General features: G+C 72.0%; 96 protein-coding genes and 3 tRNA genes (1 of these 99 running past the window's edge). 45 read left to right on the top strand and 54 right to left on the bottom strand.

Annotated elements, in window-relative coordinates:
- The 4 genes from E5082_RS28450 to E5082_RS28435 form a co-directional block, all read right to left on the bottom strand.
- On the bottom strand, positions 1-2,386 hold the 5' portion of the coding sequence (locus E5082_RS28450) for an Rne/Rng family ribonuclease (RefSeq protein WP_190045192.1). It extends 1,916 nt beyond the left edge of the window; the window shows 2,386 of its 4,302 coding nt (coding positions 1-2,386); its start codon is at positions 2,384-2,386; the stop codon falls past the left edge of the window.
- Positions 2,387-2,654: 268 nt separating this feature from the next.
- Positions 2,655-3,431: a TIGR03936 family radical SAM-associated protein gene (locus E5082_RS28445; protein ID WP_135794115.1), complete on the bottom strand. Its 777-nt coding sequence runs from the start codon at positions 3,429-3,431 to the stop codon at positions 2,655-2,657.
- 46 nt (positions 3,432-3,477) lie between these two features.
- Positions 3,478-4,602, bottom strand: coding sequence for a hypothetical protein (locus E5082_RS28440; RefSeq protein ID WP_135794114.1), 1,125 nt, complete (start codon positions 4,600-4,602; stop codon positions 3,478-3,480).
- Positions 4,603-4,641: 39 nt separating this feature from the next.
- Positions 4,642-5,235, bottom strand: coding sequence for a DUF3159 domain-containing protein (locus tag E5082_RS28435; RefSeq protein ID WP_135794113.1), 594 nt, complete (start codon positions 5,233-5,235; stop codon positions 4,642-4,644).
- A gap of 183 nt (positions 5,236-5,418) precedes the next feature.
- On the opposite strand from E5082_RS28435, the gene E5082_RS28430 reads away from it, so the two are divergent.
- The 3 genes from E5082_RS28430 (at position 5,419) to E5082_RS28420 (ending at position 8,712) form a co-directional block, all read left to right on the top strand.
- A complete protein-coding gene (locus tag E5082_RS28430; protein WP_135794112.1) occupies positions 5,419-6,660 on the top strand; it encodes an alpha/beta hydrolase family protein in 1,242 nt (413 codons plus the stop codon).
- Between the two features lie 130 nt (positions 6,661-6,790).
- A complete protein-coding gene (locus E5082_RS28425; RefSeq protein ID WP_086693288.1) occupies positions 6,791-7,144 on the top strand; it encodes a DUF805 domain-containing protein in 354 nt (117 codons plus the stop codon).
- 203 nt (positions 7,145-7,347) lie between these two features.
- On the top strand, positions 7,348-8,712 hold the full coding sequence (locus E5082_RS28420) for an FAD-binding oxidoreductase (protein ID WP_135794111.1): 1,365 nt from the start codon (positions 7,348-7,350) through the stop codon (positions 8,710-8,712).
- Positions 8,713-8,741: 29 nt separating this feature from the next.
- On the opposite strand, the gene E5082_RS28415 is transcribed toward E5082_RS28420, so the two are convergent.
- The 3 genes from E5082_RS28415 to E5082_RS28405 form a co-directional block, all read right to left on the bottom strand.
- Complete coding sequence (locus E5082_RS28415) at positions 8,742-10,253, bottom strand: APC family permease (RefSeq protein ID WP_229918689.1); 1,512 nt, start codon at positions 10,251-10,253, stop codon at positions 8,742-8,744.
- A 111-nt stretch (positions 10,254-10,364) separates the two neighbouring features.
- On the bottom strand, positions 10,365-11,114 hold the full coding sequence (locus E5082_RS28410; RefSeq protein ID WP_135794110.1) for a DUF2182 domain-containing protein: 750 nt from the start codon (positions 11,112-11,114) through the stop codon (positions 10,365-10,367).
- Positions 11,111-11,725, bottom strand: coding sequence for a DUF1326 domain-containing protein (locus E5082_RS28405; protein ID WP_135794109.1), 615 nt, complete (start codon positions 11,723-11,725; stop codon positions 11,111-11,113). The genes E5082_RS28410 and E5082_RS28405 overlap by 4 nt, the downstream gene beginning before the upstream one ends.
- 452 nt (positions 11,726-12,177) lie before the next feature.
- Here E5082_RS28405 and E5082_RS28400 point away from each other — a divergent pair, with 452 nt between their 5' ends.
- Complete coding sequence (locus E5082_RS28400; RefSeq protein WP_135794108.1) at positions 12,178-13,797, top strand: recombinase family protein; 1,620 nt, start codon at positions 12,178-12,180, stop codon at positions 13,795-13,797.
- A gap of 827 nt (positions 13,798-14,624) precedes the next feature.
- On the opposite strand, the gene E5082_RS28390 is transcribed toward E5082_RS28400, so the two are convergent.
- The 12 genes from E5082_RS28390 to E5082_RS28335 form a co-directional block, all read right to left on the bottom strand.
- Positions 14,625-16,682 (bottom strand): restriction endonuclease, encoded by a 2,058-nt coding sequence (locus E5082_RS28390; RefSeq protein ID WP_190045193.1) that lies wholly within the window; start codon positions 16,680-16,682, stop codon positions 14,625-14,627.
- A 465-nt stretch (positions 16,683-17,147) separates the two neighbouring features.
- Positions 17,148-19,103 carry a TIGR03960 family B12-binding radical SAM protein gene (locus tag E5082_RS28385; protein WP_135794107.1) on the bottom strand — a complete coding sequence of 652 codons (1,956 nt, stop codon included), beginning with the start codon at positions 19,101-19,103 and terminating at the stop codon, positions 17,148-17,150.
- A 105-nt stretch (positions 19,104-19,208) separates the two neighbouring features.
- Positions 19,209-20,714 (bottom strand): CYTH and CHAD domain-containing protein, encoded by a 1,506-nt coding sequence (locus tag E5082_RS28380; RefSeq protein WP_135794106.1) that lies wholly within the window; start codon positions 20,712-20,714, stop codon positions 19,209-19,211.
- 180 nt (positions 20,715-20,894) lie between these two features.
- Positions 20,895-22,091, bottom strand: a complete 1,197-nt coding sequence (gene rodA / locus E5082_RS28375; protein ID WP_135794105.1) for a rod shape-determining protein RodA — start codon at positions 22,089-22,091, stop codon at positions 20,895-20,897.
- Positions 22,088-24,334 carry a penicillin-binding protein 2 gene (gene mrdA / locus E5082_RS28370; RefSeq protein WP_135794104.1) on the bottom strand — a complete coding sequence of 749 codons (2,247 nt, stop codon included), beginning with the start codon at positions 24,332-24,334 and terminating at the stop codon, positions 22,088-22,090. Before mrdA ends, rodA begins: the two co-directional genes overlap by 4 nt.
- 168 nt (positions 24,335-24,502) lie before the next feature.
- Positions 24,503-25,177: a rod shape-determining protein MreD gene (gene mreD, locus E5082_RS28365; RefSeq protein ID WP_135794103.1), complete on the bottom strand. Its 675-nt coding sequence runs from the start codon at positions 25,175-25,177 to the stop codon at positions 24,503-24,505.
- 13 nt (positions 25,178-25,190) lie between these two features.
- Positions 25,191-26,147: a rod shape-determining protein MreC gene (gene mreC, locus E5082_RS28360; protein ID WP_135794102.1), complete on the bottom strand. Its 957-nt coding sequence runs from the start codon at positions 26,145-26,147 to the stop codon at positions 25,191-25,193.
- A gap of 164 nt (positions 26,148-26,311) precedes the next feature.
- Positions 26,312-27,331: a rod shape-determining protein gene (locus E5082_RS28355; protein WP_020940056.1), complete on the bottom strand. Its 1,020-nt coding sequence runs from the start codon at positions 27,329-27,331 to the stop codon at positions 26,312-26,314.
- 342 nt (positions 27,332-27,673) lie between these two features.
- Positions 27,674-28,087 carry a nucleoside-diphosphate kinase gene (ndk, locus tag E5082_RS28350; protein WP_135794101.1) on the bottom strand — a complete coding sequence of 138 codons (414 nt, stop codon included), beginning with the start codon at positions 28,085-28,087 and terminating at the stop codon, positions 27,674-27,676.
- A gap of 61 nt (positions 28,088-28,148) precedes the next feature.
- Positions 28,149-28,514 carry a DUF4233 domain-containing protein gene (locus tag E5082_RS28345; protein WP_135794100.1) on the bottom strand — a complete coding sequence of 122 codons (366 nt, stop codon included), beginning with the start codon at positions 28,512-28,514 and terminating at the stop codon, positions 28,149-28,151.
- Positions 28,515-28,526: 12 nt separating this feature from the next.
- Positions 28,527-30,041, bottom strand: a complete 1,515-nt coding sequence (gene folC / locus E5082_RS28340) for a bifunctional tetrahydrofolate synthase/dihydrofolate synthase (protein ID WP_135794099.1) — start codon at positions 30,039-30,041, stop codon at positions 28,527-28,529.
- 189 nt (positions 30,042-30,230) lie between these two features.
- Entirely contained in the window at positions 30,231-32,855 is a 2,625-nt protein-coding gene (locus tag E5082_RS28335; RefSeq protein ID WP_135794098.1) for a valine--tRNA ligase, read from the bottom strand.
- 137 nt (positions 32,856-32,992) lie between these two features.
- Here E5082_RS28335 and E5082_RS28330 point away from each other — a divergent pair, with 137 nt between their 5' ends.
- On the top strand, positions 32,993-34,051 hold the full coding sequence (locus E5082_RS28330) for a hypothetical protein (RefSeq protein WP_135794097.1): 1,059 nt from the start codon (positions 32,993-32,995) through the stop codon (positions 34,049-34,051).
- Positions 34,052-34,113: 62 nt separating this feature from the next.
- Here the strand turns inward: E5082_RS28330 and clpX are convergent, their stop codons facing one another.
- The 5 genes from clpX to E5082_RS28305 all read right to left on the bottom strand — a co-directional run bounded on the left by clpX (position 34,114) and on the right by E5082_RS28305 (position 38,787).
- Positions 34,114-35,400, bottom strand: coding sequence for an ATP-dependent Clp protease ATP-binding subunit ClpX (gene clpX / locus E5082_RS28325; RefSeq protein ID WP_086692315.1), 1,287 nt, complete (start codon positions 35,398-35,400; stop codon positions 34,114-34,116).
- A 170-nt stretch (positions 35,401-35,570) separates the two neighbouring features.
- Positions 35,571-36,236, bottom strand: coding sequence for an ATP-dependent Clp protease proteolytic subunit (locus E5082_RS28320; protein ID WP_086692312.1), 666 nt, complete (start codon positions 36,234-36,236; stop codon positions 35,571-35,573).
- A gap of 63 nt (positions 36,237-36,299) precedes the next feature.
- On the bottom strand, positions 36,300-36,917 hold the full coding sequence (locus tag E5082_RS28315; protein WP_135794096.1) for an ATP-dependent Clp protease proteolytic subunit: 618 nt from the start codon (positions 36,915-36,917) through the stop codon (positions 36,300-36,302).
- A gap of 236 nt (positions 36,918-37,153) precedes the next feature.
- Positions 37,154-38,536 (bottom strand): trigger factor, encoded by a 1,383-nt coding sequence (gene tig / locus E5082_RS28310; RefSeq protein WP_135794095.1) that lies wholly within the window; start codon positions 38,534-38,536, stop codon positions 37,154-37,156.
- A 174-nt stretch (positions 38,537-38,710) separates the two neighbouring features.
- Positions 38,711-38,787: transfer RNA gene (locus E5082_RS28305), tRNA-Pro, on the bottom strand.
- 169 nt (positions 38,788-38,956) lie between these two features.
- Here E5082_RS28305 and E5082_RS28300 point away from each other — a divergent pair.
- Positions 38,957-39,030: transfer RNA gene (locus tag E5082_RS28300), tRNA-Gly, on the top strand.
- A 62-nt stretch (positions 39,031-39,092) separates the two neighbouring features.
- On the opposite strand, the gene E5082_RS28295 is transcribed toward E5082_RS28300, so the two are convergent.
- Positions 39,093-39,287 carry a hypothetical protein gene (locus E5082_RS28295; protein WP_030814126.1) on the bottom strand — a complete coding sequence of 65 codons (195 nt, stop codon included), beginning with the start codon at positions 39,285-39,287 and terminating at the stop codon, positions 39,093-39,095.
- Positions 39,288-39,739: 452 nt separating this feature from the next.
- Here E5082_RS28295 and E5082_RS28290 point away from each other — a divergent pair, with 452 nt between their 5' ends.
- Positions 39,740-40,885: an acyltransferase family protein gene (locus tag E5082_RS28290; protein ID WP_229918690.1), complete on the top strand. Its 1,146-nt coding sequence runs from the start codon at positions 39,740-39,742 to the stop codon at positions 40,883-40,885.
- A gap of 10 nt (positions 40,886-40,895) precedes the next feature.
- Here the strand turns inward: E5082_RS28290 and E5082_RS28285 are convergent, their stop codons facing one another.
- The 4 genes from E5082_RS28285 to E5082_RS28270 form a co-directional block, all read right to left on the bottom strand.
- Positions 40,896-41,348: an HD domain-containing protein gene (locus E5082_RS28285; protein ID WP_135794093.1), complete on the bottom strand. Its 453-nt coding sequence runs from the start codon at positions 41,346-41,348 to the stop codon at positions 40,896-40,898.
- Positions 41,349-41,370: 22 nt separating this feature from the next.
- The gene (locus E5082_RS28280; RefSeq protein WP_135794092.1) at positions 41,371-42,543 is read right to left on the bottom strand and encodes a PP2C family protein-serine/threonine phosphatase; all 1,173 of its coding nucleotides are present in this window, start codon (positions 42,541-42,543) and stop codon (positions 41,371-41,373) included.
- Positions 42,544-42,782: 239 nt separating this feature from the next.
- Positions 42,783-43,592, bottom strand: coding sequence for an Fpg/Nei family DNA glycosylase (locus E5082_RS28275; protein WP_135794091.1), 810 nt, complete (start codon positions 43,590-43,592; stop codon positions 42,783-42,785).
- A 67-nt stretch (positions 43,593-43,659) separates the two neighbouring features.
- Positions 43,660-44,145 (bottom strand): ribose-5-phosphate isomerase, encoded by a 486-nt coding sequence (locus tag E5082_RS28270; protein WP_135794090.1) that lies wholly within the window; start codon positions 44,143-44,145, stop codon positions 43,660-43,662.
- Positions 44,146-44,390: 245 nt separating this feature from the next.
- On the opposite strand from E5082_RS28270, the gene E5082_RS28265 reads away from it, so the two are divergent.
- Both E5082_RS28265 and E5082_RS28260 read left to right on the top strand, forming a co-directional pair.
- On the top strand, positions 44,391-45,815 hold the full coding sequence (locus E5082_RS28265) for an amino acid permease (RefSeq protein WP_229918691.1): 1,425 nt from the start codon (positions 44,391-44,393) through the stop codon (positions 45,813-45,815).
- A gap of 82 nt (positions 45,816-45,897) precedes the next feature.
- Positions 45,898-46,596 carry an alpha/beta fold hydrolase gene (locus E5082_RS28260; protein WP_135794089.1) on the top strand — a complete coding sequence of 233 codons (699 nt, stop codon included), beginning with the start codon at positions 45,898-45,900 and terminating at the stop codon, positions 46,594-46,596.
- Between the two features lie 77 nt (positions 46,597-46,673).
- On the opposite strand, the gene E5082_RS28255 is transcribed toward E5082_RS28260, so the two are convergent.
- Positions 46,674-47,291, bottom strand: a complete 618-nt coding sequence (locus tag E5082_RS28255) for a biotin transporter BioY (RefSeq protein ID WP_086692293.1) — start codon at positions 47,289-47,291, stop codon at positions 46,674-46,676.
- Between the two features lie 305 nt (positions 47,292-47,596).
- Here E5082_RS28255 and E5082_RS28250 point away from each other — a divergent pair, with 305 nt between their 5' ends.
- Entirely contained in the window at positions 47,597-48,979 is a 1,383-nt protein-coding gene (locus E5082_RS28250) for an amino acid permease (protein ID WP_135794088.1), read from the top strand.
- A 132-nt stretch (positions 48,980-49,111) separates the two neighbouring features.
- Positions 49,112-49,759: a superoxide dismutase gene (locus E5082_RS28245; protein WP_135794087.1), complete on the top strand. Its 648-nt coding sequence runs from the start codon at positions 49,112-49,114 to the stop codon at positions 49,757-49,759.
- A 123-nt stretch (positions 49,760-49,882) separates the two neighbouring features.
- On the opposite strand, the gene E5082_RS28240 is transcribed toward E5082_RS28245, so the two are convergent.
- A complete protein-coding gene (locus tag E5082_RS28240; protein WP_135794086.1) occupies positions 49,883-50,545 on the bottom strand; it encodes a mycothiol-dependent nitroreductase Rv2466c family protein in 663 nt (220 codons plus the stop codon).
- A 138-nt stretch (positions 50,546-50,683) separates the two neighbouring features.
- Here E5082_RS28240 and pepN (E5082_RS28235) point away from each other — a divergent pair, with 138 nt between their 5' ends.
- Together pepN (E5082_RS28235) and E5082_RS28230 are read left to right on the top strand one after the other, a co-directional pair.
- Positions 50,684-53,254, top strand: a complete 2,571-nt coding sequence (gene pepN / locus E5082_RS28235; protein ID WP_135794085.1) for an aminopeptidase N — start codon at positions 50,684-50,686, stop codon at positions 53,252-53,254.
- 206 nt (positions 53,255-53,460) lie between these two features.
- Entirely contained in the window at positions 53,461-54,498 is a 1,038-nt protein-coding gene (locus E5082_RS28230; protein WP_135794084.1) for a hypothetical protein, read from the top strand.
- Between the two features lie 228 nt (positions 54,499-54,726).
- On the opposite strand, the gene E5082_RS28225 is transcribed toward E5082_RS28230, so the two are convergent.
- Positions 54,727-55,200 carry an NUDIX hydrolase gene (locus tag E5082_RS28225; protein WP_190045194.1) on the bottom strand — a complete coding sequence of 158 codons (474 nt, stop codon included), beginning with the start codon at positions 55,198-55,200 and terminating at the stop codon, positions 54,727-54,729.
- Positions 55,201-55,400: 200 nt separating this feature from the next.
- On the opposite strand from E5082_RS28225, the gene E5082_RS28220 reads away from it, so the two are divergent.
- The gene (locus tag E5082_RS28220) at positions 55,401-58,703 is read left to right on the top strand and encodes a S8 family serine peptidase (protein ID WP_135794083.1); all 3,303 of its coding nucleotides are present in this window, start codon (positions 55,401-55,403) and stop codon (positions 58,701-58,703) included.
- A gap of 331 nt (positions 58,704-59,034) precedes the next feature.
- Entirely contained in the window at positions 59,035-60,051 is a 1,017-nt protein-coding gene (locus E5082_RS28215; protein ID WP_135794082.1) for an aspartate-semialdehyde dehydrogenase, read from the top strand.
- 43 nt (positions 60,052-60,094) lie between these two features.
- Here E5082_RS28215 and E5082_RS28210 read toward each other — a convergent pair whose 3' ends face one another.
- Positions 60,095-60,589, bottom strand: coding sequence for a DUF1203 domain-containing protein (locus E5082_RS28210; RefSeq protein WP_190045195.1), 495 nt, complete (start codon positions 60,587-60,589; stop codon positions 60,095-60,097).
- Between the two features lie 112 nt (positions 60,590-60,701).
- On the opposite strand from E5082_RS28210, the gene pepN (E5082_RS28205) reads away from it, so the two are divergent.
- Both pepN (E5082_RS28205) and E5082_RS28200 read left to right on the top strand, forming a co-directional pair.
- Positions 60,702-63,272, top strand: coding sequence for an aminopeptidase N (gene pepN, locus E5082_RS28205; protein ID WP_135794080.1), 2,571 nt, complete (start codon positions 60,702-60,704; stop codon positions 63,270-63,272).
- 66 nt (positions 63,273-63,338) lie between these two features.
- Complete coding sequence (locus E5082_RS28200) at positions 63,339-63,881, top strand: GntR family transcriptional regulator (RefSeq protein ID WP_135794079.1); 543 nt, start codon at positions 63,339-63,341, stop codon at positions 63,879-63,881.
- Here E5082_RS28200 and E5082_RS28195 read toward each other — a convergent pair.
- The 4 genes from E5082_RS28195 to E5082_RS28180 form a co-directional block, all read right to left on the bottom strand.
- Positions 63,826-65,289 (bottom strand): FAD-dependent monooxygenase, encoded by a 1,464-nt coding sequence (locus tag E5082_RS28195; RefSeq protein ID WP_135794078.1) that lies wholly within the window; start codon positions 65,287-65,289, stop codon positions 63,826-63,828. The genes E5082_RS28200 and E5082_RS28195 overlap by 56 nt on opposite strands.
- A 105-nt stretch (positions 65,290-65,394) precedes the next feature.
- On the bottom strand, positions 65,395-65,640 hold the full coding sequence (locus E5082_RS28190) for a hypothetical protein (RefSeq protein ID WP_086693405.1): 246 nt from the start codon (positions 65,638-65,640) through the stop codon (positions 65,395-65,397).
- A 71-nt stretch (positions 65,641-65,711) separates the two neighbouring features.
- The gene (gene malQ, locus E5082_RS28185) at positions 65,712-67,814 is read right to left on the bottom strand and encodes a 4-alpha-glucanotransferase (protein WP_135794077.1); all 2,103 of its coding nucleotides are present in this window, start codon (positions 67,812-67,814) and stop codon (positions 65,712-65,714) included.
- Positions 67,815-68,042, bottom strand: coding sequence for a hypothetical protein (locus E5082_RS28180; RefSeq protein WP_135794076.1), 228 nt, complete (start codon positions 68,040-68,042; stop codon positions 67,815-67,817).
- A 144-nt stretch (positions 68,043-68,186) separates the two neighbouring features.
- Between E5082_RS28180 and E5082_RS28175 the strand changes: the two genes are divergently transcribed.
- Genes E5082_RS28175 through E5082_RS28155 form a run of 5 tightly spaced genes read left to right on the top strand, consistent with a single transcriptional unit; the run spans position 68,187 to position 72,268 of the window.
- Positions 68,187-68,753, top strand: a complete 567-nt coding sequence (locus E5082_RS28175; protein WP_135794075.1) for an RNA polymerase sigma factor — start codon at positions 68,187-68,189, stop codon at positions 68,751-68,753.
- Positions 68,750-69,562, top strand: coding sequence for a zf-HC2 domain-containing protein (locus E5082_RS28170; RefSeq protein WP_135794074.1), 813 nt, complete (start codon positions 68,750-68,752; stop codon positions 69,560-69,562). Before E5082_RS28175 ends, E5082_RS28170 begins: the two co-directional genes overlap by 4 nt.
- A 14-nt stretch (positions 69,563-69,576) precedes the next feature.
- A complete protein-coding gene (locus tag E5082_RS28165) occupies positions 69,577-70,353 on the top strand; it encodes an ABC transporter ATP-binding protein (RefSeq protein WP_135794073.1) in 777 nt (258 codons plus the stop codon).
- Complete coding sequence (locus E5082_RS28160) at positions 70,353-71,675, top strand: hypothetical protein (RefSeq protein ID WP_135794072.1); 1,323 nt, start codon at positions 70,353-70,355, stop codon at positions 71,673-71,675. The genes E5082_RS28165 and E5082_RS28160 overlap by 1 nt, the downstream gene beginning before the upstream one ends.
- The gene (locus E5082_RS28155; protein WP_135794071.1) at positions 71,672-72,268 is read left to right on the top strand and encodes a hypothetical protein; all 597 of its coding nucleotides are present in this window, start codon (positions 71,672-71,674) and stop codon (positions 72,266-72,268) included. The genes E5082_RS28160 and E5082_RS28155 overlap by 4 nt, the downstream gene beginning before the upstream one ends.
- A gap of 27 nt (positions 72,269-72,295) precedes the next feature.
- On the opposite strand, the gene E5082_RS28150 is transcribed toward E5082_RS28155, so the two are convergent.
- Positions 72,296-72,832 carry an HNH endonuclease gene (locus E5082_RS28150; protein WP_031182313.1) on the bottom strand — a complete coding sequence of 179 codons (537 nt, stop codon included), beginning with the start codon at positions 72,830-72,832 and terminating at the stop codon, positions 72,296-72,298.
- 289 nt (positions 72,833-73,121) lie between these two features.
- Here E5082_RS28150 and E5082_RS28145 point away from each other — a divergent pair, with 289 nt between their 5' ends.
- The 10 genes from E5082_RS28145 (at position 73,122) to E5082_RS28100 (ending at position 87,293) form a co-directional block, all read left to right on the top strand.
- Complete coding sequence (locus tag E5082_RS28145; protein WP_167514164.1) at positions 73,122-74,231, top strand: mechanosensitive ion channel family protein; 1,110 nt, start codon at positions 73,122-73,124, stop codon at positions 74,229-74,231.
- Positions 74,232-74,350: 119 nt separating this feature from the next.
- On the top strand, positions 74,351-75,616 hold the full coding sequence (locus E5082_RS28140) for a 6-phospho-beta-glucosidase (RefSeq protein WP_135794069.1): 1,266 nt from the start codon (positions 74,351-74,353) through the stop codon (positions 75,614-75,616).
- A complete protein-coding gene (locus tag E5082_RS28135) occupies positions 75,607-76,587 on the top strand; it encodes an N-acetylglucosamine kinase (protein WP_135794068.1) in 981 nt (326 codons plus the stop codon). The genes E5082_RS28140 and E5082_RS28135 overlap by 10 nt, the downstream gene beginning before the upstream one ends.
- Before the next feature lie 176 nt (positions 76,588-76,763).
- Complete coding sequence (locus tag E5082_RS28130; RefSeq protein ID WP_190045196.1) at positions 76,764-78,170, top strand: hypothetical protein; 1,407 nt, start codon at positions 76,764-76,766, stop codon at positions 78,168-78,170.
- A 14-nt stretch (positions 78,171-78,184) separates the two neighbouring features.
- The gene (locus tag E5082_RS28125) at positions 78,185-79,219 is read left to right on the top strand and encodes a glutamate ABC transporter substrate-binding protein (RefSeq protein ID WP_135794151.1); all 1,035 of its coding nucleotides are present in this window, start codon (positions 78,185-78,187) and stop codon (positions 79,217-79,219) included.
- A gap of 49 nt (positions 79,220-79,268) precedes the next feature.
- The gene (locus E5082_RS28120; protein WP_135794067.1) at positions 79,269-80,570 is read left to right on the top strand and encodes a coiled-coil domain-containing protein; all 1,302 of its coding nucleotides are present in this window, start codon (positions 79,269-79,271) and stop codon (positions 80,568-80,570) included.
- Between the two features lie 53 nt (positions 80,571-80,623).
- Complete coding sequence (locus tag E5082_RS28115) at positions 80,624-83,023, top strand: serine/threonine-protein kinase (protein WP_135794150.1); 2,400 nt, start codon at positions 80,624-80,626, stop codon at positions 83,021-83,023.
- 2 nt (positions 83,024-83,025) lie between these two features.
- Positions 83,026-84,327 (top strand): PP2C family protein-serine/threonine phosphatase, encoded by a 1,302-nt coding sequence (locus E5082_RS28110; RefSeq protein ID WP_135794066.1) that lies wholly within the window; start codon positions 83,026-83,028, stop codon positions 84,325-84,327.
- A gap of 170 nt (positions 84,328-84,497) precedes the next feature.
- Complete coding sequence (locus tag E5082_RS28105) at positions 84,498-85,811, top strand: vWA domain-containing protein (RefSeq protein WP_135794065.1); 1,314 nt, start codon at positions 84,498-84,500, stop codon at positions 85,809-85,811.
- Between the two features lie 57 nt (positions 85,812-85,868).
- Positions 85,869-87,293: an FHA domain-containing protein gene (locus E5082_RS28100; RefSeq protein ID WP_135794064.1), complete on the top strand. Its 1,425-nt coding sequence runs from the start codon at positions 85,869-85,871 to the stop codon at positions 87,291-87,293.
- A 10-nt stretch (positions 87,294-87,303) separates the two neighbouring features.
- Here E5082_RS28100 and E5082_RS28095 read toward each other — a convergent pair whose 3' ends face one another.
- Positions 87,304-88,278, bottom strand: a complete 975-nt coding sequence (locus E5082_RS28095; RefSeq protein WP_135794063.1) for a methyltransferase domain-containing protein — start codon at positions 88,276-88,278, stop codon at positions 87,304-87,306.
- Between the two features lie 95 nt (positions 88,279-88,373).
- Between E5082_RS28095 and E5082_RS28090 the strand changes: the two genes are divergently transcribed.
- Entirely contained in the window at positions 88,374-88,778 is a 405-nt protein-coding gene (locus E5082_RS28090; RefSeq protein WP_135794062.1) for a globin, read from the top strand.
- 67 nt (positions 88,779-88,845) lie between these two features.
- On the opposite strand, the gene E5082_RS28085 is transcribed toward E5082_RS28090, so the two are convergent.
- From E5082_RS28085 to E5082_RS28055, 7 genes are all read right to left on the bottom strand, one after another.
- Complete coding sequence (locus E5082_RS28085; RefSeq protein ID WP_135794061.1) at positions 88,846-89,529, bottom strand: DUF8185 domain-containing protein; 684 nt, start codon at positions 89,527-89,529, stop codon at positions 88,846-88,848.
- Complete coding sequence (locus E5082_RS28080) at positions 89,526-89,942, bottom strand: acyl-CoA thioesterase (protein ID WP_030813986.1); 417 nt, start codon at positions 89,940-89,942, stop codon at positions 89,526-89,528. The genes E5082_RS28085 and E5082_RS28080 overlap by 4 nt, the downstream gene beginning before the upstream one ends.
- A 7-nt stretch (positions 89,943-89,949) precedes the next feature.
- Complete coding sequence (gene ettA / locus E5082_RS28075; protein ID WP_135794060.1) at positions 89,950-91,614, bottom strand: energy-dependent translational throttle protein EttA; 1,665 nt, start codon at positions 91,612-91,614, stop codon at positions 89,950-89,952.
- A 201-nt stretch (positions 91,615-91,815) separates the two neighbouring features.
- The gene (locus E5082_RS28070) at positions 91,816-93,225 is read right to left on the bottom strand and encodes a Cys-Gln thioester bond-forming surface protein (protein ID WP_373309991.1); all 1,410 of its coding nucleotides are present in this window, start codon (positions 93,223-93,225) and stop codon (positions 91,816-91,818) included.
- Between the two features lie 267 nt (positions 93,226-93,492).
- Positions 93,493-93,963, bottom strand: coding sequence for a single-stranded DNA-binding protein (locus tag E5082_RS28065; protein WP_135794058.1), 471 nt, complete (start codon positions 93,961-93,963; stop codon positions 93,493-93,495).
- Between the two features lie 346 nt (positions 93,964-94,309).
- Positions 94,310-96,079: a YfjP family GTPase gene (locus tag E5082_RS28060; protein WP_135794149.1), complete on the bottom strand. Its 1,770-nt coding sequence runs from the start codon at positions 96,077-96,079 to the stop codon at positions 94,310-94,312.
- A 30-nt stretch (positions 96,080-96,109) separates the two neighbouring features.
- Positions 96,110-97,720, bottom strand: a complete 1,611-nt coding sequence (locus tag E5082_RS28055) for a dynamin family protein (RefSeq protein WP_135794057.1) — start codon at positions 97,718-97,720, stop codon at positions 96,110-96,112.
- Between the two features lie 271 nt (positions 97,721-97,991).
- Here E5082_RS28055 and E5082_RS28050 point away from each other — a divergent pair.
- A tRNA-Arg gene (locus E5082_RS28050) sits at positions 97,992-98,064 on the top strand.
- A 299-nt stretch (positions 98,065-98,363) separates the two neighbouring features.
- Here E5082_RS28050 and E5082_RS28040 read toward each other — a convergent pair.
- Complete coding sequence (locus E5082_RS28040; protein ID WP_135794056.1) at positions 98,364-98,744, bottom strand: hypothetical protein; 381 nt, start codon at positions 98,742-98,744, stop codon at positions 98,364-98,366.
- A 117-nt stretch (positions 98,745-98,861) separates the two neighbouring features.
- Between E5082_RS28040 and E5082_RS28035 the strand changes: the two genes are divergently transcribed.
- The 3 genes from E5082_RS28035 to E5082_RS28025 all read left to right on the top strand — a co-directional run bounded on the left by E5082_RS28035 (position 98,862) and on the right by E5082_RS28025 (position 100,373).
- A complete protein-coding gene (locus E5082_RS28035; RefSeq protein ID WP_135794055.1) occupies positions 98,862-99,206 on the top strand; it encodes a hypothetical protein in 345 nt (114 codons plus the stop codon).
- A gap of 76 nt (positions 99,207-99,282) precedes the next feature.
- Entirely contained in the window at positions 99,283-99,666 is a 384-nt protein-coding gene (locus E5082_RS28030; RefSeq protein WP_135794054.1) for a DoxX family protein, read from the top strand.
- 419 nt (positions 99,667-100,085) lie between these two features.
- A complete protein-coding gene (locus E5082_RS28025; RefSeq protein ID WP_135794053.1) occupies positions 100,086-100,373 on the top strand; it encodes a chaplin in 288 nt (95 codons plus the stop codon).
- A 126-nt stretch (positions 100,374-100,499) separates the two neighbouring features.
- Here the strand turns inward: E5082_RS28025 and E5082_RS28020 are convergent, their stop codons facing one another.
- The 5 genes from E5082_RS28020 to E5082_RS28000 all read right to left on the bottom strand — a co-directional run bounded on the left by E5082_RS28020 (position 100,500) and on the right by E5082_RS28000 (position 103,359).
- Entirely contained in the window at positions 100,500-101,366 is an 867-nt protein-coding gene (locus E5082_RS28020) for a tyrosinase family protein (RefSeq protein WP_135794052.1), read from the bottom strand.
- The gene (locus E5082_RS28015) at positions 101,350-101,832 is read right to left on the bottom strand and encodes a tyrosinase family oxidase copper chaperone (RefSeq protein WP_135794051.1); all 483 of its coding nucleotides are present in this window, start codon (positions 101,830-101,832) and stop codon (positions 101,350-101,352) included. The genes E5082_RS28020 and E5082_RS28015 overlap by 17 nt, the downstream gene beginning before the upstream one ends.
- A gap of 100 nt (positions 101,833-101,932) precedes the next feature.
- Positions 101,933-102,421 (bottom strand): DUF5949 family protein, encoded by a 489-nt coding sequence (locus E5082_RS28010; protein ID WP_135794050.1) that lies wholly within the window; start codon positions 102,419-102,421, stop codon positions 101,933-101,935.
- Positions 102,422-102,625: 204 nt separating this feature from the next.
- The gene (locus tag E5082_RS28005; protein ID WP_135794147.1) at positions 102,626-102,913 is read right to left on the bottom strand and encodes a hypothetical protein; all 288 of its coding nucleotides are present in this window, start codon (positions 102,911-102,913) and stop codon (positions 102,626-102,628) included.
- 206 nt (positions 102,914-103,119) lie between these two features.
- Entirely contained in the window at positions 103,120-103,359 is a 240-nt protein-coding gene (locus tag E5082_RS28000; protein ID WP_135794049.1) for a chaplin, read from the bottom strand.
- Between the two features lie 569 nt (positions 103,360-103,928).
- Between E5082_RS28000 and E5082_RS27995 the strand changes: the two genes are divergently transcribed.
- From E5082_RS27995 to E5082_RS27960, 8 genes are read left to right on the top strand one after another with little or no spacing between them, the layout of a single operon-like run.
- Complete coding sequence (locus tag E5082_RS27995) at positions 103,929-105,089, top strand: glycosyltransferase family 4 protein (protein ID WP_135794048.1); 1,161 nt, start codon at positions 103,929-103,931, stop codon at positions 105,087-105,089.
- On the top strand, positions 105,086-106,489 hold the full coding sequence (locus E5082_RS27990; RefSeq protein WP_135794047.1) for an exopolysaccharide biosynthesis polyprenyl glycosylphosphotransferase: 1,404 nt from the start codon (positions 105,086-105,088) through the stop codon (positions 106,487-106,489). Before E5082_RS27995 ends, E5082_RS27990 begins: the two co-directional genes overlap by 4 nt.
- Before the next feature lie 3 nt (positions 106,490-106,492).
- On the top strand, positions 106,493-107,794 hold the full coding sequence (locus E5082_RS27985) for an O-antigen ligase family protein (RefSeq protein ID WP_135794046.1): 1,302 nt from the start codon (positions 106,493-106,495) through the stop codon (positions 107,792-107,794).
- On the top strand, positions 107,791-109,449 hold the full coding sequence (locus E5082_RS27980; protein ID WP_135794045.1) for a lipid II flippase MurJ: 1,659 nt from the start codon (positions 107,791-107,793) through the stop codon (positions 109,447-109,449). The genes E5082_RS27985 and E5082_RS27980 overlap by 4 nt, the downstream gene beginning before the upstream one ends.
- Positions 109,433-110,206, top strand: coding sequence for a polysaccharide deacetylase family protein (locus E5082_RS27975; protein WP_190045197.1), 774 nt, complete (start codon positions 109,433-109,435; stop codon positions 110,204-110,206). Before E5082_RS27980 ends, E5082_RS27975 begins: the two co-directional genes overlap by 17 nt.
- The gene (locus E5082_RS27970) at positions 110,206-111,363 is read left to right on the top strand and encodes a glycosyltransferase (protein WP_135794044.1); all 1,158 of its coding nucleotides are present in this window, start codon (positions 110,206-110,208) and stop codon (positions 111,361-111,363) included. Before E5082_RS27975 ends, E5082_RS27970 begins: the two co-directional genes overlap by 1 nt.
- Complete coding sequence (locus E5082_RS27965; protein ID WP_135794043.1) at positions 111,360-112,016, top strand: lipopolysaccharide biosynthesis protein; 657 nt, start codon at positions 111,360-111,362, stop codon at positions 112,014-112,016. The genes E5082_RS27970 and E5082_RS27965 overlap by 4 nt, the downstream gene beginning before the upstream one ends.
- A complete protein-coding gene (locus E5082_RS27960) occupies positions 112,013-113,146 on the top strand; it encodes a GNAT family N-acetyltransferase (RefSeq protein WP_229918693.1) in 1,134 nt (377 codons plus the stop codon). Before E5082_RS27965 ends, E5082_RS27960 begins: the two co-directional genes overlap by 4 nt.
- On the opposite strand, the gene E5082_RS27955 is transcribed toward E5082_RS27960, so the two are convergent.
- Both E5082_RS27955 and E5082_RS27950 read right to left on the bottom strand, forming a co-directional pair.
- A complete protein-coding gene (locus E5082_RS27955; RefSeq protein ID WP_135794042.1) occupies positions 113,143-114,399 on the bottom strand; it encodes a glycoside hydrolase family 26 protein in 1,257 nt (418 codons plus the stop codon). The genes E5082_RS27960 and E5082_RS27955 overlap by 4 nt on opposite strands.
- A gap of 303 nt (positions 114,400-114,702) precedes the next feature.
- Positions 114,703-115,343: LPXTG cell wall anchor domain-containing protein (locus E5082_RS27950; protein WP_135794041.1), on the bottom strand; the 641-nt coding region annotated here is incomplete at its 5' end.

Genomic DNA, 115,343 nt, shown 5'->3' with positions numbered 1-115,343 from the left:
CCTCGGGGACGTACACGAGGTAGCGGCCCGGCAGGGAGACCTGGCTGGTGAGGCGGGCGCCCTTGTGGCCGATCGGGTCCTTGGTCACCTGGACCAGGACCGGCTGGCCGGACTTGAGGGCGGACTCGATGCGGCGCGGCCCGTTGGCCATGCCGAGCGCCTCGAAGTTGACCTCACCCGCGTACAGGACGGCGTTGCGGCCCTTGCCGATGTCGATGAAGGCGGCCTCCATGGACGGCAGCACGTTCTGGACCTTGCCCAGATAGACGTTGCCGACGTACGAGGTGGCCTGCTCCTTGTTGACGTAGTGCTCGACGAGCACGCCGTCCTCCAGGACGCCGATCTGGGTGCGCTCTCCGTGCTGGCGCACGACCATCACGCGCTCGACGGCCTCGCGGCGGGCCAGGAACTCGGCCTCGGTGATGATCGGCACGCGGCGGCGGCCCTGCTCGCGGCCTTCGCGGCGACGCTGCTTCTTGGCCTCCAGGCGGGTCGAGCCCTTGATGGACTGGACCTCGTCGGACGGCTCGGCGGCCTTGCGGGGCTCGCGGACCTTGACGACGGTGCGCTCGGGGTCGTCGGTGGACGCCGGCTCGGCCTCGCCACCGGAGTCACCGGCGCGACGGCGACGGCGACGGCGGCGACGGCTGGAGCTGGAGCCACCGGACTCCTCGCCGCGCGCCTCCTCGGCGTCCTCGGCGTCCTCCTCCTCCTGCTCGGCGGTGTCCTCGGCGTCCTGCTCCGCCTGCTCGGCGGCCAGCTCGCCGGACTCGCCGTCCTCGGTGCCCTCGCCGTTGTCGTCACCGTCGTAGGCCTCACCACGGCGGCGGCGACGGCCACCCCGGCGGCGACGGCGGCGCGAACCGGAGTCGTCCGAACCCTCGGCGTCGTCGGAGTCGTCGGCCTCGTCCTCGACGGCCTCCTCGACGGGCTCCGGCTTCTCCTCGACGGCGCGGGTCTCCTCGGCGGGAGCGCCACGGCGGCGACGGCGACGGCGGCCGCTCTCGCGCTCGTCGGTGGAGGCGGCGGCCTCGGGAGCGGCAGTGGTCTCCTCGGGCTTCTCGGCCTCCTCCGCCTTCTCGGGCTCGCGGACACCGGCGGCCTGGGCCGCGGCCTCGGCAGCGGCGCGCTGCGGGGTCTGGAACCTCGGCTCGGTGAAGACCGGAGCCTGGAAGGTGGCCACGGCGGGGCGGGCGGTACGGCGCGGGGCGTCGCCCTCGGCGGGGGCGGGCGCGGAGAACCCGCCCGCGGCCTGGCGCGCGGCGCGGCGACGGCGGCGGCCGCCCTCGGGCTCGGCCGGCTCGGACTGCGTCGCCTTGCGGGCGGGGCGCGGCTCGGGCTCGGCGGCCTGGGGCTTCTCCTCCGGCTTCTCCTCGGCGGCGGCCGGGGCACCGGCGGGCGCGGAGGCCCGGCGGGTGGCGCGACGGCGGGCACGGGCGGGGGCGGTCTCGCTCTCGGGCGCGGCCTCCGCGACCGGCTCGGCCTCGGCGACCGGCTCGGCCTCGGTCTCGGCGGCAGGGGCCTCGACGGCCGGGGTCTCGGCGGGGGCGGAGACCCGGCGGGTGGCGCGACGGCGCGTACGGCCGGCCGGGGCGGCCTCGGCCTCGGGCTCGGGCTCGGCGGCCGGAGCGGGCTCGGCCTCGGCGGCGGGGGTCTCGGTGACGGCGGCCTCGGCGGCGGGCGCGGAGGCGCGGCGGGTGGCCCGACGGCGCGGACGCGCGGCCGGAGCCTCCGTCTCCGTCTCGGCGGCCGGCACCGTCTCGGCGGCCGGCACCGGCTCGGCGGCCGGCTGCTCGGCCTCGGGCGCCTCGGCGGCCTTCGGCGCGCCGGCCGGGGCGGAGGCGCGCCGGGTGGCGCGGCGGCGCGGACGCGCAGCGGGGGTCTCAGCGGCGGACTCGGCCGGCTCGGCGGCCTTGTTGTCCTCGGTGTCCTGGGCCACGTCGGCCTCCTCGGCCTTGTTGTCCTCGGCGGTGACCTGCGTGGGCGACCCGGCGGGCGCGGAGGCCCGGCGGCGGGTGCGGCGCGGCGCGGGCGCGGCGGTCTCGGCAGCGGCGTCGGCGGCGTCGGCCTGTTCGTCGGCGGACGCGGCCGGTGCGGCCGGCTCGGTGACGGTGGCGGCCTCGGCGGCGGTCGGGGTCCCGGCGGGCGCGGAGGCGCGGCGGGTGGTGCGGCGGCGCGGGCGCGCTGCCGTCTCGGCGGGGGCCTCGGGGGCCTCGGCCTGGGGTGCCGGCGCGGCGGCCTCGGGCTGCGCGCCGGTCTCGGTGCCGGCCGCGGCGGCGGGCGAACCCGCCGGGCGGGACGCGGCGCGGCGACGCCTGCGCGGGGGCAGCGTGTCGCTCGGGGTGTTCAGTTCGGAGCCCTCGTTGGGCTCGGTCGGTTCGAGCATGCGGGCATTTCTCCCGTCGGAGCTCCCGGGTCGCCGCGCCTGGTCCGGGGCCGGTCTCCTGAAGAGAGCCGGCCACCGCTGACGTCCGCGGCCCGCGCGATGCGCGGTGGCCGCCGTCCGGGGCGCGGGCGCCGCACGGGAGCACTCTGTGTCCTGTCTCGCCGGTTCCGTACGCCTTGTCGGTACGGCCTGGCGAAAGTCTTCTGGTCGGTGCGCTGCCCGACCCAGGTGGCACCCGGATCAGAGGGCGGCGCTACGGCGTCCGTCCCTACGCGGGACCTTCCGGCGCCAGCACCGTCGCGGCGGCAGCGGGTTCGGCCTTCGGGGCCGTGGCTGCCTCGCGGTCGGGCGCGAGCGGGTCGGTCACCGTGCCGGTCTCTTCATCGAACAGCCCCTGCGCCAGCCTGGTCACCGCTGCGGGGACCGGCGGCGCCAGGTCGGCCACGGCGCGAAGACCGGACAGGACGTCGTCGGGTCGTACGGCAGGCGTCACGTGCCGAACAACCAGGCGCAGTATCGCACAGGGCCGGTCGCTGGGCCTATCAGCCGACTCGTCCCGCGTTTCCAGGGTGACGACGGCGGCGCGGGCGTCGAACGTACGGACGCCGTTCTTGGCCATCCGCTGCACCTGAACCGTCTCCGCCGCCATGAACGCCTCGGTGGCGGCCCGGGCCTCCCCGGGGGCCACGCCGTCCAGCCGCAGCTCCCACACGGAGGCGGTGAGCCGGTCGGCCAGCCCCGAGGTGCGGCCCTCCACAGCGTCGACGATGTCGAGCCCGGCGGGCATCGACTCGTCGAGCAGGGCGCGCAGCGTGCCCGGGTCACGCGGTGCGGTCAGCGCGATCTCCAGGTACTCCGCCTCACTGCCCGTGCCGGTGGGTGCGGCATTGGCGTACGACACCTTCGGGTGCGGCGTGAACCCCGCCGAGTACGCCATGGGTACCTCGGCGCGGCGCAACGCGCGCTCGAAGGCGCGCTGGAAGTCACGGTGGCTGGTGAACCGGAGGCGGCCGCGCTTGGTGTAACGCAGTCTGATGCGCTGCACCGCGGGTGCGGGCGGCGGGCCTTCGGGCTGTCGCTTGCCCAGTGTCCTAGTCCTTCGTGAGAACGGTCGTACTGCTACCAAGAGTACGTGGATCGCGCGCCGGAGGTTCCCGCCGGTCCACCGCGGGCTGCTGCCGGGGCTCTCCGAAGAGGGCCCGGCGCAGGTCCCGGCGGGTCTCGCGCAGGGTCTCGCGGGCGGCGGCGAGGGTCAGCCGGGTGACCCGTCCCACCTCGCGCGCGGCCCGTGCCGCGGGCCGCAGCACCACGTCCCGTACGACGTGTCCGACCGGGGTGAGGACGGTCCGGTACACCCAGCGGGCGGGCTCCACGAAGATCCACCGGAAGAGGGTCCCCAGGGCGCGGCCGACGACACGGGAGAGGTGCCCGGCGACCCGCCAGGCGTGCCCGAGCGCGTCGACGACCTCCCGCGCGACCACGGCCAGCACCCGGCCCACGGGGGCCAGCACCCAGCGCCACACCGCGAGGGCGGGCAGCACGAACAGGATGCGCGCCGTCCAGTACAGGACCGCCCCGGCCCCGGTGACCAGGGCCTCGGCCACCCACAGCAGCGCCCGCCCGACCGGGCCAAGTACGTGGACGTACAGCCACCGGGCGGGGACGACGAGCAGGTACCGGACGAGCCAGGCGGCGCCGGTGAACACCCCGAGCCCGACGGCGGCCAGCAGCGCGCCGGCGCCCCGCGCGAGCCAGGCAAGGCCCCGGCCCACCGGTGCCAGGAGATGGGTGACCACACCCCGCGCGAGCCAGGCCAGGCCCCGGCCGACCGGTGCCAGGAGACAGGTGACCACACCCCGCGCGGCCCAGCGCAGTGCGTGGCCCAGGGGGGTCAGGAGATGGGCGTGGAGCCGGCACAGCGGTGCGACGACCAGCACGTGGCCGAGCCACCTCAGTGCGGTGCCGACCGGGACCAGCACCCAGCGCCACAGCGCCACGAAGGGCCAGACGAACAGGGCCCGGCCGGCCCAGCGCAGCGCGCGGCCGAGGGGCCGCAGCACGGTGGCGTGCAGGAACCTTCGGGCCGCGACCAGCGCGTCCCACGCGAGCCGTACCGGCACCACGAGCACCAGCACGACGATCCGGACGGGCAGCCGGAGGGCGACGACGAGGCAGCCCTCCGGGGGCTGTGGCGCGGGCGGCTTGTCGAGGTCCATACCCTCATGGACGCCACTGACCCGCTTTTGGATGCCTTTTCAGCCCGCGGGAACCGCGCGGGACTTGTACGTCTCCGGGTAGCGCTGGGTGAACTTCACCGCGATCACCAGCAGGACGACGGGGATGACCCAGTTGAACCAGTCGTCCTGGCCGGGGAAGTGGATGGCCAGCCAGGTGGAGGCCGTCATGACGGCGAAGGTGACGCCCCAGTACGTGGTGAGCACCCGGTTGATGTGCCGGAAGACGGGCGAGTCCCAGTACTGGCGCGGGGTCGACTCGCGGGCGTACTGGGCGGTGAAGGGGTCGTGGAGCAGCGACGCGAAGGCGATGACGGCGACCAGGCCGTTGGAGATGACCTGGGCGTAGGTCTCCAGCCAGAGCAGGTCCGCGCGGTTCAGGGCGAGGGCGAGGACGGAGAGGACCGCGAAGAACACGATGCCGGCCGCGTCCAGGATGCGGATCCTGCCCTGCAGCAGGTCCTGGGCGGACAGCAAGAGGGCCGCGTACTCCCAGGTGCTGGGACTGGCCACCACGCCGAAGATGATCCAGGGGACGAAGGAGAGGAACACGCTCGCGGTGCCGAGCGGCTTCTTGTCGGGGGTGGTCTGTTCCGTGGTCGCCTGCTCAACCATGAGGACGTCCTCTCCTGATGGTGTGCCGTCGTGGGAAGCCGCGGGCCGCCCCCTCCCATCGTCACGCCGCGCCGCACCGCCCGCACGCCGCCCGCCCGTGGTGCGGGGTGGCGGGCGGGCACTTACCGTGGGAGGTGCGGTCCGGACCAGCAAGGGGTTCGCTCGGTATGTCCCGGAGCCGTCATGACGTATCGCTTCAGCGAGAACGACCAGTTCAACTTCGAGATCCTGCTCGCCCTCGGGTCGGTGTGGCGGCAGGGAGCCGACGCGGGCGAAGTGCTCAGCACCGCCGCGTCGGTGGCGGGCGGCGACGGGCAGGCGTGGTTCGACGCCTGGCTGGACCTGGGGCGCCGCGTGCGGGTGGAGGCGGAGGAGTGCGCGGCGGCCGGTCACCCGGTGAGCGCCCGCGAGGGGTGGCTGCGCGCGGCCGGCTATCTGGGCACCGCGATGGTGGGCGTGGACGCGGTACCGGACGCGGAGAAGCGGGCGGCGGAGGCGTTCACCGAGCACCGGGCCTGCCTCGACCGGTTCCTGCTGGCCCTGGACCCGCCCGCCGAGCCGGTGTCGATCCCGTACGAGGGCACGACGCTCCCCGGCTATCTGGTCAGCCCGCCCGGCACGGACGAGCCGCTGCCGACGCTGATCGCCAACAACGGCAGCGACGGACCGCTCAGCGCGACCTGGACGATGCTCGGCGCCCCGGCGGTGGAGCGGGGGTACCGCGTCCTGCTCTTCGACGGGCCCGGCCAGCAGTCGATGCTCTTCGAGCGGGGGGTCACCTTCCGGCCGGACTGGGAGAACGTCATCACCCCGGTCGTGGACTTCCTCCTCGCCCGCCCCGACGTCGACCCACGGCGTATCGCGCTGGCCGGGATCAGCCAGGCCGGCTACTGGGTGCCGCGCGCGCTGGCCTTCGAGCACCGGCTCGCGGCGGCGGTCGCCGATCCGGGGGTGGTGCGGGTCGCGGAGAGCTGGTGGCAGCACCTCGGGCCGGACCTGCGCGCGCTGTGGGAGTCCGGGGACCGGGACGCCTTCGACGCGATCATCGGGGAGGCGCTGGAACAGAACCCGGCGCTGGCCGCGACGTGGCACTGGCGGGCCAAGCCGTACGGGGTGGAGAGGCCCTACGACCTGCTGTGCGAGGTCTCGCGGTACGACCTGCTGACCGAGGTGTCCCGGCAGGACCTCACCCGCGTCGTGGACCACATCACCACCCCGCTGCTGATCACCGACCCGGAGGGCGAGCGCTTCTGGCCCGGCGCGTCGGAGCAGTTGTACGACGCGCTGCCCGGCCCCAAGGAACTGGTGCGCTTCACCGAGGAGGAGGGAGCGCACCTGCACTGCGAGCCGCTGGGGCGGGCGCTGTTCGAGGAGCGGGTCTTCGACTGGCTGGACGCCCGGCTGGCGACCGCCGGCACGGTGTGAGGAGCGGGTTTGATCACCGTACGGCTGCGGGCACGTAACGCCTTGATCTGATCACGCCAAAGTTATGGATTCCGGCCAGGGCTGCTGCTTCCATGGGAGACCAATCACGCACTTCCCTGGGGGGACGAAAATGCACTGGTACGTGGACGTGCTCAAGAAGTACGCGGTGTTCAGCGGTCGCGCGCGGCGGCAGGAATACTGGATGTTCTTCCTGTTCAACCTGATCATCACCATCGTGCTGGCGATCGTGGACGCGGCCCTGGACACCCAGGTCCTCCAGCTCGTCTACGGCCTCGCCGTCCTGATCCCGGGCCTCGCCGTCGCGGTCCGCCGCCTGCACGACACGGGCCGCTCCGGCTGGTGGGTCCTGATCTCGCTGATCCCGCTGGTCGGATTCATCATCCTGCTCGTCTTCCTCGCCTCGGAGGGCAAGCCGGAGGCCAACGAGTACGGCCCCAACCCGAAGTACGCCCCGGCGGTCTGACGCCGGCTCAGCCACAACGAAGGGCCCACCGGATCATCCGGTGGGCCCTTCGCCGTGTCCTGCCGGCCTCGGCTCTCGGCCCTGGTGGCCAGCGTGTCGGCACTGGCTGCCGTGCTCACCCTCGCTACTGTCCGCTTCGCGCAAATCATCCATGAAGAGAGGACGCAGACCGCCTCAGTGCCGTGAGCGAAGGAACCGAGAGCATGACGTGCCCGCGAGCAAGGCTGACCGGACGCATCGTTCGTCCCGACGACCCCGACTACGCCGAGGCCAGCCGGGGTTGGGACGAGTTGTTCGTCCACCATCCCTTGGTCATCGTCTACGCCCAGCAGGCTCAGGACGTGGTCAACGCCCTCACCTGGGCACGACAGCACGACGTGGCGCTGCGGGTGCGGAGCGGCGGCCACAGCCTTGAGGGCTGGTCGAACGTGGACAACGGCATCGTGATCGATGTCAGCGAACTGAAGTCGGTCCGTATCGACACCACCGCTCGCACGGCGACGGTTGGCGCCGGGCTCAGCCAGCTGGAAGCGGTGACCGCCCTCGCGAAGAAGAACCTCGCAGTGACGACCGGAACCGAGGGAAGCGTCGGCCTGTCCGGCGCGACGCTCGGAGGCGGTTTCGGCTTCCTCACCCGCTACCTCGGCATGGCCTGTGACAGCCTGGTCGGCGCCGAGATCGTCGTCCCGGAAGGCGATGACTGCGCCAAGGTGATCACCACCGACCTGGAGAACCACTCGGACCTGCTCTGGGCCCTCCGTGGGGCAGGCAACGGCAACTTCGGGATCGTGACGTCCCTGACCTACCAGCTGACTCCACTGGCGAGCGTCACCTACCTGCAAGCGGCGTGGGACGGCATCGGGGACCTGCAAGAGGTCTTCGAGGCGTGGCAGCGCACGGCGCCGGCCGCCGACGACCGCCTGGGCGCACAGCTCGAAATCCGCAGGAACCGGATCCTGATGTTCGCCGTCCTCGCGGATGGAACACCAGCGGAGACGAAGAAGGTGCTGGCTCCGGTCCTGTCGGTCGGTGACCCCACCATCACGGTGCGGGTCGGCAACTGGGGCGACGTGTACGCGGCGTTCCAGATCCCGACCGAGGACGAGCCCGCGAACTGGAAGTTCTGCTCGCAGTTCACCAGCACACCGTTCCCGAGGACAGCGATCAGCGTGATCGCCTCGTTCATGCGTGACGCACCTACGGATGACAGCAACTTCTTCACCCAGGCCTTCGGCGGGGCCGTCAGGAAGAGCCCCCGCGGTGGCACGTCGTTCCCCCACCGTGACGCGCTCTTCTACTCCGAGCCCGGAGCCGGCTGGGGAAAACGCGGAGTACCGGGCAGCGGCGACGAACTGACTCCGCGGGCCCAGGCCTGGATCGCCGAGTTCAGCCAGGCACTGCGGCCCTACGTGAACGGTGCCTACGCCAACGTCCCGAACGTCGGGACGCAGAACTGGGAGACCGCCTACTGGGGGGACAACTTCGACCGGCTGCGCAAGATCAAGGCGAAGTACGACCCCGGGAACGTGTTTCAGTACGAACAGAGCATCCCGCCCGCATTCTGCTGACCGGCCACCATCAGGCGACCGGGGTGATGTCAGTGCTCGAAGACACTGACATCGCCCGGCTCGGTCTCCAACGCCGGGCGATCGAACAGCAGCAGGCCGACGAAGAACAGCCCACCCACGACGAGCAGGCCCACCACGATCAGCACGGGAACAAGCGCCTCAGCCGGCGACACCAGCACGAACAGTGACACGAGCGTCCACAACAGCGCGCAGACCGCGACCGGCATCTCGAAGCGCCCGAGGTCGAACGCGCCCTTCCTCCGGTCCAGACGGCGGCGCACCGCCAGATACAGCACGATCGTCGCACCGTAGATGATCGCCGGAAGGATCGTGGACGCCGTGATCAGCTTCAGCAGCGCGGCGCCCGGCAGCGCGATCATCAGAACGAGGCCCACGACGAGGATCAGCACCGTCGCGGGGACCGGCGTCTGCGTGCGAGGGCTGACCCGGCGCATGAGCCGGTGGGCAGGGAAACGCCCGTCGCGCGACATGGCGAAGACCATCCGTGAGCACGCCGTCATCACCACCGTCCCGGCGCCGAAGAACGCGATCGCAACGGCCGCCAGGAGCACTCTCTCCATCGGCGGCCCCAGTCGCTCCCGCATGATCGCCGCAACGGGCGACTCGCTCGCGGTGATCCGGGGGATGTCCTCGATCGCCACGGTGAGGCAGATCAGGAACACGATGCCCAGCACACCGGCCGCCAGGACGGACCCCACGATCGCGCGCGGGACGCTGCGGAAGGGGTCCTTGGCCTCCTCGGCCAGGTTCGCCGCGGAATCGAAACCGACCAGCGTGGCGAGCCCCATGATCATGGCGATCATCAACCCGCCACCGACGTCGAAGTAGTGCGGGGCATGCTCGGTGACGCCACGCGAGACCAAGTTGCCGGCCGCGCCACGGCCGGTGACCGCCACCACGATGGCAAGGAGGAGCGCCACCACCACGACCAACGCCAGCTCCAGCCCCACCGCGGCGCTGTTGATCAGGCTGACGAGGCGCGTGGAAGCCACCACGACCACGGCCTGAACCAGCAGAATCACCAGCGTGATCACACGCGCCGTGTCCTCGTCCGGCCCCATACCGGCGAGAGGCATGAACGCCTGACTCGCGAGCGCGTTGTCGACCGCCACCACCGCGATGGCCAGGTAGCAGAAGCTCAGCCAGCCGAACCCCCAGCCGACCTTCGGGTTGGCCAGCCGTGAGGCCCACTGGTACGACGAGCCGCTGAGCGGGATACGCCCGGCAAGCTGCGCCACGACCAGGGCGACCAGCACCTGACCCACCGTCGCGACACCCCACAGCCAGATCCCCACCGGCCCCGCGTTCTGCAGCACGTCGTCGTACGTCGAGAAGATACCGACCGCCACCGAGATGAAGGCGAACGAGATCGCGAACACCTGGAAGGAGCCGAGCGTCCGCTTCAGCTCCTGCTGATAACCCCCGAGGGCAGCGGCGTCCTCCTTGCCCTCGGAGCCCGGCGTAGCCGCTTCCACCACTTCGGCACCCTCTTCCGTCACGCCCAGCCGGCCGACCGACACCCGCGCACCCGGCTCTCACGGGCCAGGGCGCCTGGCTTCCCATCCGTTGCCTTCGCGTTCATATAAGACATATGTGCCGGACTTACGCACCCGGAAGATCGGTACCGTCCCTCACATACCGGCCATACCGCCACCGGTGAGACCCGGAGCCAGCGTCGGCACCCAGAAGACGGCTGCCGCCAGAGCGAACGAGACGGTACCCACGGCACGGGCCACCAGGCGGCCGGCCGGAGCGAGCTTCTCAGCGGTGATCACGACAGCCAGTACCACCATGGCCCACAGGTTCATCAGACCGAACGCCGCCAACAGCATCATGAGCGACCAGCAGCAGCCCAGGCAGAAGGCGCCATGGTGGGCTCCGGCACGCAGATCGCGAGAGCGTCCCTGGTACGAGGCGTAGCGGAGCATCAGCCCGATCGGCGAGCGGCACCTCGCCAGGCAACGGTCCTTGAGCGGCGTGAACTGGTAGACGCCACAGACCGCGAACACGGCCGCGGCCACCGCGGTCCCCGCCGCGGTCGCCGCCCGACCCAGGCCCATGGCCAGCGCATACGCGGGCAGCCCGGCCACGGCCCAGACGAGCAGGTACGCGACGGTGAAGGCGACCATGCGCCTCGACCGGTGCACGGTGATGGTGCGTGCGTACAGCGCGGCGACGGGCGCCGTGGAGGGCAGCATCATCGCGGCCATCATCAGCGTCCACACGCCCAGGAAAGCGGGCAGTCCCAGGCCCATGGTGGCGGTCGTCGCCTGCATCCCTCCCCAGCGCGTCACCACCCAGCTCCAGGCGACGGCCGCGGCTACCAGCAGAAGCCCGGCAGGGCGCGCCCTTCGGCGGCCGGTGACCGGCCCATCGGTCATACGGACCACGTGAAGGGCGCCGAGTGTCCGTTGCCGCCGGTGAAGTCCCAGGACCGGCCGTACACGCCGTCGCCCGTCGCGCGGGTGGAGCGGGCGATCGTCAGCGTGCTGTTCACAGGATGGAACATGCCGGTCAGGCCCATCACCGGACCGTCCTCGCCGAACTGCGGGGCGACCTGGTCCTCGATCTCGATGTCGATGGCGTCATCCACCCGCGCGGCATGGCGGCGACCGTCGTCCCGGTAGTCGATGGGGACGCGCTGCACTCCGAGGACCTCGCCGATGAGCGGCGTGAGCGCCGCCATCGGCCCACCAGCCTGGCCCGAGAAGACCTTGCCCAGTGCCTCCGCCTGACTCTCGTCGGCCGAGGCATCGACGTAGAGCGCGACCTGCCAGCCGCCCTCGGCCATCACCTGGGGTGCGTCGATGAAGACGGCGACGCTGTGGTCGGAGACGTCCACGCCGTCCACGGTCCCGCTGTCCACGTGGAACGCGAAGGTCACCTGGCAGCGCTCATGGTCGGCCGGCGCGGTGAGGCCCGAGGTGGTGCAGGGGCACACCACATCACAGTTGCAGCTCTCCAGGTACGTGCCTCTCAGATTCCAGGGCATTCTTCCTCCCTGTTTCGCATCCCCCTCGGCGTTCTGAACACCTCAGGCGGGTCCGTCCCACCCCGAAGTCGCCCTTCCCAGGCTATTCCCGACAGCTCCCCTCGCGCAGATCCTGCCGGGGCAACGCACCAGGAGTACGGGGTCGTGGCAGCCAGCCGCAGTGCCGAGCCCGCAGGTTCCCACGCCACCGCACACCAGTGAGCCCCCTCTCCCTCAGGAGAGAGGGCTCACTGGTCACACAGCGGCGCACAAGCTGGACCGGACCCCCGCCAGCGCCTCGACCACCCGATCGGGTGGTCCGCTCACATCAGTGCGAGTGACCACTCGAAGCGGGCGCCGGACCTGCGTTCTTGACCGTCAGAGGCAGCAGCTTCTTGCCGGTCGGCGATCTGGATGTGGGTATCCATCTGAGGCCATACTCCAACGAGGCCATATCCGCTACCGTGCTGGTCATGGCGAAGCGAACGAGGACGCGCACAGCAACTGACCGTGCGCAGTATTCAGTTGAGGCCGAGTGGACCGGGTCGGACTTAGCCCTCTTGGAGGACCTGAAGAAGGCCCAAGCGCTCTTACCCGACGACGCCCCACGGGCCCTGTTGTCCGTGCGGCTGTCCGTGCTCACCGACGACACGACGTCGCCGGTCCGCCAAGAACTCGACCTTCGGAAGCTGGCACTGGACCGTGGCTGCCGAGTCGTCGGCGTGGCCAGCGATCTCAACGTGTCGGCGACGAAGGTTCCACCGTGGCAGCGCAAGGAACTCGGGGACTGGCTGAACAACAGGGCGCCGGAGTTCGACGAGATCCTCTTCTGGAAGCTGGACCGTTTCGTACGGCGACTCAGTGACCTCAGCACCATGATCGACTGGTGCCTGAAGTACGGGAAGAATCTGGTCTCCAAGAACGACTCGATCGACCTGACCACCACGGCAGGGAAGATCATGGTCACGATCATCGGCGGTATCGCCGAGATCGAGGCGGCCAACACGAGCACGCGCGTCGCAAGCCTGTGGAACTACGTCAAGACACAGACTGACTGGCTGGTGGGCAAGCCCGCGTACGGCTACCAAACGGCGGAGAACGAGGACGGACGGGTCGTTCTCGTCATCGACCAGGATGCGTACCGAGCACTGCACTGGTGTCGCAATGCCGCCATGAGGCCGAAGCCCGCCTCCGCTCGGCGCATGGCCAAGGTCCTAGTACGGGCCGGCCTCTGCGGACCGGGGCTGACCACGGCGACAATGCTCCGACGTCTCAGGAACCCAGCCCTCATGGGCTACCGCGTTGAAGAGGAGAAGAACGGAGGCGTGCGCCGCTCGAAGATGGTCCTCGGCAGCGACGCTCAGCCCATACGGGTAGCCGACCCGATCTTCACCGAGGAAGAGTTCGACAGCCTGCAGAAGGCCCTGGACCGCAGAGCGAAGAACCAGCCCACACGATGCCCCGGCGGCGCGACGAAGTTCCTCGGTGTGCTGATCTGCCATGACTGCCGCTCGAACATGACCGTGCAGAAGAACCGCGTCAATGGACGGTCGTACTCGTACCTGCGGTGCGGTAAGTGCAAGGCCGGCGGTCACGGCGCCCCTAACCCCGATGAGATCTACGGCAAGCTCGTAGACGACGTCTTGAGGGTCCTGGGTAACGAGCCGGTCATGACACGCGAGTATCGCCAGGGTGCCGACGCCCGCAAGGAACTACAGCGGCTGGAAGAGTCCATCAGCTACTACATGACGGGCTTGGAGCCCGGAGGCCGATTCACGAAGACGCGCTTCACCAAGGAGACGGCCGAGAAGACGCTGGACGATCTCATCAAGCAGTTGGAGGCCATCGATCCGGAGTCCACAAAGGACCGATGGGTAGCCGTGCACAACGGCAAGACCTTCCGGCAGCACTGGGAAGAAGGCGGCATAGAGGCTATGGCCGCCGATCTGCTCAGGGTCGGCGCCAAGTGCGTGATCACGCGGAGCAAGGTGAAGGGGGTTCGCACCCCTCACATCCACATGAAGCTCATGATCCCCAAAGACGTACGAGACCGGCTGATCATGAAAGAGGATGACTTCGCCGAGGCATTCTGACGCCATCTGGCGGACACACGAGCGGAACCGCCCCCACACAAGCGGGCGGGCGGCTCCGCGTCACGAGAACCACGACGCCGGGTCGAACGGCTCTTCCGTTCCATCGTCGTCGACGATCACGATTTCGCTCTGTATCAGGGGCATCCATTCTGGCGTCTCATTGTGGAAAGCGGCCGTCCCCTTGCCACCCGAACGATCACCGACACCGAGGCTAGCCGGAACAGCGCGTTCTCTCCGAGCCTAATCAGCTCCGCGCCTCTGCCATCGAGGCCCGCAGCCTGGCACGCGGCACTCATCACCCGCGTAGCCCTGGCCGGCGTGAAGCCTCTTCCGATCGAGCAGCGTCAACACAAGCCGGACCTCGATGCGTAGCGCGGGTCAGCGCTTGGCCCCTCGGCGGCTTCGGATCTTGGCGGAGTGGGTCAAGCGGGATGGGACGAGCCCACTCCAATCCGGGACGGGGCTCGACATGTCACACGTGGCACACGCCAGGAATGGCTTCAGACCCACTCCACCCCGGAGAAGATGTGCGCGGAACTTCCAGGACCCGGCAGCGGTGTCTGAGAGCACGGCGACGGCGCCGACGGGCGAGGGACCGAAGCGCCGGCCGGAGCCAGCGCCGCAGAGGCCTCCTCCTCGTTCAACCCCGCCAGGGCCTCCATCACCCGATCAAGTGCCTCGCTCACCTCAGTGCGAGTGACCACTTGAAGCCGACGCCTGACCTGCGTTCTTGACCGTCAGAGCAGAAACTTCTTGCCATTCGGGCCGATCTGGATCTGGGTGTCCATCTGAGGGCAAGGCCAGCACCGTGCAAGAGCCCCCTGTCGTCACTCGACTTCGATGCCGTACTCCTGGACGAGCTGCTCCAATCCCCCTGTGTACCCCTTCCCTCCAAGCACGAAGTCCCAGTCGCCATTGGACCTGCGCCGGAAGGAGCCCAGCACCAACGCGGTCTCGCCGGAGCGGCCATCGGAGACCTCAAGCCGGCCGAGCTCGGTCATTGCCGGGTCCAGCAACCGGATACATGCATCGGTGAATCCGGACAGATCGGCTTCCGGGTTCACCTCCGGATCAACGGCCGCCACAAGCACGAACCGATCAGCCGCTTCCGGCAGCGCATCGAAGGAGACACGGAGCGCCGCCTTGTCCGGCGCCGCAGCCGGCACTGCTCGTACCGAACCGTCCGGAGTCTGCCGGTTGTTGAAGAAGACGAAGTGGTCTTCGCTCAGGACTCGGTTGCCACGGCAGACAAGAGCGCATACATCCAGCGCGACACCGCCGGACCACGTCATGCCCAACACGTTGTGGCCGTCGGGCGCCGTTGCAGGACTGAAGGGGGACGGCTGCACTGGAGTCGGTCGTCCACCCTCCCCCAGGCGCCCACGAAGCCCGTGCCGGTGCAGTAGGTCGACCAGTTCACCGCCCGAGATGAGCTCCAAGGGCTTGCCCCGAGCGAATGTATGTGAGCCGGGGCCGTAGCCCGCCGTGGTCACCAGCACTCCTTTGTTGGCACCCACGTCCTGGACCGTCCCGTACAGGTCACGCACAGCGGTGGGCGGCACCGTGCTGCGGTAGCGCTTCACCTGTACGACGATCTTGCCGCCTCGGATGGGCGTCGGGTCCAGCGCGTCCACATCCACGCCGCCGTCATTCGAGCGCTGGGTCGTCACAGCCTGCATACCCATGGCACGGAACAGGCTGGCAACGAGCGATTCGAACTCGATCGGATCCATGTCATACAGATCCGGCTCCTCATCACCGCCGTGAGTGACGACATGGTTCCCGACGTCCTGAGGCTTCCGTCCCAGGCGCACGGATGTGAGCTGATCAGGACGGGACGCGAGCTGGCCCCTCAACGCCTCGGTCAGACAGCTGACCGCGTCCACCTGTTCCAGGTGTAGGCCGGTGAACGCCGCCCGCTGGGCCATGACGGTCGCAAGGAAGATGTGCGTTCGCCTACCCGTCGCCGGATCATGGGCGTCCACGAAGCCGTTCAGGGCCACCGAGTCGAGGGTGCCGTACTCGTCCGCCGCGAAGAGCTGATGCAGGACCAGCAGCAGGCTCTGCGCCAGCACCTCTCGGTACAGCCCACGGCGCTGGGCAGCAGGACGTGCGGTTTCCTTGTCCTCGTCCTGGGCGGGCACGTACCTCACGGATTTCGCCTCGGGGACGACGTCGTACCCGGGCAGCTCCCAGTCCAGAACAAGCTGCCGCGCCGCCGAGTCGAAGGCTGCCGCAACCTGCCGAGGAAACCCTTCCGGCCAGGCAGTCGACGAGTAGAGAGCCGCTGAGAAGTACTCGATCACGGAGTCAGGGTCTCCCCGCCTGACACCCTCGGTCACCTCGCCGATACCGGCGTTGTGCCGACGGACCTCCGCCCGCTGAGCCTCAGTCCGCTGCTCGTAGTCCCGCTGGAGGGCCGCCAGCTGCTGCTGTCGCTGCGCTTCGGCAGCTTGCGCGGCGTGCCAGTCCCGTTCGAAACGGGCCTGTACCTCGGCCTGAACCTGTGCACGACGGTTCGCGGTCCACCCTCCTTGCGCCTGGTACTGGCTCGGATCCGGCATGCGCACAGGCCACGCGAGCTGTCCAGGGTCGAACGGCGGCATTTCCTCCGCGCGCGTCAGGGACGACGCCCTGAAGGCCGACGCCTGGCAACCTGCGGCCAACAGCCCCTGCAAGGCTGCGACCTGCGCGTCCAGCTCCTCCGTGCGTCGCCTCGCCTCTGCCTGTCGATACTGCCGGTACTCCTGCGTGGCAAGTCGTTGATAGGCCCGCGCCTGTCGCCCCTCTTCCCGGCGCCGTCGGGTCTCGGTTTCCACTTGACGCTGGTGCTGACGCTGCATTTCTGCCCAGGCACCGACAAAACCACCAGAGCGACGACTCATGCGCTACAGGCCCTCCCCAGGACGTCGGCACACAGCCGACCAAGCTCTAGTTGCCCCCGCAACCAGTAGTAACAAAACGACTGTATCCAGCAATCGCCGTCATGAATATCAAGCTGCCAAAGCGACCAGAACGGATCTTCGAGCAGGTCACCGCGCACCCACTCTTCCCGACGCACCTCACCGTGCACGGACGTTAGCGAGCGCCGACACTACTAAGCCCCCTCCGCGTCGAAGGGGGCTTAGTAGTCGCCAGAAACGCTTCAGTGAGGCCGAAAGCCTCAGACCCACTCCACCTCTGAGTGGATGGCCGAGGTCCCTCCCGTGCCCGGCAGAGGCGTACAAGGTCCTCTCTGCTGCTCCTGCTGCCGACGGCTGGAAGCCCCGACAGCTGCCAGCGCAGCGGCCACCTCGTCCTCACTTGCCCCCGCCAGAGCATCCATCACCCGAACGAGTGCGTCACTCATCTCAGTGTGAGTGACCGCTCGGCGTCGGCGCAGCGTTCTTGACCGTGAGAGGAAGCAACTTCTTCCCGGTCGGGCCGATTTGTATGGCCGTGTCCATCTGCGGGCACACACCGCAGTCGAAGCAGGGGGTCCAGCGGCAGTCCTCGACCTCGGTCTCGTCGAGGGCGTCCTGCCAGTCCTCCCAGAGCCAGTCCTTGTCGAGGCCGGAGTCGAGGTGGTCCCAGGGGAGGACTTCCTCGTAGGAGCGCTCGCGGGTAGTGTACCAGTCGACGTCGACGCCGAACTCGGCCAGCGCCTTGTCCGCGCAGCCCATCCAGCGGTCGTAGGAGAAGTGCTCGCGCCAGCCGTCGAAGCGGCCGCCGTCCTCGTAGACCGCGCGGATGACCGCGCCGACGCGCCGGTCGCCGCGCGAGAGCAGGCCCTCGACGATGCCGGGCTTGCCGTCGTGGTACCGGAAGCCGATGGAGCGGCCGTACTTCTTGTCGCCCCGGATCTTGTCGCGGAGCTTCTGCAGGCGCGCGTCGGTCTCCTCGGCGGAGAGCTGCGGCGCCCACTGGAACGGGGTGTGCGGCTTGGGCACGAAGCCGCCGATGGAGACCGTGCAGCGGATGTCGCCCGAGCCGGAGACCTCGCGGCCCTTCTGGATCACGTGGGTCGCCATGTCGGCGATCTGGAGGACGTCGTCGTCCGTCTCGGTCGGCAGACCGCACATGAAGTACAGCTTCACCTGCCGCCAGCCGTTGCCGTACGCGGTGGCGACCGTACGGATCAGGTCCTCCTCCGAGACCATCTTGTTGATGACCTTGCGCATGCGCTCGGAGCCGCCCTCGGGGGCGAAGGTGAGACCGGACCGGCGGCCGTTGCGGGTCAGCTCGTTGGCCAGGTCGACGTTGAACGCGTCGACACGGGTGGACGGCAGCGAGAGGCCGATCTTGTCGTCGGTGTACCGGTCCGCCAGGCCCTTGGCGATCTCACCGATCTCGGAGTGGTCCGCCGAGGACAGCGACAGCAGGCCGACCTCCTCGAAGCCGGTCGCGTTGAGCCCCTTCTCGACCATGTCACCGATACCGGTGATCGAACGCTCGCGCACCGGGCGGGTGATCATGCCCGCCTGGCAGAACCGGCAGCCGCGCGTGCAGCCGCGGAAGATCTCCACCGACATCCGCTCGTGCACCGTCTCCGCCAGCGGCACCAGCGGCTGCTTCGGGTACGGCCACTCGTCCAGGTCCATCACCGTGTGCTTGGAGACACGCCACGGGACACCGGAGCGGTTGGGGACCACACGGCCGATCCGGCCGTCGGGCAGGTACTCCACGTCGTAGAACGCCGGGATGTACACCCCGCCCGTCTTCGCCAGCCGGAGCAGCACCTCCTCGCGGCCACCGGGCCGGCCCTCCGCCTTCCAGCGGCGGATGATCTCCGTCATGTCCAGCACGGCCTGCTCGCCGTCACCGATGATCGCCGCGTCGATGAAGTCCGCGATCGGCTCCGGGTTGAAGGCCGCGTGCCCGCCGGCCAGCACGATCGGGTCGTCGACCGTACGGTCCCGCGACTGAAGCGGAATGCCCGCCAGCTCCAGGGCCGTGAGCATGTTGGTGTAGCCCAGCTCGGTGGAGAAGCTCAGGCCGAACACGTCGAACGCCTTCACCGGACGGTGACTGTCGACCGTGAACTGCGGGACGCCGTGCTCCCGCATCAGCGCCTCCAGGTCCGGCCACACGCTGTACGTGCGCTCGGCGAGGACGCCCTGCTGCTCGTTGAGCACCTCGTAGAGGATCATGACGCCCTGGTTGGGCAGACCGACCTCGTACGCGTCCGGGTACATCAGGGCCCAGCGGACCTCGGCCTCGTCCCAGGGCTTGACCGTGGAGTTCAGTTCTCCGCCGACGTACTGGATCGGCTTCTGCACATGCGGGAGCAAGGCTTCGAGCTGCGGGAAGACCGACTCGACAGACATCGCGGCATTACCTTCGTGAGCTGACTTGAGGACATCTCCCGGCCGGAGGCTGGAAGGGTGACCATCAAGCCTAACCCGTCCGGGCGCGTCCCCCGTACGCCGAGCTCAGTGCGGGAACGCGGAGCGGGCCTTCGCCCACTTGCCGGGCAGCTTCTCCTCCGTACGCCGGGCCGCCTGCTCCTCCCGCTCGTACAGCACCCCGTACGTGAACGCGCTCTCCCCCGCCGCGTGCGCCACCGCCGCCAGCTCGCGCAGGGTCTGCCGGGCCAGCACGCTGTCCTGGTGCTCGCCGAGCAGGCTGGTCAGCTTCTTCGCCGCGCGGGCCGGGGCGCGGGCGGAGCCGCCGAGCGCGGGGACGGCCGCCTCGGCGGCGTACCGGGCGCGCTTGGCCCGCTTGCGGGCCTGGTGCAGGGCGTGGTCGCGGTCCTCGCCGGGCGGCAGCTCCAGCGCGGCCGTCACCAGCCGGGCCAGCTTGTCACCCTCCTTCTTCAGCGCGCGGGTGAGCACCTTGCCCGGCTTGCGCGCCGCCTTCTTCCGCAGCGGAGGGTCCGCGAGCAGGGTGTCGAGGCTGTCCAGCAGGGCGAGGTAGCGGGCGGAGTCCAGCACCCCGAGCAGCCGGCCGCGGGTGCTGCCGTGCCGGGCGGCCGCCCAGGAGCCGAGGCGCTCGCGCACCGGACCGGTGACCTCGCCGGGCGGGACCGCGTCCAGGGCGTCCGACAGCCGTTCCGCCAGCACCTCCTGGTCCCGGCCCGCCCCGAGTTCGCGGGCCAGCCACTTCAGCTCGGCGGCGACCGGGGCGGTGGCGTCCCGGTCCAGCACGGAGCCGAAGCTGCGGAAGGCGGAGCGGAGCCGGCGGGTGGCGACCCGCATCTGGTGCACGGAGTCCGGCAGGTCCCGGCGGACACCGGGGTCGCGGGCGAGGATCGCCTCGCGCTGTTCCCGGAGGTACGCGAGGACGTGGTCTCCCGCCGTCACCGGCTCCGCCGCCCGCCCAGCCGAGCGGGCACGGGAGCCGCCGGTACGGCGCAGCGCCTCGGCCACCTTGGACGGCGCCTTCGACGGCCGCACCCCCGCCTCAGCGAGCCGCTCCTCGACGGCGTCCAGCACGGCCGGGTCGGCGCCGTCGGCCAGCTCCACCTCGATCTCGGTCCAGTGTGCGGTGCCGCCCGCGCGGTTGAGCCGCTCGGCGTCGACGGTGTCCACGCTCGCCTCGGCCAGCAGGGTCCCGTCCGCGCCGACCAGGTGCCGTACGTCGCGGGCGGAACGCAGCCGGACCACGGGGACCAGCTCGGCACCCCGGACCCGTGAGCGCACCAGCTCGGCGATCTCCCCGGGCACGGTGTCCGAGAGCGGGGCCCGGATCTCGTCCCGGACACCGGGAGCGACGGGGAATTTCAGATGCCACCCGGCGTCCGCGCCTCCGCTACGGCGGCGCAGCGTGAGCGAGGCGGCACCCAGCCGCTCGTCGGCGGTGTCGTAGTAGACGGCGTCCAGCTCGACCACACCTCTGTCCACGACGTCCGCCACCGCCCCCGCCCCGGCCAGCTCGGGCAGCGGCCCATCGCCCGCCACCTCGTACTTCCGCTCGATCTCCCGCTTCACGTCCGCCATGAACCGAATCTAGAACGCCTCCGCGATCTCAACCAGCCCCCGGGAACGGTCGGGGCCGCAGGTCCGACCCGGCGGACCGCCGCACTCCGCGGCCGCGCACGCTCCCGGAAACGCCGAGGGCCCGGTCAGGTCGCCCCGAAGGGAAACCTGACCGGGCCCGATGGCCGGGCTGCCGAAGGCTCACGCCGACATAGGCCGCTGCACTCTGATCGACTGCAGCAGCCCCACCGCGATCCACACCGCGAACATCGAGGAGCCGCCGTAGGAGACGAAGGGCAACGGCAGGCCGGTGACCGGCATGATGCCGAGCGTCATGCCGACGTTCTCGAACGCCTGGAAGGCGAACCAGGCGACGATGCCGGCCGCCACGACCGTGCCGTACAGCTCGGTCGAGTCGCGGGCGATGCGGCAGGCGCGCCACAGGATGACGCCGAGGAGAAGGATTATCAGGCCGGCCCCGAGGAAGCCGAGTTCCTCGCCCGCGACGGTGAAGACGAAGTCGGTCTGCTGCTCCGGCACGAACTGGCCCGTGGTCTGCGAGCCGTGGAACAGCCCGGCACCGGTCAGCCCGCCGGAGCCGATGGCGATACGGGCCTGGTTGGTGTTGTAGCCGACGCCCGCCGGGTCCAGCTCCGGGTTTGCGAAGGCCGCGAACCGGTTGATCTGGTAGTCGTCCAGGATGTGGAGCTGCCACACGGCGATGGCACCGATGGCGCCGGCCGAGATGAGGCCGAACACCCAGCGGTTGGAGGCGCCGGAGGCGAGCAGCACGCCCAGGATGATGATGACCATCACCATGACCGACCCCAGGTCGGGCATGAGCAGCACGATGAGGATCGGCACCGCCGCCAGCCCGAGCGCCTGGAGCACCGTGCGGTGGTCCGGGTACGCCTTGTCGCCCGCGTCGACCCGCGCGGACAGCAGCATCGCCATGCCCAGGATGATCGTGATCTTCACGAACTCCGAGGGCTGGAGCGAGAAGCCGCCGCCGAAGACGATCCAGGAGTGGGCGCCGTTGACGGTGGAGCCCAGCGGGGTGAGCACCGCGAGGATGCCGGCCAACGAGAGGCCGTAGAGGATCGGCACCGCGTTGCGCAGGCCGCGGTGGCCCAGCCACAGGGTGCCGATCATCAGGGCGAGCCCGATGCCGGTGTTCATGAAGTGCCGGATCAGGAAGTAGTACGGGTCGCCCTGGTTGATCTCGGTGCGGTTGCGGGTCGCCGAGAACACCAGCAGGGAGCCGATCATCGACAGTGCGAGCGCCGCCAGCAGTATCGGCCAGTCCAGCCTGCGGGCCAGCGAGTCACGGGCGAGGATCCTGGTCCAGCCGGCCCGCTTCGGGCCGTAACCGGAGACGGAGAAGGTGTTGCCGGTCATGTGCGCGTCCTCCGGCTCCCCCTCCGGCGGGGCCGCCTGCGGGTGTTGCTGTTGGTGTTGGGTGACGGCGAGGTGGCGGGGGGCTGGTCCTCGTCGTTGCTGGTGTTGTTCTTCTGCGCGGCCTCCACGTCCTTGGCCGGGTCGGTGCTGATCTTGGGCGCGGCGACCGTGCCGTCGGGACGGACCTTCGGGAGGGTCTTCTGCGGCTCCGGCAGCATCGCCTTCTTGTTGTCGATCGAGCCGTCGCCCTGGACGCCGTACAGCGCGCTGTAGATGTTGCGCACGGCCTCACCGGAGGCTCCGGAACCCGTACCGGCCTGGGCGATCGTCATGATCACCGTGTAGTCCTTGGAGTAGGTCGCCAGCCAGGAGGTGGTCTGCTTGCCGTAGACCTCCGCCGTACCGGTCTTGCCGTGCAGCGGGATCTTGTCCTGCGGCCAGCCGCCGAACTTCCACGCGGCGGTACCCCGGGTGATGACGCCCGCGAAGGCTTCGTCCATGCCCTTGAGGGTGGCCTTGCTGACCGGCAGCCTGCCCGAGGGCCTCGGCTTCAGCTCGCGCACCGACTTGCCGTCCGCGCTGATGACCGCCTTGCCGATGCTCGGGTGGTACATCGTGCCGCCGTTGGCCACGGCGCCGTAGATCACCGCCTCCTGGATCGGCGTGACGAGGGTGTCGCCCTGGCCGATGGAGTAGTTGATCGAGTCGCCCTCACGCATCTTGTTGCCCTCGAGGCAGTTCTCGTAGGCGATCTTCTCGACGTACGACCCGTCCTTCTTGCCGTACTTGCACCAGGCGTCCTTGTTGGCCTTCCAGTAGTCCAGCTTCCACTGGCGGTCCGGGACGCGGCCGGTGACCTCGTTGGGCAGGTCGACGCCGGTCTCCTTGCCGAGGCCGAACTGGTGGGCGGCCTTGTAGAAGAAGTCCTTGGGCTGGCCCTTCTTCGGGTTGATGCCGCCGTCCTTCTTCCACTCCTGGTCGGAGAGGTAGTAGAAGACGGTGTCGCAGGAGACCTCGAGCGCCCGGCCCAGCGGGATCGGGCCGAAGCTCTCGCCCTCGAAGTTCTTGAAGACCTGGCCGCCCACCGAGTACGAACTCGTGCAGGGGTAGCGGCCGTTGAAGTCGTACCCCGCCTCGACCGCGGCGGCCGTGGAGACCACCTTGAAGGTCGAGCCCGGTGCGGCCTGGCCCTGGATGGCCCGGTTCAGCAGCGGGTAGTCGGAGTTCTTGCCGGTGAGGGCCTGGTAGTCCTTGGCGGAGATGCCGCCGACCCAGACGTTCGGGTCGTAGTCGGGCGCCGAGGCCATGGCGACGATGCGGCCGGTCTTGGCCTCCATCACCACGGCGGCACCGGAGTCCGCCTTGTAGTTGGTGCCGGTGATCTTGTCGAACTGCTGACGGGCGACCTTCATCGCCTTGTCCAGCTCGAACTCGGTGACCCGCTGGATACGGGCGTCGATGCTGGTGACCAGGTTGGAACCGGACTCCGCCGGGTCGGCCTTGGCCTTTCCGATGACCCGGCCCAGGTTGTCCACCTCGTACCGCGTGACGCCGGCCTTGCCGCGCAGTTCCTTGTCGTACTGCCGCTCCAGGCCGGAGCGGCCGACCATGTCGGAGCGCAGGTAGGGCGAGTCCGTGTCCTTGGCCTTCTGGATCTCCTCGTCGGTGACCGGGGAGAGATACCCGAGGACCTGGGAGGTGTTGGCCTTGCCCGGCGCGCCGTAGCGGCGGACCGCCTCGGGCTCGGCGGTGATGCCGGGGAAGTCCTCGGCGCGCTCCCGGATCTGCAGGGCCTGCTTGGGCGTGGCCTCGTCGGTGATCGGGATCGGCTGGTACGGCGAGCCGTTCCAGCAGGGCTGGGGGGTCTTGGCGTCGCACAGCCGGACCTTCTGCTGCACCTCCTCCGGCTTCAGGCCGAGGACGGCGGCGAGCTTGGCCAGCACACCCTTGCCGTCGTCCTTCTGCTTGAGCAGGTCGGTGCGGGAGGCGGAGACGACGAGCCGCGTCTCGTTGTCCGCGAGCGGGACTCCGCGCGCGTCCAGGATGTCACCGCGCACGGCGGGGTCCACGACCTGCTGGACGTGGTTGCCGGACGCCTCCTTCTGGTACGCGGCGCCCTCGCGGATCTGGAGGTACCACAGCCGGCCGCCGAGGGTGCCGAGCAGAGAGAGCACGAGGATCTGGATGACGACCAGCCGGATCTGGACCCGTGGGGTCCGCCCGGTCTCCGGAATATTGGTCATGGGCGCAGCCCATTCATTGGAAGGGTGGTGGCGGGCGACGGGTGGGCGGTCACTGCTGCTGACTCCCCCTCTCAGCGCGGGACTGGTATGCGCGTACGGATGATGAACGTGCGGCCGAACTGGGCCGGTTCCGCCGGTTCTTCCCCGTTCGGGTGAACTCGGGGGCTGTCACAGCCGCTTGACCCCCTTGATCCGGCCGACGCGGGCGGAGCGGGTGCGGGCCCTGGCCTTCAGCGCGCCGAAGCCTCGCTGGGAGCCGATGCGCAGGCCGGTGCCGGAGGAGAGCCAACCCGAGGAGATGTTCCCGGCCTTGGCGGCGGGGCCGGACTCGGCCAGCGGGTCGTTGTCCGCGCGGCGGGCCAGCCACATCACGCCGGGCACCACGAAGGGGGCCAGCAGCAGGTCGTACAGCGCGGCCGAGAACAGCAGGCCGGGCAGGCCGACATGGCGGGCGGCGGTGTCGCCGACCAGGGCGCCGACGCCCGCGTAGAGCAGGGTGGAGCCGATCGCGGCGGCGACCACGACGGCCATCGGGCCGGTCGCCGACTTCAGCCGGCCGGTCTCGGGCTTCGCGAGCCCGGCGAAGTAGCCGATGACGCACAGCACAAGGGCGTACCGGCCGGCCGCGTGGTCGGCGGGCGGAGCGAGGTCCGCGAGGAGGCCCGCGCCGAAGCCGACCAGGGCGCCGCCGACATGGCCGTACACCAGGGCGAGGCCGAGGACGGTCAGCAGGAGCAGGTCGGGCACGGCACCGGGCAGGTGGAGGCGGGCCAGGACACTCACCTGGATCACCAGGGCGACGACCACCAGCACGGTGGAGAGCAGGACGCGGTTGAGGCGCATGGGGGTTCAGCTCCTACTGCTGCTGGCCGTCGGTGTCGGTGTCGTCCGGCGCGGAGCCGTCCGCCGAGGGGGTGACCGTGACGGTCACCGTGGGCGTCGGGACCGGCTTGGGCTTGGCCGGGAGGACCTCGTCGCGCGGGTCCTTCTTCGGTCCCGCCACGACCACGCCGACGATGTCGAGCTTGCTGAAGCCGACGTACGGGGTGACGTAGAGCGTGCGGGTCAGGCCGCCGCCGGAGGGGTCGACACGGGAGACCACACCGACCGGGACGCCGGGCACGAACGGCTTGTCGGCCTGGGAGCCGAAGGTGACGAGCCGGTCGCCCTTCTTCACCTCCGCCTTGCCGTTGAGGAGTTCCACGCGCAGCGGGCGGTCGCCCTGGCCGGAGGCGAAGCCGAGTTCGTCGTTGCCCTCCATCCGGGTGCCGACGGTGAAGTCGGGATCGTTGGCGAGCAGCACGGTGGCGGTGTCGGGGCCGACCGTGGTGACGCGGCCGACCAGGCCGTCGCCGTTGAGCACGGTCATGTCCCGCTTGATGCCGTCGTCGGCGCCCGCGTCGATGGTGATGGTCCAGGAGAAGCCCTGGGCCGCTCCTATGGCGATGACCTGGGCGCCCTTGATGCCGTACTGGCCCCGGCCCGCGACCTTCAGCATCTTGTCGAGCTGGTTCAGACGGCTGCGGGTGCGGTCGTCACTGCCCAGCTTGGCCTTGAGCGCCGCGTTCTCCTTCTCCATGACCGCGAGCCGGTCATGGCGCTCTCCGGAGTTCCGGACGGCGGAGACGGCGTTGCCCACCGGGTCCACCGCCGTGGACATTCCGTTCTCGATCGGGCCGAAGGCCGCGGCCGCGGCCTGCCGGGCTCCGTCGACCGGGGAGTTCCGGCCTCCGCGGATGTCCACCGTGATCAGTGCGAACGCGATGGCGATCAGCAGGACCAGGAGCAGCCGGCTCTCTTTCGTGTCCCTCACGTGCGGCGGCCGTGCCCTTCCTCTATAGGAATTCGGGGACCCCCGATAAAGCGCCGTTGCCGATGCGCGAATCGAAGGGGGTCCGTTGGGGGAGCTTATGCCTCTATATCAACGATCCGCCGCACGAGAGCAGACCTCTCGTACGGCGGAATCGAGGTGTCATGTCATCGGCGCGGCTGGGCGTCGAGCACCTGCTGCAGCGCCTCGAACTCCTCGACGCACTTGCCGGAGCCGAGCGCGACGCTGTCGAGCGGGTCCTCGGCGATGTGGATCGGCATGCCGGTCTCCCGGCGCAGCCGCTCGTCGAGGCCGCGCAGCAGGGCGCCGCCGCCGGTGAGCACGATGCCCCGGTCCATGATGTCGCCGGACAGCTCCGGCGGGCACTTGTCCAGGGTCGTCTTGACGGCGTCGACGATCGCGTTGACCGGTTCCTCGATCGCCTTGCGCACCTCCGCCGCGGAGATGACGACGGTCTTGGGCAGCCCGGACACCAGGTCCCGGCCGCGGACTTCGGTGTGCTCGTCGGAGTCGAGGTCGTACGCCGAACCGATCGTGATCTTGATCTGTTCGGCCGTCCGCTCACCCAGCAGGAGGCTGTACTCCTTCTTGATGTACTGGATGATCGCGTTGTCCAGTTCGTCACCCGCGACGCGGATGGACTGGGCGGTGACGATGCCGCCGAGGGAGATGACCGCGACCTCCGTGGTGCCGCCGCCGATGTCCACCACCATGTTCCCCGTGGCCTCGTGGACCGGCAGGCCGGAGCCGATGGCCGCGGCCATGGGCTCCTCGATGATGTGCACCTGGCGGGCGCCCGCCTGGGAGGAGGCTTCGATGACGGCGCGCCGCTCGACGCCCGTGATGCCCGAGGGCACGCAGACGACGACCCGAGGCCGGGCCAGATACCGCCGCTTGTGGATCTTCAGGATGAAGTAGCGGAGCATCCGCTCGGTGATCTCGAAGTCGGCGATCACACCGTCCTTCAGCGGCCGCACGGCCACGATGTTGCCCGGCGTGCGGCCGATCATCTTCTTCGCTTCGGCACCTACCGCGAGGATTCCACCGGTGTTGGTGTTGATCGCCACGACGGACGGCTCGTTGAGTACGATCCCGCGACCCCTGACGTACACCAGCGTGTTGGCGGTCCCGAGGTCGACAGCCATGTCACGGCCGATGAACGACATTGAGTTCCCCATCAGGATTCGACGGGCCTTCCCTGGAAGCTTTTGAGGGCTTTTCAGGTCGGCGAGGTGGGTGCGGTGACGTGAAGGCTTCCATCGTAGACGCGCCTGCACGAACACCGCGCGAGGGTCTTCGCCCATTGTCAGCAGATGACGCGCCGCCTCGCTCGTGGAGACGGTCCATCGGGGGCATGCGTTCCCCCGAACGGCAACGCATATGCCGAGGGACGGCCGAAATGGTACGGCCGTCCGGCGGCGGGATATCCGGGGGGCCTGACGGACCCTCAGAAAAAAATTCCCTGAAACTCCTCACGGTGTGGCCCGGACGGGCCCGCACCGCACCGGTCAGTCACGGCCCGGAAAGAAAATCTTCACCTCGCGCTCGGCGGACTCCTCCGAGTCCGAGGCGTGGATCAGGTTCTCGCGCACGATGACCCCGAAGTCGCCCCGGACGGAACCGGGAGCCGCCGCGATCGGGTCCGTCGGCCCGGCGAGCTGCCGCACACCCTCGATGACCCGCTCCCCCTCGACGATCATCGCGACGACGGGGCCGGAGGACATGAACTCGACGAGGGGCTCGTAGAACGGACGGCCCACGTGCTCGGCGTAGTGCTGCTCCAGAATGCCCCGGTCCAGGCTCCGCAGCTCCAGCGCGGCGATCCGCCAGTCGGCCTTGCGCTCGATACGGCCGATGATCTCGCCGATCAGGCCACGCCGGACGGCGTCGGGCTTGAGCAGGACGAGGGTGCGCTGGGTCACGGGAGGCTCCTTACGACTGACGTGCGGTGGCACGAGGTTACAGGGCGTGTCCGCGCCCTCGTCACGCAGCGTCAGCCGTAGGGGAGGAACCGGCCTCCGCGGCCGCCGCGAAGCGGGCCTTGGCCTCGTCGATCTTGCGGCCGTAGTGGACCGAGGCCCACCACAGGGCCGCGAAGACGGCGCCCAGGAAGTACATCATCGGGACGAAGAAGCCCGAGGCGATCAGGGCGAGCTGGAGGGCCCAGCCGAGGGCGACGCCGCCCGGCCGGGTCACCATGCCGCACAGCAGCACGGACAGCACCATGGCGGCCCCGCAGACCCACCACACCGTGGACATGGCCAGCGAGGGGTCCTTCATGGCGACCAGACCGGCGAACCCGATGACGAAGAACTCGCCGATCAGCGTCGATGAACAGAGCGTACGCACGAGCGGTTTACCTCAGCCCTTCCGAAGCAGCAGGCGCGCCTCGCCCACTGTGATGACCGAACCGGTGACCAGTACGCCGCCGCCGGCGAACTCGCCCTCCTCCTCGGCCAGCGTGATCGCGGCCTCCAGCGCCTCCGGCAGCCGGGGCTCGACCTGCACGCGGTCCTCGCCGAACACCTCGACGGCGATACCGGCCAGTTCGTCCGCGTCCATCGCGCGGTGGCTGGAGTTCTGCGTGACGACGACCTCCGCGAAGATCGGCTCGAACGCCTCCAGCAGCCCGCGCACGTTCTTGTCCGCGCTCGCGCCGACCACGCCGATCAGCCGGCTGAAGTCGAACGACTCACGCACCGCCTCGGCGGTCGCCTCCGCGCCGGCCGGGTTGTGCGCGGCGTCCAGCACCACGGTCGGGGAACGCCGGACGATCTCCAGCCGGCCCGGCGAGGAGACGGCGGCGAACGCCTTGCGCACGGTGTCGATGTCCAGCCGCTCGGCACGCTCGGCACCGACGCCGAAGAACGCCTCGACGGCGGCGAGGGCGACGGCCGCGTTGTGCGCCTGGTGGGCGCCGTGCAGCGGGAGGTAGACCTCGGGGTACTCGCCGCCCAGTCCGCGCAGGGTGAGCAGTTGGCCGCCGACGGCGACCTGGCGGTCCACCACGCCGAACTCCATGCCCTCGCGGGCCACGGTGGCGTTCTCCTCGACGGCCTTCTTCAGCAGCACCTGCGCAGCGTCGACCGGCTGCTGGGCCATGATCACGGTCGAGTCCGGCTTGATGATGCCGGCCTTCTCGGTGGCGATCAGCTCGGGCGTCCCGCCGAGGCGGTCGGTGTGGTCCAGCGAGATCGGCATGACCACGGCCACGTCACCGTCGATCACGTTGGTCGCGTCCCAGCTTCCGCCCATGCCGACCTCGACCACGGCGACGTCCACGGGCGCGTCCGCGAAGGCGGCGTACGCCATGCCGGTGAGCACCTCGAAGAAGGAGAGGCGGTGCTCCTGGGCGGTGTCGACCATCTCGATGTACGGCTTGATGTCGTCGTACGTCTCGATGAAGCGCTCGGCGCTGATCGGGGCGCCGTCCAGGCTGATGCGCTCGGTCACCGACTGCACGTGGGGGCTGGTGTAGCGGCCGGTGCGCAGTTCGAAGGCGCCGAGCAGGGCCTCGACCATGCGGGCGGTGGAGGTCTTGCCGTTGGTGCCGGTGATGTGGATGGAGGGGTACGCGCGCTGGGGGTCGCCCAGTACGTCCATCAGGGCGGCGATCCGGGTGACGGACGGCTCCAGCTTGGTCTCGCCCCAGCGGGTGGCCAGCTCGGTCTCCACCTCGCGCAGGGCGCGGTCCACCTCGGGGTCCTCGGGGCGGGCCGGTACGTCGGCCTCCGGCGGGCCGCCCTGGGTACGCAGGGTGCGGCTGCCGGCCTCGATCACGGCGAGGTCGGGGTCGCGGTCGGTCTCCTCGGCGATGATGTCGTCGAAGTCGGCGAGGGGGTCGGGCGTGTCGTTGTTACCGGGCGAGTCGCTCACGTCGCCCAGTCTACGGAGGGGGTGGTGTCCCGCGCGTGGTGGTCCGACGGCGGGCCCCTCGTGACCACCCGCCCAGCTGCGGGCAGTCGTGCCGCTGGGGCGGCACGGGTGGGCGCAGCGGCACCCCCGCGGCCCCGCGGGCAAGCGAAGGCCCCCGGCGTCGCGGGGACGCCGGGGGCCTTCGGTCACTTACGCCTGCGGGAGGCGGTCCAGCTGGGACCGGAGGCGGAGCATGTCCTCCTCGGCCTTGGCCAGGCGGGTGCGGATCTTGTCGACGACCGCGTCCGGGGCCTTGGCGAGGAACGCCTCGTTGCCGAGCTTGGCCGTGGCGGCCGCCTTCTCCTTCTCCGCGGCCGCGAGGTCCTTCGCGAGGCGCTTGCGTTCGGCGGCGACATCGATCGTGCCGGAGAGGTCGAGGGCGACCTCGGCGCCGGCGACCGGGAGGGTGGCCGTGGCCGTGAAGGAGTCGCCCTCGGGCTGGAGGCGGAGGAGCTGACGGATGGCCGCCTCGTGCGGAGCGAGCGCCGTACCGGTCAGCGTGAGCCGCGCAGGCACCCGCTGGCCCGGCTGGAGGCCCTGGTCGGCGCGGAAGCGGCGGACCTCGGTGATGACCGACTGGAGCGACTCGATCTCGCGCTCGGCCGAAGCGTCCCGGAAGCCGGAGTCGGCGGGCCAGTCGGCGATGACCAGCGACTCCCCGCCCGTCAGCGTCGTCCACAGCGTCTCGGTGACGAACGGAACCACCGGGTGCAGCAGCTTGAGCGTGACGTCGAGGACCTCGCCCAGCACCCGCTTGGAGACCTCGGCCGCCTCCCCGCCCGCCTGGAAGGTCGTCTTGGACAGCTCGACGTACCAGTCGAAGACCTCGTCCCACGCGAAGTGGAACAGCGCGTCCGACAGCTTGGCGAACTGGTAGTCCTCGTAGTACGCGTCGACCTCGGCCACGACCGAGTTGAGGCGGGACAGGATCCACCGGTCGGTGGCGGACATCGCGGACGCGTCCGGCAGCGGCCCCTCGATCGTGGCGCCGTTCATCAGCGCGAACCGGGTGGCGTTCCAGATCTTGTTGGCGAAGTTCCGCGAGCCCTGGACCCAGTCCTCGCCGATCGGCACGTCGACACCGGGGTTGGCGCCGCGTGCGAGCGTGAAGCGGAGCGCGTCGGAGCCGTACTTGTCCATCCAGTCCAGCGGGTTGACCGCGTTGCCGAAGGACTTCGACATCTTCTTGCCGAACTGGTCGCGGACCATGCCGTGCAGGGCGATGGTGTGGAACGGCGGGGTGCCGTCCATCGCGTAGAGGCCGAACATCATCATCCGGGCGACCCAGAAGAAGAGGATGTCGTAGCCGGTGACCAGGACGGAGTTCGGGTAGAACTTCGCGAGCGACTCGGTCTGCTCGGGCCAGCCCAGGGTGGAGAAGGGCCACAGGCCGGAGGAGAACCAGGTGTCGAGGACGTCGGTGTCCTGGTGCCAGCCCTCGCCGGCCGGCGGCTGCTCGTCGGGGCCGACGCAGACGACCTCGCCGTCGGGGCCGTACCAGACCGGGATGCGGTGGCCCCACCAGAGCTGGCGCGAGATGCACCAGTCGTGGAGGTTGTCGACCCAGTCGAAGTACCGCTTCTCCATCTCCTGCGGATGGATCTTGACCTTGCCGTCGCGGACCGCGTCACCGGCGGCCTTGGCGAGCGGGCCGACCTTGACCCACCACTGCATGGACAGCCGCGGCTCGATGGTGGTCTTGCAGCGCGAGCAGTGGCCCACCGAGTGGACGTAGGGCCGCTTCTCGGCGACGATCCGGCCCTCGGCGCGCAGCGCGGCGACGATGGCGGAGCGGGCCTCCAGGCGGTCCAGGCCCTGGAAGGGGCCGTGGGCGGTGATGACGGCGTGCTCGTCCATGACGGTGATGGACGGCAGGTCGTGGCGCTGGCCGATCTCGAAGTCGTTCGGGTCGTGCGCCGGGGTCACCTTGACGGCGCCGGTGCCGAACTCGGGGTCGACGTGCTCGTCCGCGACGACCGGGATGGAGCGGTCGGTCAGCGGGAGCCTGATCAGCTTGCCGATCAGGTGCTTGTACCGCTCGTCCTCGGGGTGGACGGCGACCGCGGTGTCTCCGAGCATCGTCTCGGCGCGGGTGGTGGCGACGACGATCGTCTCGTCGCCCTCGCCGTACTTCATGGAGACGAGTTCGCCGTCGTCGTCCTGGTACTCGACCTCGATGTCGGAGATCGCGGTGAGACAGCGCGGGCACCAGTTGATGATGCGCTCGGCGCGGTAGATCAGCTCGTCGTCGTAGAGGCGCTTGAAGATGGTCTGGACGGCCTTGGAGAGGCCCTCGTCCATGGTGAAGCGCTCACGGGACCAGGCGACGCCGTCGCCGAGGCGCCGCATCTGGCCGGAGATCTGGCCGCCGGACTCGCTCTTCCACTGCCAGACGCGCTCGACGAACGCCTCACGGCCGAGGTCGTGGCGGGACTTGCCCTCCTTGCCCAGCTCGCGCTCGACGACGTTCTGGGTGGCGATGCCGGCGTGGTCCATGCCCGGCTGCCACAGGGTCTCGTAGCCCTGCATGCGCTTGCGGCGGGTCAGGGCGTCGATGATCGTGTGCTCGAAGGCGTGGCCCAGGTGGAGGCTGCCGGTGACGTTGGGCGGGGGGATGACGACGGCGAAGGGCGGCTTGTCGCTCTTCTCGTCGGCCTCGAAGTAGCCCCGCTCCACCCAGCGCTCGTACAGCGGCCCCTCTACGTCGGCCGGCGCGTACTGGGTCGGCAGTTCGGTCTCGGGCGCTGATGGCTGCTGCTGAGCGTTCTCGGTCACGGGGGTCAGTTTAGAGGTGCCGCGGGGTGCTCCCGAAACGCGTTTGTTCTGTAACGGTGCGGCCCCCGGTGCCACCTGTTCTCCGCCGCTGGGCAAGGATGGCGGCAACACCTGAACATCTGGAGGGGAACCCAGCCATGAGCAGCAACCAGCCGGGCCCGTACGGCGGACAGCCCCCGCAGCCGGGTCCTTACGGTCAGGCTGGTCAGCCCGGCCCCTACGGGCAGCAGCCCCCGGCCCAGCCGGGCCCCTACGGCAACCCCGGACCGTACGGCCCGCCCCCGCAGGCGCCCCGGCCGGGCTACGGCTACCCGCAGTCCCCGCCGCCCCCGCCCGGTCCCCCGGCTCCGCCGCAGGCCCCCTACGGGTACCCGCAGCAGCAGGGCGTGCCCCAGCAGCCGGGCCCGTACGCCCAGCCCCAGCAGAACCCCTACGGGCAGCAGCCCCCGCACGGCCAGCCTCCGCAGGCCCCCTACGGGCAGGCCCCCTACGGCTCCCCGCAGCCGCCGGTGCAGGGGCGCAACAACTCCAGGCGGAACGGGCTGATCATCGGCGCGGTGGCCGTGGTGGCCGCGGTGGCGGTGGGTGTCTACTTCCTCGCCGGCGGCAGTGGTGGGGGCGATGTCGCCGACGACGGCGCGCACAAGCTCGTCACGCCCTCGACGGTGCTCTCGGAGTACAAGAAGGGCAAGAGCGACAACGGCGCGATGACCAAGGACGACCTGAAGGACGCCGAGAACTGGGGCGTCGAGGACCCGAAGGACGTCAGCGCCGAGTACGCGGCCGGGAACGTGGACAACCCGCTGAGCAAGAAGGTCATCGAGTTCGGCGGGGTGTACGGCAGGATCGCCGACCCGGAGAAGACCGTCGACGGGCTGTTCGCCTACATGAAGGACCAGAGCAGCAAGGACGCCGAGCACAAGTACGAGCTGATCGGTGAGCCGAAGCGGTACGAGCCGGAGGCGCTGGGGGACGCGGTCCTCAAGTGCCAGCAGGCCAAGGGCGACACCTCGGGCAGCGGCGAGGGCGTGCCCAAGGAGATGACGTTCTCCTTCTGCGTGTGGGGCGACCACAGCACCGTCGGTTTCGTGATGCCGATGGACATCGCCACCCTGGCGGCGGGCCGCAGCAGCGACCCGGCGCAGGACGCGGAGCTGACCGCGAAGTTCCGCTCGGCGGTACGCGTCAAGGCGTGAGGCGCAGAGCAGCGAGAAGGGCCCCGGCCGGTCGGCCGGGGCCCTTCTCGCTGCTCTGCGGGTTACGCGGTCTTCTGCTCGCCCTGGCCGCGCCCGCGGGAGTCCCTCGGGATCAGCGTCGGGTTGACGTTGGAGTGCACCACGTCGGCCGTGATGACCACGCGGGCCACGTCCTTGCGGGACGGCACCTCGTACATCACCGACATCAGGACCTCCTCCATGATGGCGCGCAGGCCGCGCGCGCCGGTCTGGCGGAGGATGGCCTGGTCCGCGATGGCCTCCAGCGCCTCGCGCTCGAAGTCCAGCTCCACACCGTCGAGTTCGAAGAGGCGCTGGTACTGCTTGACCAGGGCGTTGCGCGGCTCGACCAGGATCTTGAGCAGGGCCTCGCGGTCGAGGTTGTGGACCGAGGTGATGACCGGGAGACGGCCGATGAACTCGGGGATCATCCCGAACTTCACCAGGTCCTCCGGCATGATGTCCTCGAAGATGTCCTTGGCCGCCAGCTCGCGCTTGGAGCGGATGGTGGCGCCGAAGCCGATGCCCTTGGCCCCCGCCCGCGCCTCGATGATCTTCTCCAGGCCGGCGAAGGCACCGCCCACGATGAACAGCACGTTCGTCGTGTCGATCTGGATGAACTCCTGGTGGGGGTGCTTGCGTCCGCCCTGCGGCGGCACCGATGCGGTGGTGCCCTCCAGGATCTTCAGCAGCGCCTGCTGGACGCCCTCGCCGCTCACATCGCGGGTGATCGACGGGTTTTCGCTCTTCCGGGCGACCTTGTCGATCTCGTCGATGTAGATGATGCCCGTCTCGGCCTTCTTGACGTCGTAGTCGGCGGCCTGGATGAGCTTCAGCAGGATGTTCTCGACGTCCTCGCCGACATAGCCCGCCTCGGTCAGCGCCGTGGCGTCCGCGATGGCGAAGGGGACGTTGAGCATGCGGGCCAGGGTCTGGGCCAGCAGCGTCTTGCCGGAGCCGGTGGGGCCGAGCAGGAGGATGTTGGACTTGGCCAGCTCGATGGCGTCCTCACGGCCCTGGCCGCCGCCGTTCTCCCCGGCCTGGACGCGCTTGTAGTGGTTGTACACCGCGACGGAGAGGGCCTTCTTGGCCGCTTCCTGGCCGACCACATAGCTCTCGAGGAACTCGTAGATCTCGCGGGGCTTGGGGAGTTCCTCCCAGCGCACCTCGCTGGTCTCCGCGAGCTCTTCCTCGATGATCTCGTTGCAGAGATCGATGCATTCGTCGCAGATGTACACACCGGGACCTGCGATGAGCTTCTTGACCTGCTTCTGGCTCTTGCCGCAGAACGAGCACTTGAGCAGATCGCCGCCGTCACCGATGCGTGCCACGGTGTGCTTCCCCTTCGCCTGGGAGACGACTGGACACGGAACGGGTCCAACGACTCCTGGTGCTGCCTTATGTCGACGGTACCTTGCCGGGCCCCGTGTTCGGGCCCCCCTTGGCAGGGTTCACTTTGACGTGCACCCTGCCAAGAGGGCCCGGAAGTGCGCAACCTCGGTCAGCGGACCGCTTCGTTGTTCATCTTGCGGGTGGAGATGATCTGGTCGACGAGGCCGTACTGGAGCGCCTCCTCGGCCGTGAGGATCTTGTCGCGCTCGATGTCCTCGCGGATCTTGTCCAGCGGCTGGTTCGAGTGCTTCGCGAGCATGTCCTCGAGCTGCTCACGCATCCGGGTGAACTCCTTGGCGATGATCTCCAGGTCGGAGAGCTGACCGCGCCCGGTGGAGCCCGCCGGCTGGTGGATCAGCACGCGCGAGTTCGGCAGCGCCATGCGCTTGCCGGGGGTGCCGGCGGCGAGCAGGATGGCCGCGGCCGAGGCGGCCTGGCCCATGCACACCGTCTGGATGTCCGGCTTCACGAACTGCATGGTGTCGTAGATGGCCGTGAGGGCCGTCATGTCACCGCCGGGGCTGTTGATGTAGATCGAGATGTCCCGGTCGGGGTCCATCGACTCCAGGCACAGCAGCTGCGCCATGACGTCGTTGGCCGAGGCGTCGTCGATCTGGACGCCCAGGAAGATCACGCGCTCCTCGAAGAGCTTCGCGTACGGGTCGTACTCGCGGACGCCCTGGGAAGTGCGCTCGACGAAGCGCGGGATGATGTAACGGCTGTCGGGGCGGGGGCCCTCGTACATGCCGCTGGCGGCGCCGGGGAAGTTGCTCATGGGGTGTTCACCGTCCTGGTGGCGTGCTGGGAGCTGTCGGTGGCGTGCGTGCGGGGTGGCCGGTCAGGCGCCGGTGCCGCCGCCTCCCGGGACACCCGAGGCGTGCGTGATGATCTCGTCGATGAGACCGTACTCCTTGGCCTCCTCCGGGGTGAACCAGCGGTCGCGGTCGCCGTCGCGGATGATCGCCTCCACGGTCTGGCCGGAGTGCTGGGCGGTCAGCTCGGACATGCGCTTCTTCGTACGCAGCAGGTACTCGGCCTGGATCTTGATGTCCGAGACCGTACCGCCGAGGCCCGCGGAGCCCTGGTGCATCATGATGTCCGCGTGCGGCAGCGCGAAGCGCTTGCCGGGGGCGCCGCCGGTGAGCAGGAACTGGCCCATCGAGGCGGCCATGCCCATGGCGATGGTGACCACGTCGTTCGGGATGTACTGCATGGTGTCGTAGATCGCCATGCCGGCCGTCACCGACCCGCCGGGGCTGTTGATGTAGAGGTAGATGTCCTTCTCGGGGTCGGCGGCGAGGAGGAGCAACTGGGCGGTGATCTTGTTGGCGATGTCGTCGTCGACCTGCTGGCCGAGGAAGATGATCCGCTCGCCCAGCAGCCGGTTGTAGACCTGGTCGCCGAGGCCACCACCGATGGAGGGCTCGCCGGCGGCGGTAGGCATCAGATTCGTCACGTATCCACCTGCTCGTCTTACGACGGCGCCGGGCCGTCTCACGTCGTCCTGCCGGGGGCTTGGCGGGGTCGGCTGACTCCCCTGCCCCCCGTATTCATGGACCCTAACGCTCTGGTCCCCCCGGTGAATCCCGTGGAAGCAGGTGTTCGCCGGGGGCGTAGTGCTGTGTGGTGATGCAGCAGGCCCCCGGAAGACTCGCTTCCGGGGGCCTGCTGTCGAACGGACGTACCTCGGGGTCAGCCCTCGGTCTTCTCGTCGGCGGTCTCGGTGGCCTCGGTGACCTCGGTGGTCTCCTCGGTCTCCTCGTCCTCGTCGTCCAGGTCGACGATCTCGCCGTTGGTGTCCTTGACGGTGGCGGCCTCGACCACGACGGCCAGGGCCTTGCCGCGGGCGACCTCGCCGACGAGCAGCGGAACCTGGCCGCCCTCGACGACGGCCTGGGCGAACTGGTCGGGGGACATGCCGGAGGAGGCGGCGCGGCGCATGAGGTGCTCGGTGAGCTCCTCCTGGTTGACGCCCAGGTTCTCCTTCTTCACCAGCTCGTCGAGGACGAACTGGGTCTTGATGCCCTTGACCGCGGCCTCACGGGTCTCGGTCTCGAACTCCTCGGCGGTCTTGCCCTGGATCTCCAGGTACTTGTCGAGGGTCAGACCCATCTGGCCGAGCTGGTGGTGCTCCAGGTTGTGCTTGCGGGTGTTGACCTCGTCCTCGAGGAGCTTCTCGGGGACGGGGACCTCGACCAGCTCGAGGAGCTTGTCGAGCACGCGCTCCTGGGCCTGGGTGGCCTGGTCGTACTGCTTCATGCTGGCCAGCCGCTTGGTGCTGTCCGCCTTCAGCTCGTCCAGGGTGTCGAACTCGGACGCGAGCTGCGCGAAGTCGTCGTCCAGCTCGGGCAGTTCGCGGGCGGCGACCTGGGTGACCTTGACGGTGACCTCGGCCTCGCGGCCGGCGGCGGAGCCGCCCTTCAGCTCGGAGGTGAAGGTGGCCTCCTCACCGGCGGACAGGCCCTTGACGGCCTCGTCGATGCCGTCGAGCAGCTCGCCGGAACCGATGGTGTAGGACACGCCGCTGGCGACGCCGTCCTCCAGCACCTCGCCGTCGACCTTGGCCTCCAGGTCGATCGTCACGACGTCGCCGTCCTCGGCGGCACGCTCGACCGGGGAGGTCGAGGCGAAGCGCTCACGGAGCTGCTCGACCGACTTCTCGACGTCCTCGTCGCTGACCTCGATGGCGTCGACCTCGACCTCGATGCCGGAGTAGTCCGGGATCTCGAGGGCCGGGCGGATGTCGACCTCGGCGGTGAAGTTCAGCGTCTCGCCGTCCTTCAGCTCGGTGATGTCGACCTCGGGCTGGCCCAGCGGGGTCAGCTCGGCCTCGTTGACCGCCTCGGTGTAGAACTTCGGGAGCGCGTCGTTGACGGCCTCCTCGAGCACCGCACCACGACCGAACCGCTGGTCGATGACGCGGGCCGGGATCTTGCCCTTGCGGAAGCCCTTCACCGTGACCTGCTGGTTGATCTTCTGGTACGCCGCGTCGAGGCTGTCCTTGAGCTCCTCGAAGGGCACCTCGACAGTGAGCCGAACCCGAGTCGGGTTCAGGGTCTCCACGGCGCTCTTCACGGTTCGGTCTCCTTGTGGCTGACTTCTTGGGTTCTGCCGGAGCCAGACAGCCCCGGCGGATAGCCGCCCGGAGGAGTAGCAGGCCATGAGGCCGGACACACGGGCGCGCAGCTTGCATAGTAACCGCAGCCGGTCAGCGCCCCAAAAGGCGATCTTCACGACACCGTGAGCCAGTGGTCGGGGTGGCGGGATTTGAACCCACGGCCTTCCGCTCCCAAAGCGGACGCGCTACCAAGCTGCGCCACACCCCGTCTGGTGCGAGTCGTAGGGTACATGCCCCGGCCGGGCGCGTCGCCGCCTCGCGCGGGGCACCGGGTGCCGCGCCGGGGGCACCCCGTGGCACCGCCAGGTTCGCCCGCACGCCGGGGGCTCCGCTACGATGCCTCCAGTGCCGCGGTCACCGACGCGCGGTGCGCTCTCGCGGGCGTAGCTCAATGGTAGAGCCCTAGTCTTCCAAACTAGCTACGCGGGTTCGATTCCCGTCGCCCGCTCCACACGACTCAGGGGCCCGGCTGCCGTCACGGCGGCGCCGGGCCCCTGAGTCGTTCGCGCGGCCTCAGAAGCTGATGGAGTTGACCATCTCCGCTATCGAGTTGAGGAAGCGGCTGATGGAGGGCGCCATCCCGGTGGAGGCGAGGAAGAAGCCGAAGAGGATGGCCACGATGGCCGGGCCGGCCTTGATGTTCCCTCCTCGCATCAACACCACCAGGATGATCGCCAACAGCAGCACCACGGACAGTGAAATGGCCACAACTGATCACACCCTCGGTCGGTTCGCTCTCCCGGCCTGGAGGCACCGTGCAGCACACCTCCGCCAGAACCATCGTGCCACCAACCAGCCCTCTGTATGCGGCTCGTGACACATCGCCGGTCGGCTGTTCCGGCGCGGGACACACTCCAGGCGCCAATTCGGCGCCTCACCAGGGGGATGGCGACGGTAATTGCCCAACATCATTTCCATACCCACACATCGCCGTGCGGGCCGTCGGGGCAGGTAATTCGAATTGGGCCGGGGCCGGTCGACATGACCCAATTATGAGGGATGAATCGGGACATCGCCGGGCAAATAAACGATCCTATTGTGCCCGTCATCACCCCGATCCCGCAGGCAAGTTGGGGGCTTTCCCGGGTATCCGGAGCCGATAAACGTGAATGACCTCGATGGTTTTACGGACTCACACACGCGAGGCTAGGGTGCCTGAGATGTTCGACGCCTCCCCGTCCCCCGGTCAGACCCGCGCGCCGACCCCCCCGGCTGCCCAGCCGGTGCCGGAGAGATCCGCGAAGCAGCGCGACTCGTTCTTCGACAACGCCAAGTATCTGGCGATCGTGCTGGTGGCGATGGGGCACTCGTGGGAGGCGCTGTACGCGGACAGCCGCGTCCTGCGGTCGCTCTACATATTCGTGTACACCTTCCACATGCCGGCGTTCGTCATCATCTCCGGCTACTTCTCGCGCAGTTTCGACATGCGCCCGGACCGGCTGAAGCGGCTGATCACCGGTGTCGCCGTGCCGTACGTCGTCTTCGAGACGGCCTACTCGCTCTTCCGTGACCACTTCGGCCAGGACGGCGAGAGGGGCATCACCCTGCTCGACCCCTACTTCCTGTCCTGGTTCCTGGCGGCGCTGTTCGTATGGCGGCTGACGACCCCGCTGTGGAAGGTGGTGCGGTGGCCGCTGCCGCTGGCCCTGGTGATCGCCATGCTGGCGACCGTCTCCCCCGCGATCAGCAACGACCTGGACTTCCAGCGGCTGTTGCAGTTCCTGCCCTGCTTCGTGCTGGGGCTGTGCCTGAAGCCCGAGCACTTCCGGATGGTGCGGACGCGGGCGATGCGCGTCGCCTCGGTGCCGGTCGTGGCGGGCGCGCTGGCCGTCGCGTGGCTCGTGGTGCCGCACATCGACTTTGGCTGGTTCTACCGCCGGGACGCCGCCCAGGAGATGGGCGCCCCGTGGTGGACCGGCCCGCTGATGACGCTGGCCCTGTTCGCCTGCTCGGTGGTGCTGACGGCCTGCTTCCTGGCCTGGGTGCCGGGGCGCCGGATGTGGTTCACCTCGCTGGGCGCGGGCACGATCTGCGGCTATCTGCTGCACGGCTTCGTCCTCAAGTACACCCGCTGGGAGGGCTGGTACGACGCCCACTGGCTGCACAGCCCGCTCGGCGCGCTGCTGGTGACCGCCTTCGCGGTCACCGTCGTCACCCTGCTCTGCACGGCTCCGGTGCGCCGGGTGTTCCGGTGCGTGATGGAGCCGAAGATGGAGTGGGCGTTCAGGCAGGACCCCGCCCAGCAGGCGCGGGAACGGCAGCACGGCGGGCAGCAGCAGCCCGTACGGGAGAAGGCGAGCGTGTAGCGCCCCTCCCCTACTCCTGTTCCGACTGGCCGAGAAGCGCGCGCATCCGCGTGTACTTCTCGGCCAGTCGCGTGCGGGTCGGCTCGTCCAGGACCGCGAGGCGGGCCGGGTCGGCGTTGTGGGCGAGGTCGGCGTGCTTGACCAGGGCGGCGCCCGGCGTGGCGAGGATGCGGCGGGCGTACTCCTCGGGCGGCTCGCCGGGGCGTTTGGTGAGGGCGAGCACGATGGCCTTGGTGCGCGGGGTGAGGGCGGCGCCGTCGAGCCACTCCTCGGTGAGCGCGTCGTCCTCGACGGCGTCGTGCAGCCAGGCCGCCGCGATCTGCTCCTCGTCGCCCCCGCCTACCCGCACCCCCTCGGCGACGGCCGCGAGGTGTTCGGCGTACGGGCGGCCCGCCTTGTCGGTCTGGCCGGCGTGGGCGCGGCGGGCGAGGTCCTCGACCAGGGCCAGGGTGAGCGGAGTCATCGGCCCAGTCTCGCACCGGGGTTCAGCGGACGGGCGCGGATGCCTCGCGGCAGATCAGCAGCAGCGCGCGGTCGTCGTTGACGTCCTTGGCGACGGCCTCGATGAGGTGCCAGGCGGCGCCGTGGAAGCCGCCGGCGACATAGCGGTCGGCCTCACCGGTGAGGCGGTCGATGCCCTCGGCGATGTCCCGGTCGGAGGCTTCCACCAGGCCGTCGGTGAAGAGCATGAGGACGTCTCCGGGCCTCAGGGTGCCCTTCGTGGAGTCGAACTGCCCCCCGTCGTACACCCCGAGGAGCGGGCCTTCGGCGGCCTTCTCCTCCCAGCGGCCGGTGCCCGCGCTGAGCTGGAGGCCCGGCGGGTGGCCCGCGGAGTACAGCTCGTAGTCGCCGGAGTCGAGGTCGAGCACCAGGTGGATGGAGGTGGCGAAGCCCTCCTCCCAGTCCTGGCGGAGCAGATAGCCGTTGGCGGCGGGCAGGAAGGAGTGCGGGGGCAGCGAGCCGAGCAGGCCGCCGAAGGCGCCGGACAGCAGCAGGGCGCGGGAACCGGCGTCCATGCCCTTGCCGGAGACGTCGGTGAGGACGACCTCCAGGGTGCGGCCGCCGTTGGTGCGGGCGGCGACGACGAAGTCACCGGAGAAGGACTGGCCGCCCGCCGGGCGCAGCGCCATCTCCTGGTGCCAGCCTCTCGGCAGCTTGGGCAACTCGCTCTGGGCGCGGATGCGTTCGCGAAGGTCGAAGAGCATGGTGCCGCCGCGCCGCCAGGGCACGCCGACCCGGCTGCGGAACTGCGCGGTCAGCAGCCCGAAGAACCCGCAGGCGGCGACGACCAGCACGATGCCGGGGGTGACCCTGGAGGGTCCCTCGGTGTACGGGCCGAGCCGCACCGACTCCACGATGAGGGCGGCGGCGGCCGTGGCGTACAGGCCGAGCAGGCTGGCGGGGCGCAGCACCAGGCCGCCCGCGACGATCGGGATGACCAGGGTGGCCGGGGAGCACCAGACGGAGTTGGCCAGTGTGAGGGCCATGAGCGCGGGAATGGTGAGGAGCAGGCCGACCAGGGCGATCCAGTCGGGGCCGTCGCCGCGGAAGTAGTCGACCGCGCTTCTGCGCAGCGCGACGCGGACCCGGTGCCACTGCATCTTCCACCGGGCCGTGAACGTCTCGGCCTTCGCGCGCCGTTCTCGTCCTGCTGCCATCAGTTCGGGACCCTATCCATCCAGCCGGCCGCATGGCACGGGAGGTCCCACTTGTCCCCCGTGCGGGGCTCACTTCGCGTTTCGACCACGCGGTCCGACTACACAGTGAACGGCACGTGAGGCCATCCGCGCTGCCACCCGGCGGAAATTTCCCGCCCTCCCGGGCGGCGGGCTGCGCTTCCTGGCAGGACATAACGGGGCGCACGGCCGGTTCACGGATGCGCACGGGGCGCACGAGGTCAGCGGAGCTGGCAGGCGGGGCACCAGAAGAGGTTGCGGGCGGCGAGCCCGGCGGTCCGGACCTCGGTGCCGCAGAGGTGACAGGGCAGGGTGGCCCGGCGGTAGACGTATACCTCGCCGCCGTGGTCGTCGACGCGGGGCGGGCGGCCCATCGCCTCGGGGGTGTGCTCGGGGCGGACGGTGTCGATGCGGTTGAGGCGTACGCCCTCGCGCATCAGGGCCACCAGGTCGGCCCAGATCGCGTCCCACTCGGCCCTGGTGAGGTCGCGGCCGGCGCGGTAGGGGTCGATGCCGTGCCGGAAGAGGACCTCGGCGCGGTAGACGTTGCCGACGCCCGCGACGACCTTCTGGTCCATCAGCAGGGCGGCGATCGAGGTGCGGCTGCGCCTGATCCGCTCCCAGGCGGCGGCCGGGTCGGCGTCGGCGCGCAGCGGGTCGGGGCCGAGGCGGGCGTGGACGGCCCTCTTCTCGCTGTCGGTGATCAGCGCGCAGGTGGTCGGGCCGCGCAGGTCGACGTACGCGGTGTCGTTGGCGAGGCGGAGCCGGACGGTGTCGGCCGGCGGGGGCGCCGGGGCCGGGCCGAAGGCGACCTTGCCGAAGAGGCCGAGGTGGATGTGGACCCAGTCGCTGTCGCGGAAGCCGAGGAAGAGGTGCTTGCCGTGGGCGTCGGTGGTGGTCAGCCCGGCGCCGGTCAGCAGGTCGGCGGCGTCGGCGAACTTGCCCTGGGGGCTGGTCACCAGCGGGGCGGTGCCGGCGAAGCGCTCGGCGTAGTCCTTGGCCAGCCGGTGGATCGTGTGCCCTTCTGGCACGGCCGGGCGTCCTTCCTGGGTCTGCGAGTGCCCCCGCCGTGTCTCGGACGGCGGGGGCGGTGCCGCGTTACTGCTGGGGGTGGTGCGCCGGGATGGGCGGGAGGTCGCCGGTGTTCTCGTACTCCGTCAGCATGTCGATGCGGCGGACGTGGCGCTCCTCGCCGGAGAAGGGGGTGTTGAGGAAGATCTCGACGAACTTGGTCGCCTCGTCCTCGGTGTGCTGCCGGGCGCCGACGGCGATCACGTTGGCGTCGTTGTGCTCGCGGCCGAGCGCGGCGGTCTCCTCGCTCCAGGCGAGGGCGGCGCGCACCCCCTTCACCTTGTTGGCGGCGATCTGCTCGCCGTTGCCGGAGCCGCCGATCACGATGCCGAGGGAGCCGGGGTCCGCGACGGTGCGCTCGGCGGCCCGGAGGCAGAAGGGCGGGTAGTCGTCCTGGGCGTCGTAGATGTGCGGCCCGCAGTCGACGGGCTCGTGCCCCGCCGCCTTCAGCCACTCGACGAGGTGGTTCTTGAGTTCGTAGCCCGCATGGTCGGAGCCGAGATACACGCGCATGCACCGAGTGTGTCACGCCCGATTCGGGGCAGCAGCTCCGGGTTCGATCGGGGATATGTGAGACGGGCCATAGAACCTCAAGCGAACCTCAGGTAACAATCCGGATTCAGAGGTTCCCGAATTGGTTCCCCTCAGATTCACTGGACCGCCTCGTACACCGCTCGTGCGAGGCCCCGTACGACGTCGTACGACTTTTTCGCCGTCCGTACGGGAACCGCTCCACCTGGCGCAAAGGAATTCCGTCCATGTCCCATGGTTCCGGGCTGCAAGCAGGTCTCAAGAACCGTCACCTTTCGATGATCGCCATCGGTGGTGTGATCGGTGCCGGCCTTTTCGTCGGCTCCAGTACGGGGATCGCCACGGCGGGCCCCGGCATCCTGCTGTCCTACGCCCTCGTCGGCACGCTCGTCGTCCTCGTGATGCGGATGCTGGGCGAGATGTCCGCGGCCAACCCGACCTCCGGGTCCTTCTCCGCGCACGCCGACCGTGCGCTCGGCCGCTGGGCCGGGTTCTCCATCGGCTGGCTGTACTGGTTCTTCTGGGTCGTGGTGCTCGCCGTCGAGGCGACGGCCGGCGCGAAGATCCTGGAGGGCTGGATACCGGCCGTCCCGCAGTGGGGCTGGGCGCTGATCGTGATGCTGGTGCTCACGGCGACCAACCTGGTCTCGGTGGGCTCCTACGGTGAGTTCGAGTTCTGGTTCGCCGGTATCAAGGTCGTCGCGATCGGCGCGTTCATCGTGGTCGGCGCGCTGGCGATCTTCGGGGTGCTGCCGGGTGTCCACAGCGACAAGGCGGGCCTGTCCAACCTCACCGCGCACGGGGGCTTCCTGCCGCACGGGCCGGGCGCGATCCTCACCGGTGTGCTGCTGGTCGTCTTCTCCTTCATGGGCAGCGAGATCGCCACGCTGGCGGCCGGTGAGTCGGAGAACCCGCAGCGTGCGGTCACCAAGTCGACCAACAGCATCATCTGGCGCATCGCGGTGTTCTACCTCGGCTCGATCCTCGTCGTCGTCTCGCTGCTGCCGTGGAACGACCCGTCGATCAAGACCGACGGTTCCTACGTCGCCGCGCTGAACTCGCTGGGTATCGCGCACGCCGGTGAGATCATGAACTTCATCGTGCTGACCTCGGTGCTGTCCTGTCTGAACTCGGGTCTGTACACCGCGTCCCGCATGGCGTTCTCGCTCGGTGAGCGGGGAGACGCGCCCAAGGCGTTCGCGAAGACCAACTCCCGCGGTGTGCCGATGGCCGCGATCCTGTCCTCGGTGCTGTTCGGCTTCGTCGCGGTGTTCTTCAACTACAAGTTCCCCGACTCGGTCTTCCTCTTCCTGGTCAACTCCAGCGGCGCTGTCGCGCTGTTCGTGTGGCTGGTCATCTGCTTCTCGCAGCTGCGGATGCGGAAGATCATCCAGCGGGAGGCGCCGGAGAAGCTCGTCGTGAAGATGTGGCTCTACCCGTACCTCACGTGGGCCACGGCCGCCCTCATCGTCTTCGTCCTCGGCTACATGCTGACCGACACGGAACACGACGGCCGCGAAACGGTCCTCCTGTCCCTGATGGTGGCTGCCGTCGTCCTGATCATCGCCTTCGTCAAGCAGTCGGTGACGGCGAAGAAGACCCAGCCGGAGGTCCCGGCCACCGAGGACCCGGAGAAGGTCCCGACGGTCTGACCCCCGCCCGCCGAAGCCCGGTGCCCCGAGGAGATCCCCTCGCGGCACCGGGCTTCGCCGCGTCGGGCTCTACCCTTCCGGCATGGTGACGCGGCGGTTCGTCGGTGTGGGAGGGGTGCGGCTCGCCTACCGGGTGTGGGGGCCGCCGGAGGGTCCACCGCTGGTCCTGCTGCCCGCGCTGGGCGAGGTGAGCGGCGACTGGGACACGGTGGCCGCGGAGCTGGTGCACGGGCGGCGGGTGTACGCGGTGGACCTGCGCGGGCACGGGGACAGCGGCCGGCCGGGGACGTACTCCCTGGAGCTGATGCGCGCCGACGTCCTGGGGTTCCTGGACGCCCTGGGGCTGGACCGGACCGACCTCGTCGGGCACTCGATGGGCGGCATCGTGGCGTACCTCGTCGCGGCGGCCCGGCCCGGCCGGGTGGGCCGGCTGGTCCTGGAGGACGTCGGTGCGCCGTACCCCCGTCCGGTGACGACACCGGAGCGGCCGGACGGGGAGGTGCCCTTCGACTGGGCGATGGTGCTCGCCGTCCGCCGGCAGATCGACACCCCGCCCGCCGACTGGGCGGCGGCGCTCGGTCGCATCACCGCCAGGACCCTGGTCCTGGCCGGCGGCCCCCGCAGCCACGTCCCCCGGGAGAGCGTCACCGAGTTGGCCCGCCTGATCCCGGACGCCCGGCTGCGCACGATCCCCGTCGGCCATCTGATCCACCGGGAGGCACCAGAGGCGTTCACGACAACGGTGACGGAGTTTCTGGGCGGCCCCTCCGCCGATCGGTAGCGGGCGAGGGACCTGTCGGGAACGGCGAAGGCCCGCCTCCTCTCTGCGTGGAGGAGGCGGGCCTTGTGCTGTGTGGGTCAGCCCTTGTTCGTCAGCTTCCAGGCCGTGGGGAGGACGCCCATCGCCAGGGCCGCCTTCAGTGCGTCGCCGATGAGGAAGGGGGTCAGGCCCGCCGCGATGGCCGCCGTGGCGGACATGTGGGCGGCGAAGGCCAGGTAGGGGACGCCCACCGCGTAGATGATGGCCTCGCCGAGGAGCATCGTGCCGGCCATGCGGAGCGGGGAGCGGTCCGCGCCCCGGCGGGCCAGGGCGCCCACGGCCGCGGCGGCGAGGAGCATGCCGAGGACGTAGCCGAAGGAGACGGAGGTGCCGGAACCGCCCTGGGCGAACCACGGCACACCGGCGAGGCCCGCGGCGGCGTACAGCGCGAGGGCGGCGAAGCCGCGGCGGGCGCCGAGCGTCGTGCCGACCAGCAGCGCGGCGAAGGTCTGCCCCGTCACCGGCACCGGCGAGCCGGGCACCGGCACCGCGATCTGGGCCGCGAGACCGGTGAGCGCCGCACCGCCCAGCACGAGGACGGCGTCGCGCACGCGCGTGGGGGCACCGCCCTGCTCGAGCGAAGCCGAGAGCTTGGGGGAGGGAAGGAGGTCGGCGAGGACGGCGCCGGGCCGAGCGGTGACGCTGGCGGTGCTCATGGGGACTCCGCGGGTCTGTGGACAGGGCAGGGAACAACACCGCGACGCTATACCGGGGCTCACCCGCCGATCACCGTCTGTGCTCGACAAAGGCGTGAACAGGGGCTTGGTGGGCTTCGCACAAAGGATGCGGCTTACACCGGAACCGGCGTGACACCGGTCACCGAGCCCCCGCCGCCCGGTAAACGGACGCAAGCATTCCGTAAGCGGAACGTCCGCATACCGGACACCCCCGTACCCTCCGGCCGGCTTCGCCCAGACTGGGGGAGTTTTTACCCGCCTACCGCACTGGACGAGCCGCGCCGATGCCCAGCACCACCACGCAAGCGCCCCAGGAGCAGAAGCAGGGCGTCCCGCTCTCCTCCGGCCTCAAACAGCGCCACCTCTCCATGATCGCCCTGGGCGGGGTGATCGGCGCGGGCCTGTTCGTCGGCTCCGGCGCCGGCATCGCCGCGGCGGGCCCCTCCATCGTCGTCGCCTACACCCTCTCCGGCCTGCTGGTCCTGCTGGTGATGCGGATGCTGGGCGAGCTGTCGTCGGCGTACCCCTCCTCGGGTTCGTTCTCCGCGCACGCCGAGCGGGCGATCGGACCGTGGGCCGGGTTCACGGTCGGCTGGTCGTTCTGGGTCATGCAGTGCACGGTGGTCGGCCTGGAGGGCATCGGCGCCGGAAAGATCGTCAGCGGCTGGCTGCCCGGCACCCCGCAGTGGGCCTGGGTCGCGCTGTTCATGCTGATCTTCTGCGGCGCCAACCTGACCGCGGTGAAGAACTTCGGCGAGTTCGAGTTCTGGTTCGCCGCCCTGAAGGTCGCCGCGATCTGCGCGTTCCTGCTGCTCGGCGTACTGGCCATCGCGGGGGTGCTGCCCGGCACCCACTCCCCTGGCACCTCCCACCTCACCGACTTCCTGCCCAACGGCGGCGAGGGCCTGGTCCTCGGCCTGCTCGCCTCGGTGTTCGCGTACGGCGGCCTGGAGACGGTCACCATCGCCGCCGCCGAGTCCGAGGACCCGGTGCGGGGCGTGGCGAGCGCGGTGCGCACCACGATGTGGCGGATCGCGCTGTTCTACATCGGCTCGATGGCCGTCGTCGTCACCCTGGTCCCGTGGGACTCGAAGGAGGTCGTGGAGCGCGGCCCGTACGTCGCCGCCCTGGACACCCTCGGCATCCCCGGCGCCGGCCGCGTGATGGACGTCGTGGTGCTGGCCGCCCTGCTCTCCGCGATGAACGCCAACATCTACGGCTCCTCGCGCATGCTGCACTCCCTGGTCCAGCGGGGTCTCGGCCCGAAGGTGCTGGCGAAGGTGTCCGGCGGGGTGCCCCGTATCGCGGTCCTGGTCTCGTCGGTGTTCGGCTTCGGCTGTGTGCTGCTGAGCTACTGGCGCCCGGACGACGTCTTCATGTGGCTGCTGAACATGATCGGCGCGGTCATCCTGGTGGTCTGGATGTTCGTCGGCGCCTCCCAGCTCCTGCTGCGCCGCCGCGCCGAGCGCGCCGGTGACACGCCGCCCGCCGTACGGATGTGGGCGTTCCCGTGGCTGACCTGGGCCGCGCTGCTGGGCATGGTGGTGATCCTGGTCCTGATGGCCCGGCAGCCCGACACCCGCGTCCAGCTCTACTCCACCGGCGGCCTGACCCTGGCGCTGGCGGCGGGCGGTTACGTCTGGCAGCGGGGGCGCGCCCGCAACTGAGTCCCCGTGAAGAAGGCCCCCACGTGCACGACACGTGGGGGCCTTCTTCGTACCCCCTTGCCTCCGAGCAGCCTTTTGTTGCTAGCGTGTAGTTGCAAGTAAGTTGCAATAAGGCTCAGAGGGGACCCGCCCATGTCCGTCTACACGCTGCCCGAACTGCCCTACGACTACGCCGCGCTCGCGCCCGTCATCAGCCCCGAGATCATCGAGCTGCACCACGACAAGCACCACGCGGCCTATGTGAAGGGCGCCAACGACACCCTGGAGCAGCTCGCCGAGGCGCGGGAGCGGGACGCCTGGGGCTCGGTGAACGGGCTGGAGAAGAACCTCGCCTTCCACCTCTCCGGCCACATCCTGCACAGCATCTACTGGCAGAACATGACCGGCCCGATGGACGGCGGCGGCGAGCCGCTGGAGCAGGACGGCGTCGGCGAGCTGGCGGACGCGATCAAGGAGTCGTTCGGCTCCTTCGCGGCCTTCAAGGCCCAGTTGACCAAGGCGTCGGCCACCACCCAGGGCTCCGGCTGGGGCGTGCTGGCGTACGAGCCGCTGAGCGGCCGGCTGATCGTGGAGCAGGTCTACGACCACCAGGGCAACGTCGGCCAGGGCTCGACGCCGGTGCTGGTCTTCGACGCCTGGGAGCACGCCTTCTACCTGCAGTACAAGAACCAGAAGGTGGACTTCATCGAGGCGATGTGGCAGGTCGTGAACTGGCAGGACGTGGCCCGGCGCCACACGGCGGCCAAGTCCCGCGCGGACGTGCTGCTGCCGGCCCCCTGAGGACCCCCCTGAAGTTCCCCGAGCGTCCCGCCTCGTGATCGTCTTCTCAGCCTTCACCCGGCGGGCGGATGGAGGAAGCCCCCCGCGAGGACGTGACTCGCGGGGGGCTTCTTCGCGCGGGGGTCAGAGGTTGCTGAAGTCCGGGCCGGCCGTGCGGGTGCGCTTCAGCTCGTAGAAGCCCGGCACCGAGGCGACCGCGAGGGTGCCGTCCCACAGCCGGGCCGCCTCCTCGCCCTTGGGGGCCGGAGTGACCACGGGACCGAAGAAGGCGATCTGCTCGCCGTCCGCGCCGGGGACCGCGATGACCGGGGTGCCCACGTCCTGGCCGACCTTCTCGATGCCCTCCTTGTGGGAGGCGCGCAGCTCGGCGTCGAACTCGAAGTCGGTCTGGTCGAAGTACTCGATCAGGGAGGCGGGCAGGCCGACATCGTCGAGCGCGGCCACGACGGCCTCACGGCTCGGACCCTCGCCCTCGTTGTGGATACGGGTGCCGAGCGCGGTGTACAGCGGGCCGAGCACGTCCGCGCCGTGCTTCTGCCAGGCGGCGGTGACCACCCGGACCGGCTGCCACGCCTTGGTGGCGAGCATCTCCCGGTACTCCTCGGGCAGCTCGTCTATGCGGTCCTCGTTGAGGACGGCGAGGCTCATGATGTGCCAGCGCACCTCGATGTCCCGGACCTTCTCCACCTCCAGCACCCAGCGGGAGGTCATCCAGGCCCAGGGGCAGAGCGGGTCGAACCAGAAGTCCACCGGGGTCTTGCCCGACGTGGTCGCGGTCTCGGACATTTCTCTCCTCGCGAGAAGGTCTTTTCCAGCGGCAACAGCGCCTCCGGCCGCGCAATTCCCCGATGCCGCCGGTCAGGGCCGCGTGGCAGGATCTTGGTTCAGTGCCCCACATCATGCGACCACAAGGGAGTGCCGCCCGTGCCCGGTGAGAATCTGTCCCGTGACGAGGCCCGTGAGCGGGCCGCCCTGCTGTCCGTCGACGGGTACGACGTGGCGCTGGACCTGCGCTCCGCCGTGGGCGAGTCCGGCGACGAGCCGCGGACCTTCCGCTCGGTGACCACCATCCGCTTCCGCTGCGCCGAGCCGGGTGCGACGAGCTTCGCCGACCTGATCGCGCCGAGCGTGACCGCGGTCTCCCTCAACGGCCGCGACCTCGACCCCGGCGAGGTGTTCGACGGCACCCGGATCGCGCTGGAGGACCTGGCCGCCGACAACGAGCTGATCGTGGACGCCCAGTGCGCCTACTCCCGCACCGGCGAGGGCATGCATCGCTTCGTGGACCCCGAGGACGGCGAGGTCTACCTCTACACGCAGTACGAACCGGCCGACTCCCGGAGGGTGTTCGCGGGCTTCGAGCAGCCCGACCTCAAGGCGCCCTTCCGCTTCGAGGTCCGCGCGCCCGAGGGCTGGACGGTGTGGAGCAACGGCGCCGGTGAACTCACCGACGGCGTCTGGCGGTTCGCGGAGACCAAGCCGATCTCCACGTACATCACCTGCGTGGTCGCGGGCCCGTACCACTATGTGACCGACTCCTACGAGCGGGTGCTGGCGGACGGGTCCACGCTGGAGATCCCGCTCGGCGCGATGTGCCGCAAGGGCCTGGCGCCCTACTTCGACGCCGACGACATCTTCCTGATCACCAAGCAGGGGCTGGACTTCTTCCACGAGAACTTCGACTACCCGTACCCCTTCGGGAAGTACGACCAGGCGTTCGTGCCGGAGTACAACCTCGGGGCGATGGAGAACCCCGGACTGGTCACCTTCCGGGAGGAGTACATCTTCCGGGGCAAGGTCACCCAGGCGTCGTACGAGGCGCGGGCCAACGTGATCCTGCACGAGATGGCGCACATGTGGTTCGGCGACCTGGTCACCATGGTCTGGTGGGACGACCTGTGGCTGAAGGAGTCCTTCGCGGACTTCATGGGCACCTTCGGCAACGTGGGCGCGACCCGCTTCAAGGACGCCTGGACGACGTTCGCCAACCGCCGCAAGGCGTGGGCCTACCGCGCGGACCAGCTCCCCTCCACGCACCCCATCACCGCCGACATCCGCGACCTCCAGGACGCCAAGCTCAACTTCGACGGCATCACCTACGCCAAGGGCGCCTCCGTCCTCAAGCAGCTGGTGGCGTACGTCGGACAGGACGCCTTCCTGGAGGGCGCCCGGCGCTACTTCAAGCGGCACGCCTACGGCAACACCCGTCTGGGCGACCTGCTTTCGGTGCTCGCGGAGACCAGCGGCCGGGACATGACGGCGTGGGCGGCGGCCTGGCTGCAGACGGCCGGGGTCAATTCCTTCACTCCGCAGGTGCTGCTGGACGAGGAGGGCCGGATCGACGAGCTGGCCGTGCTCCAGGAGGCCCCCGAGTCCCACCCCGAGCTGCGCCCGCACCGGGTGAGGGTGGGCCTGTACCGGCTGGGCGAGTCAGGCGGGCTGGAGCGGTACCGAAGCGTCGAGGTGGACGTCGAGGGCCCGCGCACGGTGCTGCCCGAGCTGGCCGGAGCCGAGGCTCCCGACCTCGTCCTGGTCAACGACGACGACCTCACCTACTGCAAGATCCGTTTCGACGAGACCTCGCTCGCCACCCTCCGTGACCACCTCGGCGACCTGGCCGACCCCCTGGCCTGCGCCCTGTGCTGGTCGGCGCTGTGGAACATGACGCGGGACGGCCTGCTGCCCGCGCGGGAATTCGTCGCGCTGGTGCTGCGGTTCGCGGGCCGGGAGTCCGACATCGGCGTGCTCCAGATGCTGCACGCCTGGGCCGGCACGGCCCTGGACCGGTACGCGGCCCCCGAGTGGCGGGCGGCGGGCGGCGAGCTGCTGGCGCAGGGCGCGCTGAAGGAGCTGCGGTCGGCCGAACCGGGCAGCGAGGCGCAGTTGGCCTGGGCGCGCTTCTTCGCCTCGGTCGCGACCGGTACGGCCGACCTCGCCCTGGTGAAGGACCTGCTGGACGGCACCGAGACGGTCGAAGGTCTCACCGTGGACCAGGAGCTGCGCTGGGCGTTCCTGGAGCCGCTCGCCGCGCACGGGGTGGCCGACGAGGAGGTGCTCGCGGCCGAACTGGCCCGCGACGACACCGCGTCGGGCAAGCGGCATCAGGTGCGCTGCCTGGCCGCGCGGCCCTCGGCGGCGGTCAAGGCGCAGGCGTGGGCGCAGGTCGTGGAGTCGGACGCGCTGTCCAACGCGCTGGTGGAGGCGACCCTTTCCGGCTTCGGCCGGCCGGGCCAGCAGGAGCTGACGGCGCCGTACGCGGAGAAGTACTTCGCGGTGCTGGAGCGGGTGTGGCGGGAGCGGTCGATCCAGATCGCGATGCACATCGTCAACGGGCTGTTCCCGGCCCACCAGGACCGCCCGGAGACGCTGGCGGCGACGGACGCGTGGCTGGCGGAGCACGCTGACGCGGCCCCCGCGCTGCGGCGGCTGGTGCTGGAGGCGCGGGACGACCTGGCGCGGGCGCTGCGCGCACAGGAGTGCGACACCAACGCCTGACCTTTGGCCTGAACTTCGGCGCCCGGTGACCGTTACGGAATCCGGGCACGGCGGCCCGTAACCCCTGGTCCCCCTCGATCGGACCAGGGGTTTTCGCCGCCTACTCGGCATCCGAACACCCGTCCTTTAGTGCCGGGTTGTCCGCATTTTTCGACGGGTGTGTAACAGCGGTTACGGGTGGGCCGGGAGTAGGGCATTCCAGAGCCATGACGCACGACACCCCACTCTCCCCCCGCCCGCTCCGCCACCTCACCGAGGTCCACCGCCGGGTCCTGACCGCCGCCCAGTTGCGCACCCACGGGGTGACGACGGCCGAGCTGAACGAGCGGTGCCGGGCCGACGGCCCCTGGCGGCTGCTGCTGCCCAACGTGGTCCTGCTGCACTCCGCGTCGCCCACGAGCGAGGAGCGCCTGCACGGCGCGCTGCTGTACGCCTCCCGCGAGTCCGCGCCAGCAGTGCCCGCCCAGCCCGGCGCGGGCGACCCGCACCGGGGGGCCTACGCCGAGGCAATGCTCACCGGCCTGGCCGCCCTCGCCCTGCACGGCCTGCCGTCCGCGCCCCCGCTGCTCGGTCTGGAGCGGATCGACGTCCTGGTCCCGAGGCTGCGCCGGCTGCGCTCGACCGGGTACGTACGGGTGGTGCGCACCCCCGACCTCCCGGTGGCGCGCCCCGTCGCCGGCCTGCCGGTGGCGCCGGTGGCGCGGGCGGTGGCGGACGCGGTGGCCCACCTGACGGACGCGGACACGGTACGGCGGCTGCTGACCGAGGCGGTGCGCGACGGCCACTGCGATCCGGCCACGCTGGTACGGGAGTTGACCGAGGCCAGGCTGATGGGCCGGCCCCACGTGGTGGACGCGGTGGACTCGCTGGTGGCCGAGGGCCGCGCGGTGGCCGAGGACCGGCTGTACCGGATGGTCACCGGGTACGGGCTGCCCGACCCGGTGTGGAACGTGGACCTGCGCCTGCCCGGCGGCCCCCACCTGGGCGGCCTGGACGCCTACTGGCCCGAGCAGGCGGTCGCCGTCGAGCTGGACACCCGCGCCCCACGCCAGGACGAGGACGCGACCTGGTCCGAGTACGCCCGCAAGCGGGAGCACCTGGAGCGGCTCGGCATCACGGTCGTCCACATCACCCCGAGGAAACTGAGGGAGTCGGCGGAGCAGCAGGCCGCGGTGGTCCGTACGGCCCTGATGGCCGCCGGCGACCGCGACCCGGCCGCGTACGTGGTGGTGCTGCCCCGCTAGGGCCTGTCCGGCGGATCATGGCGCGAACGCGGGGTCTGGCACGCCCATCTGCGGCGTTGTCGTCACTCGCCGACTCCCCCACGCTCGGCTGCGCTCGCGCGGGGGGACCCCCATCGCGTCGACTCCCTTCTCCGCCTTGCACCTGGACGCACCAGACCCCGCTCACCTGGGACGATCGGCACCGCTGCTTCCCCGCCCCCTGATCCGCCGGACAGGCCCTAGTCCCGTTCAGCGTGTCCCGACCGGCGGGCCGGGGTCGAGGCGGCCGGTGGGCGGGCGGTCGCGCCACAGGCGCAGGGCGGTGTCGATCAGGGAGACGCGGGTCAGGCCGGGCACCGCGTCGAGGTCGTGCCAGGCGGCGAGGTCGGTGGAACCGGCCACCTCGTACCGGAGTTCGCCTCCGGTGATGTGCACCGCGTACAGCAGCCGGATGCCGTGGTGGTCGACGGCGCGGCCGGGGAAGCGGCCGGGGAGCACCGCCCGGTTGGTGTGCACGCCGAGCAGGTCGGTGACCTCCACCTGGTAGCCGGTCTCCTCGGCCACCTCGCGGCGCACGGTGTCGTACGGGTCCTCGCCGAACTCGGCGCCGCCGCCCGGCAGCACCCACTCGTGGCCGCCGCCCCGCGCGGGCGAGCGGGCGAGCAGGAGCTGTCCGTCGCGGACACACACGGCGTAGGCCGCCACCCTCAACTTGCGTCTCATGACGGGACGTTAGCGCGGTCGCTGCGGGAACCGAGTGAATTCGGGCCTATTCGGTCCCCAACCGCACACATCGCATCGCGGGTTTTCCCCATACATGGATCTCGATTCGGTCAACGAACCCCAAAAACCAGTCGCTTGGGAAAAGCTGCGCTGGTCCGGCACTGGACCTCGCGGACAACCCTCACCGACTAAGGGATGCGATGACCCACTCCCCCGACCGTGACCCGATACCCGGCCCGAGACGCCTGGCGCGCCTGACGCTGGCCGCCGGTGTGGTCGCCGCCCTCTGCGCGGCCGGCCCCGTGCCCATGGCGCTGGCCGCCGACGCGCCGCCCGCTCGGGCCGCCGACCCCGGCGCCAAGTCCGCGCCCCGCAAGCTCGGCGCCGACGACGCCGACCGGCTCGCGGAGGCCAAGGCGGACGGCGCCAAGAGCGTCACGATGATGATCGCCACCGCGCCGGGCTCCACCGAGCAGGTCGCCTCCCAGCTCGACGCCGCCGGCACCGTGGGCCGCACCTTCGACAAGGTCGGCTACGTCCGCGCCACCGTCCCGACCGCCAAGGCCGACTCGGTCATCGCCGCCGCGGCCAAGCTGTCCTCGGTGCACGCGATCGACCTGCGCCAGGAGATCCCGCTGGACGACCCGGCGCCGGGCGCGGACACCGCGAAGGACGCCAAGAACGCCCGTACGGCGGCTGCCTACCCGGCACCCGGCAGCAAGACCCCGGCGAAGAACCCGTACAACCCGTCCTTCGAGACCGGTGCCGTCGACTTCGTCGAGGACCACCCGAAGGCGGACGGGCGCGGGGTCACCATCGGCATCCTGGACTCGGGGGTGGACCTCGGTCACCCGGCGCTCCAGAAGACCACCACCGGTGAGCGCAAGATCGTGGACTGGGTCACCTCCACCGACCCGGTGAGCGACGGCGACGGCACCTGGCGCCGGATGACCGCGGCGGTCTCCGGGCCGTCCTTCTCCGTCGGTTCCGGCGCGAACGCGGAGACCTTCACGGCCCCGGCCGGCGCGTACAAGTTCAACTACCTGTACGAGTCCGCCACCACCGGCGGCGACATGAAGGGCGACCTCAACCGGGACGGGGACACCACCGACGCCTGGGGCGTGCTGTACGACCCGGCCACCGGCACGGTCCGCGTCGACACCGACGACGACCTGGACTTCACGAACAACCCGCCGATGAAGCCGTACAAGGACGACTACCAGATCGGCTACTTCGGCACCGACGACCCGCAGACGGACGTCGTCGAGCGCATCCCGTTCGTGGTCGAGATCCGCAAGGACGTCGTCTACAGCTCCTCGGGTGCCAAGGCCGATTACGTCAACATCGGTGTCATCGAGTCCGAGCACGGCACCCATGTCGCGGGCATCACCGCGGCCAACGGGCTGTTCGGCGGGAAGATGAACGGTGCCGCTCCGGGCGCCAAAATCGTCTCCTCGCGCGCCTGCACCTGGTCCGGCGGCTGCACCAACGTCGCCCTCACCGAGGGCATGATCGACCTGGTGACCAACCGGGGCGTGGACATCGTCAACATGTCCATCGGCGGCCTCCCGGCGCTGAACGACGGCAACAACGCCCGCGCCGAGCTGTACACCCGGCTCATCGACACCTACGGCGTCCAGCTCGTCATCTCGGCCGGCAACTCCGGCCCCGGCGCCAACACCATCGGCGACCCCGGCCTCGCCGACAAGGTGATCTCGGTCGGCGCCGCCATCTCCAAGGAGACCTGGGCGTCGAACTACGGCTCGGCGGTTCAGACCCCGTACGCGCTGATGCCGTTCTCCTCGCGGGGCCCGCGTGAGGACGGCGGCTTCACGCCGACCATCACCGCGCCCGGCGCCGCGATCAACACCACCCAGACCTGGCTGCCCGGTTCCCCGGTGGCCGAGGCGGGCTACACCCTGCCCGCCGGTTACTCGATGCTCCAGGGCACCTCGATGGCCTCCCCGCAGGCGGCCGGCGCGAGCGCGCTGCTGCTCAGCGCCGCCAAGCAGAAGGACATCGACCTCACCCCGGCCGTGCTGCGCACCGCGCTGACCTCGACCGCGCACCACATCAAGGGCGCGCAGGCGTACGAGGAGGGCTCCGGCCTGATCGACGTCGTGGACGCCTGGACGGCGATCCGGCTCGGCGCCTCGGCGCACGAGTACACCGTCAAGGCCCCGGTCGACACCGCGATCGACTACGCCCTGAAGACCCCCGGCTTCGGCACCGGCCTCTACGACCGCGAGGGCGGCCTGCAGTCCGGCCAGCGCAAGACGTACGACGTCACGGTCACCCGCACCACCGGCGCGGACCGCGCGGTCTGGCACCTGCTGAGCTTCGCCAACGACCCGGAGCACACCTACCGCGTCGTCGGCAGCCCGCTGGTGAAGCTGCCGCTGAACGAGCCGGTCACCGTCAAGGTGGAGGCCGCGCCGAGGTCGGCCGGGCTCAAGAGCGCGATCCTGCGCGTGGACGACCCGCTGACCGTGGGCGTCGACAAGCAGATCCTCGCCACGGTCGTGGTGGCGAGCCCGGTGGACTACAGCCGCTCCTTCTCCGCCTCGGTGCAGCGCAACAGCACCAAGTCGTACTTCCTGACCGTGCCCGAGGGCGCGAAGTCGCTGGAGGTGGCCATCGGCGGCCTGCAGTCCGGCAGCCAGACCCGGTTCATCGCCATCCACCCCTACGGGACGCCGGTCGACAACACCAGCACCCCGTACTGCTACAACAACTACCTCGACGGCAACGGCTGCAAGCCCGACGTCCGCTCCTACGCCGACCCGCAGGCCGGTGTCTGGGAGGTCGAGGTCGAGGCGCGCCGCACCTCGCCGCTGCTGGACAACCCCTACAAGCTGGACGTCTCCGTGCTCGGCGCGGTCTTCGACCCGGAGACCGTGACCGTGCCCGAGGCGAAGGTGGGCGTCCCGGCAACCGCGTCCTGGAAGGTCACCAACAAGTACGCCGCGCTCGACGGCAAGCTGGTCGGCGGTCCGCTCGGCTCCGCGAAGGCCGCCCGCCCGGCCATCAAGGAGGGCGAGATCGCGACCACCACGGTCGACGTCCCGGCCGGCGCCAAGTCGCTGGACGTGGCCATCGGCAAGGTCTCGGACCCGGCCGCCGACCTCGACCTCACGGTCTACGACGCCTCCGGCAAGGAGGTCGGCAAGTCCGCCGACGGCGACTCGGAGGAGGCGGTCTCCGTCCCGTCCCCCGCCGCGGGCACGTACACGGTCAAGGTCGAGGGCTACTCGGTCCCGGCCGGCTCCACCGACTACGACTACCGGGACGTGTTCTTCTCCGACGCCCTCGGCGCGGTCACGGTCGACGGCTCGGCCCCGGTGAAGCTCGGCACGGGCGCCTCCGCCACGGTGACCGGCCAGGTCACGGCCGCCGCCGAGGCCCCGGCGGGCCGGGAGTTCTTCGGCCGCGTCCAGCTCGTGAACGCGCGCGGCACGGTCGCGGGCACCGCGAGTGTGCAGATCGGGAAGGTCACGCCGTAACCGGCTGATCCCCTGACCTCGGGGGCGGGCGTCCTGGCGGGCGCCCGCCCCCTCGGCGTGTGCGGTGTACGTCACACCTCCGTATGGCGGTGGGCCGGACGGGCAGGGACCGGACAGCACGGCTTGCGGCCGACGGGTCCGGGGGAGGGAACTTCTGCGGCCGCTCCCCGCGCGGGACCGCAGGTCCGCGGGCCGTCCGAGGGGTACGGATGTCCCTCACACCGGGCACACCCGTACAAAGGATTGGACACGCGGCCCTGTGTCGGCCGCATGATGGAAAAGTGCCGGTCAAGCAAGTGACCCGGTACTGGGACGGACAGAGGGAGTCACCGTGAGGGTCGGAATCGTCGGAGCCACCGGTCAGGTCGGCACGGTCATGCGCAAGATCTTCAAGGAGCGGGACTTCCCGGTCACCGAGCTGCGCCTGTTCGCCTCCGCCCGCTCGGCCGGGACCGTGCTGGACGGCGTGACGGTGGAGGACGCCTCGGCCGCCGACTACTCCGGCCTGGACATCGTGCTGTTCTCGGCGGGCGGTGCCACCTCCAAGGCGCTCGCGGAGAAGGTCGCCGCGCAGGGCCCGGTCGTGATCGACAACTCCTCGGCCTGGCGCCGGGACCCCGAGGTGCCCCTGGTGGTCTCCGAGGTGAACCCGCACGCCATCGCCGACCGCCCCAAGGGCATCATCGCCAACCCGAACTGCACCACGATGGCCGCGATGCCGGTGCTGCGCCCGCTGCACGACGAGGCGGGGCTCGAGGCGCTGGTCGTCGCCACCTACCAGGCCGTCTCCGGCTCGGGTCTCGCGGGCGTGGCCGAGCTGCACGGGCAGGCGCAGAAGGTCATCGCCGACGCCGACAAGCTGACCCACGACGGCGACGCGGTGGACTTCCCCGAGCCTGCTGTCTACAAGCGCCCGATCGCCTTCAACGTGCTCCCGCTGGCCGGGTCCATCGTGGACGACGGCCTCAACGAGACCGACGAGGAGCAGAAGCTCCGCAACGAGTCCCGCAAGATCCTGGAGATCCCGGAGCTGAAGGTCTCCGGCACCTGTGTGCGCGTCCCGGTCTTCTCCGGGCACTCCCTCCAGGTCAACGCCCGCTTCGCCCGCCCGATCTCCGTCGAGCGCGCGACCGAGCTGCTGGCGCAGGCGCCCGGTGTCGCCCTCTCCGAGATCCCGACCCCGCTGCAGGCGGCCGGCCAGGACCCGTCGTACGTGGGCCGCATCCGCGCCGACGAGACGGTGGACAACGGCCTCGCCCTGTTCATCTCCAACGACAACCTCCGCAAGGGTGCCGCGCTGAACGCGGTGCAGATCGCGGAGCTGGTGGCGGCCGAGCTGAAGAGCTGAGTCCGCGGGGGGCGCGTGCCGGGTTCGGCGCGCGCCCCCTCTTTCACGCCCTGCGCACCTCGTACAGGAAGCACCCGTACTCCACCGCCCTGACGTGCACCAGCGCCACCTCCGGATCGGTGAACGCCTCGCTCAGGGCCGTCTCGAAGTCCTCGGGCGGGGTGACCAGGCGGCCGCCGAGGATGCGGCCGTCGCGGGAGTAGCGGCGCAGGACGCGGTGGGCGCCGGTGAAGGCGAGCCCGTCCCGGGACGCCGGTCCGCCACAGGGCTCGGCGTGGATGAAGACCGGGCCCTGCTCGTCGTACGCCCCCGGCTCGGCGCCGGTGTCCGCCGCCCAGCGGCGCAGGGGCGCGTAGGAGACCAGGGCGATGCGCTCACCGGGCTCGCTCCGGCGCAGACAGCAGCGCAGCGGGGCGCCGCCCTCCGCGTCGGTGACGGCGGTCGTCGGGCGTCCGGCGTCGTCCGAGGCGCGCAGTTCCGCGAGGACCGGTTCCGTGATGGCCCGCGTGGCGTGCAGGGTCGTGGCGTGTGTCGTCATGTGTCCCAGGCTGGTCCCGGAAAGGCCCGGTGACCGGCGGGATAAGGACATCGCGTTCGCGGATCTCCCGTGGAAGGATGGCGCAACCCACACATAACGAGGAGATGACCGCGTGCCTGGCACAAACCTGACTCGGGAAGAGGCGCAGCAGCGGGCCGACCTGCTCAGCGTCGACTCGTACGAGATCGATCTCGACCTCACCGGCGCGCAGGAGGGCGGCACCTTCCGGTCCGTCACCACGGTGCGCTTCGACGTGGCCGAGTCCGGCGCCGAGTCCTTCATCGACCTGGTGGCACCGGCCGTGCGCGAGGTGACGCTGAACGGGGACTCGCTGGACCCGGCGGAGGTCTTCAAGGAGTCCCGCATCGCGCTGCCCGGTCTGCTCGAAGGCCGCAACGTCCTGCGGGTGGTGGCCGACTGCGCGTACACCAACACCGGTGAGGGTCTGCACCGGTTCGTGGACCCGGTCGACGAACAGGCTTACCTGTACACGCAGTTCGAGGTGCCGGACGCGCGGCGCGTGTTCGCCAGCTTCGAGCAGCCGGACCTCAAGGCGACGTTCCGCTTCACGGTGACCGCGCCCGAGGGCTGGACGGTGATCTCCAACTCCCCGACGCCGGAGCCCAAGGGCAACGTCTGGGCGTTCGCGCCGACCCCGCGCATCTCGACGTACATCACCGCGTTGATCGTGGGCCCGTACCACTCGGTGCACAGCGTGTACGAGAAGGACGGGCAGTCCGTGCCGCTCGGCATCTACTGCCGGCCCTCGCTCGCCGAACACCTCGACTCCGACGCGATCTTCGAGGTCACCCGGCAGGGCTTCGACTGGTTCCAGGAGAAGTTCGACTACGCCTACCCCTTCGAGAAGTACGACCAGCTCTTCGTGCCGGAGTTCAACGCGGGTGCGATGGAGAACGCGGGCGCGGTGACCATCCGCGACCAGTACGTCTTCCGGTCCAAGGTGACCGACGCGGCGTACGAGGTGCGGGCGGAGACGATCCTGCACGAGCTGGCGCACATGTGGTTCGGCGACCTGGTCACCATGGAGTGGTGGAACGACCTGTGGCTGAACGAGTCGTTCGCCACCTTCACCTCCATCGCCTGCCAGGCGTCGGCGCCCGGCTCTCGCTGGCCGCACGCGTGGACGACGTTCGCCAACTCGATGAAGACGTGGGCGTACCGCCAGGACCAGCTCCCCTCCACGCACCCGATCATGGCCGAGATCCGGGACCTGGACGACGTCCTGGTCAACTTCGACGGCATCACGTACGCCAAGGGCGCCTCGGTGCTGAAGCAGCTCGTGGCGTACGTCGGTGAGGACGAGTTCTTCCGGGGCGTGCAGGCGTACTTCAAGCGGCACGCGTTCGGCAACACGCGTCTGTCCGACCTGCTGGGCGCGCTGGAGGAGACCTCCGGGCGCGATCTGAAGACCTGGTCGAAGGCGTGGCTGGAGACGGCGGGGATCAACATCCTGCGTCCCGAGCTCCAGACCGACGCGGACGGTGTGATCACCTCCTTCTCCGTCCGCCAGGAGGCCCCGGCGCTCCCGGCCGGTGCCAAGGGCGAGCCGACGCTGCGTCCGCACCGCATCGCGATCGGCCTGTACGACCTGGACGACGCGGGCAAGCTGGTCCGGGTGAAGCGGGTCGAGCTGGACGTGGACGGTGAGCTGACGGCCGTGCCCGAGCTGACCGGCGTCCGCCGTCCGGCCGTGGTCCTGCTCAACGACGACGACCTGTCGTACGCGAAGGTCCGCCTGGACGAGGAGTCCCTCGCGGTCGTCACCGAGCACCTCGGTGACTTCGCGGAGTCGCTGCCGCGCGCGCTGAGCTGGGCCTCCGCCTGGGACATGACGCGGGACGGCGAGCTGGCCACCCGTGACTACCTCTCGCTGGTGCTCTCCGGCATCGGCAAGGAGTCCGACATCGGTGTCGTGCAGTCCCTGCACCGGCAGGCCAAGCTGGCGGTCGACCTGTACGCCGACCCGGCCGCCCGCGAGACCCTGCTGACCCGCTGGACCGAGGCCACGCTGGCGCACCTGCGTACCGCCGAGCCGGGCAGCGACCACCAGCTCGCCTGGGCGCGCGCCTTCGCGGCGACCGCCCGTACGCCGGAGCAGCTCGACCTGCTGGAGGCGCTGCTGGACGGCTCCCAGACCGTCGAGGGCCTCGCCGTCGACACCGAGCTGCGCTGGGCGTTCGTGGAGCGTCTCGCCGCGGTCGGCCGCTTCGACGAGGCGGAGATCGCCGCCGAGTACGAGCGCGACCGCACCGCCGCCGGCGAGCGCCACGCGGCCACCGCCCGTGCGGCCCGCCCCACCGCCGAGGCGAAGGCGGAGGCGTGGGCCTCGGTCGTCGAGTCGGACAAGCTCCCCAACGCCGTCCAGGAAGCCGTGATCACCGGTTTCGTCCAGACCGACCAGCGCGAACTCCTCGCCCCCTACACCGACCGCTACTTCGACTCGGTCAAGTCCGCCTGGGACTCCCGCTCCCACGAGATGGCCCAGCAGATCGCGGTCGGCCTCTACCCGTCGGTCCAGGTCTCGGAGGAGACGCTGCGGAAGACGGACGCCTGGCTCACGTCCGCGGACCCCACCCCGGCCCTCCGCCGCCTGATCTCCGAGTCCCGCGCGGGCGTGGAACGGGCCCTGAAGGCCCAGCGGGCGGACGCGGCTGCGTCGTAGCCGGCCAGCAGTCGAGAGGGGGCGCCCGGCGTTGTGTCGGGCGCCCCCCTTTGTTCGGGAGGCACAGTGAGCGACAGCGCTTGGACCAGCACGTCGATGCCGTATCTGGCCCCTCAGGAGGCCGGGCAGGGGGACGTCTGGGCGGCTGAGGCCGCGGCCAAGGGGAGAAAGGGGAGCCAGCGGATTGTGTATGCCGGGGAGGTCGGGGCCTCGGAGGAGGTCGCCGGCCTGTTGGGGGTGGGGGTCGGGGAGGCTGTGGTGGCGCGGCGGCGGGTCATCGAGCTGGACGGTGCCGCCTGCGAGTTGACCGACAGCTACTACCCCGTCGCCATCGCTCGCGGGACCCGGCTTGCCGAGCGGGGGAAAATTCCGGGTGGGGCTGTGGCGCTGTTGGCTGAGCTCGGGTATCGGGGGGTTAGGGTGCGGGAGGACGTCGCCGCTGGGATACCGTCACCGGAGGAGCAGGACGTGCTGCAACTCGGTGCGGGGGAACCGGTGTTGCGCGTCAGCCGGGTGACTTTCGACGAAGGCGGCCGGGCTGTTCAGGCCGACCTCATCGTGATGCCCGGTCATCGGCAGCGGCTTCGTTATGAGGTTCGGGTCGGGTGATCCGGGGGCCCACGTGGTCAACGAGGGCCCGTTCCAGCGCTGTTGGGGACGGGGACTTCGCCGTCCAGGCGATGTGGCCGTCCGGGCGGATCAGAAGCGTCTGGGGGCCGGTCCACGCGGATGTGGTGAGGTGGGGGCGGCCGGCGTCCTCGTACGGGGTCTGGGTCAGAAGGACGAAGTTGCCCGGGCGCAGGGCCTCGTAGAGGCGGGTGTGGCCCGGCAAGGGGATGTCCGGGGCTCGTTTGCCGGTCAGGGGACCGGGGCCGTAGGAGTAGCCGAGGCCCGTCACCTGGTGGAGGGCTTTGCGGCGCAGGGCGGGGGCGTGGATGGCCAGGGTTGCCAGGAGTGACCGGAGAGCCCTCGTCCAGGGGCGGTTGGCCATGGCCAGTCGGATCAGGGTGCCGCTGCTGCGGAGGACGGTGCGGCCCACCGGGTGGCGTTCGGTGTCGTACGTGTCCAGGAGGGACGCGTCGGCGCGGCCGTTCAGGACCGCGGCCAGTTTCCAGCTCAGGTTCGCCGCGTCCTGGAGGCCCGTGTTCATGCCCTGGCCGCCCGCCGGTGAGTGGACGTGGGCGGCGTCGCCGGCGAGGAAGACGCGGCCCGCGCGGTACGTGGGGACCTGGCGTTCGTCGCTGTGGAAGCGGGACAGCCAGCGGGGGTCGTGCATGCCGTAGTCCCGGCCGAGGGCGGCGCGGACGATGTCCCGGATCTCGGTGAGGTCGAGCGGCGCGTCGTCGGGGACGTCGTGGGAGCGGTGCCAGCCGACGACCCGGTGGTAGCCGTCGCCGAAGGGGATGAGGAGGGCGAAGGCGTCCCCCGTCGTGCCCGCGGTGAGCAGGTCCGGCGGGTCCTCGGAGAGCCGTACGTCCGCGAGGACCACCGAGCGGATGACCGAGCGGCCCGGGAACGGCAGCCCCACCGCCTCCCGTACCGCGCTCCGCATCCCGTCCGCCCCCACCACGTACGAGGCCCGCAGCGGCTCCATGCCCCGCCCGAGGACCGTCACCCCGGACGCATCCTGCGTCAGCGCGGTCACCTCGGCCTCGTGGCGGAACTCGGCGCCCGCCTCCCGCGCCCGCCGCTCCAGCACCCGTTCGACCTCGTACTGCGGGATCACCAGGACGTGCGGGAAGCGGGTGGGGAGTTCGGAGAGGTCGAGGGTGAGGCCGTCGAAGAGGCCGAGCCGGGTCATCGGGTGACCGAGGGACTCGAGTTCGCCGGCGAGGCCCCGCATGTCGAGCTGCTCCAGCGTGCGGGCGTGCAGCGCGAAGGCGCGGGTGAGGTTGCTGATGCCGGGCGGACGCTTCTCCAGCACGGTGACCGGGACGCCGGCCTCCGCCAGGTCACCGGCGAGGAGCAGTCCGGTCGGGCCGCAGCCCACTACGACGACGCCGGTGGTGCCTGCCATCCGCGGCTCCTCGGGGGCACGGGGGGAGAAACGCGCCGGGGGCGCCGTCCGGCCGCGCGTGCGTGCGCGGGCGGACAGGCGCCCCCGGCCGGGACCTGAGGTCCGTCAGCTCTTCGGGGCGGACGAGCCCGACCGCGACTTGTCCAGCACCATCACCAGACCGGCGATGACGACGAACAGGCCCACCGGGATCAGCACGTAGAGGCCGATGGTCTCCCAGGCGGAGAGACCGGGGCCGGGGTCGTCACCGTCGTCGCGGCTGAGCGCGAGCGCGGGGGACGACATGAGCAGCATCATCAGCGTCGTGCCGGCCGCCAGGGCTCCGGCGCGCAGGGCGTTCTTCTTGTCCACGCTCCCCAAGTTAGCGAACCGCCGCACCGGCCGCGCGTCCGGGGTGCCGTACGCGCGGCCTCGACGGCCGCTCAGGGCCCGCTGTGCCCCAGCCCCGTCCGCACCGCGGCCAGCAGCGCCCCCAGCCTGGGGGACGCCGTCAGCTCCTCCAGCGGCACCGGGCGCCCCTGGGGATCGGACACCGGCAGGCGCCAGTTCGGGTACTGGTCCCAGGTGCCGGGCACGTTCTGCGGGCGCCGGTCCCCGATGCCGTCCGGGAGCCAGATGCCGACCAGCCGGGCCGGGGTGCGCAGCAGGAACCGGTGGAAGCCCTGGATCTCAGCCTCCTCGTCGCTGCCGGGCGGCCCGGCGGCCGGGGCGTCCAGCAGCCCGAGGCTGCCCAGCAGCGCCAGCCACTCGGCGGTGTCCGCGACCGCGTCCGCCCGCTCGTCGGCGCCGGACTTGACGAGCAGGCCGAGCTTCTCCCGCAGGTCCACGTGCTCACCGGTGAGCCGGGCGGCCGTGGGCGGCAGGTCGTGCGTGGTGGCGGTGGCCAGGCAGTCCTCGCGCCAGCTCTCCGGGGGCAGCGGGCGGCCGTCGCCGGTCCAGTCCCGCTCGAACCACAGCACGGAGGTGCCCAGCACCCCGCGCCGCTGGAGCGTCTCCCGTACGCCGGGCTCGACGGTGCCCAGGTCCTCCCCGATCACCAGCGCGCCCGCGCGGGACGCCTCCAGCGCGAGCAGGGCGAGCATCGCCTCGGCGTCGTAGCGGACGTAGGTGCCGTCGGTGGGCGGGCTGCCCTCGGGGACCCACCAGAGCCGGAACAGGCCCATCACGTGGTCGATGCGCAGCGCGCCCGCGTACCGGAACAGGGCGCGCAGCAGCAGCCGGTAGGGGAGGTGGCCGGACTCCGCGAGCCGGTCCGGGCGCCAGGGCGGCAGGCCCCAGTCCTGGCCGCGGGCGTTGAACGCGTCGGGCGGGGCGCCGACCGACATCCCGGCGGCGAAGTGGTCCTGCTGGGACCAGGCGTCGGCGCCGACCGGATGCACACCGACCGCGAGGTCGTGCACGATCCCGATCGGCATCCCGGCCTCCTCGGCTGCCCGCTGGGCGGCGCGGAGCTGCCCGTCGGTGAGCCAGGCGAGCCGGGTGTGGAACTCGACCCGGTCGGCGAGGCGGGCGCGGGCGCGCGCGGTCTCCGCCGAGCGGGGGTCGCGCAGCGGCTCGGGCCAGGTCCGCCAGTCCGGGCCGTGCTCCTCGGCCAGCGCGTACCAGGTGGCGTGGTCCTGCAGCGCCTGGCCCTCCTCGGCGCGGAAGGCGTCGTAGGCGGCCTGCCGGCCGGGGCCGAGCGGGACCCGCACGACCTGTTCCAGCGCCTGGCGCTTCAGCTCCCACACCGCGTCACGGTCGATGAGGGCGCCCTTGTCGAGCACGTCGGCGCGCAGCCGCTCGGCCCGCTCGCGCAGCCGGGGGTTCAGCTCGGCGTAGGAGTACTCCGGGACGTCCTCGACGCGCAGGTGCACCGGGTCGGGGAAGCGGCGGGAGGAGGGGCGGTAGGGGGAGGGGTCGGTGGGGGCGCCGGGTACGGCCGCGTGCAACGGGTTGACCTGCACGAATCCGGCACCGTGGGTCCGTCCGGCCCAGGCCGCCAGCTCGGCGAGGTCCCCGAGGTCGCCCATGCCCCAGGAGCGGTGGGAGAGCACGGAGTAGAGCTGGGCGAGCAGGCCGTAGGAGCGGCCGGCCGGGGCGGGGAGGCGCTCAGGGGCGACGATGAGGTGGGCGTGGCCGGTGCGTCCGTCGGGGGCGGTGACGGTGACGTGGTGGACGCCGGTCGGGAGGTCGTCGACGGAGGTGTGCCGCTCGCCCTGCTCGGTGTCGATCTCCATCCGGGTGCCGGGCGGCAGGACGTCGAAGGGGTCCGGGAGGGCGGGGGTGCCGGTGCCTGCGACGGGCTGGCCGGTCCAGCGGACCACGGTGGGCGGCAGCAGCCGCTCCCGCAGCTCGCGCTCCCGCTCGGCGAGCGCGGCACGGACGGCGTCCGGGGTGCTCGCGTCGATGTCCAGGGCGGCCAGGGCGGCGATCACGGCGGGGGCGGGCACCGCGACGATGATCTCCGGGGAGGGGCTGTAGGAGGTGGCTACGCCGTGCAGCTCCGCGAGCGCGCGCAGCTCGTCGTCGTCCAGCGCCGCGGCCATCTACTCGGCCGGGCCGAAGCGGACCGGGACGGAGTCGGCGTCACCGGTGAGCGGGACGGTGTCCGCGAGCGGGGGCTCGCTGGTCAGCGGCTCGGCGCCGGGCAGCGGGGGCTCGCTGGTGAGCGGGGCCTCCACACAGGCGCTCTCCGCGCTGAACGCGCAGTCGGCGGGCGTCTCCGCGTCGGGTTTCCACTGGGCGGGCAGGAACAGGTGAGCTGCTGCGGCCACGGGAGCCTCCTTGGTCACGGGGGGCGGGTGCGTTTTGCCGGATTACCCAGCCCTACCCAGACACACGGCTGCCACGCCCGCACGGGAGAGTGATCCACCGCTCGGGGGCGGGACGATAGAGGGGGTGTGAGACTGTTCCGCCCCATGGGGGGCCACCGGGAGAAGGACGACGGTGCCCTGCTGCGGGCCGTCGCGGCGGGCGACCAGGCGGCGCTCGCCGACCTGTACGACCGGCACGCGGGCTGGCTGCACGCCCGGCTGACCCGGCGCTGCGCCGACCCGGAGGTGGTCCGGGAGGTGCTCCAGGACACCTTCGTCACGGTGTGGCGTTCGGCCGCCGGACACCGGGGCGCGGAGGCGGGCGGCTGGCTGTGGACCATCGCCGCCCGGCGCCTGGTCGACGCCCGCCGCGCCCAGGAGCGCACCGCGCGGGGCGCGCCGGAGGCGGAGGCGGCGGCCGTGCCGTCCGCCGAGGACCGGGTGCTGGCCGGCCTGGAGTACGGCGATGTCGGCACCGCCCTGGACCGCATCTCCCCCGAGTTGCGCGAGGTGCTGCGCGCGACCGTGGTCGACGGCCTGACCACCCGCGAGACGGCCCGGCTGCTCGGCATACCCGAGGGCACCGTCAAGTCCCGCGCCCGGCGCGCCCGTACCGAACTGCGGGCCGCGCTGGCCCAGTTGAACCCGTCCCCGCTGGGAGGCCCGGCATGAGCAGGCAGTGGCACACGAGCGAGGCCCAGGCCGCCCGGTACGCCGCCGGCTCCCTGCCGGAGCCGGACGCCTGGTCCCTGGAGAGGCACCTGGAGTCCTGCGCGGACTGCGCGTCCCGCGTCTCGGCGGCGGTAAGGGCCACGGCGGCGGGGGCGGTGCTGGCGGACGTACGGGCCGCGGTGCTGGCCTCCGCCGTACGGGAGGTTCCCGTGTCCCGGTTCGCCCGGCTGCTGTGGGCGGCGGGGCCCGCCGTGCGCGGTGCCTGGTCGGCGGCGCTGCTGGTGGTGGCCGGGGCCGCGCTGCTGCTGGGCCAGTTCCGGGGCGCCCCGGAGGCGCGGACGCTGCTGCTGGCGCTCGCCCCCGTCGTGCCGGTGGCCGGGGTCGCACTGTCCTACGGCCCGCACGCCGACCCCCTGCACGAGCTGGCCGCCTCCACACCGGGGGGCGGGCTCCGGCTGGCCCTGACCCGGACGGCGGGCGTGCTCGCCGTGAGCCTGCCGGTGCTGACCCTCACCGGGCTGCTGCTGCCCGCCTCCGGCGCACCGGCCGCCGCCGCGTGGCTGCTGCCGGGACTGGCGCTGACACTGGCCACCCTGGCGCTGGCCCCGCTCACCGGATTCCGTACCGCGTCCGCCGTGACGGCGTGCGGCTGGCTGTGCGCGGTGCTCGCGCCGTCGCCGGACGAGATCGGCGCCCGGCTGGCCCGGTGCCTCGACGGCGCACCGGCCCAGTCGGCCTGGGGGGCCGCGGTCGCCCTGAGCGCCCTGCTGCTGGCGGCCCGCCGCACCGCGTACGACCGCACCCACTGACTCAAGGAGCCCTCTTGTCCGTCCGCGTCACCGGGCTGTGCGTCCGGCACCGCAGAACCGTCGCCCTCGATTCCGTCGATCTGGAGCTGGGCGCCGGCGTCCACGGCCTGCTCGGGCCGAACGGCGCCGGGAAGACCTCGCTGATCCGCGTGCTCGCCACCGTGGGCCGTCCCTCGGCCGGCCGCGTCGAGCTGCTCGGCCGGAACAGCGACAGCCCGCGCGAGCGCTCCGGGATACGGGGCCGACTCGGCTATCTACCACAGGAGTTCGGCTTCTACCCCGCCTTCACCGTGCGGGAGTTCGTGGCCTACGTGGCCTGGCTGAAGGAGGTCCCGGCCGACCGGGTGCCGGCCGCCGTGGAGCGGGCGTTGCGGCGGGTCGGCCTCGCGGACCGGGCCGACGCGAAGATGCGGACGCTGTCCGGCGGCATGATCCGCCGGGTCGGCATCGCCCAGGCCGTCGTCAACGACCCCAGCCTGCTCCTGCTGGACGAACCCACCGCCGGGCTCGACCCCGAGCAGCGGGTGGAGTTCCGCGAGCTGCTCCGTGAACTGGGCACCTCGGCCACGGTGGTGGTCTCCACCCACCTGGTGGAGGACGTCGCCGCCGCCTGCACGGAGGTCACCCTGCTGGACGAGGGCCGGATCGCCTACCGGGGCACCCCAGCCGCCCTGACCCGGCTCGGGGAGACCTCCGACGGCCCTGGCGACCATCCGATCGAGCGCGGCTACACGGCGGCGCTGCGAGCACACCGGGCGCGGGGCGTCACGGACGCGCGGGAGACGGTGTGATGACCACGACCACCGTCCCGGCCGCGCCGGAAGCACCCGCCCGCACCCGCCATCCCCTGCGCGCCGAGGCGCTCCGGGGCTTTCCCCCGCTCGCCGGGGCGGCGGTGCTACTGCTGTTCGGAGCGCTGCTGCCCCCGTCCGCCGACACCTGGCAGGGCGACTGGGCGAAGACCGCCGCCCAGCTCCACACCGCGCTGGTGATCGCCCTGCCGTTCGCCGCCGCGGCCGGCTGCTGGCAGGGCGGCCGGGAGCGACGGCGTCGTACCGAGGAGCTGTGGGATACGGCGGTCCGCGCGCCGCTCACCAGGCTGCTGGTCTCCGCCCTGCCGGTCGCGCTCTGGGTGGCCGTCGGCTACCTGCTCGCCGTGGGCCTGACGACGCTCACCAGCTGGCCGTACGTCCGAGGCGACCACCCGTATCTCAGCCTTGTGCCGGGAGACACCGCCGCGCTGATGGCGGCGACGCTGGTGGGACACGTCGTCGGCCGGGCAGCCCGCACCCCGCTCGCGGCCCCCCTGCTGGGCGTGGCCGGATACGCGGGGCTCGGGACGGCGGTCTACCAGGACGCCGTCAGCCCGCTCAACCCGGCCGTGCCCGCCGTGGACGGCTTCTGGCCGGTGTGGTGGCAGCCGCTTGCCATGGCCGCCTGGACACTCGGCCTGGCTTTCGCCCTCACCCTCGCGTACGCGGCCCGGCGCCGGGCCACCGCCCTGCTGCCGCTGGCCGCCGCCCTGGCCGCGGCGCTGCTGCTGTCCACCGGGAGCGGCCCGTGGCGGCCGGACCCGCTCGCCCACCGCCAGGTGTGCGACACCTCCACCACGCCCGCCGTCTGCGTCAACGCCCGCTATTCCGGCATGCTCCCCCAGGTCCGCGCGGCCCTGTCCGGAGTCACCGGCAAGCTGCACGGCGTGCGCAGTCTCCCGGCCCGCTGGTCGGACCGGGGCACCGAGCCGCGCGCCGACGAGGCCGCTCTGCCGATGCTGACGCCGTTCGGCTGGTACGCCGTACGCGGGCGGCTGATGAAACCGGAGCAGTACGCGTGGGAGGCGGTGGCGTCCCTGCGCGGCGACTGCGGCAAGGAGCCCGAGCGGGTGCTGCTCGCGGACGACGCCGTACAGGCGTACCTGGCGCCGAGCCCTCTGCAACGCGACTTCGATGCCGACGACGCCAAGGGCGACGCGGCCGCGCGTGCCCGCCTCCGCGCGAGCCAGGCCGCCCGCGCCAAGCTGGCCGGCATGGACGAGCAGCGGCGCCGCACCTGGCTCTCCGCCTACTTCGCGGCCCGCGCGGCCTGCGACGCCGAGGGGGTGCCGTCCCTGTGAACCCCGGCCTCCCGCTCTATGCCCGTTCCCGCGCCCTCCCCCAGACCCTGGCGGCCCTCGCCGCGACCACCGGCTTCGCCGTCTGGGCGGCCGGGGCCCTGGACGCCTACCTGGACCCCGGCCGCCGGGTGCCGGTCGTCGCCCTCGCCCCGCTGCTGGCCGCCGCCGTGATCGGGGCGAGCCTGCGCTCCGACTCCGACGAGCTGGACCGCACGGCCGTACGCCCCTGGTGGCCCCGGCGGCTGGCGCATCTCCTCGCGCTGACCGCGCTCGCCTCGGCGGTGCTGCCGGTGGCCGTCGCCGGGCACGCGGAGACGTTCGGTGCCCCGGCGATGATCCGGAACATCCTGGGCTGCGTGGGGATCGTGGCGCTCGCCGCCGTCGTCCTCGGGGCCCGGCTGAGCTGGCTGCCCGCCTTCGGTTACGTGTCGGCCGCCTACCTGGCCTCCTCGGGCGCGCGCGGCCGGGCGGCCACGGTGTGGGCGTGGCCGGTGCAGCCGGGGGCGCAGCCGGGTGCCTGGGCCGCCGCGCTGGCCGCCTTCGCGCTGGGCACCGCGCTGTACGCCGTCCGGGGCGCGAGGCCCGGCGGCTGACACCCCGTGGCCGGGGCGCGCCCGGCGTCAGGCCGAGATGCCGTCGATCCGGGCCAGGGCGGCCTCCGCGCCGTAGGGCTGGAGGTAGGGGAGCCAGCGGGGGTCGCGGTGGCCGGTGCCGATGATGCGCCAGGCCAGGCCGGTGGGCGGGGCCGGCTGGTGGCGCAGGCGCCAGCCGAGTTCGACCAGGTGGCGGTCGGCCTTGACGTGGTTGCAGCGACGGCAGGAGGCCACCACGTTGTCCCAGACGTGCTTGCCCCCGCGTGAGCGCGGGATGACGTGGTCGACGCTGGTTGCGACGCCACCGCAGTACGCGCACCGGCCCCCGTCCCGCGCGAACAGCGCGCGCCGGGTGAGTGGAACGGGCCCCCGGTAGGGAACCCGCACGAAACGCTTGAGCCGGACCACGCTGGGTGCGGGGACTGTGACGGACGCGCTGTGCAGATAGGCGCCGGATTCCTCGAGGGAGACGGCCTTGTTCTCCAGGACGAGGACGAGCGCGCGGCGGAGCGGTACGACGCCGAGGGGCTCGTACGACGCGTTGAGGACCAGGACATGCGGCACAGGGGCCTCCTTGGGCGTCGGCGGCGCGTGGCTCGCGCCGGGACGATCTGGTTCAGTCTCCCCTCATGCCTGCTCCGAGCGCCACCATGTGCCGGTAACGGGCTCGAAGTGTTTTCGACCACATGAGCGGAGCCGTCCGGTACCCATGGCCTGTTCAGGCGCGGGCGGGGCAGGGAGCCTCCGGAGAAGCGGCGAATAGGCGCGCGATGCCCCGTTAGTGTGGTGGTTCTGTCCGCCCGGTGACCATTCCGTGACCTTGCCCGCCCCCGCCGGCGCGGACCGCAGCACCATGGAGGTACCCGCCGTGTCCCTGCCTGCCGCCCTGCTGGCCGCCGGAGTCTCGCCGTCTCCCTCGCCATCGGGCTCGGACCCGGCCGTGCCCTCGCTCCAGGACGCCCAGGAGAACGCGGCCAACGCGGCGACCTGGGTCGAGCAGAACTGGTCGACCTGGCTGGCGATGGGCCTGCAGATCCTGCTGATCGTGATCATCGCCGTCGCGCTGCGCGCGGTCGTGCGCCGGGCCATCACCAAGCTGATCGAGCGGATGAACCGCACCGTGCAGGCGGTGGACCAGTCACCGCTGGGCGGGCTGCTGGTCAACAACGAGCGGCGCCGTCAGCGCTCGGCCGCCATCGGCTCCGTGCTGCGCTCGGTGGCGTCCTTCACCATCCTCGGCACGGCCGCCCTGATGGTGCTCTCCACCTTCAAGATCGACCTGGCCCCCCTGCTCGCCTCCGCCGGCGTGGCCGGTGTGGCGATCGGTTTCGGCGCCCGGAACCTGGTCACCGACTTCCTGTCCGGCGTCTTCATGATCATCGAGGACCAGTACGGCGTCGGCGACACCATCGACGCCGGGGTGGCCACCGGCGAGGTCGTCGAGGTCGGCCTCCGCGTGACCAAGCTGCGCGGCGACAGCGGCGAGATCTGGTACGTCCGCAACGGCGAGGTCAAGCGCATCGGCAACCTGTCCCAGGGCTGGGCCACGGCGGGCGTGGACGTCACCGTCCGCGCCGACGAGGACCTGGACAAGGTCAAGTCCGTGCTGGACGAGGTCGCGGAGAAGATGGGCAAGGAGGAGCCGTGGAACGAGCTGCTCTGGAGCCCCATCGAGGTGCTGGGCCTGGACAGCGTGCTGATCGACTCCATGGTCATCCGGGTCTCCGCCAAGACCATGCCGGGCAAGTCGGTGTCGGTCGAGCGCGAGCTGCGCTGGCGGATCAAGCGGGCCTTCGACAGGGCGAGCATCCCGATCATCGGCGGTGCCACGGCCGTGGTCCCGGAGGACGTGACCCCCGACCCCTCGGCCGGCGTCGCCGCGCCCTCGGCGTTCAACAACGCCACCTCCCCGCAGTCGCTGGCCACCAACCCCCTCACCACGCCGAAGCCTCCGGTGAAGTAGCGGCCCCCGAGCGAGCCCCCACGGTACGAACCGCGGGGGCGCGCGTCGTTGACGGACTCTCCCGCCTGCGCCTAGGTTCCTGCTGGCCGAGGAGCCCGTCGTACGCGAGGGAGTCGCCCGTGAGACTGACCGTGGTCGGCGGAGGTTCGACCTACACCCCGGAACTCGTCGACGGCTTCGCGCGATTGCGGGACACGCTGCCGGTGACCGAGCTCGTGCTGGTGGACCCGGCGGCGGACCGGCTGGAGCTGGTGGGCGGCCTGGCCCGCCGCATCTTCGCCCGGCAGGGACATCCCGGCCGGGTGGTCACCACCTCCGACCTGGACGCCGGGGTGACGGGCGCGGACGCCGTACTGCTCCAGCTCCGGGTGGGCGGGCAGGCGGCGCGCGAGCGGGACGAGACCTGGCCGCTGGAGTGCGGGTGCCTGGGCCAGGAGACGACCGGCGCGGGCGGCCTCGCCAAGGCGCTGCGCACGGTCCCGGTGGTGCTGGACATCGCGGAGCGGGTGCGGCGGGCCAACCCGGACGCGTGGATCATCGACTTCACCAACCCCGTCGGCATCGTCACCCGTGCCCTGCTCCAGGAGGGCCACCGCGCGGTCGGCCTGTGCAATGTGGCGATCGGGCTCCAGCGGAAGTTCGCCGCCCTGCTCGGCACCGGGCCGGGCGAGGTCCACCTCGACCACGTCGGCCTCAACCACCTCACCTGGGAGACCGCCGTACGCCTCGGCGGCCCCGACGGCGAGGACGTGCTCCCCCGGCTGCTGGCCGAGCACGGGGACGCCGTCGCCGCCGACCTGCGGCTGCCGCGCCCGCTGCTGGAGCGGCTGGGCGCGATCCCGTCGTACTACCTGCGGTACTACTACCTGCACGACGAGGTGGTGGGCGAGCAACGGGTGAAGCCCTCACGGGCGGCCGAGGTCGCGGCGCTGGAGCGGGAGCTGCTGGCGATGTACGCCGACCCGGCGCTGGACGAGAAGCCCGCGCTGCTGGCCCGGCGCGGCGGGGCCTTCTACTCGGAGGCGGCCGTGGACGTGGCGGCGGCCCTGCTGGGCGGCGGGGGCAGCCCGTACCAGGTGGTGAACACGGTCAACGGGGGCACGCTGCCGTTCCTCCCCGACGACGCGGTGATCGAGGTGCCCGCCGCGGTCGGCCCGGCCGGGGCGAAGCCGCTCCCGGTGCCGGGCGTCGACCCGCTGTTCGCCGGGCTGATGGCGAACGTGACGGCCTACGAGGAACTCGCCCTGGACGCGGCCCTGCGCGGCGGCCGGAACCGGGTGTTCCGGGCCCTGCTGGCGCATCCGCTGGTCGGCCAGTACGCGTACGCCGAGACGCTCACCGACCTCCTCCTCGCGCACAACCGGGAGCATCTGGCGTGGGCCTGACCGGGACCGTCCTCGCCGTCGACGCGGGCAACAGCAAGACCGACGTGGCCGTGGTCGGCGCGGCCGGCGAGGTGCTGGCCACCGCGCGCGGCGGCGGCTTCCGGCCCCCGGTGGTGGGCGTGGAGCGGGCGCTGGAGGCGCTGGCCGAGCCGGTGGAGCGGGCGCTGGCCGCAGCGGGGGTGCCGTACGTCTCGCACGTCTCGGCCTGCCTGGCCAACGCCGATCTCCCGGTGGAGGAGGAGCAGTTGGCGGCGGCGGTGACCGAGCGGGCCTGGGGCGCCTCGGTGGAGGTGCGCAACGACACCTTCGCCATCCTGCGCGCCGGGGTGGCAGAGCCGCGGGGCGTGGCCGTGGTGTGCGGGGCCGGCATCAACTGCGTCGGCATGCGCCCCGACGGCCGTACGGCCCGCTTCCCGGCCCTCGGCCGGCTCTCCGGTGACTGGGGCGGCGGCTGGGGCCTGGCCGAGGAGGCCCTCTGGCACGCCGCCCGCGCGGAGGACGGCCGGGGCGGTCCGACCGAGCTGGCCCGCACCCTCCCGGCCCACTTCGGCCTGCCCACGACGGGGGCCCTGATCGAGTCCTTCCACCTGGGCCGGCTCGCCCCCACCCGCCGCCACGAGCTGACCCCGGTCCTCTTCGCCACGGCGGCGAGCGGTGACCCCGTCGCCCGCTCCCTGATCGACCGCCTCGCCGAGGAGGTGACCCTGATGGCCACGGTCGCCCTGACCCGCCTGGACCTCCTGACCGAGCCCACCCCGGTCCTGCTCGGCGGCAGCGTCCTCGCAGCGGGCCACCCACAGCTCGACCAGGGCATCCGCACCCGCCTGGCCGCCCGAGCCCCGCTCGGGAAGCCCCAGTTGGTCACCGCTCCCCCGGTCCTCGGGGCCGCCCTCCTCGGCCTCGACCACCTGGGCGCGACCCCCGAGGCCCTGGAGCGGGCCCGCCTGACGTGGGAGCCGGGCGTCGCCTGAACCACCCCTTACGGGAGCGGCCGGGGGAACCAACGTGATTGACTCCGCGTGTTTCTGGACAGAGGGGGTAGAGCCCGCTTCGCGCCCCGATCCGATCAAGATGCGGTGAAGGCTGGTGCGGAGGGGGACGCGGGCGGCGATACTGGCGGCCAACGGATGACCATGGGGGAGGTCAGGTGACACAACCGCCGCAGAGCAGAGCCGCGTTCGCACCACCCGTCACCACGGCCATCCCCGCCCAGCGCGGCCCGTCCGGCCTGCCTCCCGCGCGGCGCACCGCCTTCGCCGAGGGGGCCGAGCGGCTGCGGGACGCCGCGACCACCGAGCCGGGGCGGCTGCGGGTCATCGGGGCCGTACTCGCCCTGCTGGTCGTCGCGTTCGGCGCCGTCACCGCGTGGCAGAGCGGGGAGCGGGCGACCGCCGCCGACGACGTGCTGACCCGCAGCCAGCCGCTCAGTTCGGGCGCGGCCGCGATCTACCGCTCGCTGGCCGACGCCAACACCGCGGCCTCCACCGGCTTTCTGGCGGGTCCCAGGGAGAGCGCGGCGAACCGGGAGCGGTACGAGGAGGACATCCGTACCGCCGCCTCCGGCCTGGTCCGCGCTGCCGCCGACACCGAGCCCGGCTCCGCCTCCGAGGCCACCGTCCGCAAGCTGAACCGGCTGCTGCCCGAGTACAAGGGGCTCGTCGAGCGGGCCCGTGTCTACAACCGCCAGGGCTACCCGGTGGGCGGCGCCTATCTCCGGTACGCCAACGAGAAGATGCAGACGGAGATGCTCCCGGCCGCGCAGGACCTGTACACCAAGGAGAACCAGCGGCTGGACGCCGACTACGCGGACGCCACTCCCTACCCCTGGGCGGCGATCGCGCTGGGCCTGCTCGCGCTGGCCGCGCTGGGCCTGGCCCAGTACCGGGACTTCCGCCGCACCAACCGCGTGCTGAACCACGGTCTGGTCGCCGCCTCGGCCGCGACCGTGGTGGTGCTGCTGTGGCTGGTCGTCGGCCACACCGTGGCCCGCTCCGGGCTGTTCGGCTCCTACGAACACGGCATCCGCTCACTGAACGTGCTGCACAACGCCCAGATCGCCGCCCTGAAGGCGCGCGGCAACGAGAACCTGAGCCTGGTGGCGCGCGGAGCGGAGACCGTCGAGGTGAACGGCACCAAGCAGGACGCGTACTACTACGCCTTCGACCGCGACCTCGCCGCCCTGGACGCCCGCCTCACCGAGGCCCGGCGGCTCGCCGACGACGCCAGGGGCGGCGCACCGGTGGACTCGGCCCTGGACGACACGGCCGAGTGGAAGAAGCGGCACGGCACCGCCCGGACCGAGGACGAGCGGGGCAACTACCAGCGCGCGCTGGACCAGGTGATCGGCGCCGACGACACCACCGGCGCGGCCTTCGACGGCGTGGACGGGAGCCTGACCCGCGCCCTCGGCCACGAGCAGACCGAGTTCGACCGGGCTGCCGCCGACGGCCGGGACGCCATGGCCGGACTGCCCGAGGGCGCGGCGGTGCTCGGCGTCCTGGGCGCGGCGGGCGCGGTGTACGGCATCGGGCGCAGGCTTTCGGAGTACCGGTGACAGGGGGCCAGGCGATGGAGGCGGCGCGGATGCGCACCCGGCTGCGCGGCTGGGGCGGGGTCGGCGCGATGGCGGTGCTGTGCGCGCTGGCACTGGCGTTCGTGATGCTGCTCCCCCGTACCCAGGCGCACCCGGCGGCCGGCGCGGCACCGGCGGGCCGGAGCCTGGTGACCGGCAGCCCGGCCCGCGCGGACGACTGCGAGGAGCCGTCGGCGCAGAACCGCACCCCTCCCCCCTCCGGCGCGGACGGCCCGACCATCGACGCCATCAAGGCCCGCAAGGGCGACAGGCGCAAGCTGATCGTGGGGATCGACCAGAACAGCTACCGCTGGGGCTACCGCAATCCGGGCACCGAGGGCGCGGAGCTGGAGGGCTTCGACATCGACCTGGTGCGCCGCATCGCCAAGGACATCCTCGGCAGCCCGGACGACGTCCAGTTCAAGGCGATCCCGACCAGCCAACGCATCCCCGCGATCCAGGACGGCACGGTCGACATGGTGGTCCGCACGATGACCATCACCTGCGACCGGCTGCGCGACGTGGCGTTCTCCGCGCCCTACTTCAAGACCGGCCAGCAGCTCCTCGTCCCCGACGCCTCCGGCATCAAGGGCTACGACAGGACGCTGGCCGGCAAGAAGGTCTGCACGGCGGCCGGCTCGACCGCCTACGGCAAGCTGAAGGCGGACCTTGAGCGCAAGGCGCTGCCCGCCACCACGGACTTCTCCGCGACCGTGCCCAACCAGCTGGACTGCCTGGTCAGGCTCCAGCTCGGCGAGGCGGACGCGGTGGTCACCGACGGCGCGCTGGCCGCCAGCCAGGCCGCGCAGGACCCCACGGTGAAGGTGCTGGGCAAGCCGTTCACCACCGAGTACTACGGCGTGGCGATGAAGAAGGACGCCACCGACCTCGTACGCCGCGTCAACCGCGTGCTGGTGGACTACCGGGCCGACGGCTGGCAGGCGTCGTACGACAAGTGGCTGTCGGCCACACTGGGTGAGGACGCGCGGTCCTCCAGACCGCCCGCCCCGAAGTACCTGCGCGAGAGCTGAAGCAAGCACGCACGGGCCGGATGGACCACACAGCAGCGAGAGGTGATCGATGGGCGTCACGGACCCCGCCGGGCCGGTGATGGACCGGGACGAGGTGGACCGTGCGCTGGCGCGGCTCGGCCAGGAGCACGAGGCCATCGAGACCTCGCTGTTCGCGCTCCAGGACCACGCCGGCCGCCGCCTGCTGGAGGGCGCCGAGCTGACCGGTGTGACAAAGGAGCGGTGGGCCGCCACGGAGGCGTCGATCACCCTGCTGTGGACCTGCTTCGACGCGTACACCGACGCGCTGCGCCGGGCCCGCGAGATCCGCTCCCGGCGCCGCTGGTCCAGCCGGGAGGACCTGGTGGAGCTGACCGGCCTGCTGCGCGGGGAGTCGGTGACGGTGGCGGGCGGCGCCTCGGGGCCGGCCGTGCTCAGCGAGAGCTTCACGCTGGCCGCGCTGGTGGACCGGATGAACGAGCTGTACGCGTCCTCGCTGGACATGGTGGTGGCCGCCGACGCCGTGTGGTCGGCGCTGCCCGCCCGCATCGACCTGCTCGCCGCCGAACTCCAGCGCACCCGTCGGCTGGCCCACTCCGTCGGCGTCCGCCCGGGCGAACACCCCTCCGGCGACGACCTGGAGGGCATCACCCGCACCCTCACCGAGCTGCGTGAGGACGTCGTCCGCGACCCGCTGGCGCACTGGGTGCCGGCCGGGGGCGGTTCGGCGCCCGGCGGGGGGCGCCCGGACACCACGGTGTACGACCGGGAGGCGCGGGCGCTGGAGGACGTGCGCCGGGAGATCGAGGCGGTGCTCACCGTCCGGCAGGACGCCGAGGAGCGGCTGATCCGGCTGCGGGACGTGCTCTCCCGCGCCGACCGCACCCTGGCCGAGGCGCGTACCGCGCGCGGTGAGGTGCTGGCGAAGATCGCCGCGACCGAGGTGCCTGTGGTGAGCGGGCCGCCGACCGTGCTCCAGGAGCAGTTGGCGACGGCGGCCGAGTACCGCCGCCAGGCCCGCTGGCACCGTCTCTCCCCGCTGCTGGAGTCGCTCGAGCAGCGGGCGGAGGACGAACTGCTGCGCGCCCGCGAGTCGTTGACGGCGGTCACCGCGCCGCTCGCGGTCCGCGCCGAGCTGCGCGGCCGGCTGGACGCCTACCGGGCGAAGGTCACCCGGCACGGTCTGGCCGAGGACCGGCTGCTGATCGAGCGGTACGACGCGGCCCGCCGGATGCTGTGGAGCGCGCCCTGCGACCTGCGCGTCGCCGAACAGGCGGTGCTGCGCTATCAGCAGGCGGCCGCCGAGCTGCTGGCCCCGCCGAAGGTCCCGGAGCAGTACGCGCCCGAGGACGGCAAGGGGGACCAGGAGTGAGCGAGGAACGGCGCAGCTGCCAGCGCCCGGACTGCGCGGGCGCCTACGAGGACATGGGCGGCGGCGAGCTGTACTGCGACACCTGCGGGCTGGCCCCCGTGGTCTCGCCGGGCGCGAAACCGGCCTCCGGGCCGGTGGGTTCGGTCGGATCGGCGCCGACCGGGATCAACGGCGGTGCCACGCGCAGCTCCTCGCAGTCCGCCCGCTCCCGGCGCTCGGTGTCGGGGCGGCTCTCCCGGTCGCTGTCGGGGAAGTCCGGCGGCCGCTCGGTGTCGGTGCGCGGCTCGGGCTCGGCCTCCGGGTCGTCGGGGCGCGGTCGGCTGGGCGCCGGGCTGGTCGTGGTGCCGCAGGTGCCGAGGCCCGACCCGCGCGCGATGGTGCTGGACAACCCGGAGGTGCCCGAGCGCAAGCGGTACTGCTCCCGCGCCGACTGCGGGGCGCCGGTGGGCCGGGCGCGCGGGGAGCGGCCGGGGCGCACCGAGGGGTTCTGCACCAAGTGCGGGCACCCGTACTCCTTCGTGCCCAAGCTGCGCGCCGGGGACATCGTGCACGGGCAGTACGAGGTGGCGGGATGCCTGGCGCACGGCGGGCTCGGCTGGATCTACCTCGCGGTGGACCGGGCGGTGTCCGACCGGTGGGTGGTGCTCAAGGGCCTGCTGGACACCGGGGACCAGGACGCGATGGCGGCGGCGATCTCCGAACGCCGGTTCCTCGCGGAGATCGAGCACGCGGGCATCGTCCGGATCTACAACTTCGTCGAGCACCTCGACCAGCGCACCGGCTCCCTGGACGGCTACATCGTCATGGAGTACGTCGGCGGCAAGTCGCTGAAGGAGATCGCCAACGGCCGCCGCACCCCGGACGGCAGGCGGGACCCGCTGCCGGTGGAGCAGGCGTGCGCCTACGGCATCGAGGCGCTGGAGGCGCTCGGCCATCTGCACAGCCGCAACCTGCTGTACTGCGACTTCAAGGTCGACAACGCCATCCAGACCGAGGACCAGCTCAAGCTCATCGACATGGGCGCCGTGCGCCGCATGGACGACGAGGAGTCCGCGATCTACGGCACGGTCGGCTACCAGGCCCCCGAGGTCGCCGACATCGGCCCCTCGGCGGCCAGTGACCTGTACACGGTGGGCCGCACCCTGGCCGTCCTCACCTTCGACTTCCAGGGCTACACCACCGTCTACGCCGATTCGCTGCCCGACCCGGACACCATCGAGGTGTTCCGCCGCTACGAGTCCTTCTACCGCTTCCTGGTCCGCGCCACCGACCCCGACCCGGCCCGCCGGTTCGCCTCCGCGCAGGAGATGGCCGACCAGCTCACCGGTGTGCTGCGCGAGGTCGTCTCGCTGAGCACTGGGCAGGCCCGGCCCGCGCTGTCGACCCTGTTCGGGTCCGAACTGCGGGTGACTGACACCGAGTTGTTCCCGGCGCTGGACGGCGAGGTGTCCCGCCTCGGCGCCCGCGCGCTGCCCGGCCCCGGCCGCCCGCCGGCTCCGCCGCCCGCGCTGGTCCGGCCGGTCGACGCCCCGGCCGCCGCGCTGGCGCTGCCGGTGCCGCTGGTCGACCCGAACGACCCGGACGCCGGTTTCCTGGCCGGTCTCGCCGCCTCCGCGCCGGGCGAGCTGATCGGCGCGCTGGAGGCGGCCCCCGGCCAGGGCGTGGAGACCCGGCTCAGAAGGGTGCGGGCGTGGCTGGAGCACGGCGACCGGGAGGCCGCGCTGGCGACGCTGGCCCGGCTGGACGAGGAGCGGCCCGACGACTGGCGGGTGGTCTGGTACCGGGGCGTGTCCGCCCTGGTCACGGGCGACTTCGAGAGTGCCGCGCTCGCCTTCGACGCGATCTACGACGCCTTTCCCGGCGAGGCCGCGCCCAAGCTGGCGCTCGGCCTGTGCGCGGAGGTCCTGGGCCAGCTGGACAACGCCGCCGAGTACTACCGGCTGGTGTGGGCGACCGACCCGAGTTTCGTCAGCGCCGCGTTCGGCCTGGCGCGGGTGCGGCTGGCCGGCGGGGACCGGGCGGGCGCCGTACGGACGCTGGAATCGGTGCCGGAGTCGTCCATCCACTACACGGCCGCGCGGGTCGCGGCGGTGCGGGCACGGCTGCGGCAACGCACGGCGGCCGCGGGTGACGTACCGTTCCTGGACGACCTGACCGCCGCGGCGGGCCAGGTCGAGGCGCTGGACGCGTACGGGCTGGACCCGGCGCGACGCGAGCGGTTGTCGGCCGAAGTCCTCGGCTGCGCCCTGGACTGGATACTCTCCAGGGGTCAGGACACCGCTCGGCCGGTCACCGGCGGGCGGATGCTGCTCGGCAGCGGTCTGGACGAGCGGGGCCTCCGCTTCGGCCTGGAGCGCGCCTACCGCACGCTGGCCCGGCTGGCGCCCGGCGGCGAGGAGAGGATCAACCTGGTGGAACGGGCCAACCGTTACCGCCCCCGGACGTGGGTGTAGTCATGTCACAGATGCCCCAGCAGGCCGCACTGCCCAAGTGCCCGAGCTGCGCGGAGCCGCTCGAACCGGGCGACCTCTTCTGCGGCGCGTGCGGATACGACCTGTCCGCCGTGCCCGCGCCGCCCGCGGACCAGCCGACGCTGACCACGACCGGCGCGCCGGACGGCGGCGTCGACTGGCCCGAGCCCGAGCCGGCCACCACCGGCGGCACCGAGCCGCGCGCCCACCGGGCCGCCGACGTGCCCGGCACCGACTCGGGCGGCACCCCCCTGCACACGCCCGAACCGGCCGCGTCCGGGGTGCGCTTCGACCGGCCCGCCGAGGCCACGGAGCCGACCGAGCCCGAGGAGTACCCGCTCCAGGCCCCCGACCCGCGTGCCGAGCCTCCCGCGCAGGTGTGCGTGGCCTGCCGCGCCGGCCGGGTGGACGGCGACGGCTACTGCGAGAACTGCGGGCACGCCCAGCCCCGCGAACGCGATCACATGGAGCGGGAGTCGGGCCCGGCGGCCGCCATCAGCGACCGGGGCCTGCGCCACCACCGCAACGAGGACGACTTCACCGTCGCGCACACCGCGCTGCCCGACGGCTCCCCCGCCGCGCTCGCCGTGGTCTGCGACGGCGTCTCCTCCGCGACCCGCCCCGACGAGGCGTCCACCGCCGCCTCGCGGGCCGCCGGGGACGTGCTGCTGGCGGCCCTGCCGCGCGGCACGCATCCGCAGGCGGCGATGCACGAGGCGATCGTGGCCGCCGCGAAGGCCGTGGACGCGCTCGCCGAGGCGCCCGACGGGGCCCGCGAGCACGCCCCGCACCAGAACGCCCCGGCCTGCACGATCGTCGCCTCGGTGGTCGCCTCCGGCCTGCTGGTGGTCGGCTGGGTCGGCGACAGCCGCGCCTACTGGGTGCCGGACGACCGCTCCGCGCCCCCGGCCCGGCTGACCGAGGACGACTCCTGGGCGGCCCAGATGGTGGCGGCCGGCCTGATGAACGAGGCGGAGGCGTACGCCGACGAGCGGGCCCACGCCATCACCGGCTGGCTCGGCGCCGACGCCTACGAACTGGAGCCGCACACCGCGTCGTTCAAGCCCGACCGGTCCGGTGTGGTGCTGGTCTGCACCGACGGTCTGTGGAACTACGCCGAGGCGCCGGAGGAGATGGCCGAGGTGCTGCCCCCGGACGCGGCCGCCCGCCCGCTGCACGCGGCACGGGTGCTGGTGGGGCACGCGCTGGACGCCGGGGGCCACGACAACGTAACAGTGGCCGTCGTGCCGTTCCCCACGCCGCCGCAGGGGGCAGGATCGGCCTGAGGCCGTCGCCGCGCGGGTGACCGCGCGCGGTGCGGGGGCCTCGCGTACGGGGACGCACAGGCAAGTACGGACAGGCACGGGGAAGGACGGGCGGACGCGGAGGGGACCGGTCCGCCCGAACGCACCGCCTCGCGGGGAGCGGGGCGTGTCCGAGGGGGATGTGAACCAGCATGGCCAATTTCGCCAAGCCGGGCGGGCCGCAGTTCTCGGTGGACGTCTACCAGAACGAGTATCTGCCGGAGGGCGGCCGCGAGGTCAACGCCATCGTGACCGTGACGGCCAGGGGCGGCACCGCCCCCGCCGGGCCGGGCGCCTCGGCCGCCGTGGTGCTGATGGTGGACTGCTCGGGCTCGATGGACTACCCGCCCACCAAGATGCGCAACGCCCGCGACGCCACCGCCGCCGCCGTCGACACCCTGCGCGACGGGGTGCACTTCGGGATCGTCGACGGTACGCATGTGGCCCGTGAGGTCTATCCGGGCGGCGGCCGGCTCGCGGTGGCCGACCCGACCACCCGCGCCCAGGCCAAGCAGGCGCTGCGCAGGCTCGGCGCGGGCGGCGGCACCGCCATCGGCACCTGGCTGCGGCTGGCCGACCGGCTGCTGGCGGGGGCGGACGTGTCGATCCGGCACGGCATCCTGCTGACCGACGGCCGCAACGAGCACGAGTCGGCGGCGGAGCTGAAGGACACCCTGGACGCGTGCGCCGGGCGGTTCACCTGTGACGCGCGGGGCGTGGGCACCGACTGGGAAGTGAAAGAAGTCACAGGCATCGCCTCGGCGTTGCTCGGCACCGCCGACATCGTCGCCGATCCGGCCCGGCTCACCGAGGACTTCACCCGGATCATGGAGTCGACGATGGGCAAGGAGGTCGCCGACGTCGCCCTGCGGGTGTGGACGCCGGTCGGCACCCGCATCAAGTTCGTCAAGCAAGTGGCGCCCGCCGTCGCGGAGTTGACCGACCGGCGCACCGAGGCGGGCCCGCGCGCCGGGGACTATCCCAGCGGTTCCTGGGGCGAGGAGTCCCGCGACTACCACCTCTGCGTGGAGGTCCCGGCGGCCGGGCTGGGCCAGGAGATGCTCGCCGCGCGCGTCTCCCTGGTGGCGGCCCGACCGGACGGATCGGTACAGAACCTCGGCGCCCAGGGACTCGTACGGGCCGTGTGGACCGACGACATGGCGGCCTCGACCTCGCTGAACGCCCAAGTCGCCCACTACACCGGTCAGGCCGAACTGGCGCAGGCCATCAAGGAAGGGATGGATCTCCGCAGAGCGGGCGATATGGATGGAGCAACGGCCAAACTGGGACGGGCCGTTCAGCTGGCGGGGGTGTCGGGGAACGCGGATACTGCGAAACTGCTTGCGAAGGTGGTGGACGTGGTCGACGCCCCGACCGGTACTGTGCGGTTGAAGGCGAAGGTCGCGGAGGCCGACGAGATGACACTCGAGACCCGGTCCACGAAGACTGTTCGCGTCAAGAAGTGACCCTGGCGACAGGGACCCTGTAGACACCGATACCTCAGCAGAAGGGGTACCACCGACATGCCGACCTGCCCGAACGGACACCAGTCGGGTTCCGACGACTGGTGCGAGGTCTGCGGTCACCGCATGGCCGGTGCCGTGCCTCCGCCCCCGCCCCCGTCCGGCGGCGGCTACGGGTTCCCGCCGCCGCGCAATGAGGGACGCCCCTCCCCCGGCGCGCAGGCGGAGCTGTGCCCGCAGTGCCGTACGCCCCGCGAGGGCGGCGCGCCCTTCTGCGAGGAGTGCCGGTGGAACTTCCTGACCAACACCGCCACCTCGTACACCCCGGCGGCCCCGCCCCGGCAGCAGCAGCCCCGCTACCAGTCGCCGAGCCGGCCCTTCGGCGGCGGTGACGGGTACGAGTACCAGGGCTCCCGGCCCTCGCAGGTGAACCGGCCGGCCGAGCCGATACCCCCGTTCGACTCCGAGCCCTCGGGGCCGACGCCGTTCGGCAACGAGCGCCGTCCGGCGTCCCCGCCGCCGCCCACCTCGGGCGGGCAGTCTCCCTTCGGGGAGCGCCGGCCGGGGCCTCCGCCGGGGTTCGGCGGTGGGCCCGGGCAGGGTCCCGGTCCGCAGGGTGGGCCGGGGCAGGGTGGTCCCGGCCAGCAGGGGCCCGGTCCGCAGGGCCGGCCCGGTCAGCAGGGTCCGGGTGGGCCCGGCGGTCGCGGTGGCGGGCAGGGTTACGGCGGTCCAGGGGGTCCCGGCCGCCCCGGTGGCCCCGGTACGCAGGGCGGCCCCGGTGGTCCCGGCGGTCCTTCCGGTCAGGGTGGCCCCTCCGGTCCCCCGCCGTTCGGGCGTGAGCCCTCCGCCTTCGGCACCGCTCCTTCCCGGCAGGCTCCCCCGCCGTCCGGTTTCCCTCAGGAGACCGGCCGTACCCCGGCCGGTGGCCCGTCCTTCGCGGACGACGACTGGGTGATCCCCCCGCCGCCGTCGAACAACGGCCCCGCAGGCGGCCCCGGTGGCGGCTACGGCTATCCGCAGCAGTCCGGCCCCGGCCAGTCGCAGGGCTACCCCCAGGCTCCGCAGGCCCCGCAGGGCCCCGCGACCTGGACCGCGACCATCGGCCCGGACCGCGACTACTTCATGGCGATGATGCAGCGCTCCGGCCCCGAGGCCGCGGGGCTCAACCTGCCCGCCTACTCGCCCGAGCAGCAGCGCACACTCACCGGCAACCAGGTCACCATCGGCCGCCGCCGGCACTCCACCGGCGACACCCCGGACATCGACCTGTCGGTGCCGCCGGAGGACCCCGGTGTCTCGCACCAGCACGCGGTGCTGGTGCAGCAGCCGGACGGCGGCTGGGCGGTCGTCGACCAGAACTCGACGAACGGCACCACGGTCAACGGCTCCGACGAGCCGATCCAGCCGTTCGTGCCGGTACCGCTCCAGGACGGCGACCGGGTGCACGTGGGCGCCTGGACGACGATCACCGTCCACCGCGACTGAGCCGGGGTGTTCACGGCAGCGGCCAGGCGTGGCCCTCCGGGTCGTCCAGCCAGGCCCAGGCGCGCCGGCCGCTGACCGTGACGCCGTACCGTTCGCGGTCCGGCATGCCCGCGCTCTCCCACAGCGCGTACGCCCGCGTGGGTTCCAGCGCGCCCCGGACCAGGCCCAGCAGGAAGCGGAACGACTCCTGGTCCCGCGCCCGCCCCGGCAGCCCGCCGGTGGGTATCGGCTCGGCGGCCGCGCGGCTCTCCCCGCGCAGCGGCACGAAGTAGGCGCCGGTACTCAGGAAGCGGCCCTCGGCGCGGCCGGAGTCGTCGACGTCCAGCGCGAGGAGCCCGTTGTTCAGCGGGGCGATGATCCGGGCGCCGGGCGCGCACTGGGCGATCCAGGCGCGCGGCACCGTGGGCAGCATGCAGGTGGCCATGATCCGGTCGTACGGGGCGTGCGCGGGCACCCCGTGCGCCCCGTCGCCGGTGACCACCACCGGGTAGTACCCGGCCCGGGCGAGGTGCTGCCGGGCGGGCTCGGTGATCTCCGGTTCCATGTCGACCGTGGTGACCAGGGAGTCGTCGCCGAGCCGGTGGGCGAGCAGGGCGGCGTTGTAACCGGTGCCGGTGCCGACCTCCAGCACCCGGTCGCCGTCCCGGACACCCAGCGCGACCAGCATCCGCGCCATCAGCGAGGGCTGGCTGCTGGAGGAGACCAGCTCGCCGTCGTGCAGGAGGGTGGCCAGCGGGGCGTCCGCGTAGGCGCCGCGCGCCCAGCGCTCCCGCCCGGCCGGATCGGGGTCGTCGGCCGCGTACCGCTCGTACCCGCCGAGGACGCCGACGTAGTAGTACGGCACGAACAGGTGCCGGGGCACCTCGGCGAAGCTCTCCCGCCACACCGGGTCCGCCCGCCAGGCGCCGTCGCGGTCGATCTGCCGGATCAGCGCGGCCCGCGCCTCGGCGGCCACCCGGGTCAGCTCGGAATCGTAGGCGCCCATACGTCCACAGTAGGCACGATCCGGGGCGGGAGCGGCGGACGGTGGCCGGTCCTAGGGCTTGAGTCCTGGGCCTCCCGGTCTGAGACCATGGACGGGTGAACGAGATCCGACGCGGCACGCTTCAGGAGCAGACCTTCTACGAGCAGGTCGGCGGGGAGGAGACCTTCCGCCGGCTGGTCCACCGTTTCTACCAGGGCGTCGCCGAGGACCCGCTGCTGAAGCCCATGTACCCGGAGGAGGACCTCGGCCCGGCAGAGGAGCGGCTCACCCTGTTCCTGATCCAGTACTGGGGCGGACCCACCACCTACAGCCAGGAGCGCGGTCACCCCCGGCTGCGGATGCGGCATGCCCCGTTCGCCGTGGACCGGGCCGCGCACGACGCCTGGCTGAGGCACATGCGGGACGCGGTGGACGAGCTGGAGCTGTCCGAGGAGCACGAGCGGACGCTGTGGAACTACCTGACGTACGCGGCGGCGTCGATGGTGAACACGGCGGAGTGAACCGGTTTTCGTGACGGTGCCGCCGTGCGAGCGGGTCCTGGTGAACGAGGCCTTGTGAACGGGGTGTTCAGCGCACCGTGACGCCGAGCGCGCCCAGCCCCGCACGCCGTACGGCGATCGACCCGTAGGGGGTGCGCAGCCGGAGCCACGCCCCGGAGGAGAACAGGCCCGTCTCCTCGGCGCTGTCCGGCTCCGGGGGCCGCAGGAAGCCCAGCGAGTGCGCGGCGTGCACGGCCCGCACCGGCAGCCGGGTGGAACCGACCTCGCGGGACCAGATCTCCCGCCCGATCCGGTCCAGCTCGGCACGGGTGCGCTGCTCGGGCGCCAACTCCTCGGTGCGGGACCGGAATTCGGCCACCGACCGGGCCACGGTCCGATGCAGCACGGCCGGTCCGGGCAGCCCCGGCTCGGCCCGCCAGCCACCGCGCGGCGGCAGCACCCCGGCCCACGGGGGCCCCGTGACGGCAGCGGGCACGGCGGCGGTGGCCGCGCTCTCGTCCACCGACTCCAGCAGTTCGCCCGCGGAGACGGTCATGTCGAGGACGACGTCGAGCCCGTCCTCGTACGGCTTGGCGAGGCGCACCGCGCGGACGGCCAGCACCTCGAAGGAGGGCGGGCGTCCGAAGACGGCGAGCGCGGTCCCGGCCGCCTGGAGGCGTACCGCGGCCGCGCGGTCGTAGCGAAGCAGCCGGGTGAGGAAGGCGGCGAGGTCGGCCGCCTCCGTCTCGTCGGCGAGGTGCAGCACCGTCATGCGGCGACGGCCTTCTCCTCGGCGGACTCGTCCCGGTACTCCTGGAGGAACTCGCGCTCCTCCGCGGTGATCCGGCGCGGCCGCTGGGCCTCGAAGTCGAAGGGCACGACGACGGTGGAGGCCCGTACGTACACGGTGTCCGCGTCCTTCACCTCATAGGTGATGGTGAAGGACGCGGCCCGGATCTCGGTGATCCACAGCTCGACGTCCACCGGGTGGTGCCGGTGGACGAGCTGCCGCTTGTAGTCGATCTCGTGGCGCGCCACGACCGACCCCTGCTGGAAGTCCTTGTCCGGGCGGAACAGGAAGTCGATACGGGCTTCCTCCAGGTAGCGGAGGAACACCACGTTGTTGACGTGGCCGTACGCGTCCATGTCCGCCCAGCGCAGGGGACAGCGGTAGATGTGGCGCAAGGTGCGATCAGCCCCGGGTCAGCTTCTTGTAGGTGGCGCGGTGCGGACGCGCGGCGTCGGCGCCGAGCCGCTCGATCTTGTTCTTCTCGTAGGACTCGAAGTTGCCCTCGAACCAGAACCACTTGGAGTCACCCTCGTAGGCGAGGATGTGCGTGGCGACCCGGTCCAGGAACCAGCGGTCGTGGGAGACGACCACGGCGCAGCCCGGGAAGTCCAGCAGCGCGTTCTCCAGGCTGGAGAGGGTCTCGACGTCGAGGTCGTTGGTGGGCTCGTCGAGGAGCAGCAGGTTGCCGCCCTGCTTGAGGGTGAGCGCCAGGTTGAGGCGGTTGCGCTCACCGCCGGACAGCACGCCCGCGGGCTTCTGCTGGTCCGGGCCCTTGAAGCCGAAGGCCGACACGTACGCGCGGCTCGGCATCTCGACCTGGCCGACGTTGATGTAGTCGAGCCCGTCGGACACGACCTCCCACAGCGTCTTCTTGGGGTCGATGTTCTCGCGGCTCTGGTCGACGTAGGAGATCTTGACCGTGTCGCCGACCTTGATGTCACCGGCGTCCGGGGTCTCCAGGCCCTGGATCATCTTGAACAGCGTGGTCTTGCCGGCGCCGTTCGGGCCGATGACGCCCACGATGCCGTTGCGCGGCAGGGTGAAGCTGAGGTCGTCGACGAGGATCTTCTCGCCGAACGCCTTGTTGAGGTCGTTGACCTCGACCACGATGCTGCCCAGACGCGGGCCCGGCGGGATCTGGATCTCCTCGAAGTCCAGCTTCCGCATCTTGTCGGCCTCGGCCGCCATCTCCTCGTAGCGGGCGAGGCGGGCCTTGGACTTCGCCTGGCGGCCCTTGGCGTTGGACCGCACCCACTCCAGCTCTTCCTTGAGCCGCTTGGCGCGCTTGGCGTCCTTCTGGCCCTCGACCTTCAGACGCGTCTGCTTGGTCTCCAGGTAGGTGGAGTAGTTGCCCTCGTAGGGGTAAGCGCGGCCGCGGTCGAGCTCGAGGATCCACTCCGCGACGTTGTCCAGGAAGTACCGGTCGTGGGTGATCGCCACGACGGTGCCCGGGTACTTGGCGAGGTGCTGCTCCAGCCAGTTCACCGACTCGGCGTCGAGGTGGTTGGTGGGCTCGTCGAGGAGCAGCAGGTCGGGCTGCTCAAGGAGCAGCTTGCAGAGCGCGACGCGGCGCTTCTCACCACCGGAGAGGTTGGTGACGGGCCAGTCGCCGGGCGGGCAGCCGAGCGCGTCCATGGCCTGCTCGAGCTGGGCGTCGAGGTCCCAGGCGTTGGCGTGGTCCAGCTCCTCCTGGAGCTTGCCCATCTCGTCGAGCAGCGCGTCGGAGTAGTCGGTCGCCATCAGCTCGGCGATCTCGTTGAACCGGTCGAGCTTGCCCTTGATCTCGGCGACGCCCTCCTGGACGTTCTCCAGGACCGTCTTCTCCTCGTTCAGCGGGGGCTCCTGGAGCAGGATGCCGACGCTGTAACCGGGGGAGATGAAGGCGTCACCGTTGGAGGGCTGCTGCAGCCCCGCCATGATCTGCAGCACGGTCGACTTACCGGCACCGTTCGGACCGACGACGCCGATCTTCGCCCCCGGCAGGAAGTTCAGGGTGACGTCGTCGAGGATCACCTTGTCGCCGTGCGCTTTGCGCGCCTTGCGCATGGTGTAAATGAACTCAGCCAAGAGAAACCGTCCGGCAGCTTGAAATCTGGCAGTGGGCAGATACACCCCATCTTGCCTGACCGCCACCCCTGGGGGGAAACGCGTACCGGCGGGGGGGCTGTGAGCTGGGGTACTTCTCGAGCACGGCGCGATCCGGTTCGGCGGTCAAGCCCTGCCAAGCTTCCCCCGGTCCCGGAGGACGGCTGGCGCGCGGCGGAGCCGTTACTCCCCCGCCTTGTTCTCCCGCCCGCGGAGAATCACCAGTACGGCGCCGCCGATGACCACCAGACCGATCGCCGCCCCCGTGATCACCGGCGTCAGCGCGGACCCTCCGGTTGCCGCGAGGTCCGTCCCCGTGGGGGCCTCGCCCGGCAGGGTGATCGGAGTCGGTTCACTCAAGGTCTGGGCCGAGGCCGCTGTGGCCGGGCCCTGGGTGGCGCAGTCGAGGATGCCGGTGAAGCGCTGGGTGAAGCCGCCCGGGCCGGTGACGGTGAAGTCGTAGGACTGGTCCTCCTTCAGGGGGACCGTGATCGTTTCGACCTTGCCGGGGGCGACCGTGTGGGAGGTGCCCATGAGGTCGAAGGTGAACGGCTCGTCGCCCTTGTCGGCGACCGTGACGTCCACCCCGCCCTTGGCGCAGTTCTTGCGCGCCGAGACCGCCGGTACGGCACCCTCGGCGGCCCAGGACGCGTCGACCGTCGCGGAGACCGTCGACTCGCTGGAGCCGGCGAGGATCTGCGTCTGGCTGCGTGATTCGGAGGCGAAGGCGCGGCCCACCGGGACGGTGGTGGAGGCCTGCACGGCCACCTGCACCGCGGCGTCCGGCGCGCCCTCCGGTATGTCGAAGTAGAGCCGGCTGCCGTCGTGCGCGGAGGTGATCACCTTGCCGGTGCGGTCGATGATCCGCATCCCCTCGGCCGCCGCGTCCGCCGGAGGCGAGACGGTCACGCCGGCGGCGTCGGTGTGCACGGTCACCGGTCCCAGCAGGTCACCGGGGCGGCCGGAGACCGCGGGCGGGTCCAGCGTGAGCGAGGCCCGCGGCTCGGCCGCGGGGCGGGCGCTCTTCTCCAGGTAGTCCGCGAGCTTCTCCGCCTGCGGGTCCACCGCGTCGACCTTCGCCGCGTCCGAGTAGCGCCAGATGGCCACCTGGGTCCCGGCCGCCGCGTCCTGCTCGGTCAGCCCGGTCGCGCCGGCCTTGCGGGCGAGCGCGTCCAGGTCGTTCACCTGGGGGTAGGAGTTCTGGAGTATCCAACGGATGCGCCCGGCGTTCGCGTTGGCGCCCAGCGAGGTGCCGCTCCAGGGGGTCTCCTGGTACTTGGCGTCGCGCTGCGTGGGGTTGTGCAGGTCGACGCAGTACGTCTGCAGGGTGCCGCCGCCGTCCACGGACATGTCGAACAGGCCGGCCGGTACCCGCAGGTCGGTGCCGCCGTCCTCGTGGATCACGGCCTCGCCGTACGTCTTGAGGCCGTTGATCGTGGCCGTCGCCCCGTTCTGCGTCTGCGGTCTGCCGTCGGCCAGGGCCGTACCGGCGCCGGACAGCACACCCGCCGCCGCCAGCCCGCAGGCCAGGGTCAGGGCACCGGCCTTCGCGGGCGCGGTGGACCGGGTGAACCCAGAGAACGCAGAAAGCACAGAATTCCCCTTCGAGCAGGACCCGTTGGACTTGGGGGGCGGTCCCACCAGCAGAAATCGCCAACCCCTGGGGGGTGTTCGCCTGGGCATCCTATGGATCAACGACGTCCGCACCCGGCGGTCGGATGGTCGTACGACTGATCCGAGCTGTAATCGTTATCGCGGGGGCGTGTCATGAGCTGGGCTTATCGACAAATCCACCGCTTTGGATGGGTGTTCGCGGCGCATTTGCCGATGAGCCACCTCTCGGTCGGGCAGCGGATGACGTCATGTCACCAACACGCGCTCCGGGTCCTGTTGAGCTTCCGGTTCCGCAGGAGGCGGTGTCTCCCACTGCGGTTCCGGACGCGTCTCCGCCCTACCTGGCGTCTCCGGTTTCGCCGAGCGCCGGAACGCCGCCGTTCCCCGCGTCAGATCGTGGCCGATCGTCACCGCGTCGATGTCGGCCGACGCCCAGGCCTGCTGCTGCCCCTCGCGCATCTCGGTACGCACCTTCAGCCGCCCCTGCACCACGAGCGGCTGCCCCACCTCCACCGACGCGGCCACGTTGACCGCGAGCTGGCGGTTGGCCCACACCGTGAAGAAGTTGGTGTGCCCGTCGGTCCAGACGTTCTTCTCCCGGTCCCAGTACCGCGCGGTCACCGCGAGCCGGAACCGGGCCGACGGGCCGTTCGGCAGCTCCCGGTACACCGGCCGCGTCGCCACATTGCCCACCACGCACACCACGGTCTCGTTCATCCTGGTCCCCTCCCTCGCCCGGCACTCCTCGCCGGACAGCCGGTGCCGCGACGGGCCTGTCCCGCCCGGCTTCCTGAAGCCGTGCGGCGCGCACCGGTCTCACTCGTGGCGCGCCGCACGACCGCCGATCACGGAGTCCGCCCGTCCCCCGCCCCGCGATCCGGGTCGGGCAGGCGGTGCGATCGCCGTGGCAGCAGACTGCGCCCACCCGGCCCCACCCCGCCGAGCGCTGTGGACAGCCCCCCACTTGTGGACAACTCCGTCACCCGATCAGGTGGCCCCACTCTCCACAGGCCGCCGCGGCCCACCCCGCCCCGGCCGCCACCTCGGTCCGGCCAGGCAGTCCCTACCGCCCGGCCCCCACCCCCGCGATCCGCCCGTACTGCTCCCGGACCTCCCGGTACCGCAGCAACTCCGCCGCCACCGGGTCCAGCACCCGAGCCCGGCCACAGCTCGCCGCCGCCTCCCGCAGCCGGCGCTCCGCCTCCTGCCCGTACCGCCGCGCAGGCCCCCGGGCCGCCAGCCGGCACCCCCACTCCACCAGCGGCCCGCCCACGATCCCGCACAGCATCAGCAGCACCGGCACGCCCAGATTCGGCGACAGCACCCCCGCGATCTGCCCGACCAGCCACACCCCGCCCACGATCTGCAGCAGCGTCATCGCCGCCTGCACCAGCACCGCCACCGGCCACCAGCCCGGCCGGGGCGGGCGTCCGGGCGGCAGCCCGGCCTGGCCCGCCAGCTCGTCGAGCGACTCCGACAACCCCTGCGACCCGTGTACGGCCGCCTCCCGCACCGCCTGCGCCCAGGGTGTGGGCAACTCGGCGGCGGCCTGGTCGGACACCGTACGGACCGCCTGCTCCACCCGCTGGCGCGCGGTCGCCTCGGCGTCCGCGTGCTGACGTACCGGGAGGCTGCCGGTCTGCGGGCCGCCGCGGTCCTGGTACCAGCGCCACAGCCGCAGCCAGGGTGTGCCGCACGCGCGGTTGGCGTTGCGCAGCCAGGCGCGTTCGGCGGCCTCCCCGGCGGCGGTGGCGCCGACCGCGTCCGCGAGCCGCCCGGAGAACTCCTCCCGCGCCTCCTCGCTGAGCCCGACGCCCTGCCCGGCGGCGTACACCGGCCGCAGATCGGCGGCGGCCGCGTCCACGTCGGCCGAGACCCGTCGGGCGGCCGCGCCCCGCTCGGCCACGAGCTTGCCGAGCGTCTCGCGCAGGTCGCCGACGCCGTCCCCGGTGAGCGCGGAGAGGGCGAGGACCGTGGCGCCGGGCTCGTCGTACTCGCCGAGCGCGATGCCGTCCTCGTCCAGGAGCCGGCGCAGGTCGTCGAGGATCTGCTCGGTGGCCTCGGCGGGCAGCCGGTCGGTCTGGTTGAGGACGACGATCATCACCTCGGCGTGGCCCGCCATCGGCCGCAGATAGCGCTCGTGCAGCGCGGCGTCGGCGTACTTCTCCGGGTCGACCACCCAGATGACGGCGTCGACCAGCTTGAGGACCCGGTCGACGTGCTCGCGGTGCTGTACGGCGGCGGAGTCGTGGTCGGGCAGGTCGATCAGGACCAGCCCGCGCAACTGCGCTTCGTCCTCGGCGCTCTGCAGGGGGCGGCGGCGCAGCCGGCCGGGGATGCCGAGGCGGTCGATGAGGGTCGCCGCGCCGTCGCTCCAACTGCACGCGATGGGCGCGGCGGTCGTCGGACGGCGCACCCCGGTCTCGGAGATGGGCACCCCGGCGAGCGTGTTGAACAGCTGCGACTTGCCGCTGCCGGTCGCGCCCGCGATGGCGACGACGGTGTGCTGCCCTGACAGCTTGCGCCGCGCGGTGGCCTCGTCCAGCACGCGCGCGGCCTCGGCGAGGGTCTGGTTGTCGAGACGGGCACGGGACAGGCCGACGAGTTCGCGCAGCGCGTCGAGGCGGGAGCGCAGGGGGCCGTCGTAGGCCAGCGGCGCCGGGGTGCCGCTCGTCGCCCCGCGCGCGGGGGCCTCCTGCGGTGCGGTGCCCTCGGTGACGCGGCGGGCGATGAGGCCGTCGTCCCAGGAGACCTCGTCATCGGGACGCTGATCGCCCTCCACGCGCGCGTGCGGCTCCTCGTCGGCGGGGGCCGTGGCGTCGACGTGATCCATCTGGTTCTTCTGGGCGGCGGCGGTCACCGGTCACCTCTCCTTCTGCAGTACGGACAGCGCGGCGATGAGTTCGGCCTGCGACTCGGCGTGGACGTCCAGGGCGTCGATGGGGGCGAGGCGGCGCTCGCGTTCGCCGTGCAGGACCCGGTCGACGTGCTCGGTGAGCAGGCGCCCGGCGCGGTCGCGCAGCCGCAGCGCGCCGTGCGCCCCGATGCGCTCGGCCAGCCCCTCGCCCGCCGTACGCGCCCGGCGTCCGCCGAGGACGACGGCGGCGGCGAGCGCGGCGACCGTCTCGGCGTCGGGGGCGTTGCCGCGCACCAGCTCGCGGACCTCGTCCTCGGCGTGCTCCTCCAGCTCGCGCCGCCAGCGCCGTACGGCGAGGCCGATGCGGTGCTCGGCGCTCTCCGGGGAGGAGTCGCGCTCGGCGAGTTCGGGGGCGCCGGCGGCGGGTTCGCGGCGCCAGGACTCCTCGACGCGCTCGTCGGCGGCGGTGACGGCACACAGCAGCAGCGCGCCGAGGCTCTCGGTGAGGGCGTCCAGGAGTTCGCCGGCGGTGCAGTCCAGCGGGAAGGCTCGCCAGCGCTTGAGGGCGTCGCCGGCGAGGACGGTGCCGGACTGGAGCCTGCCCCGCACGCGCGCGTGCTCGCTGTCGTAGGCGCCGTCCACGGCGGCGGTGAGGCGGAGGGCGGCCGCGTACTGGGCGGCGCATGCGCTCGCCAGCTCCGGCATACGGACAGCCAGCGAGTCGAGCAGGCCGTATGCCGTACGGGTGAGGGCGCTGCGGCGGGCGCCGGGGTCCTGGGCGTGGTGGTGCAGCCAGGTACGCAGCGACGCGACGGCGGAGGCGGGCAGCAGGCCGCCGCCCCAGGCAGACTCGGGCAGCTCGGGCACGGTGAACCGGGGCACCTCGCCGAGGCCGGCCTTGGTGAGCAGGGCGCCGTACTGGCGGGAGACCTCGGCGACGACCTGGTGCGGGACGCGGTCCAGGACGGTGATCAGGGTGGCGCGGTACTCCTTGGCGGTGCGCAGCAGGTGCCAGGGGACGGCGTCGGCGTACCGGGCGGCCGTCGTGACCATGATCCAGATGTCGGCGGCGCAGATGAGCTGGGCGGCGAGTACGCGGTTGTCGGTGATCAACGAGTCGACGTCCGGCGCGTCGAGCAGGGCGAGTCCGCGCGGGAGGGTTTCGGCGGTCTCGACGCGGAGCACGCGCGCGTGGTCGTCGACGGGCGCGTCGCTGTCCTTGGCGGACTTCTCCTGGTGGGGCCCCCACCGGCGGGTGAGGTCGGGCAGTACGCGCATGCCGCTGAACCAGTGCTGGTCCTCCGGGTGGCAGACGAGTACGGGGGTACGGGTGGTCGGCCGGAGCACGCCCGCCTCCGTGACCCGCCGTCCCACCAGGGAGTTCACCAGGGTCGACTTCCCGGTACCGGTCGAACCGCCGACGACGGCCAGCAGGGGCGCCTGGGGCGAGCGCAGCCGGGGTACGAGGTAGTCGTCCAGCTGGGCGAGCAGTTCGTCCCGGTTGGCGCGCACGCGCGGGGCTCCCGCCAGGGGGAGCGGATAGCGGGCGGCGGCGACACGGTCGCGCAGAGCAGCGAGTGCGTCGAGTAGCTGAGGGCGTACGTCCAAGGTCACCACATGCGAAGAATGCCCAATTTTAGGGGAATTCTGAAGCATATGGACATGCCTGCGCGCCGAAGGGACAGACCGGACGGAAGGGATGACTGGGACGCGGGCCCCCTCCCGGCATAACGAGTGCACAACACCCGGCGCGTCTGGGCGCAAAAGCGATGCATGATTCGTACCCGCCTGCGATTATCTTGACCGCTTCACCGAACCTCCACATCGAGCCACGGAGGCGCGGCGACAAGGTCAAGGAACGGGGAGCTTTATCCTTGACCCGCACCAGGCCCCCGTAGCTCAGTGGATAGAGCAGGCGCCTTCTAAGCGCTTGGCCGCAGGTTCGAGTCCTGCCGGGGGCGCGTTGTCCGGCCCTCCCTCGGGAGGGCTTTTTGCTGGTCGGGGCCGGTTTCAGTCGGTTGTCCGGTTAGGGTGCCCCGCATGATCACCGCTGATGCCCCCGTGTGCCCCGAGTGCCATCGGCCCATGCAAGCCGGCGGCCTCGTGCTGTCCAGGCGCGTGGACGACGGGCAGCGGGTCTGTCGCTCCCTGTGGCGGTGTGCGGGACGGCATACCTGGTGGGGCTGGGCCGACCGGCCGGCGGAGGGGCTGGAGATCTGCCCTGTTCCGGGGCTCTTTCGGTGAGCGAACCCCGGCCCGTTCACGCCGGAATCCAGTTCGGCCACTGTGGCGGGATGTTGCTTGCCGGGCACAGGCCCGAGTCGCCGGGGTAGTCGGCCAGGGTTCCTCGGGCGGCGAAGAACCACCACGCCAGGCCGATCGTCACGGCGGCCACCGAGAGGGTCGGGAGCCAGGCGCCACCTGCCAGGCGTCGGCCGATGGACCAGGACGCGAGACCTGCCGCCGCCCCGGCCACCACGATCACCGGGAGCAGGAAGTTGAGCTCCAAGCGGCCCCCGGCGTCGTATCCCGCGTCGCAGTACGCCCGCGCCCACACGGTCAGCGACCACGTGGCGCCACCCATGAGGGCGCCGAACAGCGCGGAGGCCGCCCAGGGCAGGCAGGAGTCGTTCTCGTTCACGACAGTGCAGGACAGCGGGCGTGGCACATACGGTTCCGCCGCATAACTCTGTGGCCCATACAACGGAAACGCCGGTACCGTCATGCCCCCGGCCGACCGACCCAGAGAGCGAACCCCATGACCACGACCACCACCCTCTGGCGCCCCACCGGCCCTGAAGAGCTGCGACTGGTCGCGGAGTCGGGCTTCACGGCATGGCCGCCTCGGCTCCCCGAGCAGCCCATCTTCTATCCCGTGCTGAACGAGGACTACGCGGTCAGGATCGCGCGGGACTGGAATGTGCGGCATGACGGCGCCGGGTTCGTCACACGGTTCAAGGTGAAGTCGGAGTTTCTGCGCCGGTATCCCGTCCAGCAGGCCGGCGGAAGCACCATCCTCGAGTTGTGGGTCCCGGCTGAGGAACTGGACGAGTTCAACGCGCACATCGTCGGCGAGATCGAGGTCGTGCACGAGTTCCGCTGAGGCGGGCATGTCACAGATCCCGGAGCAGCCCCGTCTCCCTACCGGAAGGAAGTCGACCGGTAGGGAAGTGGCACACATGGACCTCGCTCTCTGGATCAGCGCCTGGGCTCTGGCCGTGGTGGCTCTCTTCGGGGGTGTCAGCAAGGCCTTCGTGTCGAAGGAGAAGCTGGCCGCCGTGCATGGGGGAGGTTGGACCGAGGGGGTCGGCGCCCGGAGCATCAAGGTGCTCGGCGTGCTCGAACTGCTCGCCGCCGTCGGGCTCGTACTGCCCGCCCTCCTCGACCGCGTCCCCCTCATGGTCCCGGTGACCGCCGCCTGCTGGGTGCTGTTGATGATCGGGGCGATGGCCACCCACGGGCGGCGCCGCGAGTTCGGGTTCGTGGCGCTGAACCTGGCCTACCTCGCACTCGCCGGCTTCATCGCCTGGGGCCGCTTCGGCCCCGAGTCCTTCACCGGCTGAGTGGCCGCCTCTCCCACCTGCGAAGGTCTCGCAAGAAAACAGCGGGCAGGGGAAATTGCGATGCGGGCGGTAGTCATCGGTTACCTGCCTCGCAGCGGCGATCTCGCAAACGGGCACTCCCGCCTCGAACCCTGGAACACGTACACCGAAAACGTCGGGACGGAGCGGCAGTTGATCCTTCTCCGGGGCTCGGGGAACCCACCCTCCCCCTGCCCATGCGCGCCTTCCCTGACGCGGTAATGGGCACCACGGACACATCCTCCCGAATAGACCACCCCAGATTCACCCCTCATAAGGGGGAGATCCCCCACCTTTCCCCCGTGACCCCCTCTCCCGCCGACCGTTGTACGGGAAGTGCGGCGGCGATCTCTGCCGTCTCACTCCCCCCGAGCGACATGAAGCGACATAAGGAGAACGTGATGTCTCGCATTGCGAAGGCAGCCGTCGTGGCTCTCGGCACCGGTGCCGTGATGGTCGGTGGCGCCGGTCTGGCGCTGGCCGACGCGAACGCCGGGGCCGCGGCCGCCGGCTCGCCCGGCGTGGGCTCCGGCAACGCCGTCCAGGTCCCCGTCAACATCCCGGTCGACCTGTGCGGCAACACCATCGACGTGGTCGGCCTGCTGAACCCGGCCTTCGGCAACACCTGCGCCAACGTCGGTGAGCGGGAGCCCGTGCAGGAAACCCCCGAGGACGGCTACGGCAACTGAGCCCCGCCCCCTCCGCAGCAGAGCCCCGGCACCCTGAGCGCCGGGGCTCTTCGCATGCCCGAAAGACGTGCCCGCAGGACATGTCCGCAGGCTGACCCACCCAGGAACATGCCCCACCACACGCCCTTACGCGTACCTGTAGATCCCGCTCACATCCTCCAGCGAGTCCGGCGTGACGTTCCACGGCGGCATCTTGTCGAGCCGCGCGACGACCCGCCCGCGCTGCTTGTCACCGGGGCCGGGCTGGGTCGCCGGCAGGTAGCGGTGGTTCTTGTGCGCCTGCTGCCAGCGATACCACTGGTAGTCGAGGAAGGCGTGGTGCAGCCAGAACACCGGGTCGTTGACCGACGCCCCGCCGAGCATCACGCCCCCGACCCAGCGGTGCACCCGGTTGTGGTTGTGCCAGGAGGCGCTGCCGCCCCCCGTCCCCCACCCCTCCAGCTTGTTGCGGAAGCCCCGGGTGACGGTCGAGTCCCACGGGGAGACGTCGTACGCCGGGTCGTCCAGCGCCCACTGCAGCGCGCTCCTGGTGGGGAGCTGGATCGGGGCGGCGGCGCGGCCGAGGTCGCGGGTGAGGTACTTGCCGTCGGTGATGCCCTCCTTGATGGTCCAGTGCCCGGCCGCGTACGCGAACGGCCCGGTGGTCACCTGCCGGTCGCTCTTGCGGCCGTTGCCGCCGAGGAGGTCCTTGGTCCAGGGCACCGACGTCGTGCCGCGGTCGCGGGTCCAGTCCCAGTACGGCACCGTCACCGAGGAGTCCACCCGGCGCAGCGCCCGCTCCAGCTCCAGCAGGAAGCGCCGGTGCCAGGGCAGGAAGGAGGGGGCCATGTGGGCGGCGCGCAGGCCCTCCTCGCCGTCCGCCGTGTAGTAGTCGATGTGCGTCCGCACGAACGCGTCGTACTCGCCGCGCCGTTTGACCTCCAGCAGGGCGTTGACGAAGCGCCGCTTCTCGTTCGCGGTGAGGGCGGCGGCATTCTTACGCACGTACGCCATGCATGCCCCCCATCCCGTGTCCCGCGCGCTCTCCGCCGACCGGTCCGGGGGCCATCTCGCGCAGCCGCTGGCCGGGACCGATCTCGTCCACGGCGGCACGGGCCGCCTCCACGGGGGTGGCGTACGAGGTGTAGTGGTCGACCATGCTCATCCAGGTGCCGTCGGCGCGGCGCATCAGGTGCAGCGGGCATCCGTCGACGGTGATCTGCCACTCGCCCGCGTCCGCCCGGCGCACGGCGGCCGGGACCAGGAAGCCCTGGATGCGGTGACCGCGGTAGGTCTGGTCGAAGGCCCTGTTCTCCGCACCGCCGGACGGGGGCAGTGGGCGCGACGCGGCGACCACCGGGGCCAGCCCCAGGGCGGCCGCCGAGGCCAGCAGTCCTCGGGTCACCTCCCGCCGCGACGGTTTGCCTTCTCTGACCTGCCGTTCCGCCCCCACGGCCACACCACCGGTCCCGACGACCATCGCTCACTCCCTCGTCCACAGTTCGGCTTGTTCACAGCGGTAACCGCGTGGGGGCGTCCGGGGTCACCGCACGGCGGCCATCCGGGTAGGACAGAGGGCGTCAGCGCAGGCTGCGCGCCGGGAGCATGACGTGGGCGGCGGTCATCAGCGTCTCGTCGGCACCGGCGAAGGCGGCCAGCGCGGCGGGGTCGACGGTCACACCGGGGCGGCCCTCGGGCCAGGCGCGGGTGGTGAAGACGAGGTAGGCGTGTCCGCGCCGGGCCACGGCGTCCAGCCACTCCGGCGGGGCGTCGGCCTGGGCCACGAGCTGGGGCAGCCGGACGACGGCCTGGCCGGCCTCGACGAGCAGGGTGACGGGGAGGCTGGGCCGGGTGGCGCCGTCGATGACGGTGCCGATGGTCAGGCCGTTCATCTCCAGGAGCTGGGTGACGGCGGCCGAGGTGGCACGCGGTCCGCCCTCGGCGTCCCCGAGGGAGTACGCCAGCAGGTACGGCATGTCGCCGCCGTCGGGAGCCTCGCCGCTCCAGGCCAGGACGACGAGGGTGCCGAGGTCGGCGGCGCGGAAGGCTTCGCTTGTGGTTGAGGTCACCGCGCGACCCTATCCACGGGCGCCGGGCCTGCCGGGGGGCCGCTCACTCGTCCGGGCGACGGCCGGGTGGTGCTCCACACGATCGGGGGACGCGACCTCGAACACGAAGGGGACCCGACCTCGGACACGAGGAGAGCCCCGCCTCGGAACACGAAAGGGAGGGCCGGTCCGCGCGGCGCGGTCCGGCCCTCCCTCCACGGTGGCTCAGCTCTGCAGCGGCAGCCCGCCGAGCAGCGGGTTGTGCGTGTTCAGCGCGGTGGTGGTGCCCTTGACGGTGCTGAGGACGGAGTCCTTGTTCTCGGTGTTCAGCGCGTCGGACTGGTGCTGCAGCGGCATCACGTCACGCACCTTCAGTCCGCCCTTGGCGATCTGGTCCACGGCGCCGTTCAGGCTGCTGGGCGTCAGGTCGCCGGAGTAGGCGAACGCGGGCGCGGCGACGCCGGTGAGGGCGATGGAACCGGCCAGGACGGCTGCGGCCTTCAGGGACTTCATCATGTTCCTCTCCTCGGCAACTCGCGTCGCCCCAGGGATGTCCGACGCCATGCCCAACGAGTCACGGCCGAGGCGGAAACCCTGTGTCCACAAGACATATGAAATCCCGCGCGACCAGGGGGCACCCCCATACGACAGCGGCCCGGCCGTCCGCTCGCGCGATACGCGCGTGCGGACGGCCGGGCCGAGGCGTGTGCCGGACGACCTCAGTCGCTGACGCAGGTGCTGCCGAAGGCCGGGTTCAGCAGGCCGATGACGTCGACGGTGTCGCCGCAGAGGTTGACCGGCACGTGGACCGGGATCTGGGCGTCGTTGCCCGAGAGGACGCCCGGCGAGTTCGCGGCGACGGCCTCCGCGCCGGAGTCGGCAGCGGCGATACCGGCACCGCCGGCGACGGCCGCCACGGCGGCGGAGGTCAGGACCAGACCCTTCGCAATACGCAACATGGAGAGGTGCTCCTTGAAAATCGAGACAAACATCCGGGCGGGCTGCCCGACGCAGTGTCAACGCGAGCCGCCGCGAGGGGTTGTGCCGCCAAAGGGGTGATCTCCGCGTGAACCGCGGCCACATGGGCGGCCCGCTCGCGTCGTTGCGCCGCTCGGGCCTCCGCGCTCACTAGAGTCGCGGCCCTCTCCTCCGTACCAGGTCCGGACGCCGTACGTGGCGGGCACCGGCTCACGCTTCAGGGAGGCAGCGTGCCGCGCCGTCGTACACCGGGCGCACGGAAGTGGCCGGGCGCGGGTCCACCGGACGACGTACCGGAGCGCACGACCGGCGCGGCAGGGCGCGTACGGGTCGTGCGCCAGGCCGGGTACGCCAGGCCGTCCGGACGCGGGCCCGAGGGTGGCCGATCTCGGGCGCCGCGCGCGGGCGCGGCGGTGACCCGCCGGGCCACCTGCTCGTTCCCCACCGGGACGCGGCGAGGGCCGGTGTGCTCTTCACCGCGGAGGACGCCCGGCAGCGAGGCGCGGTCCCGACCAGATCCGAGCGCCCCTGTGAGCGAGGTATCCCGCCCATGCACCAGCCAGTTTCCGACGCCCGAGAACGGGTGCTGCATGTTTCGCAGCCCGTCGACGGCGGAGTCGCGCGGGTCGTGCTCGACCTGGCGCGGGCCCAGCTCGCGGCGGGGGTGCGCGTCGTGATCGCCTGCCCGGGCGGCCGACTGGCCACGGAGGCACAGGAGATAGGCGCCGAGGTGCGGCTCTGGCGGGCCACCCGGTCACCGGGGCTCGCGCTGCCCGGCGAGGTACGGCGGCTCGCCCGCCTCGTCGGGGACGTAGGGCCCGCACTGGTGCACGCGCACAGCGCCAAGGCCGGTCTGGCCGCCCGTCTCGCCCTGCGCGGCCGGGTACCGACCGTCTTCCAGCCGCACGCCTGGTCCTTCGAGGCCATCGGCGGGGTCACCGCCGCGCTCGCCCTGGGCTGGGAGCGGTTCGCCGCGCGCTGGGCCGAAAGGGTGGTGTGCGTCAGCGAGGCGGAGCGTGAGACCGGCGTACGCGCCGGGGTGCGCGCCGCGTACGCCGTGGTGCGCAACGGCATCGACCCCGAACGGTTCTCCCCCGCGCCCGCCCCGGCGGCCCGCGCCGGGCTGCCCGGGCTCGGGGCCGGACCGCTGGTGGTGTGCGTCGGGCGGCTGTGCCCGCAGAAGGGCCAGGACGTGCTGCTGGCCGCGTGGGAGCGGGTGCTGACGGTGCTGCCGGAGGCCCGGCTGGTGCTGGTCGGCGACGGGCCCGACCGGGAGACGCTGGGCGAACTGGCGGGACCGCGCGTGCGGTTCGCGGGTGAGGTCACCGACGTGCTGCCCTGGTACCGGGCCGCCGACCTGGTGGTGCTGCCCTCCCGCTGGGAGGGCATGGCGCTGGCGCCGCTGGAGGCGCTGGCCTGCGCCCGGCCCGTGGTGCTCAGCGACGTGGACGGCGCCCGCGAGAGCCTGCCGCCCGCGCTCGCCGGACGCTGCCTGGTGCCGCCGGAGGACCCGGACGCGCTGGCCGCCGCCGTGACCGGGCTGCTGTGCGACGCGCCGCTGCGCGCGGACCTCGGCGCCCAGGGCCGCCGGCACGTCCTGACCACGCACGACGTACGGGTGACCGCCGAGCGGATCGCGGACCTCTACCGCGACCTCCTCGGCACCCTGCCGTCCGTGTCCACCGAGCGCAGGGAGTCGACCCACCCGTGACCGCGGAAAGCATCGTCCCCTCGACCAGCGCCTCCGGCAGGGACTCCGGATACGCAGTACGGCCCGCGCGCGGCTTCCGATTCCCGGCCCGGCGCCCGCACTCCCCCACCGTCTCCCCGCTGCCCCTGCTCGCCGCCGACCTCGCCGCCGCCGTGGCGGGCGCGCTCGTACTGGACGCGGCCGTGCGCGGGCCGCTCGTCGTGGCCGCGCTGGTCACCGGCGCCCTGCTGCTGCGGCCGCGCCCGCCGCGCGCGGTGACCGGTGTGCTCGACGAACTCCCGTCCGTCTGCGGCCGGATCGCGGTGGTCTGGCTGGCGCTCGGCACGCTGACCGCCGTCCTGGAACCCGGCCGCGCCCTGACCCTGCCCGCGCTGGTCGTGGGCGGGGCCGCGCACGCGGTGGTCGCCTGTGCCGGCCGGGCGGCCGTGCACCGGCGGCGCCGGGTGCTGCGGCTGCGGCTGCCGAGCGCCGCGCTGGTGATCGGCCCCGCCGCGACCGCCCAGCGGGTCGCCGCCGCGCTGCTGCGGCAGCCGGACTGCGGGGTACGTCCCGTCGGCGTGGTCACCGACCACCCGGACGGCAGCGCCGGGCTCCCGGTGCTGACCTGCGGCGAGCAGGTCGAGCGGGCGCTCATCCAGAACGGCGTCGGCACCGTCCTCACCGTCGACCCCGCCGTACGCACCGAGAAGGGCCCGCTGCTGCGGGCGCTCGCCGAGTCGGGCTGCGCGGTGTGGGAGGTGGACGCGGACTGCCCGGCGTACGGGATGCGGGAGCAGCTCGCCGGGTTCTCGGTACGGCGGCTCGACCTCGGCGCCCGGCGGCGCGGCAGCGTCGGCAAGCGGCTGCTGGACCTGGTGGTGTCGGGCGCCCTGCTGGTGCTGGCCGCGCCGCTGCTGCTGGCCTGCGCGCTGGTGCTGCGGCTCAGCGAGGGTCCGGGCGTGGTGTTCCGGCAGGAGCGCGTGGGCAAGGACGGGCGCCCCTTCACCCTGCTGAAGTTCCGCACCCACCGTCCGGTGGACGAGCGGGAGTCGGCGACCCGGTGGAGCGTGGCGGACGAGCGGCGGATGAACCCGTTCTGCCGGTTCCTGCGCCGGACCTCGCTGGACGAGCTGCTCCAGCTCTGGAACGTTTTCCGCGGCGACATGAGCCTGGTCGGTCCGCGCCCCGAACGCCCCTACTTCGTGACGCAGTTCAGCCAGTGCTACCCCGGCTATGCGTCCCGGCACCGGATGCGGGCGGGCATCACCGGGCTCGCGCAGGTCAGCGGATTGCGCGGGGACACCTCGATCGAGGACCGGGCGCGCTACGACAACGCCTACATCGACAATTGGTCGCTGTGGCAGGACGTCTGCATCCTGCTGCGCACCGCGGCCGCCGTCGTGCGGTCCACCGGGAGCTGACGGATGAGCCTCGCGCTGCCGCTCGGCCGCCCCCGGCACTGGTCCCCGCTGCTGCCGGTGCTCGCCGTGCTCGTCCTGCTGGCGCTGCCCCTCTCCTCCAGCGAGGGGGGTGGCGCGGGCCCGGCCGACGCGGCGTCCGCGCTGGTCGTCGGCGCCTGCCTGGTGCGGCTGCTGCGGGAGCGGGCCCGTCCGCTGTCCGCCAGGGCCGCGCTGGTGCTGGGGCTGCCGGTGGCCGGGGCGGCGCTCGCCGCGATGGGCGCCGCCTCCCTGGGCGCCGGCCTCGCCGGACTCGGCCGCTACCTCCAGGTCTTCGTCCTGGTCCCGGCCGCCGTGCTCCTCCTGATCCGCGACCGCCGGGACTTCCGGCTGCTGGCCTGGGCGCTGGTGGGCCTCGCGCTCTGGCAGGGCGCGGTCGGCGTGAAGCAGTACGCCACCGGTACCGGTGCCTCGTACCAGGGCCGGATGATCCGCGCGGTCGGCACCTTCGGGCCGTACGACGTGATGGGGATGGCCACCGTGGTGGCGTTCGGGCTGCTGTGCGCGGTGGGGCTGGCGCTGGGGAAGGCGCCGGTGCGGGAGCGGGTGGTCGCGGCCGGGTGCGCGCTGGCGCTGCTGGTGCCGCTGGCGCTCTCCTTCAGCCGGGGGGCGTGGATCGCCACCGCCGTCACCCTCACCGCGCAACTGTTGCTGGCCGGGGTCCGCCGGGCGCTCAAGGTGGGCGCCGTGGTGGTCGCGGCCGGGGTGGTGCTGGTGGGCGGTGTCGGGGTGGGCACGGCGATGCTCCAGGAGCGGATCGACAGCATCACCAAGGTCACCGACGCCCCCGACCAGTCGGTCACCGACCGGTACACCATGTGGGCGGCGGCCACCGGCATGTGGCGCGAACACCCGCTGACCGGGGTGGGGCTGAAGGGCTTCCCGGAGTACCGGGACGGCCACGCCTCGCTCGCGCTGTCCTCGGGCAGCGACACCGAGGGCGCGGGCGTCGGCTTCCGCAGGCAGCCGCTGCTGTCCCCGCACAACATGTATCTGCTGGTCCTCGCCGAGCAGGGCCTGATCGGCCTGCTGTGCCTGGCGGGCGGCTGGCTGGCGATGCTGGTGCTCGGCCTGCGCGGCCTGCGGGCCGCCCGCCGTACGGGCCGGGGCCTGGACTGTGCGCTGATCGGCTGCGGCCTGCTGCTCTGGCAGCTCGTGGACTTCGTGTACGCCGACATCGGCGGCCCCTCCACCGTGCTGACGGCGGTGTGCCTGGGCCTGGTGGCGTGGTGGGCCCTGGCCGGCACGGGCCCGGAGGGCGCGCGATGACGCTGACGCCCGCTCCGGGACCGGGGACGACGACCCGGCAGCCCCCGCCGACCGAGCCCGAACACGCCCCGGTGACCGGGCGGTTCCTCGCCCGCGCCGCCCTGCTGACCGCCTCCCTGTCCGCCGCCGGTGCCGTGCTCGGGCTGGTCCGGGACCAGTCGCTGGCCCAACTGTTCGGGGCCGGGCGGGACACGGACGCCTTCCTGGTCGCCTGGACGGTGCCCGAGTTCGCGGCCACCCTGCTGATCGAGGACGGGCTGGCCTTCGCGCTGATCCCGGCGTTCAGCATGGCGCTGGCCCGCCGTGCGCAGGGCGCTCCGGGAGACCCCGTACGGGCCCTGGTCCGGGGGACGCTGCCCCGGTTGACACTGGCCTTCACCGTGGTGGGGGCGGTGCTGGTGCTCGGCGCTCCGCAGCTCGTCCAGGTACTCGCGCCCGGCCTGCCCGACCCGGCGCTCGCCGTGGACTGCACCCGCCTCACCGCGACCTGCGTCCTCACCTTCGGACTCGCCGGCTACTTCAGCGCGGCCCTGCGCGCCCACCGCCGCTTCCTGGCCCCGGCCGCGATCTACGTCGCGTACAACGCGGGCATCGTCACGGCGATGTTCGCGCTCGGCGGGGTGTGGGGGGTGCGGTCGGCCGCGTTCGGGGTCGCGGCGGGCGGGGTGCTGATGATCCTCACCCAACTGCCCTTCCTGGTCGGGCGGTTACGCAATCGCCATACGGCGGAACCGACGCCGGAGCTCCCTTCCGCCAAGCCGCACTCGGTGAACCTGCCGCTGATGGCGACCGTGCTGCTGTTCGCGCTGTGCCGGCAGTCCCAGGTGCTGATCGAACGGTTCCTCGCCTCCAGCCTGCCCTCCGGAGCCATCTCGCACCTGAACTACGCCCAGAAGATCGCCCAGATCCCCATGACCATGTCGATGATGCTCTGCACGATCACCTTCCCGGTGGTCGCGCGGGCGCTCGCCGAGGGCGACACCGAGCGCGCCCGGGTCCGGGTGGAACGGGACCTCGCGGTCGCCTCCGGGCTGGTGCTGCTCGGCACGGCGGCGGTCGTGGCCTGCGCCCCGCAGATCGTCCACCTCCTCTTCCAGCGCGGCGCGTTCACCCCCCAGGACACGGCGGCCACGGCGAGCGTGATGCGGGTGTACGCCCTCGGTCTGCTCGGCCAGACCCTCACCGGTGTCCTGGTCCGCTCCTACTTCTCGGCGGGCCGCCCCACCTGGTACCCGCTCGGCGTCATGTCCGCCGGGGTGTTCGCCACCTGCGTCATAGGCGCGGCCACCGTCGGCACCCGGGGCGTGACCGGCATCGCCGCCGCCAACGCCACCGGCATCACCCTCACCGCCGCCCTGCTGCTCTCCGGCATGCGCGGCCCCCGGCACGGCAGGCGGCGCGGGGTGCCGATCCGTACCCGGCACGTCCTGCGGGAGCTGGGCCGCCCGGCCGGGGCCGCGCTCGGGGCCGCCCTCGCCGGGGCCTGGGCCGCGAGCCAGCCTCTGGGCGCGCTCGCGGGGCTCGCCGCCGGGGGTCTCACCGTGATCACCGTCTTCGTCCTGCTCGGCTGGGCCCTGGGCGCCCAGGGCTTCGCACCCGCCCTCCGTTCCGTACGCACCCACACCCGAAGGCTCGCTCATGCCGTCTTCCGTTGAGTCCGCGTCCGTCCTCCGCACCGGCTCCCCCCGGCCGGGCCGAGGCGGTCCCGTCCCGTGGATCGCCATGTACCACTCGGTCGGCGACTGCTCCGACGACCCGTACCGCGTCACCGTCACCCCGGCCCGGCTGGAACGCCAGCTGCGCTGGCTGCGCGGGCGGGGGCTGCGGGGCGTGTCGGTGGGCGAGCTGCTGGCCGCCCGCGCGCGGGGCGCCGCGCGCGGTCTGGTCGGGCTCACCTTCGACGACGGATACGCCGACTTCCTCACCGACGCGCTGCCGCTGCTGGCCCGCTGGGAGTGCACGGCCACCCTGTTCGTGCTCCCCGGCCGGCTCGGCGGCGAGAACACCTGGGACCCGCTCGGCCCGCGCAAGCCCCTGCTGACCACCGACACCGTGCGCGAGGCCCACCGGGCCGGGGTGGAGATCGGCTCGCACGGTCTGACCCACGTCGACCTCACCCGCGCCGACGACGCCGTCCTGCACGCCGAAGTCAGTGACAGCCGAGCCCTGCTGACCGAGCTGACCGGCGCCCCGGTCCGGGGCTTCTGCTACCCGTACGGCACGCTCGACGGGCGCGTGGTCGAGGCCGTACGGGCGGCCGGTTACGGCTACGCCTGCGCCATCGACCCCGGCGAGCTGAGCGGCCCGCACGCGCTGCCCCGCGTGCATGTGGGGCAGAACGACAACGCCCTGCGGCTGTTCCTGAAGTACCGGTTGCACCGGCTGCGCCGCCGACCCGTGGCGGGGCTGTGATGCGGGCGCTGCACATCATCACCGGCCTCGGAGTGGGGGGCGCCGAGCAGCAACTGCGGCTTCTGCTGCGCCACCTGTCCGTCGAGTGCGACGTGGTCACGCTGACCAACCCCGGCCCGGTGGCGGCCGGACTGCGGGCCGACGGGGTGCGGGTGGCCGACCTCGCCATGGGCGGCAACCGGGATCTGGCCGCACTGCCCCGGCTGGCCCGGCTGATCCGGCGCGGCCGCTACGACCTGGTCCACACCCACCTGTACCGGGCCTGTCTCTACGGCCGGCTGGCGGCACGGCTGGCGGGCGTGCGCGCGGTGGTCGCCACCGAACACTCCCTGGGCGACTCCCAGATGGAGGGACGCCCGCTCAACTCGGGTGTACGCGCGCTGTATCTGGCCGGGGAACGTCTGGGCCGCTCGACGGTCGCCGTCTCCCCCACGGTCGCCGCCCGCCTGACCCGCTGGGGCGTACCGGAGCCGCGTATCGCGGTCGTCCCCAACGGCATCGATCTGGAGCCCTTCCGCTTCGACCCGGAGCGGCGGGCGCGCGTCCGCGCCCGACTGGGCATCCCCGGCGACGCGTTCGTGATCGGCGGCATCGGACGGCTGGCCCCCGGCAAGCGGTTCGGCATCTCGATCGAGGCCCTCGCTCAACTGCCGCCCGACTGCCACCTGTTGCTCGTCGGAGGTGGACCCGAAGAAGGCGCACTCCGCCGCACCGCCGCCGCAGCCGGAGTCTTGGACCGGGTGCTGTTCACCGGCGAGGTCCCCGGCCTCCCCGACGGCTCGACCGGTCCCGATCTGCCCGCACTGACCTCCGCGATGGACGTGCTCGCCGCCCCCTCCCCGGAGGAGGCGTTCGGGCTGGCCGTCGTCGAGGCGCTGGCGGCCGGCCTCCCGGTGCGCTACGCCTCCTGCCCCGCCGTGGAGGACCTGCCGCCCGAGGCCGCCCCCGACGCCGTCCGCGTACGCGGGGGCGCCGACGCGTACGCCGCCGCGCTCGCCGGGGTCCGCGCCGCCGGGCCGGGTCCGCGCACCGTCCCGGAGGCGGCCCGTCACTACTGCATCACCCGCAGCGCCGCCCGGCTGATGGACGTCTACACCTCGGCGCTCACCCGTACGGTCCCCTCGCCCCGACACCCTCACGGAGGCAGCCCCTCATGACCGAGAATCCCAACCGGCGCCGCCGCACCGGCCGTCTGCCGGGCTCCCGTGCCCTGCCGCCCTGGTCGCTGGTGGCCGCCGGGGTCGTCGCGGGCGGGCTGATCGGCGGCGGGTACGGCCTGCTCAAGGCCCCCGCTTACACGGCGACCAGCTATGTCATCGCCGTCCCCGCCGAGCGCTCGGACACCTCCACCGCACTCGGCTTCGCCCAGGCGTACGGCAGGGTCGCCACCCAGCCCACCGTGCTCGCCGAGGCGCAGGCGCGGGCCGGGGTGCCGGTGAGCACCCTGGCCGAGAGCGTGCGCACGGCCACCTCGCCGGACGCCCCGATGGTCGCCGTCTCCGCCACCTCCCGGCAGCCGGCGCAGGCCGCCGCCATGGCCAACGCGGTCGCCGCCGCGCTCGCCCAGCAGGCCGACGCGAGCAGGAAGGCCACGCACGTCGAGCTGCTCCAGTTCTCCCGCGCGGTGCGGCCGACCGAGCCGTCCTCGGCGTCGGCCGGGGTGACCACGCTGGTCGGCGCGGGCGCGGGCGGGCTGCTCGGCGGGCTCGCGCTGCTGGTCCGGCCGGGACGCCGGGAGGAACCCGACACCGCGCTCTCGGCCCCGCTGCCCGGCCCGGCCGTCGCCGTCGACGTCCACAGCCGGCTGTGACGGCGACGTACGCGGCGCGCCCCGCAACCTTCGCGCGTCCCGCGCTCACCACCCAACTTCTGACCGACGACATGGCGTTCGCCGCCCTCGCCCCCGCCTGGGGCCGCCTGCACCGGCACTGCGCCACCGCGACCCCGTTCCAGAGCCACGCCTGGCTGCACTCCTGGTGGCAGTCGTACGGCAGGCCCGGCAGGCTCCGCGTCCTGCTGGTCCGCTCCGGCCGCGACCTGCTAGCCGCCGCCCCCCTCACCCTCGCCCGCCGCCCCTTCCCCGCGCTGGTCCCGCTGGGCGGCACGGTCTCCGACTACGGCGACGTCCTGCTCGACGACGCCGACGACGGCCGCGCCCTCGCGGCCCTGACCGACGCCCTGTGGACGGCCGCCCGCACCGCCCTGATCGACCTGCGCGAGGTACGCGCCGGGGGCGCGGCGGAGCGCGTCTACGACCGCTGGCCCGGACCGCGCCGACGCGTGCCGGACTCCCTCTGCCTGGAGCTGCCCCCGGTGCCGATGGACGAGCTGCTCACCCGGCTGCCGTCCCAAAAGGCCCAGCGGGTACGGGCCAAGCTGCGCAAGCTGTCCGCGCTCGGGGTGGCCCGGCGCACGGCCGGTCCCGGTGAGGCGGAGGCCGCGGTGGCCCGGCTGCTGGAGCTGCACCGGCTCCAGTGGCAGGGCCGCAAGGTGACGCCCGAGCATCTGCGGCCCCGCTTCAAGGAGCACCTGGTGCGCGCGGTGGAGCCGATGGTGCGCTCCGGGGACGCGGTCGTCACCGAGTTCCGCATCGGCGAGGAGGTGGTCGCCGTCGACCTCACGCTGCTCTCCCCGAGCCTCGCGGGCGGCTACCTCTACGGGGCCCACCCCTCGCTGCGCGAACGCAAGGCGGACGTCGCCGTCATACTGCTGGACGCCTGCGCCGCGCACACCGCCGAGGGCTCCCACGGCACCCTGAGCCTGATGCGCGGCGACGAACCGTACAAGCACCACTGGCGCCCCGACCCGGCGCCCAGCGGGCGGCTGCTGCTGGCCCGGCGCCGCACCGCGCCGCTGCTGTCGGCCACGCTGTCCGACGCGGCGGCCCGCCGCCACGGCAGGGCGGCCCTGGCCCGCCTCGGCGAGCGCCGGCCCGGTTAGCGGGCGCCGGGCAGCCGGTCGAAGCGGAGGCAGACCCGGCCGCCGAGCCAGAACTCCACCCAGTTCCCCATCGCCATCTCCGAGCAGTCGGCGGGGGTCTTCGTCCCGGACGAGGGCGTGGGGGTGGGGGTGGGCTCGGGGGCCGGGGTCACCGGTGCCGCCGGGCTCGGCGTGGGCGTGACCGGAGGGGTCGGGGTCGGGGCAGGCGTGGTCAGCCCCGTGCGCCCGTACAGGGTCGTCCGGTACACCTCCGCCGCGCTCGGGTTGGCCGGGCACTGCCAGACGCCGTGCGGGCAGTAGTCGGTGAGGGTGTTGTAGAGCGGGCGGTGTTCGTCCATCCAGGCGAGCATCCGGCGCATGTACTCGGGGTTGTCGCCGTTGCGGAACAGCCCCCATTCCGGGTACGAGACCGGCTTGCCGTGCGCCTTGGCGAAGTCGACGTGCGCCTGGAGGCCGTAGGGCTCGGTGATCTGCTCGTCGAAGGGCATCCCGGCCGGCTGGTCGTAGGAGTCCATGCCGATGATGTCGACGGTGTCGTCACCGGGGTAGCACTCGGTCCAGGGCACGGCGTCCGCGCCCCTGCTGGGCGCGAAGTCGAAGCGGAACCGCTGTCCCGGCACCGCGCGCATGGTGGCGACGATCCGGTTCCAGTACGCCTTCCACGCCTCGGGGTCAGGCCCGCAGCGGTGGGTGTAGGTGATGCCGTTCATCTCCCAGCCGAGCACCAGCACCGTGTCCGGCACGCCGAGCTCGACCAGCTTCTCGGCGAGCGCGCGGAAGTGCCGGTCGAACTGTCCGGCGGCGGCCTGCTTCAGCAGCAGCCGTACCTGGACGTCGGAGAGGTCCTCCTCGTTGCGCTCCTGCATCGGCACGTTGAGGACGAGGGTGCGGTCGGCCTTCTCGCGCCGCCAGTGCGCCCAGGGCTCCAGGAAGCCGGGCGGGCCCTCGATGTCCCGCCACTGCCCGCCCGGCAGATAGGTGTGCGCGACCTTCAGCTCGGCGCCGCCCAGCCAGTTGCTCAGCGCGGGAATCCGGGCGATCCCCAGGGGGCCGGAGTCGAGGAACGCCCCGAAGTCGGGTCCCTGGTTGGCGGGCGGGGGCGCCGGGGTCGCGGTGGGGGCCGGGGCCGGTTCGGGCGCCGTCCGGTGTGGTCCCGCCGCGATGCCGGGGCCGGCCAGGACGACCGACACGGTGATCGCCGCGGCGAGGAGGGACAACCGCCCCCGCCGGGTCCTGCGCCACTGTGGAGCCATCCCGGCCCCTCCCTCCGCCCGGCCCTGCCCTAGCGCCTGATCAGCGCCTGTACTGACACCCAGTCACACGAACCGGGTGCTCGCCAGCGCGGTTACGGCTTGCGGGTGGCCGCGGCCCCCGTGTGGGTGAACGGCGAAGGCCCCGCCGGAGTTATCCGTGCGGGGCCGCCCGGCTGGCCGCTCCCGGCCCGTCGGCGTGGTGAGCGGCCGGACGGGACGCGGCCCGGAAGGATGCGTGCGGCGCCGTGGCGGTACGGCGCCGTCACCTCTGGGTGCCGGGCGCTCGGGTCCGGCACCCGGTGGTCAGCGGTGCCGGGACATCGTCCGGCCGCGCCGGAACAGCAGGACTCCGGCGGCGATCAGCACGGCACCGGCCCCCGAAGTCGCCAACAGCATGCGCGAGTTGTTACCGGTGTGCGGAAGGGTGGGCGGAGTGGTGTGCCCTCCCGGAGGGGGCGTGCTCTCCTCACCGCCGTACGGAGGCGGAGTGGTCTCCTCGCCGCCATAGGGGGGAGGCGTGGTCTCCTCGCCACCATAAGGAGGAGGCGTGGTCTCGTGGCCCCCGTAGGGCGGAGGGGTGGTGGTCTCCTTGCCGCCGTAGGGGGGAGGAGACGTTTCTTCACCGCCGTAGGGCGGAGGGGTGGTCTCCTTGCCGCCGTAGGGGGGAGGAGACGTTTCTTCACCGCCGTAGGGAGGCGGCGTGGTCTCCTTGCCGCCGTAGGGAGGGGGCGTCGTCTCGTCATGGCCGTAGGACGGCGGACGGGTCGTCTCCTCGTCGTGCCCGTAGGACGGCGGACGAGTCGTCTCCACGTCACGCCCGTAGGACGGCGGACGGGTCGTCTCCTCGTCGTGCCCGTAGGACGGCGGACGAGTCGTCTCCACGTCACGCCCGTAGGACGGCGGACGGGTCGTCTCCTCGTCGTGCCCGTAGGACGGCGGACGAG

Source organism: Streptomyces griseoluteus (assembly GCF_004784465.1).
GTDB classification, from domain to species: domain Bacteria; phylum Actinomycetota; class Actinomycetes; order Streptomycetales; family Streptomycetaceae; genus Streptomyces; species Streptomyces griseoluteus.
Note: the sequence above shows the minus strand (reverse complement) of the source record. Positions and strands in the feature narration are given on the sequence as shown.

Bases quoted from the DNA above. Each gene is read 5' to 3' on its own strand.
- E5082_RS28440 (WP_135794114.1), bottom strand. From the start codon at position 4,602: ATGGACCTCGACAAGCCGCCCGCGCCACAGCCCCCGGAGGGCTGCCTC.
- E5082_RS28435 (WP_135794113.1), bottom strand. From the start codon at position 5,235: ATGGTTGAGCAGGCGACCACGGAACAGACCACCCCCGACAAGAAGCCG.
- E5082_RS28430 (WP_135794112.1), top strand. From the start codon at position 5,419: ATGACGTATCGCTTCAGCGAGAACGACCAGTTCAACTTCGAGATCCTG.
- E5082_RS28425 (WP_086693288.1), top strand. From the start codon at position 6,791: ATGCACTGGTACGTGGACGTGCTCAAGAAGTACGCGGTGTTCAGCGGT.
- E5082_RS28420 (WP_135794111.1), top strand. From the start codon at position 7,348: ATGACGTGCCCGCGAGCAAGGCTGACCGGACGCATCGTTCGTCCCGAC.
- E5082_RS28410 (WP_135794110.1), bottom strand. From the start codon at position 11,114: ATGACCGATGGGCCGGTCACCGGCCGCCGAAGGGCGCGCCCTGCCGGG.
- E5082_RS28405 (WP_135794109.1), bottom strand. From the start codon at position 11,725: ATGCCCTGGAATCTGAGAGGCACGTACCTGGAGAGCTGCAACTGTGAT.
- E5082_RS28400 (WP_135794108.1), top strand. From the start codon at position 12,178: ATGGCGAAGCGAACGAGGACGCGCACAGCAACTGACCGTGCGCAGTAT.
- E5082_RS28390 (WP_190045193.1), bottom strand. From the start codon at position 16,682: ATGAGTCGTCGCTCTGGTGGTTTTGTCGGTGCCTGGGCAGAAATGCAG.
- E5082_RS28385 (WP_135794107.1), bottom strand. From the start codon at position 19,103: ATGTCTGTCGAGTCGGTCTTCCCGCAGCTCGAAGCCTTGCTCCCGCAT.
- E5082_RS28380 (WP_135794106.1), bottom strand. From the start codon at position 20,714: ATGGCGGACGTGAAGCGGGAGATCGAGCGGAAGTACGAGGTGGCGGGC.
- rodA (WP_135794105.1), bottom strand. From the start codon at position 22,091: ATGACCGGCAACACCTTCTCCGTCTCCGGTTACGGCCCGAAGCGGGCC.
- mrdA (WP_135794104.1), bottom strand. From the start codon at position 24,334: ATGACCAATATTCCGGAGACCGGGCGGACCCCACGGGTCCAGATCCGG.
- mreD (WP_135794103.1), bottom strand. From the start codon at position 25,177: ATGCGCCTCAACCGCGTCCTGCTCTCCACCGTGCTGGTGGTCGTCGCC.
- E5082_RS28355 (WP_020940056.1), bottom strand. From the start codon at position 27,331: ATGTCGTTCATCGGCCGTGACATGGCTGTCGACCTCGGGACCGCCAAC.
- E5082_RS28330 (WP_135794097.1), top strand. From the start codon at position 32,993: ATGAGCAGCAACCAGCCGGGCCCGTACGGCGGACAGCCCCCGCAGCCG.
- E5082_RS28320 (WP_086692312.1), bottom strand. From the start codon at position 36,236: ATGAGCAACTTCCCCGGCGCCGCCAGCGGCATGTACGAGGGCCCCCGC.
- E5082_RS28290 (WP_229918690.1), top strand. From the start codon at position 39,740: ATGTTCGACGCCTCCCCGTCCCCCGGTCAGACCCGCGCGCCGACCCCC.
- E5082_RS28285 (WP_135794093.1), bottom strand. From the start codon at position 41,348: ATGACTCCGCTCACCCTGGCCCTGGTCGAGGACCTCGCCCGCCGCGCC.
- E5082_RS28280 (WP_135794092.1), bottom strand. From the start codon at position 42,543: ATGGCAGCAGGACGAGAACGGCGCGCGAAGGCCGAGACGTTCACGGCC.
- E5082_RS28270 (WP_135794090.1), bottom strand. From the start codon at position 44,145: ATGCGCGTGTATCTCGGCTCCGACCATGCGGGCTACGAACTCAAGAAC.
- E5082_RS28265 (WP_229918691.1), top strand. From the start codon at position 44,391: ATGTCCCATGGTTCCGGGCTGCAAGCAGGTCTCAAGAACCGTCACCTT.
- E5082_RS28260 (WP_135794089.1), top strand. From the start codon at position 45,898: ATGGTGACGCGGCGGTTCGTCGGTGTGGGAGGGGTGCGGCTCGCCTAC.
- E5082_RS28255 (WP_086692293.1), bottom strand. From the start codon at position 47,291: ATGAGCACCGCCAGCGTCACCGCTCGGCCCGGCGCCGTCCTCGCCGAC.
- E5082_RS28250 (WP_135794088.1), top strand. From the start codon at position 47,597: ATGCCCAGCACCACCACGCAAGCGCCCCAGGAGCAGAAGCAGGGCGTC.
- E5082_RS28245 (WP_135794087.1), top strand. From the start codon at position 49,112: ATGTCCGTCTACACGCTGCCCGAACTGCCCTACGACTACGCCGCGCTC.
- E5082_RS28240 (WP_135794086.1), bottom strand. From the start codon at position 50,545: ATGTCCGAGACCGCGACCACGTCGGGCAAGACCCCGGTGGACTTCTGG.
- E5082_RS28230 (WP_135794084.1), top strand. From the start codon at position 53,461: ATGACGCACGACACCCCACTCTCCCCCCGCCCGCTCCGCCACCTCACC.
- E5082_RS28225 (WP_190045194.1), bottom strand. From the start codon at position 55,200: ATGAGACGCAAGTTGAGGGTGGCGGCCTACGCCGTGTGTGTCCGCGAC.
- E5082_RS28220 (WP_135794083.1), top strand. From the start codon at position 55,401: ATGACCCACTCCCCCGACCGTGACCCGATACCCGGCCCGAGACGCCTG.
- E5082_RS28210 (WP_190045195.1), bottom strand. From the start codon at position 60,589: ATGACGACACACGCCACGACCCTGCACGCCACGCGGGCCATCACGGAA.
- E5082_RS28195 (WP_135794078.1), bottom strand. From the start codon at position 65,289: ATGGCAGGCACCACCGGCGTCGTCGTAGTGGGCTGCGGCCCGACCGGA.
- malQ (WP_135794077.1), bottom strand. From the start codon at position 67,814: ATGGCCGCGGCGCTGGACGACGACGAGCTGCGCGCGCTCGCGGAGCTG.
- E5082_RS28175 (WP_135794075.1), top strand. From the start codon at position 68,187: ATGGGGGGCCACCGGGAGAAGGACGACGGTGCCCTGCTGCGGGCCGTC.
- E5082_RS28170 (WP_135794074.1), top strand. From the start codon at position 68,750: ATGAGCAGGCAGTGGCACACGAGCGAGGCCCAGGCCGCCCGGTACGCC.
- E5082_RS28160 (WP_135794072.1), top strand. From the start codon at position 70,353: ATGACCACGACCACCGTCCCGGCCGCGCCGGAAGCACCCGCCCGCACC.
- E5082_RS28145 (WP_167514164.1), top strand. From the start codon at position 73,122: ATGGAGGTACCCGCCGTGTCCCTGCCTGCCGCCCTGCTGGCCGCCGGA.
- E5082_RS28125 (WP_135794151.1), top strand. From the start codon at position 78,185: ATGGAGGCGGCGCGGATGCGCACCCGGCTGCGCGGCTGGGGCGGGGTC.
- E5082_RS28120 (WP_135794067.1), top strand. From the start codon at position 79,269: ATGGGCGTCACGGACCCCGCCGGGCCGGTGATGGACCGGGACGAGGTG.
- E5082_RS28115 (WP_135794150.1), top strand. From the start codon at position 80,624: ATGGGCGGCGGCGAGCTGTACTGCGACACCTGCGGGCTGGCCCCCGTG.
- E5082_RS28110 (WP_135794066.1), top strand. From the start codon at position 83,026: ATGTCACAGATGCCCCAGCAGGCCGCACTGCCCAAGTGCCCGAGCTGC.
- E5082_RS28105 (WP_135794065.1), top strand. From the start codon at position 84,498: ATGGCCAATTTCGCCAAGCCGGGCGGGCCGCAGTTCTCGGTGGACGTC.
- E5082_RS28100 (WP_135794064.1), top strand. From the start codon at position 85,869: ATGCCGACCTGCCCGAACGGACACCAGTCGGGTTCCGACGACTGGTGC.
- E5082_RS28095 (WP_135794063.1), bottom strand. From the start codon at position 88,278: ATGGGCGCCTACGATTCCGAGCTGACCCGGGTGGCCGCCGAGGCGCGG.
- E5082_RS28085 (WP_135794061.1), bottom strand. From the start codon at position 89,529: ATGACGGTGCTGCACCTCGCCGACGAGACGGAGGCGGCCGACCTCGCC.
- E5082_RS28065 (WP_135794058.1), bottom strand. From the start codon at position 93,963: ATGAACGAGACCGTGGTGTGCGTGGTGGGCAATGTGGCGACGCGGCCG.
- E5082_RS28060 (WP_135794149.1), bottom strand. From the start codon at position 96,079: ATGGATCACGTCGACGCCACGGCCCCCGCCGACGAGGAGCCGCACGCG.
- E5082_RS28035 (WP_135794055.1), top strand. From the start codon at position 98,862: ATGACCACGACCACCACCCTCTGGCGCCCCACCGGCCCTGAAGAGCTG.
- E5082_RS28030 (WP_135794054.1), top strand. From the start codon at position 99,283: ATGGACCTCGCTCTCTGGATCAGCGCCTGGGCTCTGGCCGTGGTGGCT.
- E5082_RS28025 (WP_135794053.1), top strand. From the start codon at position 100,086: ATGTCTCGCATTGCGAAGGCAGCCGTCGTGGCTCTCGGCACCGGTGCC.
- E5082_RS28020 (WP_135794052.1), bottom strand. From the start codon at position 101,366: ATGGCGTACGTGCGTAAGAATGCCGCCGCCCTCACCGCGAACGAGAAG.
- E5082_RS28015 (WP_135794051.1), bottom strand. From the start codon at position 101,832: ATGGTCGTCGGGACCGGTGGTGTGGCCGTGGGGGCGGAACGGCAGGTC.
- E5082_RS28005 (WP_135794147.1), bottom strand. From the start codon at position 102,913: ATGAAGTCCCTGAAGGCCGCAGCCGTCCTGGCCGGTTCCATCGCCCTC.
- E5082_RS28000 (WP_135794049.1), bottom strand. From the start codon at position 103,359: ATGTTGCGTATTGCGAAGGGTCTGGTCCTGACCTCCGCCGCCGTGGCG.
- E5082_RS27995 (WP_135794048.1), top strand. From the start codon at position 103,929: ATGCACCAGCCAGTTTCCGACGCCCGAGAACGGGTGCTGCATGTTTCG.
- E5082_RS27985 (WP_135794046.1), top strand. From the start codon at position 106,493: ATGAGCCTCGCGCTGCCGCTCGGCCGCCCCCGGCACTGGTCCCCGCTG.
- E5082_RS27980 (WP_135794045.1), top strand. From the start codon at position 107,791: ATGACGCTGACGCCCGCTCCGGGACCGGGGACGACGACCCGGCAGCCC.
- E5082_RS27975 (WP_190045197.1), top strand. From the start codon at position 109,433: ATGCCGTCTTCCGTTGAGTCCGCGTCCGTCCTCCGCACCGGCTCCCCC.
- E5082_RS27970 (WP_135794044.1), top strand. From the start codon at position 110,206: ATGCGGGCGCTGCACATCATCACCGGCCTCGGAGTGGGGGGCGCCGAG.
- E5082_RS27965 (WP_135794043.1), top strand. From the start codon at position 111,360: ATGACCGAGAATCCCAACCGGCGCCGCCGCACCGGCCGTCTGCCGGGC.
- E5082_RS27955 (WP_135794042.1), bottom strand. From the start codon at position 114,399: ATGGCTCCACAGTGGCGCAGGACCCGGCGGGGGCGGTTGTCCCTCCTC.